Annotated in this window: 106 protein-coding genes (2 of these 106 only partly in view); 51 read left to right on the forward strand and 55 right to left on the reverse strand. The window is 65.0% G+C overall.

The window, feature by feature from the left end:
* The 11 genes from ACCD07_RS08945 to rpsP form a co-directional block, all read right to left on the reverse strand.
* On the reverse strand, positions 1 to 837 hold the 5' portion of the coding sequence (locus ACCD07_RS08945) for a cupin-like domain-containing protein (RefSeq protein ID WP_176654983.1). 177 nt of this gene lie to the left of the window's left edge; 837 of the gene's 1014 nt are visible here — the first part of the coding sequence; it begins with the start codon at positions 835 to 837; the stop codon falls past the left edge of the window.
* A gap of 142 nt (positions 838 to 979) precedes the next feature.
* On the reverse strand, positions 980 to 3922 hold the full coding sequence (locus ACCD07_RS08950) for a TonB-dependent receptor (protein WP_413447126.1): 2943 nt from the start codon (positions 3920 to 3922) through the stop codon (positions 980 to 982).
* Positions 3923 to 4601: 679 nt separating this feature from the next.
* The gene (locus ACCD07_RS08955) at positions 4602 to 4877 is read right to left on the reverse strand and encodes an acylphosphatase (RefSeq protein ID WP_413447127.1); all 276 of its coding nucleotides are present in this window, start codon (positions 4875 to 4877) and stop codon (positions 4602 to 4604) included.
* A 16-nt stretch (positions 4878 to 4893) separates the two neighbouring features.
* On the reverse strand, positions 4894 to 7650 hold the full coding sequence (locus ACCD07_RS08960) for a M16 family metallopeptidase (protein ID WP_413447128.1): 2757 nt from the start codon (positions 7648 to 7650) through the stop codon (positions 4894 to 4896).
* Between the two features lie 83 nt (positions 7651 to 7733).
* The gene (locus ACCD07_RS08965; protein ID WP_176654979.1) at positions 7734 to 8069 is read right to left on the reverse strand and encodes a DUF3579 domain-containing protein; all 336 of its coding nucleotides are present in this window, start codon (positions 8067 to 8069) and stop codon (positions 7734 to 7736) included.
* Between the two features lie 224 nt (positions 8070 to 8293).
* Complete coding sequence (locus ACCD07_RS08970) at positions 8294 to 9262, reverse strand: CobD/CbiB family protein (protein WP_176654978.1); 969 nt, start codon at positions 9260 to 9262, stop codon at positions 8294 to 8296.
* Between the two features lie 55 nt (positions 9263 to 9317).
* Positions 9318 to 9983 carry a CoA pyrophosphatase gene (locus ACCD07_RS08975; RefSeq protein WP_413447129.1) on the reverse strand — a complete coding sequence of 222 codons (666 nt, stop codon included), beginning with the start codon at positions 9981 to 9983 and terminating at the stop codon, positions 9318 to 9320.
* 67 nt (positions 9984 to 10050) lie between these two features.
* Entirely contained in the window at positions 10051 to 10437 is a 387-nt protein-coding gene (gene rplS / locus ACCD07_RS08980) for a 50S ribosomal protein L19 (RefSeq protein ID WP_176654977.1), read from the reverse strand.
* Between the two features lie 86 nt (positions 10438 to 10523).
* Positions 10524 to 11270, reverse strand: coding sequence for a tRNA (guanosine(37)-N1)-methyltransferase TrmD (gene trmD / locus ACCD07_RS08985; protein ID WP_176654976.1), 747 nt, complete (start codon positions 11268 to 11270; stop codon positions 10524 to 10526).
* 32 nt (positions 11271 to 11302) lie between these two features.
* Positions 11303 to 11863, reverse strand: a complete 561-nt coding sequence (gene rimM / locus ACCD07_RS08990; RefSeq protein WP_353400536.1) for a ribosome maturation factor RimM — start codon at positions 11861 to 11863, stop codon at positions 11303 to 11305.
* A gap of 14 nt (positions 11864 to 11877) precedes the next feature.
* Positions 11878 to 12123 (reverse strand): 30S ribosomal protein S16, encoded by a 246-nt coding sequence (gene rpsP, locus ACCD07_RS08995; RefSeq protein ID WP_008446017.1) that lies wholly within the window; start codon positions 12121 to 12123, stop codon positions 11878 to 11880.
* 220 nt (positions 12124 to 12343) lie between these two features.
* Here rpsP and ACCD07_RS09000 point away from each other — a divergent pair, with 220 nt between their 5' ends.
* The 3 genes from ACCD07_RS09000 to ACCD07_RS09010 all read left to right on the forward strand — a co-directional run bounded on the left by ACCD07_RS09000 (position 12344) and on the right by ACCD07_RS09010 (position 14439).
* Positions 12344 to 12772 carry a hypothetical protein gene (locus ACCD07_RS09000; RefSeq protein ID WP_413447130.1) on the forward strand — a complete coding sequence of 143 codons (429 nt, stop codon included), beginning with the start codon at positions 12344 to 12346 and terminating at the stop codon, positions 12770 to 12772.
* 15 nt (positions 12773 to 12787) lie between these two features.
* Positions 12788 to 13375, forward strand: coding sequence for a glycine zipper 2TM domain-containing protein (locus tag ACCD07_RS09005; RefSeq protein ID WP_353400530.1), 588 nt, complete (start codon positions 12788 to 12790; stop codon positions 13373 to 13375).
* Positions 13376 to 13455: 80 nt separating this feature from the next.
* Positions 13456 to 14439, forward strand: coding sequence for a proline dehydrogenase family protein (locus tag ACCD07_RS09010; protein WP_413447131.1), 984 nt, complete (start codon positions 13456 to 13458; stop codon positions 14437 to 14439).
* Between the two features lies 1 nt (position 14440).
* On the opposite strand, the gene ACCD07_RS09015 is transcribed toward ACCD07_RS09010, so the two are convergent.
* Complete coding sequence (locus ACCD07_RS09015) at positions 14441 to 15346, reverse strand: LysR family transcriptional regulator (RefSeq protein ID WP_176654971.1); 906 nt, start codon at positions 15344 to 15346, stop codon at positions 14441 to 14443.
* 88 nt (positions 15347 to 15434) lie between these two features.
* On the opposite strand from ACCD07_RS09015, the gene ACCD07_RS09020 reads away from it, so the two are divergent.
* From ACCD07_RS09020 to ACCD07_RS09035, 4 genes are read left to right on the forward strand one after another with little or no spacing between them, the layout of a single operon-like run.
* Positions 15435 to 16322 (forward strand): alpha/beta fold hydrolase, encoded by an 888-nt coding sequence (locus ACCD07_RS09020; RefSeq protein WP_413447132.1) that lies wholly within the window; start codon positions 15435 to 15437, stop codon positions 16320 to 16322.
* 11 nt (positions 16323 to 16333) lie between these two features.
* Entirely contained in the window at positions 16334 to 17755 is a 1422-nt protein-coding gene (leuC, locus tag ACCD07_RS09025) for a 3-isopropylmalate dehydratase large subunit (RefSeq protein WP_413447133.1), read from the forward strand.
* Positions 17748 to 18359 (forward strand): 3-isopropylmalate dehydratase small subunit, encoded by a 612-nt coding sequence (gene leuD / locus ACCD07_RS09030; protein WP_413447134.1) that lies wholly within the window; start codon positions 17748 to 17750, stop codon positions 18357 to 18359. Before leuC ends, leuD begins: the two co-directional genes overlap by 8 nt.
* Positions 18360 to 18393: 34 nt before the next feature.
* Positions 18394 to 19722, forward strand: coding sequence for a dicarboxylate/amino acid:cation symporter (locus tag ACCD07_RS09035; protein ID WP_413447135.1), 1329 nt, complete (start codon positions 18394 to 18396; stop codon positions 19720 to 19722).
* Between the two features lie 32 nt (positions 19723 to 19754).
* On the opposite strand, the gene ACCD07_RS09040 is transcribed toward ACCD07_RS09035, so the two are convergent.
* The 7 genes from ACCD07_RS09040 to ugpQ all read right to left on the reverse strand — a co-directional run bounded on the left by ACCD07_RS09040 (position 19755) and on the right by ugpQ (position 28250).
* Entirely contained in the window at positions 19755 to 20510 is a 756-nt protein-coding gene (locus ACCD07_RS09040; protein ID WP_413447136.1) for a metallophosphoesterase family protein, read from the reverse strand.
* 93 nt (positions 20511 to 20603) lie between these two features.
* A complete protein-coding gene (locus ACCD07_RS09045) occupies positions 20604 to 22394 on the reverse strand; it encodes an acyl-CoA dehydrogenase (RefSeq protein WP_176654965.1) in 1791 nt (596 codons plus the stop codon).
* 74 nt (positions 22395 to 22468) lie between these two features.
* Complete coding sequence (locus tag ACCD07_RS09050; RefSeq protein WP_413447137.1) at positions 22469 to 23401, reverse strand: electron transfer flavoprotein subunit alpha/FixB family protein; 933 nt, start codon at positions 23399 to 23401, stop codon at positions 22469 to 22471.
* A 10-nt stretch (positions 23402 to 23411) separates the two neighbouring features.
* Positions 23412 to 24161, reverse strand: a complete 750-nt coding sequence (locus tag ACCD07_RS09055; RefSeq protein ID WP_176654963.1) for an electron transfer flavoprotein subunit beta/FixA family protein — start codon at positions 24159 to 24161, stop codon at positions 23412 to 23414.
* A 185-nt stretch (positions 24162 to 24346) separates the two neighbouring features.
* The gene (locus tag ACCD07_RS09060) at positions 24347 to 24604 is read right to left on the reverse strand and encodes a sulfurtransferase TusA family protein (protein WP_008445984.1); all 258 of its coding nucleotides are present in this window, start codon (positions 24602 to 24604) and stop codon (positions 24347 to 24349) included.
* Between the two features lie 204 nt (positions 24605 to 24808).
* Complete coding sequence (gene alaS / locus ACCD07_RS09065; protein WP_413447138.1) at positions 24809 to 27418, reverse strand: alanine--tRNA ligase; 2610 nt, start codon at positions 27416 to 27418, stop codon at positions 24809 to 24811.
* A gap of 67 nt (positions 27419 to 27485) precedes the next feature.
* Positions 27486 to 28250, reverse strand: a complete 765-nt coding sequence (gene ugpQ / locus ACCD07_RS09070) for a glycerophosphodiester phosphodiesterase (RefSeq protein WP_413447139.1) — start codon at positions 28248 to 28250, stop codon at positions 27486 to 27488.
* Positions 28251 to 28273: 23 nt separating this feature from the next.
* Here ugpQ and ACCD07_RS09075 point away from each other — a divergent pair, with 23 nt between their 5' ends.
* The 3 genes from ACCD07_RS09075 to ACCD07_RS09085 are packed head-to-tail and all read left to right on the forward strand — an operon-like array spanning position 28274 to position 31087.
* Positions 28274 to 29017, forward strand: coding sequence for a M48 family metalloprotease (locus ACCD07_RS09075; protein WP_176654960.1), 744 nt, complete (start codon positions 28274 to 28276; stop codon positions 29015 to 29017).
* Between the two features lie 49 nt (positions 29018 to 29066).
* Positions 29067 to 30296, forward strand: a complete 1230-nt coding sequence (locus ACCD07_RS09080; protein ID WP_353400497.1) for a CaiB/BaiF CoA transferase family protein — start codon at positions 29067 to 29069, stop codon at positions 30294 to 30296.
* Positions 30296 to 31087 carry a hypothetical protein gene (locus ACCD07_RS09085; protein WP_176654958.1) on the forward strand — a complete coding sequence of 264 codons (792 nt, stop codon included), beginning with the start codon at positions 30296 to 30298 and terminating at the stop codon, positions 31085 to 31087. Before ACCD07_RS09080 ends, ACCD07_RS09085 begins: the two co-directional genes overlap by 1 nt.
* Before the next feature lie 18 nt (positions 31088 to 31105).
* Here the strand turns inward: ACCD07_RS09085 and ACCD07_RS09090 are convergent, their stop codons facing one another.
* On the reverse strand, positions 31106 to 31441 hold the full coding sequence (locus tag ACCD07_RS09090; RefSeq protein ID WP_413447140.1) for a hypothetical protein: 336 nt from the start codon (positions 31439 to 31441) through the stop codon (positions 31106 to 31108).
* Between the two features lie 213 nt (positions 31442 to 31654).
* On the opposite strand from ACCD07_RS09090, the gene ACCD07_RS09095 reads away from it, so the two are divergent.
* Positions 31655 to 34948, forward strand: a complete 3294-nt coding sequence (locus tag ACCD07_RS09095; protein ID WP_413447141.1) for an EAL domain-containing protein — start codon at positions 31655 to 31657, stop codon at positions 34946 to 34948.
* A gap of 6 nt (positions 34949 to 34954) precedes the next feature.
* On the opposite strand, the gene ACCD07_RS09100 is transcribed toward ACCD07_RS09095, so the two are convergent.
* Positions 34955 to 35716: a DUF1223 domain-containing protein gene (locus tag ACCD07_RS09100; protein WP_353400489.1), complete on the reverse strand. Its 762-nt coding sequence runs from the start codon at positions 35714 to 35716 to the stop codon at positions 34955 to 34957.
* Positions 35717 to 35745: 29 nt separating this feature from the next.
* Here ACCD07_RS09100 and ACCD07_RS09105 point away from each other — a divergent pair, with 29 nt between their 5' ends.
* Positions 35746 to 35913, forward strand: a complete 168-nt coding sequence (locus tag ACCD07_RS09105; RefSeq protein ID WP_413447142.1) for a hypothetical protein — start codon at positions 35746 to 35748, stop codon at positions 35911 to 35913.
* 108 nt (positions 35914 to 36021) lie between these two features.
* Positions 36022 to 36603, forward strand: coding sequence for a hypothetical protein (locus ACCD07_RS09110; RefSeq protein WP_353400483.1), 582 nt, complete (start codon positions 36022 to 36024; stop codon positions 36601 to 36603).
* Between the two features lie 4 nt (positions 36604 to 36607).
* Here ACCD07_RS09110 and ACCD07_RS09115 read toward each other — a convergent pair whose 3' ends face one another.
* On the reverse strand, positions 36608 to 37831 hold the full coding sequence (locus tag ACCD07_RS09115) for an MFS transporter (RefSeq protein ID WP_413447143.1): 1224 nt from the start codon (positions 37829 to 37831) through the stop codon (positions 36608 to 36610).
* A 104-nt stretch (positions 37832 to 37935) separates the two neighbouring features.
* Here ACCD07_RS09115 and ACCD07_RS09120 point away from each other — a divergent pair, with 104 nt between their 5' ends.
* On the forward strand, positions 37936 to 38829 hold the full coding sequence (locus tag ACCD07_RS09120; protein WP_176654952.1) for a LysR family transcriptional regulator: 894 nt from the start codon (positions 37936 to 37938) through the stop codon (positions 38827 to 38829).
* Here ACCD07_RS09120 and ACCD07_RS09125 read toward each other — a convergent pair.
* Genes ACCD07_RS09125 through ACCD07_RS09140 form a run of 4 tightly spaced genes read right to left on the reverse strand, consistent with a single transcriptional unit; the run spans position 38826 to position 41332 of the window.
* Positions 38826 to 39698: a hypothetical protein gene (locus tag ACCD07_RS09125; RefSeq protein ID WP_413447144.1), complete on the reverse strand. Its 873-nt coding sequence runs from the start codon at positions 39696 to 39698 to the stop codon at positions 38826 to 38828. The genes ACCD07_RS09120 and ACCD07_RS09125 overlap by 4 nt on opposite strands.
* A gap of 14 nt (positions 39699 to 39712) precedes the next feature.
* Entirely contained in the window at positions 39713 to 40501 is a 789-nt protein-coding gene (locus ACCD07_RS09130) for a hypothetical protein (RefSeq protein ID WP_176654950.1), read from the reverse strand.
* A gap of 2 nt (positions 40502 to 40503) precedes the next feature.
* A complete protein-coding gene (locus ACCD07_RS09135; RefSeq protein WP_176654949.1) occupies positions 40504 to 41010 on the reverse strand; it encodes a hypothetical protein in 507 nt (168 codons plus the stop codon).
* Between the two features lie 28 nt (positions 41011 to 41038).
* Entirely contained in the window at positions 41039 to 41332 is a 294-nt protein-coding gene (locus ACCD07_RS09140) for a DnaJ domain-containing protein (protein WP_176654948.1), read from the reverse strand.
* A gap of 165 nt (positions 41333 to 41497) precedes the next feature.
* Here ACCD07_RS09140 and ACCD07_RS09145 point away from each other — a divergent pair, with 165 nt between their 5' ends.
* From ACCD07_RS09145 to ACCD07_RS09160, 4 genes are all read left to right on the forward strand, one after another.
* Complete coding sequence (locus ACCD07_RS09145; protein WP_176654947.1) at positions 41498 to 43264, forward strand: glutamine--tRNA ligase/YqeY domain fusion protein; 1767 nt, start codon at positions 41498 to 41500, stop codon at positions 43262 to 43264.
* Positions 43265 to 43460: 196 nt separating this feature from the next.
* Positions 43461 to 45302: a CHASE domain-containing protein gene (locus tag ACCD07_RS09150; protein WP_176654946.1), complete on the forward strand. Its 1842-nt coding sequence runs from the start codon at positions 43461 to 43463 to the stop codon at positions 45300 to 45302.
* 159 nt (positions 45303 to 45461) lie between these two features.
* A complete protein-coding gene (locus ACCD07_RS09155) occupies positions 45462 to 46097 on the forward strand; it encodes a hypothetical protein (protein ID WP_176654945.1) in 636 nt (211 codons plus the stop codon).
* A gap of 110 nt (positions 46098 to 46207) precedes the next feature.
* On the forward strand, positions 46208 to 46414 hold the full coding sequence (locus tag ACCD07_RS09160; RefSeq protein ID WP_353400467.1) for a hypothetical protein: 207 nt from the start codon (positions 46208 to 46210) through the stop codon (positions 46412 to 46414).
* A 90-nt stretch (positions 46415 to 46504) separates the two neighbouring features.
* Here the strand turns inward: ACCD07_RS09160 and ACCD07_RS09165 are convergent, their stop codons facing one another.
* Both ACCD07_RS09165 and ACCD07_RS09170 read right to left on the reverse strand, forming a co-directional pair.
* The gene (locus ACCD07_RS09165) at positions 46505 to 46744 is read right to left on the reverse strand and encodes a hypothetical protein (RefSeq protein WP_008445950.1); all 240 of its coding nucleotides are present in this window, start codon (positions 46742 to 46744) and stop codon (positions 46505 to 46507) included.
* 260 nt (positions 46745 to 47004) lie between these two features.
* Positions 47005 to 47250 carry a hypothetical protein gene (locus tag ACCD07_RS09170; protein ID WP_176654943.1) on the reverse strand — a complete coding sequence of 82 codons (246 nt, stop codon included), beginning with the start codon at positions 47248 to 47250 and terminating at the stop codon, positions 47005 to 47007.
* 172 nt (positions 47251 to 47422) lie between these two features.
* Between ACCD07_RS09170 and ACCD07_RS09175 the strand changes: the two genes are divergently transcribed.
* On the forward strand, positions 47423 to 47674 hold the full coding sequence (locus ACCD07_RS09175; protein ID WP_176654942.1) for a hypothetical protein: 252 nt from the start codon (positions 47423 to 47425) through the stop codon (positions 47672 to 47674).
* On the opposite strand, the gene ACCD07_RS09180 is transcribed toward ACCD07_RS09175, so the two are convergent.
* A complete protein-coding gene (locus tag ACCD07_RS09180) occupies positions 47655 to 48551 on the reverse strand; it encodes an SDR family oxidoreductase (RefSeq protein WP_413447145.1) in 897 nt (298 codons plus the stop codon). The genes ACCD07_RS09175 and ACCD07_RS09180 overlap by 20 nt on opposite strands.
* 12 nt (positions 48552 to 48563) lie before the next feature.
* Between ACCD07_RS09180 and ACCD07_RS09185 the strand changes: the two genes are divergently transcribed.
* The 4 genes from ACCD07_RS09185 (at position 48564) to ACCD07_RS09200 (ending at position 52014) form a co-directional block, all read left to right on the forward strand.
* Positions 48564 to 49589, forward strand: coding sequence for a CDP-6-deoxy-delta-3,4-glucoseen reductase (locus tag ACCD07_RS09185; RefSeq protein ID WP_413447146.1), 1026 nt, complete (start codon positions 48564 to 48566; stop codon positions 49587 to 49589).
* A gap of 73 nt (positions 49590 to 49662) precedes the next feature.
* Positions 49663 to 50913 carry an MFS transporter gene (locus tag ACCD07_RS09190; protein ID WP_176654939.1) on the forward strand — a complete coding sequence of 417 codons (1251 nt, stop codon included), beginning with the start codon at positions 49663 to 49665 and terminating at the stop codon, positions 50911 to 50913.
* Positions 50910 to 51575 (forward strand): DUF1345 domain-containing protein, encoded by a 666-nt coding sequence (locus ACCD07_RS09195; RefSeq protein ID WP_413447147.1) that lies wholly within the window; start codon positions 50910 to 50912, stop codon positions 51573 to 51575. The genes ACCD07_RS09190 and ACCD07_RS09195 overlap by 4 nt, the downstream gene beginning before the upstream one ends.
* A gap of 70 nt (positions 51576 to 51645) precedes the next feature.
* Positions 51646 to 52014, forward strand: coding sequence for an HPF/RaiA family ribosome-associated protein (locus ACCD07_RS09200; RefSeq protein ID WP_176654937.1), 369 nt, complete (start codon positions 51646 to 51648; stop codon positions 52012 to 52014).
* 24 nt (positions 52015 to 52038) lie between these two features.
* Here the strand turns inward: ACCD07_RS09200 and ACCD07_RS09205 are convergent, their stop codons facing one another.
* Positions 52039 to 52818: a helical backbone metal receptor gene (locus ACCD07_RS09205; RefSeq protein ID WP_413447148.1), complete on the reverse strand. Its 780-nt coding sequence runs from the start codon at positions 52816 to 52818 to the stop codon at positions 52039 to 52041.
* Between the two features lie 143 nt (positions 52819 to 52961).
* On the opposite strand from ACCD07_RS09205, the gene ACCD07_RS09210 reads away from it, so the two are divergent.
* Positions 52962 to 53936, forward strand: coding sequence for a GGDEF domain-containing protein (locus ACCD07_RS09210; protein ID WP_413447149.1), 975 nt, complete (start codon positions 52962 to 52964; stop codon positions 53934 to 53936).
* On the opposite strand, the gene ACCD07_RS09215 is transcribed toward ACCD07_RS09210, so the two are convergent.
* Complete coding sequence (locus ACCD07_RS09215; protein WP_413447150.1) at positions 53933 to 54511, reverse strand: DUF5610 domain-containing protein; 579 nt, start codon at positions 54509 to 54511, stop codon at positions 53933 to 53935. The genes ACCD07_RS09210 and ACCD07_RS09215 overlap by 4 nt on opposite strands.
* Positions 54512 to 54587: 76 nt before the next feature.
* Between ACCD07_RS09215 and sbcB the strand changes: the two genes are divergently transcribed.
* Positions 54588 to 56030, forward strand: coding sequence for an exodeoxyribonuclease I (gene sbcB / locus ACCD07_RS09220; protein WP_413447151.1), 1443 nt, complete (start codon positions 54588 to 54590; stop codon positions 56028 to 56030).
* Here sbcB and ACCD07_RS09225 read toward each other — a convergent pair.
* Genes ACCD07_RS09225 through ACCD07_RS09240 form a run of 4 tightly spaced genes read right to left on the reverse strand, consistent with a single transcriptional unit; the run spans position 55992 to position 63268 of the window.
* Complete coding sequence (locus tag ACCD07_RS09225) at positions 55992 to 57257, reverse strand: cation:dicarboxylate symporter family transporter (protein WP_413447152.1); 1266 nt, start codon at positions 57255 to 57257, stop codon at positions 55992 to 55994. The genes sbcB and ACCD07_RS09225 overlap by 39 nt on opposite strands.
* Before the next feature lie 38 nt (positions 57258 to 57295).
* Positions 57296 to 58843 (reverse strand): carboxylesterase/lipase family protein, encoded by a 1548-nt coding sequence (locus ACCD07_RS09230; protein WP_413447153.1) that lies wholly within the window; start codon positions 58841 to 58843, stop codon positions 57296 to 57298.
* Positions 58843 to 60180: a hypothetical protein gene (locus tag ACCD07_RS09235; RefSeq protein WP_413447154.1), complete on the reverse strand. Its 1338-nt coding sequence runs from the start codon at positions 60178 to 60180 to the stop codon at positions 58843 to 58845. The genes ACCD07_RS09230 and ACCD07_RS09235 overlap by 1 nt, the downstream gene beginning before the upstream one ends.
* 1 nt (position 60181) lies before the next feature.
* Complete coding sequence (locus tag ACCD07_RS09240; protein ID WP_413447155.1) at positions 60182 to 63268, reverse strand: TonB-dependent receptor domain-containing protein; 3087 nt, start codon at positions 63266 to 63268, stop codon at positions 60182 to 60184.
* Between the two features lie 128 nt (positions 63269 to 63396).
* Between ACCD07_RS09240 and ACCD07_RS09245 the strand changes: the two genes are divergently transcribed.
* Entirely contained in the window at positions 63397 to 64320 is a 924-nt protein-coding gene (locus ACCD07_RS09245) for a LysR family transcriptional regulator (protein WP_176654928.1), read from the forward strand.
* Here the strand turns inward: ACCD07_RS09245 and pyrF are convergent, their stop codons facing one another.
* Positions 64321 to 65145: an orotidine-5'-phosphate decarboxylase gene (pyrF, locus tag ACCD07_RS09250; RefSeq protein WP_176654927.1), complete on the reverse strand. Its 825-nt coding sequence runs from the start codon at positions 65143 to 65145 to the stop codon at positions 64321 to 64323.
* 107 nt (positions 65146 to 65252) lie between these two features.
* Here pyrF and ACCD07_RS09255 point away from each other — a divergent pair, with 107 nt between their 5' ends.
* From ACCD07_RS09255 to ACCD07_RS09265, 3 genes are all read left to right on the forward strand, one after another.
* On the forward strand, positions 65253 to 66014 hold the full coding sequence (locus tag ACCD07_RS09255; protein WP_176654926.1) for an SDR family NAD(P)-dependent oxidoreductase: 762 nt from the start codon (positions 65253 to 65255) through the stop codon (positions 66012 to 66014).
* A 312-nt stretch (positions 66015 to 66326) separates the two neighbouring features.
* Positions 66327 to 66719 carry a VanZ family protein gene (locus ACCD07_RS09260; RefSeq protein WP_413447156.1) on the forward strand — a complete coding sequence of 131 codons (393 nt, stop codon included), beginning with the start codon at positions 66327 to 66329 and terminating at the stop codon, positions 66717 to 66719.
* Between the two features lie 357 nt (positions 66720 to 67076).
* Positions 67077 to 67607 (forward strand): hypothetical protein, encoded by a 531-nt coding sequence (locus ACCD07_RS09265; protein WP_413447157.1) that lies wholly within the window; start codon positions 67077 to 67079, stop codon positions 67605 to 67607.
* Here ACCD07_RS09265 and ACCD07_RS09270 read toward each other — a convergent pair.
* Positions 67601 to 68512, reverse strand: coding sequence for a TraB/GumN family protein (locus tag ACCD07_RS09270; protein WP_353400426.1), 912 nt, complete (start codon positions 68510 to 68512; stop codon positions 67601 to 67603). The two genes, ACCD07_RS09265 and ACCD07_RS09270, sit on opposite strands and share 7 nt — an antisense overlap.
* A 297-nt stretch (positions 68513 to 68809) precedes the next feature.
* On the opposite strand from ACCD07_RS09270, the gene ACCD07_RS09275 reads away from it, so the two are divergent.
* Together ACCD07_RS09275 and ACCD07_RS09280 are read left to right on the forward strand one after the other, a co-directional pair.
* On the forward strand, positions 68810 to 69793 hold the full coding sequence (locus tag ACCD07_RS09275; RefSeq protein ID WP_176654922.1) for an LLM class flavin-dependent oxidoreductase: 984 nt from the start codon (positions 68810 to 68812) through the stop codon (positions 69791 to 69793).
* A 111-nt stretch (positions 69794 to 69904) separates the two neighbouring features.
* On the forward strand, positions 69905 to 71044 hold the full coding sequence (locus tag ACCD07_RS09280) for an MFS transporter (protein ID WP_176655220.1): 1140 nt from the start codon (positions 69905 to 69907) through the stop codon (positions 71042 to 71044).
* 45 nt (positions 71045 to 71089) lie between these two features.
* Here ACCD07_RS09280 and ACCD07_RS09285 read toward each other — a convergent pair whose 3' ends face one another.
* The 5 genes from ACCD07_RS09285 to ACCD07_RS09305 all read right to left on the reverse strand — a co-directional run bounded on the left by ACCD07_RS09285 (position 71090) and on the right by ACCD07_RS09305 (position 74388).
* Positions 71090 to 71554 carry a hypothetical protein gene (locus tag ACCD07_RS09285; protein ID WP_413447158.1) on the reverse strand — a complete coding sequence of 155 codons (465 nt, stop codon included), beginning with the start codon at positions 71552 to 71554 and terminating at the stop codon, positions 71090 to 71092.
* On the reverse strand, positions 71554 to 72405 hold the full coding sequence (locus ACCD07_RS09290) for a hypothetical protein (RefSeq protein WP_413447159.1): 852 nt from the start codon (positions 72403 to 72405) through the stop codon (positions 71554 to 71556). The genes ACCD07_RS09285 and ACCD07_RS09290 overlap by 1 nt, the downstream gene beginning before the upstream one ends.
* The gene (locus tag ACCD07_RS09295; protein WP_176654919.1) at positions 72405 to 73199 is read right to left on the reverse strand and encodes a hypothetical protein; all 795 of its coding nucleotides are present in this window, start codon (positions 73197 to 73199) and stop codon (positions 72405 to 72407) included. The genes ACCD07_RS09290 and ACCD07_RS09295 overlap by 1 nt, the downstream gene beginning before the upstream one ends.
* Positions 73200 to 73246: 47 nt before the next feature.
* On the reverse strand, positions 73247 to 73756 hold the full coding sequence (locus ACCD07_RS09300) for a DUF6160 family protein (protein ID WP_176654918.1): 510 nt from the start codon (positions 73754 to 73756) through the stop codon (positions 73247 to 73249).
* A 122-nt stretch (positions 73757 to 73878) separates the two neighbouring features.
* On the reverse strand, positions 73879 to 74388 hold the full coding sequence (locus ACCD07_RS09305; RefSeq protein WP_176654917.1) for a DUF6160 family protein: 510 nt from the start codon (positions 74386 to 74388) through the stop codon (positions 73879 to 73881).
* Positions 74389 to 74942: 554 nt separating this feature from the next.
* On the opposite strand from ACCD07_RS09305, the gene ACCD07_RS09310 reads away from it, so the two are divergent.
* The 6 genes from ACCD07_RS09310 to ACCD07_RS09335 are packed head-to-tail and all read left to right on the forward strand — an operon-like array spanning position 74943 to position 80729.
* Complete coding sequence (locus ACCD07_RS09310) at positions 74943 to 75710, forward strand: C39 family peptidase (RefSeq protein WP_176654916.1); 768 nt, start codon at positions 74943 to 74945, stop codon at positions 75708 to 75710.
* A gap of 35 nt (positions 75711 to 75745) precedes the next feature.
* Entirely contained in the window at positions 75746 to 76777 is a 1032-nt protein-coding gene (locus ACCD07_RS09315; protein ID WP_176654915.1) for a transporter, read from the forward strand.
* A 46-nt stretch (positions 76778 to 76823) separates the two neighbouring features.
* Positions 76824 to 78416, forward strand: coding sequence for an OmpP1/FadL family transporter (locus ACCD07_RS09320; RefSeq protein WP_353400414.1), 1593 nt, complete (start codon positions 76824 to 76826; stop codon positions 78414 to 78416).
* 19 nt (positions 78417 to 78435) lie between these two features.
* Positions 78436 to 78996: a DUF2059 domain-containing protein gene (locus tag ACCD07_RS09325; RefSeq protein WP_176654913.1), complete on the forward strand. Its 561-nt coding sequence runs from the start codon at positions 78436 to 78438 to the stop codon at positions 78994 to 78996.
* Complete coding sequence (locus ACCD07_RS09330) at positions 78993 to 79994, forward strand: AraC family transcriptional regulator (protein WP_176654912.1); 1002 nt, start codon at positions 78993 to 78995, stop codon at positions 79992 to 79994. Before ACCD07_RS09325 ends, ACCD07_RS09330 begins: the two co-directional genes overlap by 4 nt.
* 21 nt (positions 79995 to 80015) lie before the next feature.
* The gene (locus tag ACCD07_RS09335; protein WP_353400410.1) at positions 80016 to 80729 is read left to right on the forward strand and encodes a hypothetical protein; all 714 of its coding nucleotides are present in this window, start codon (positions 80016 to 80018) and stop codon (positions 80727 to 80729) included.
* A 100-nt stretch (positions 80730 to 80829) separates the two neighbouring features.
* Here ACCD07_RS09335 and ACCD07_RS09340 read toward each other — a convergent pair whose 3' ends face one another.
* Positions 80830 to 82455 (reverse strand): M28 family peptidase, encoded by a 1626-nt coding sequence (locus ACCD07_RS09340; protein ID WP_413447160.1) that lies wholly within the window; start codon positions 82453 to 82455, stop codon positions 80830 to 80832.
* Positions 82456 to 82540: 85 nt separating this feature from the next.
* Here ACCD07_RS09340 and gluQRS point away from each other — a divergent pair, with 85 nt between their 5' ends.
* Both gluQRS and ACCD07_RS09350 read left to right on the forward strand, forming a co-directional pair.
* The gene (gene gluQRS / locus ACCD07_RS09345) at positions 82541 to 83440 is read left to right on the forward strand and encodes a tRNA glutamyl-Q(34) synthetase GluQRS (protein ID WP_413447161.1); all 900 of its coding nucleotides are present in this window, start codon (positions 82541 to 82543) and stop codon (positions 83438 to 83440) included.
* 39 nt (positions 83441 to 83479) lie between these two features.
* The gene (locus tag ACCD07_RS09350; protein WP_413447162.1) at positions 83480 to 84991 is read left to right on the forward strand and encodes a CHAD domain-containing protein; all 1512 of its coding nucleotides are present in this window, start codon (positions 83480 to 83482) and stop codon (positions 84989 to 84991) included.
* A gap of 9 nt (positions 84992 to 85000) precedes the next feature.
* On the opposite strand, the gene ACCD07_RS09355 is transcribed toward ACCD07_RS09350, so the two are convergent.
* Both ACCD07_RS09355 and ACCD07_RS09360 read right to left on the reverse strand, forming a co-directional pair.
* A complete protein-coding gene (locus ACCD07_RS09355; RefSeq protein ID WP_413447163.1) occupies positions 85001 to 85405 on the reverse strand; it encodes a hypothetical protein in 405 nt (134 codons plus the stop codon).
* Positions 85406 to 85432: 27 nt separating this feature from the next.
* On the reverse strand, positions 85433 to 86032 hold the full coding sequence (locus tag ACCD07_RS09360; protein ID WP_413447164.1) for a LysE family translocator: 600 nt from the start codon (positions 86030 to 86032) through the stop codon (positions 85433 to 85435).
* 184 nt (positions 86033 to 86216) lie between these two features.
* Between ACCD07_RS09360 and ACCD07_RS09365 the strand changes: the two genes are divergently transcribed.
* A complete protein-coding gene (locus ACCD07_RS09365; protein ID WP_353400398.1) occupies positions 86217 to 86636 on the forward strand; it encodes a DUF2000 domain-containing protein in 420 nt (139 codons plus the stop codon).
* 9 nt (positions 86637 to 86645) lie between these two features.
* Here ACCD07_RS09365 and ACCD07_RS09370 read toward each other — a convergent pair whose 3' ends face one another.
* Complete coding sequence (locus tag ACCD07_RS09370; protein ID WP_413447165.1) at positions 86646 to 87485, reverse strand: AraC family transcriptional regulator; 840 nt, start codon at positions 87483 to 87485, stop codon at positions 86646 to 86648.
* Positions 87482 to 88438 carry a LysR family transcriptional regulator gene (locus tag ACCD07_RS09375; RefSeq protein WP_176655657.1) on the reverse strand — a complete coding sequence of 319 codons (957 nt, stop codon included), beginning with the start codon at positions 88436 to 88438 and terminating at the stop codon, positions 87482 to 87484. The genes ACCD07_RS09370 and ACCD07_RS09375 overlap by 4 nt, the downstream gene beginning before the upstream one ends.
* 99 nt (positions 88439 to 88537) lie before the next feature.
* Between ACCD07_RS09375 and ACCD07_RS09380 the strand changes: the two genes are divergently transcribed.
* Genes ACCD07_RS09380 through ACCD07_RS09395 form a run of 4 tightly spaced genes read left to right on the forward strand, consistent with a single transcriptional unit; the run spans position 88538 to position 92118 of the window.
* Positions 88538 to 89239 carry an HAD family hydrolase gene (locus tag ACCD07_RS09380; RefSeq protein ID WP_413447166.1) on the forward strand — a complete coding sequence of 234 codons (702 nt, stop codon included), beginning with the start codon at positions 88538 to 88540 and terminating at the stop codon, positions 89237 to 89239.
* Positions 89240 to 89293: 54 nt separating this feature from the next.
* Complete coding sequence (locus ACCD07_RS09385; RefSeq protein WP_413447167.1) at positions 89294 to 90568, forward strand: NAD(P)/FAD-dependent oxidoreductase; 1275 nt, start codon at positions 89294 to 89296, stop codon at positions 90566 to 90568.
* A gap of 21 nt (positions 90569 to 90589) precedes the next feature.
* Positions 90590 to 91129, forward strand: coding sequence for a DinB family protein (locus ACCD07_RS09390; RefSeq protein WP_176655654.1), 540 nt, complete (start codon positions 90590 to 90592; stop codon positions 91127 to 91129).
* Entirely contained in the window at positions 91126 to 92118 is a 993-nt protein-coding gene (locus ACCD07_RS09395; protein WP_413447168.1) for a 2-hydroxyacid dehydrogenase, read from the forward strand. The genes ACCD07_RS09390 and ACCD07_RS09395 overlap by 4 nt, the downstream gene beginning before the upstream one ends.
* On the opposite strand, the gene ACCD07_RS09400 is transcribed toward ACCD07_RS09395, so the two are convergent.
* Together ACCD07_RS09400 and ACCD07_RS09405 are read right to left on the reverse strand one after the other, a co-directional pair.
* Positions 92108 to 94093 carry an ATP-binding protein gene (locus ACCD07_RS09400; protein ID WP_353400385.1) on the reverse strand — a complete coding sequence of 662 codons (1986 nt, stop codon included), beginning with the start codon at positions 94091 to 94093 and terminating at the stop codon, positions 92108 to 92110. The genes ACCD07_RS09395 and ACCD07_RS09400 overlap by 11 nt on opposite strands.
* On the reverse strand, positions 94090 to 94653 hold the full coding sequence (locus ACCD07_RS09405; RefSeq protein WP_176655651.1) for a YfiR family protein: 564 nt from the start codon (positions 94651 to 94653) through the stop codon (positions 94090 to 94092). Before ACCD07_RS09405 ends, ACCD07_RS09400 begins: the two co-directional genes overlap by 4 nt.
* Positions 94654 to 94966: 313 nt before the next feature.
* Between ACCD07_RS09405 and ACCD07_RS09410 the strand changes: the two genes are divergently transcribed.
* The 3 genes from ACCD07_RS09410 (at position 94967) to ACCD07_RS09420 (ending at position 99752) form a co-directional block, all read left to right on the forward strand.
* Complete coding sequence (locus ACCD07_RS09410) at positions 94967 to 97003, forward strand: TonB-dependent receptor plug domain-containing protein (RefSeq protein ID WP_413447169.1); 2037 nt, start codon at positions 94967 to 94969, stop codon at positions 97001 to 97003.
* Positions 96987 to 98282 (forward strand): ABC transporter substrate-binding protein, encoded by a 1296-nt coding sequence (locus ACCD07_RS09415; RefSeq protein WP_413447170.1) that lies wholly within the window; start codon positions 96987 to 96989, stop codon positions 98280 to 98282. The genes ACCD07_RS09410 and ACCD07_RS09415 overlap by 17 nt, the downstream gene beginning before the upstream one ends.
* A gap of 84 nt (positions 98283 to 98366) precedes the next feature.
* Entirely contained in the window at positions 98367 to 99752 is a 1386-nt protein-coding gene (locus tag ACCD07_RS09420; RefSeq protein WP_176655648.1) for a DUF3422 family protein, read from the forward strand.
* 21 nt (positions 99753 to 99773) lie between these two features.
* Here ACCD07_RS09420 and ACCD07_RS09425 read toward each other — a convergent pair whose 3' ends face one another.
* Together ACCD07_RS09425 and ACCD07_RS09430 are read right to left on the reverse strand one after the other, a co-directional pair.
* A complete protein-coding gene (locus tag ACCD07_RS09425; protein ID WP_353400377.1) occupies positions 99774 to 100907 on the reverse strand; it encodes a hypothetical protein in 1134 nt (377 codons plus the stop codon).
* Between the two features lie 72 nt (positions 100908 to 100979).
* Positions 100980 to 101822 carry an alpha/beta hydrolase gene (locus ACCD07_RS09430; RefSeq protein WP_176655646.1) on the reverse strand — a complete coding sequence of 281 codons (843 nt, stop codon included), beginning with the start codon at positions 101820 to 101822 and terminating at the stop codon, positions 100980 to 100982.
* Positions 101823 to 101937: 115 nt separating this feature from the next.
* On the opposite strand from ACCD07_RS09430, the gene ACCD07_RS09435 reads away from it, so the two are divergent.
* Genes ACCD07_RS09435 through ACCD07_RS09445 form a run of 3 tightly spaced genes read left to right on the forward strand, consistent with a single transcriptional unit; the run spans position 101938 to position 104919 of the window.
* On the forward strand, positions 101938 to 102711 hold the full coding sequence (locus ACCD07_RS09435; protein WP_353400374.1) for an alpha/beta fold hydrolase: 774 nt from the start codon (positions 101938 to 101940) through the stop codon (positions 102709 to 102711).
* A 58-nt stretch (positions 102712 to 102769) separates the two neighbouring features.
* Entirely contained in the window at positions 102770 to 103768 is a 999-nt protein-coding gene (locus tag ACCD07_RS09440) for an acetamidase/formamidase family protein (RefSeq protein ID WP_413447171.1), read from the forward strand.
* A complete protein-coding gene (locus ACCD07_RS09445; RefSeq protein ID WP_413447172.1) occupies positions 103765 to 104919 on the forward strand; it encodes a M23 family metallopeptidase in 1155 nt (384 codons plus the stop codon). Before ACCD07_RS09440 ends, ACCD07_RS09445 begins: the two co-directional genes overlap by 4 nt.
* On the opposite strand, the gene ACCD07_RS09450 is transcribed toward ACCD07_RS09445, so the two are convergent.
* Positions 104906 to 105379: a MerR family transcriptional regulator gene (locus ACCD07_RS09450; protein WP_413447173.1), complete on the reverse strand. Its 474-nt coding sequence runs from the start codon at positions 105377 to 105379 to the stop codon at positions 104906 to 104908. The two genes, ACCD07_RS09445 and ACCD07_RS09450, sit on opposite strands and share 14 nt — an antisense overlap.
* Between ACCD07_RS09450 and ACCD07_RS09455 the strand changes: the two genes are divergently transcribed.
* Positions 105378 to 106607, forward strand: coding sequence for an NADH:flavin oxidoreductase/NADH oxidase family protein (locus ACCD07_RS09455; RefSeq protein ID WP_413447174.1), 1230 nt, complete (start codon positions 105378 to 105380; stop codon positions 106605 to 106607). The genes ACCD07_RS09450 and ACCD07_RS09455 overlap by 2 nt on opposite strands.
* 10 nt (positions 106608 to 106617) lie before the next feature.
* On the opposite strand, the gene ACCD07_RS09460 is transcribed toward ACCD07_RS09455, so the two are convergent.
* The 3 genes in view from ACCD07_RS09460 to ACCD07_RS09470 are tightly spaced (each overlapping or abutting the next) and all read right to left on the reverse strand, a layout consistent with a single transcriptional unit that may run on beyond the window.
* Complete coding sequence (locus ACCD07_RS09460; RefSeq protein ID WP_413447175.1) at positions 106618 to 109398, reverse strand: glycoside hydrolase family 2 TIM barrel-domain containing protein; 2781 nt, start codon at positions 109396 to 109398, stop codon at positions 106618 to 106620.
* Positions 109395 to 111734: a glycosyl hydrolase family 95 catalytic domain-containing protein gene (locus ACCD07_RS09465; RefSeq protein WP_413447176.1), complete on the reverse strand. Its 2340-nt coding sequence runs from the start codon at positions 111732 to 111734 to the stop codon at positions 109395 to 109397. Before ACCD07_RS09465 ends, ACCD07_RS09460 begins: the two co-directional genes overlap by 4 nt.
* On the reverse strand, positions 111731 to 112583 hold the 3' portion of the coding sequence (locus ACCD07_RS09470) for a GH39 family glycosyl hydrolase (RefSeq protein ID WP_413447177.1). It continues 695 nt past the right edge of the window; only the last 853 of its 1548 coding nucleotides appear in the window; the start codon falls outside the window, past its right edge — the gene reads right to left on this strand; the stop codon is at positions 111731 to 111733. The genes ACCD07_RS09465 and ACCD07_RS09470 overlap by 4 nt, the downstream gene beginning before the upstream one ends.

Consider the following 112583-nt stretch of genomic DNA (forward strand, 5'->3'; position numbering starts at 1 on the left):
GCGCACCGTCATCAGCGCCAGCAACAGCGCGTTCATCGGCGTGTCCATGAAGCCCGGCGACTGGCGCCACCAGTAGTTGACCAGCACATTGAAACTGTCCAGCGCCTCGATATGGTGCCACCACATGCTGGGAATGAAGACCGCGTCGCCGGCTTCCAGCTCGGCCACCTGCGCATGCTCCAGCGCGGTGGCGAATCGCGGAAACGCCGCGAAATCGGGACGGGCAAAGTCGACCATGCTGATCGCCTGCCCCGCCGGCGTAAAGTCGAGCGGCCCGATATACAGATTGTCCAGCTGCGCGGGCGGGAACAGCGTGAAGCGGCGGCGGCCGGCGGCCACGCAGGCCAGGTTGTCCGGCAAGTCGTAGTGCGCCGGGATGCGCGTGCGGTTGCCGACCCAGATGCTGGCCAGCGGATCGCGCGCGCCGAAGCCGATATCGTTTTCCGCACGGAAGCCCGGCAGGCAGGTGTCGACCGTGGTCGAGCCGACATACAGCGCGGGAGGCTTGTCGTCATTCAGGTGGTCGCGCAGCGCGTCGAGCACCGTGTCGAAGCGCACCCGCGCCGTGTTGAAATTGAATCCGCTGACGTCGTCGTTGTAGAAAAAGCGCCCTTCTATCTCCGGGCCGCCGTGCATGGCGTTGACGGTGGCGTCGCGGTAGAAGCGGCGCAGGTAAGTGTCGGCAGCCTGTGCCGAAGTCCGCGCCGCGCCGACCATCGGCCAGGAAGCGGCCAGGCCGCGCAGGACAACGGGCTGGGTCGAGGTCAGTATCTCGTCCGTCAGCTGCTGCGGACCGACGCCCTCGATTTCACGGATGCGTTTAATGGCAGGCGGCATTCAGGCGGTTCTTTCGGTCCTGGTGATCTATATTGTTGAGTAAAACAGCCTTGGGCATGGGAATTCACAGTGCTTGATATGAAACAGGCCATCTTACGCCCGTTGTCGGGCAGACGGCCTGTTTCGTTAGGTTATAACCCGATTAGAACTTGTAGCGCGCACCCACCATGTAGCGTGGGCCTGCCTGCGTGACATTCAAGGTCGACATTTCGGTACGGCCATGCTGACGCTGGATGGAATCGCCCAGGTTGATCGCTTCAAGCTGGAAGCTCAAGTTCTTGTTGAGGGTATAGCCGATGCTGACGTCCACCTGGCCATACTTGTCGGTGTAGACCGGAGCGGCGCGACCGCCGCCGTCGACCGTCGACGCCAGGAACTCGCCGCGCCAGTTGTACGCCAGGCGCACCGACCACTGCTTGTCCTCATAGATACCCACCAGGTTGGCGGAATTGCTCAGGCCCAGGATGGCGAACTGGTCGTTGACGTTGGCGTTGTCGTACTTCAGCGGCGAGTGCACATAGGTGTAGTTCGCCTGCACGCCAAAACCGCTGCGGCCGAACATATGCTGTACGTTCAGTTCCGCGCCGTTCACGCTGGCCGACTTCTGGTTCGAGTACGTGGTGGTCAGGAAGCTCTCCAGCGGATCGGTCGGCAAGCCGGTGATGTTGCCGGCGATATTGCCGTCGGCATTCACGCCGGTCTTCTGCACGCCAGGCTGGCCGTTGAAGTTGTTGAAGATGTAGTTGCGGATGCAGCTGGTATCCGCCACGGTGCAGCCATGCGACAGCGCCGCGTTGTAGTAGGCGCCGCCGACCGGGGTGTGCAGGTTGTACAGCGGTTGCGGGACGACAGTCTGGCCGGCGTAGTTGTCCAGCCCCTTGCGGAACAGGCCCAGCGACATCAGGCTTTCCTTGTCGTAGTACCATTCCCAGGACAGGTCCAGGTTTTTCGACTTGACCGGTTTCAACGCAGGGTTGCCGGTCGACGCGGTGCCGTTGTAGGTGTTGGCGATGGTACCCAGGGTCAGGCCGCCCTGCAGCTGGTCGTAGCGTGGACGGCCGATGGTTTCGCCCGCGCTGGCGCGCAGTTTCATGTCGCTGCGGATATCGAAGTCCAGGTTGATGCTCGGCAGGACGTTGGTGTACGACGCGGTCGTGGTCGACATCGAGGTGCCGGCAAAGGTGACCGGCAGTTCATTCTGCGATACCCACACCAGCGCCGTCGCCGGCATCACCTGCGCCACCGAGGTCACTTCCGTTTTCTCCAGGCGAACGCCGAACGACGAATGGAACGGGATGGCCGTATCCCAATCGGTGTTGAAGGAGGTGTAGGCGGACGTCGATTTTTCCTTGAGCAGGCGATCGGTGTCGGCGGTGGCGAAGTTCGGCAGGTAGGCTGCCTGGTTGCCGACGGCGTTGGCCGTGGCCGCGCGCACGGCGGCGAAGTCGAAGGTGTACAGCGTGTTGTACGCGCCAGCCGTATTGCCGCCCGGGATCTTGTTGAAGTAATCGCTCAGGTTGTTGGCCTGGAACAGCGAGCCCGGATAGTCCGACGCCTTGGTCGCGCCGCTCCAGGTATTGTTCTGCACGTTCGAGAACGTGGAACGGTTCTGCGAATCGGTCAAGCCCAGGCCGAAGTTGACGCTCGATGCCTCGAACACCTGGATGGCGCCGCTCGCCTGCACCTGGTTGATCGTCGATTTTTCATAGCTGTTGTGGAACCACGAACCGGCCGCCTGGATCGGCTGCGCCGTCAGGTTGGCGGCAGGCATGCTCAGCACCGGCAGCTTGTGGGTGAAATCGATGGTGGTGGTGCCGCGGCTGAAGCTGGCGTTGGCCAGGTCGTTCTCGGAACCGAACGGGCTGTCCGCGCCGGATTCGGCGGTCGAGTGGTGCGCATCGAACTCCAGACGCACTTTCGGCGAGTACTTCCATACGGTGTTGAAGCCGATCGACTGGTTCTTGGTCTTGGTGGCATAGTCGCCGCCGATGACCGAGATGTCCTGCGGGGTCGAATAGACTTCCGAATACACCAGCGGCGACTGCACGTGGCCGCCCGGCCAGGTGCTGGTCGAGGTTGGCGTTTGGCCGAACCAGACGCTCAACTCGTTACGCTTGGTCTGGACCTTGTTTTCCGAATAGGTCAGGTCCAGCGTGGTGGTCAGCTCCTTGACTGGACGGAACTGCAAGGCCAGCTGGCCATTGGTGCGCTGGCGCTCGATGCCGTTGACGCCGTAGCCGAAGTTCTGCGGGATCGAATACAGGTCGGTAGGACCGGGACGGTTGGTGATGTTCTGCGAACCCGGCTGGCCTGGCTGCGGCAGGGTCGAGCCGGCGGTGGTGTCCGAACCCAGGTACGGCCCCTGGTAGCCGTTGGCCAGGCCGGCGCGGTTGAAGCCCGAATCGCGCACCTGGTAGCTGCCGCTCAGCGCCACGCCGAAACGGCCGTCTTCGCTGGTGTTGGTGTAGATGCCCGAGATTTCAGGCGTCACGCTGGAGCCCTGCAGCGAACCCGGCAGGTGCTTGTTGGAGGTATCGGCGACGCCCTTGATGCCGATGCTCGAGTGCATGCCAGGATTGTCGAACGGACGCGCGGTCATCACGTTGATGGTCGCGCCGATGCCGCCGGTCGGGCTGTCGGCACGGCCGGTCTTGTAGACCTGCAGCTGGGAAATCGCTTCCGACGCCAGGTTGGAGAAGTCGAACGAGCGGCCGGACAGGTCGCTCAGGTCGGTGGTCGGCATCTGGCGGCCGTTCAACAGCACCAGGTTGAAATCGGGACCGAGGCCGCGCACGGTGACCTTCTGTCCTTCGCCGTTGCTGCGGTCGATCGACACGCCGGAAATGCGCTGCAGCGACTCGGCCAGGTTGGTGTCCGGGAATTTGCCGATGTCCGAAGCCACGATGCCGTCGACGATGCCGTCGGCGTTGCGCTTCAGGTTCAGCGTGGACTGCATGCTGGCGCGCAGGCCGGTGACGACGACGGTGGTTGAACTGTCTGCCGGGGTTGCGGCCGAGGTGGCTGCTTCCTGGGCATATACCGGAGCAACCAGGCCGGCGCAGGCGCTGGCAACTGCCAGGCTCATTAAGCGCTGCTTGGTGTTGGGATGGAACTTGTTAGCTTTGTGATGATGTCGCATGTCTCTTCTCTTTCCTCGTTTGAATAATCAACACCGTTACGCGTCTTGCAACAGTGTCTTGTGGCACTACAAAAAACTCTTTACGGCCGAATATGAAAACGTTTTCATAAAAGATCGAACTGACCGCCGGGGAACTGTGCAAAACCCGGAAAACGGTTGGATGAAAGGGGTGATTGGGGCTGGGGAGGGTTGGGAACCCGGCGCGACAGGGTCTAATGCAAATGATTGCGCAACCATTTTAATGTGAAATTAAAAATGACTAACGTTTTCAAGGCGCTAGTCTTGGTTGTTTTTTGACTGTCCAACATGCTTGTCTCCTCCGGCGCATTACCGCGGTTTATTGTTTTTTGTCGCCTGCTGCCTTCTAAAGGCGCCGCGATCAATTCAGTGTAAGAGGGTTAAAAAGTCATTGTCAATCAAAAATATATTTCAATTGTTATACGCTACCATTTGCTACCAATAAGGTATCTACTTGATGACGGAAAAATAACGCTATCGTCGCGGCTGCACAGGAGCCGGACTCGGGTGGAAGAATCGGAGTACCCCGGAAGCAAACTTGCAAAGTGTGGCATTACCGCCACGACTCTGATCGCTCGGACTGCTTCCGTTCCCGGGGCTGGGGAGTTTACAGCGTCGGCAGGATCTTGAAGGCGCCGTCCGCCGACGCCTGGCCCGCGACATCTTCGACCACGACATTCGATACGAAGGCGGCGGGCGGACCGAGCCTGGCCCAACCGACGAGGGCATCGACCGCCTGCCCATCGCCGTCCACGCCCGCCTCCACCGAGCCATCCCGGCGATTGCGCACCCAGCCGCCCAGGCCCAGCGCGGCCGCCTTCTTGGCGAAAGCGGCGCGGTAGCCGACGCCTTGCACCCGTCCTTCAATAATTAATCGAATCACGGCGCCTCCAGGCACTTTACGGCTTCTTCGCCGGCGCCGTCGCGGCGCCAGCCCTGGCCTTGGCTTCGTCGCCCGCCACCACCACGCTCAGCTTGGCCGGATCGACGGCCTTGCGGAAGGCCGCGTTGACTTGCGCCAGCGTCGCCGCCTTCAGCTTGTCCTCGTAGTCCTTGCTCCAGCTGTAGGTGCGGCCCAGATACAGGTTGCGCGTCCAGCCGGCGGCCAGCACGTTGTCCTTCGAGCGGTTCTGCACGCGCTGCTGCAGCAGGCCGGACTTGGCGCCCGCCAGTTCGGCGGCGGTGAAGCCGTCCTTCACCGCGCGCTCCAGTTCCTGCCTGATCGCCGCTTCCAGTTTCTGCAGGTTCTGCGGCGCGGCGATGGCGTCGATGCCGAAGCTGCCGGCGCGGTCGATCTCGCCCGGCTGCAGGCCGGTGCCGCCGCCGTATGACAAGCCATCCTTCTGGCGGATACGGTCCATCAGGCGCGATTTCAAGCCGCCGTCACCGAAGATGAAGTTGGCCAGGTCCAGCAGCGGATAGTCCGGATCGTCGATGTTCAGGTCGAGGTTCAGGCGCGCCGTGTAGAAGCCGTTTTCCTTGTCCGGCGCGTTGATGCTCTTGTGCAGCGGCGCCTTGTCCTCATTGGTGCTCTTCACCGGCGCGTAAGCCACCTTGCTGTCCCAGCCGGCGAAGCTTTCCTCTATGGTCTTGCTGATCGCGGCCTTGTCGAAATCGCCGACGATGGCCAGCTCGCCGTGATTGGCACCGTAGTAGTCGCGATGGAAGGCGATCACGTCTTCCAGCTTCAGCGCCTTGACGGCGGCCAGCTGCTCGTCCACCGTCATCGGCGCGCGCACGTCGCCCTTCGGATAATGGTTGAAGTACAGGTCGACCTCGGTGCGCGCCAGCGACTGCGGCTCGTTGCGCGACGCTTCGATGCCCACCAGCCATTGCTGGCGCAGCTGCTCGAATTCCGCCGCCGGGAAGCTGGCGTCCTTCAGCACATGCGCCACCAGCCGCAACGCGGCGTCCAGGTTCGGCCCGGTGGTGTCGAAGCGATACAGGCTGCCGGAGATCTTCAGCTTGGCGAAGGCGTCGGCCAGCTGCTCGCGGCTGTACTTGCTGGTGCCGCGCATCAGCATCTCGTTGGCGGCGGTCGAGACGATGGTCGTGTTGAACAGGTTCTTCTCGTCGCCCCAGTGCAGCTGCATGTCCACCGACACGGCCTCGCCGCGATTCTTCTTGGTCAGCAGCGCCACCTTCAGGCCGCCGATGGTCTTGATCTCGGTGCGGGCGTTGATGTTGGCTTGGCTCGGGTCGAACACTTCCGACGTCAGCACGCTGTCCTTGCCCTTGAAGTCCTTCATCACCTCGGCCACCGTCGGCGCCGGCGGAATCTCGGCGCGCAGCGGCGCGTCTTCCGGCACGAAGCTGCCAACCACGCGGTTGTCGCGCTTCAGATAGCGCCCGGCCGCGGCGGCCACCTGCTCCGGCGTGATGCTCGGCAGCTTGTCGCGGCCCTCGAACAGCAGGCGCCAGTCGCCCAGCGCGATCTCCTCGGACAGGCTCACGCCGACCTTCTGCGGATCGTTCAGCGACTTCTCGATGCCGTTGGCGAAGTTGCGGCGCGCCCGCTCCATCTCCTCAGCGGTCGGCGGCGTCTGCGCGAAGCCTTCGACCGTCGCGATCAGCGCATCGCGCACCGGCTCCAGCGGCTCGCCCGCCTTCACCACCGCGCCGATGAACTGCAGGCCGGGCGCATAGCCGGTCTGGCCAAAGCTGAACACCTGCGCCGCCTTGCCGGTTTCCACCAGCGCCTTGTGCAGGCGGCCGGTCGGCGTATCGCCCAGGATCTCGGACATGAAGCTCAGCGCATCGCTGTCCTGCTGCAGCGCCGACGGAATCTTGTAACCCAGCGCGATCAGCTGCATGTCGCCCTTGCGGCGCACCACGAAGCTGCGCTCACCGTCCTGCGTCGGCTCGACCGTCCAGAACGGCGGCAGGCTGCGCTTGGGTTTCGGGATCACGCCGAACGATTTGGAGATCCATGTCAGCGTCTGCGCCGGGTCGAATTTGCCGGCCACCAGCAGCACCGCGTTGTCCGGCTGGTAGTAGGTGCGGTAGAAGGCCTGCAGGTTCTCGATGCGCACGTTCTCGATGTCGCTGCGGTTGCCGATGGTGGAGCGGCCGTACGCATGCCAGTCGTAGGCCACGCTCTGCATGCGCTTCATCAGCACCGAGAAGGGGTCGTTCTCGCCGCTCTCGTATTCGTTGCGCACCACGGTCATCTCGGAATCGAGGTCCTTGCGCGCGATGAAGGAATGGACCATGCGGTCCGCCTCCATGTCCAGCGCCCATTTCAGGTTGTCCTGGCTGGCCTGGAACACTTCGTAATAGTTGGTGCGGTCGTAGGACGTGGTGCCGTTGAATTCCATGCCGCGGTTGGAGAATTCCTGAGGGATGCTGCGGTTCTTGGGCGCGCCCTTGAACATCATGTGCTCCAGCAGGTGGGCCATGCCGGTCTCGCCGTAGTTCTCGTGCCGCGAGCCGACCAGGTAGGTGACGTTGACCGTCACCGTCGGCTTGGACGCATCCGGAAACAGCAGCACCTTCAATCCGTTCGGCAGCCGGTATTCGGTGATGCCTTCGACGGAAGGTCCCTTGACCACGCCGGCCGGCAAGGCCTGCGCCCAGGCGCTGCCGGTGGCGATGAAGGACAGGCCGCACAGCATCAGGCTGGCGGCGGCGGCTTGTTTCAGACGGCTGTTGTTCATGGTCCCTCGCGAAAAAAACTGAAGAACAGTCAGCATACGCCCTACCCCGCCATCGTGGGTAGACGCTTAAGCAAATTTTAATTTCAGTTTTTTTCGGGCAGGATGCAGGCGTCGACCATCTGCAGGTCGTTGTCCTTGGCGAAGGAAATGACGAAGTGGTAAGCCAGCGGTTCCAGCGCGCGCAGCTTGCCGTTGACCACCACCGACTTGACGCCGTTGACGACCGTCGGCGTGACGTAAGGAGAGAACTGCAGGTGGGAGTCGCGGCCGCCGCCGTAGCCTTCCGGCTTGAAGCAGGCCATCACGCCGCACAGGCGCTCAGCCCAGTCGCTGGGACGGAACTGCCTGCCATCGCTGGTTTGGCCAAGGATGAAGAACGAGTCCTGCTGTTCTACCGGTTTTTGAACTGACTCTGCCATAGGCGGCTGCTTATGAGTAGATACTTGTTGGTAACAAGAATGCGTGGAAGACCCCGACGGGTTGCCTCGGGCGGATATCATTCTGTAAGAATCTTACGTATTATATCTTATAGAAGACCTGAATACGTAAGCCATTGATTTCAATCCATTTTCCTGCGCACTACGCCACTTTGGTGCAGAAAAATCATCTTACCGCACCACAGCAATGCCGCTATTGTACTCGCTTAGGGGGTCGCTCCGAGCCACACGGCGCCCGACAACAGCAATAACAACATCATCCACAGCAGCAGCGCGCGCCACACCAGGCCGACCGTGCTTTGCAGCGCACGGACATTGGGCTCCTCGCCCGGCAGCACCTCCGGCTCCTCGTCGCCGGCATCGACGGTGGCGGCATCCACCGGCAGCACCTTGGCGGCATTTTCCGCCGGCGTGCCCAGGCGCACGCCCATTGCACCGCCGCCCGCCGACAGGATGATGCCGATCGCCTCGTCGGACCAGCGGTGGGCGAAATTGCGCCAGGCGTAGATAGCGTCTTCGAAGTTGCCGACCACGGCGAACGCCACGGCGGTCAGGCGCACCGGCAACCAGTCGATCCAGTAGAACGCGCGGGCGGCGAACTGGCCGAACGCCTCGTTGCGCATGTGTTCAGGCTCGTTCCAGGCGCGCGCCAGGTGTTCCGACACACGGTACATGACGGCGCAGGCCGGGCCCAGCGGCATCAGGAACCAGAAGAACACGCCGAACACGTTGCGGTGGGTGGTGATCAGCGATTTTTCCACGGCGATGCGGGCGATCTCGGACGTTTCCATGCCGACCGTGTCCTGCCTGGTCCACTCGGCCAGCAGGGCGCGCGCGGTGGCGTCGTCGCCGGCGTTCAGCGCCAGCTGGATCGAGGTGAAATAGTGGCTGTAATGACGGAAGCCGAGCGTCAGGTAGACGATCAGCACGTTCCAGGCGAAGGCCGCCAGGAACCAGTTGTAATGCTTCAGCACCCAGTAAATCAGCGCGGTCGGCACCATCAGGATCGCCATCATCAGGAACCAGCCCATGCGGCCGTGGGTCGGGTGGCCGGCGTTGAACCAGGTTTCCATCCGCAACGCCAGCCGCTTGATTTCAGCGTAGATCGGATTGTCCGCACGCAGCGGTTTCATTTGCTCGATCAGCAGCGCGCATAGAATGGAAAGAAAAGTCATTGATGGTCCTTTAAGTCGGCAGTGCCTTGATGCCCGCTACGATAGCTTAGTGTGACTATGCACGCAAGAAATGGAACAGATTGCGCAGCATGCCGGCGGTGGCGCCCCAGATGTAATAGTCGTTGTACGGCATGGCGTAGAAGGTGCGGCGCCCGCCCGGCAACTCCACCGTCAGGCGCTGGTGATTCAGGCCGTCCATCAGGAAGGCCAGCGGCACCTCGAAGATTTCCGCCACCTCGGACGGATCGGCCGCCAGCTCGAACGGCGGCGTGACCAGGCCGACCACGGGCGTGACGCAATAACCGGTGCCGGTCAGATACTTGGGCAAGGTGCCGAGGATGTCGACGTGGCGGCGCGCCAGGCCGATCTCCTCTTCCGATTCGCGCAGCGCGGTGTCGATGACGCTGCTGTCGTAGTCCTCGGCGCGGCCGCCGGGAAAGCTGATCTGGCCGGCGTGGTCGGTCAGGTGCGCGGTGCGCTGGGTCAGCAGCAGGGTCAGGCCGCTCTCGCGCGGCACCAGCGGGATCAGCACCGAGGCGGCGGTCGGCGGGCGCTCCGCCCTGCCCGGCAGCGCCTGCTCGCCGGTTTCCGGCGTCCACAGCGGCTGTTCGGCGAAACGGCCGCGCAGCCACGCGGGCGTCAGGCGCTCCGGCGCGACGGCGGCTTCGCCGGCGATCGATTCAATCGGCAATTGTTGCGGGTCGAACATGAGCTTGGCCAACTTGCTACCTCCAGATAAAAGAAAAGGCGCCAGCGGCGCCTCTTCCATCCAAACACAAACGCGGCTATTAAGCTGCGGTTGCTTTCGCCGCTGGGCGACGGTTTGGCAGTTTTTCCTTGATACGTGCCGATTTACCGGAACGATCACGCAGGTAGTACAGTTTAGCGCGACGTACGTCACCGCGGCGTTTCACTTCGATCGAAGCGATCAGCGGGGAGTACAGCTGGAAGGTACGCTCGACGCCTTCGCCGGACGAGATCTTGCGAACGATGAAGTTCGAGTTCAGGCCACGGTTGCGACGGGAGATGACCACGCCTTCGTATGCCTGGGCGCGCTTGCGGGTGCCTTCGACTACGTTGACGTTGACGATCACGGTATCGCCAGGGGCGAAATCAGGGATGGTCTTGCCCAGGCGAGCGATTTCTTCTTGCTCGAGTTGTTGAATCAGATTCATTTTTATGACTCCATAAACCATCATGCTGGCGCGCAATGAGTTTTAAAAAACTCGCCCAGTAGAGGATGGGGGTTAAACAAGCAGGTTTATAAGCCTGCCAAAAATCGCTCGTCGTGCTTGGTGAGCAGTCCTGCCTCACGCGCTTTGACAAGCAAATCGGGGCGCTTGCGCGCGGTCGCTTCCAGCATGCGCTGGCGGCGCCATTTCTCGATCTCTGCGTGGTTGCCGCCCATCAGCACCGGCGGCACGCCCACACCTTCATATGTTTCCGGCCGCGTGTAGTGCGGCGAATCCAGCAGGCCGTTGACGAAGCTGTCTTCGATCGCCGAGGCATCCGTGTTCAGCACGCCTGGAATCTGGCGGATCACGGCATCCATCAAGGCCATCGCCGGCAGCTCGCCGCCGGACAGCACGAAATCGCCGAGGCTGATTTCCTCGTCGACGCAGCGGTCCAGCAAACGCTGGTCCACCGCCTCGTAGCGGCCGCACAGGATCACCAGACCGGGCTCCTGCTTCAGCTGCATCACGCGCTCGTGCGTCAACTGCTTGCCCTGGGGCGACATGAACACCACGCGGGGCGCGGGCAGACCGGCATCGGTCTGGCGCTGCTTCGCCGCGTTAAGCGTCGCTTCCAGGGGTTTGGCCAGCATCACCATGCCGGGGCCGCCGCCGTACGGGCGGTCATCCACGGTGCGGTGATTGTCGGTGGTGAAATCACGCGGATTCCACAACGACAAGCCACATTTATTCTGTTCAAACGCACGCCGGGTCACGCCCGACTGCGTCAGTGCGGCGAACATTTCCGGGAACAGGGTCACGACATCAAATTGCATGGCGGGCCGCCCTCAATGTTGCGCTAATAAAACTAGTAATCAAGGCCCCAGTCGACGGTGATCTTCTTTGCGGCCTTGTCTACCTTGATGACAAACGCGTCCACAAATGGAATCAGGCGCTCCTGCGCCGCTGCCTCCGGGTCAGCCTCAGGCGTCGCGGCTGGCGTAATGCGCAAGATCGACTGCGGACCGTTGCTCATCATGTCAGTCACCGTACCGAGGTGCTCACCTTGCAAATTCTCTACTTCCAGACCGATCAACTCGGTCCAGTAAAACTCGTCGTCGGACAACACCGGGAAACGACTCTTCGGTATCGACACGGCCGCGCCCTTCAGCGCTTCCGCGACATTCCGGTCGGTCACTCCCACCAGCTGCGCGACCACGTCGCCGCCATGCAGCTTGCACTGCTTGACATCGACATCGTGCAGGTTCGGCTTGTCGATCCACCAGGTTTTCACCTGCAGGAGTGCATCCGCATCTTCCGAGAAAGGACGAATCCTGACCCAGCCAGCAACGCCATAAGCACCGAAGACAAAGCCTACCTGTGCCAGATCGTCGGGGACTTGCACCCCGGATGCATTCTTATCGGTCAAACCAGCAACCAGACTTAAGCAGCTTTGTTCGAAGCTACCAGGCGAGCAACGGTCGGCGACAGTTGGGCGCCAACGGATTGCCAGTGAGCCAGACGGTCAGCGGTAATGCGCAGTGGCACTTCGCCACCGGATGCCATCGGGTTGTAGAAACCGATGCGCTCGATGAAACGGCCATCGCGACGATTGCGCGAGTCGGTTGCAACGATGTTGAAGAACGGACGCTTCTTGGCGCCTCCACGAGCTAAACGAATAACGACCATAATATTTCCAAAAAGTGTGCTAGGACGGAAAAAGCCGCAAATTATAGCGCGCTTTGCCGCGAAGCAGCAAGCGTTAATGAAATAATCGGGCAATGTTGGGGTAATCGAAGATTATCCCCCGAACCGGCGTGCGGGGCAATAGCCCTGACCATAAAAAAGGTCTGCCGGGGGCCGTATTATGACCGATACTGCATGTTTTCCGGCTATTTAAGCGACAACCATGACTGTTTTGCACCACACATCCCACAAAAACAAGACTTTGGTCGCGCTGCTGGCCTTCCTGTTCGGCGGTCTGGGCCTGCAGCGCCTGTATTTGCGCGGCCTGCGCGACCCGTGGCTGTGGGCCCACCTGGCCTCCCTGCCGGCCTGCGCGCTGGTGTCGCTGGCGGCACCAAACGCCGACGGTTTCTACAAGCTGCTGCCGCTGATGGTGTCCGGCCTGGTCGGCTTCCTCGAGGCGCTGGTGCTGGGCCTGATGTCCGACGAAAAGTGGGACGCGCGCTTCAACCCCGGCTCCGGCAAGCAATCGGACACCAACTGGCCGCTGGCCGTGGTGCTGGTGGCGGCCATGATGGTGGGCGCCGGCAGCCTGATCGCCACGATTTCACGCTTATTTGACTTGTTGTACACTGGTGGTTCCTACGGTTAACAAGGAGAACAAGACATGAACCGTTCCATGCTGGTGGCACTGGCCATCGCCGGCCTGAGCTCCACCGCCCAGGCCCAAAGCCCGAAAGAGCAATTCAACGCCGAAACCAAGCGCATCGCCACCCGCTACGCGGATGACAAGAAGCTGTGCGCCGAAGAAAGCAACTCGTCGACCCGCATGCAATGCACGCGCGACGCCAAGTCCGAATACGACAAAGCCATGACCATGGCCAAGGCCCAGTACAAGGCCAGCCCGGCCAAGCCCGGCAGCTGCATGGAATGCGGCAAGGTCACCTCGATCGTGGTCAGCGACAAGGCCGGCGAAGGCAGCGCGCTGGGCGTCATCGCCGGCGGCGTTGCCGGCGCCCTGCTGGGCAACCAGGTCGGCAGCGGCCATGGCCGCCAGCTGGCGACGGTGGCCGGCGCGGCCGGCGGCGCCTATGCCGGCAAGAAGATCGAAGAGAAGGCCAAATCCACCAAGCAGTGGACCGTGCACGTGCAATACGACGACGGCAAGCAGGCCAGCTTCAACTTCGACCACGACCCGCGCATGCTGAGCGGCGACCGCGTCCGCAACGACAACGGCAACCTGGTCCGCAACTAGCGTCAAACAAACAGCCTCCGGGCTGTTTTTTTTCGCCTGTGCCACAATATCTTGCTGATTCGACCACTACAGGAGACATCGTGCAAGTACCGACCTTCCCCGCCCAATGGCAAGCGCTGGTAGACCAGGCCGCCACCGCCCTGCGCACGCTGGCGCTCGATGAGGCCGCCAAGGAAAAATTCTGCAACGATCCGCTGCTGCGGCCCTATATGCACAAGGTGTCGCAGCGCTATGTTGCCGGCCGGACGGTGGCCGAAGCGCTGCAGCGCGTCGAGCACATCATCGCGCAAGGCCATGCGGCGTCGGTGGAGTACATGGGCGAAAGCGTGCGCGACGAAGCGTTCGCGATGGCCGAGACGGAGGTGTTCATGGAGCTGGTCAAGGCTGTCGGCCAGCGCACCCTGAACTGCTCGATCTCGTTCGACCTGTCGCACGTGGGCCTGACGGTGGACAAGGAACTGGGCTACCGCAACGCCCGCCGCATCGCGCTGGCAGCCGCCGAGATCAACCGCGAGGCGATGATCTCGATGGAAGCCATCGACCGCGCCGACGACATCTACCAGCTTTACGCGCGGCTGCACCGGGAAGACGGCTTGCACAATGTCGGCATCACGGTGCCGGCCAAGCGCCACCGCACGGCGCGCGACCTGCCGTCGCTGATGAAGATCCCGGGCCGCATCCGGCTGGTGAAAGGCGCGTTCCTGGAGTCGGAGGAGGTCTCATATCACCGCAACAGCCCCGAGCTGGCGGCCGCCTACCGCCGCCACGCGCGGGAGTTGCTGCTGAGCGGCCACAAGTGCTCGATCGCCACGCACGACCGCGGCATCCAGCAAGACCTCGGCGCGCTGATACTGCAAGAGCGCATCGATCCGCGCTGGTATGAATTCGAATCGCTGATCGGCCTCGGCACCGAGCAGATCGCCGACCTGAGGGCGCGCGGCTTCCCCACCCGTGAATACGCGGTGTTCGGCGACGAACACTTCCTCTACGTACTGAACCGCATCGCCGAGGAACCGGTGCGCGTGTACCAGGCCATCGTCGATGTGATGGACCGGCCGGCTTGAATTACCAGCCGCCGCCCATGTGCGGCGCGAAGCGCTGCGTCAGGAAGTCGACGAAGGCGCCGACCTTGGCCGACAGGTTCAGGCGCTGCGGGTAGACCGCAAAGATGTCGGCGGCCGGCAACGACCACTCCTCCAGCACCGGCAGCAGCCGGCCGGAACGCAGATACGGCGCCGCATCCCATTGCGAGCGCATGAGGATGCCGTAGCCTTCCAGCGCCCATGCCAGCGCCGTCTCGCCGTCGTTGGTGCTGAGCGTGCCGCGCACCTTGACCGTCTCCTGCCGCCGGCCATTGTTCAGCTGCCAGACGCCGTAAGCCGCCTCATCCTCGCGGATCACGATGCAGTCGCGGCGCTGCAAATCGTTGGGCGTGAGCGGCGCCGCGACCTTGTCCAGATACAGCGGCGAGGCGCACAGCAGCCGCCGGTTGGACGCGATCTTGCGCGCCGTGATGCGCGCGTCCGGCAGCTCGCCGATGCGGATGCCGACATCGTAGGCCGCATCGACCAGGTTCATCGGCCGCTCCGTCATCTGCAACTGCACCTCCACTTCCGGATAGCGCCGCGCGAACGCCGCCACCGCCGGCGCGATATGCCGCCGCCCGAAGCCGAAGCTGGCGTTGACCCGCAGCAGCCCCTTCGGCTCGGCGCGGCTGCTGACCACCTTCATCTCCAGTTCCTCGATATCGGCCAGGATGCGCGCGCCGTTGCTCAGGTAGACCTCGCCCTCGTGCGTCACGCTCATGCGCCGTGTGGTGCGGTTCAGCAGGCGCACGCCCAGCCGCTGCTCCAGCGCCGCCAACCGCTTGGTGACCACCGGCGGCGTCACGCCCAGCTCGCGCGCCACCGCCGCCAGACTGCCCTGTTTGATCAGCAGGGCAAAAAATGCCAGGTCCGAGACCGCATCCATTATTAATCCTGAAGAAAGAATAGATTTAATTTTCACAAATTATATGCCTGATCTGCGGTTATACAATGCTCTGCAACCAGGAGATATCATGTTCCCTCACTTTGAACAGCACACCATCGACGTCGGCGACGTCCCCATTCACTGCGTCAAGGGCGGCAGCGGCCCTGGTCTGCTGCTGCTGCACGGCCACCCGCAAACGCACGCGATCTGGCACAAGGTGGCGCCGCAACTGGCCGAGCGCTACACCGTCATCGCCGCCGACCTGCGCGGCTACGGCGACAGCGGCAAGCCGGCCGGCCTGCCCGACCACAGCAACTATTCCAAGCGCGCGATGGCCGCCGACCAGCTGCGCCTGATGCGCCATTTCGGCCACGAGCGCTTCCTGGTGCTGGCGCACGACCGCGGCGCCCGCGTCGCCTACCGCATGGCGCTCGACCATCCGGCAGCCGTCAGCCGCCTGGTCACGCTGGATATCGCGCCGACGCTGGCCATGTACGAGAAAACCTCGATGGCCTTCGCCACCGCCTACTACCACTGGTTCTTCCTGATCCGTCCGGCGCCGTTCCCGGAGACGCTGATCAACTCCCATCCGGGCGACTACCTGAAGCACACCATCGGCGGCCGCAGCGCCGGCCTGGCGCCGTTCACCGACGAAGCCTACGCCGAATACCTGCGCTGCCTGCGGGACCCGGCCACCGTGCACGGCATCTGCGAGGACTACCGCGCCAGCGCCACGATCGACCTGGAACACGAACGCGCCGACCTGGCCGCCGGCCGCAAGATCGCCTGCCCGATGCTGGCCCTGTGGGGCGCGCACGGCGCGGTCGGCCAGTGCTTCGATCCGCTGGCCGAATGGCGGGCACTGGCCAGCGACGTGCGCGGCAAGGCGCTCGACTGCGGCCACTACATCCCGGAAGAAGCGCCGCAGGCGCTGCTCGACGAAGTACTGCCTTTCCTCTCCACCCAGACGCCATAGAAAGCCGTGCCATGCCATCCACCCTGTACCAGAAACTGGTCGCCTCGCACACCGTCAGCCGCCTCGACGCGCAGCACGTGCTGCTGTACGCCGACCTGCACATCATGAACGAATACACCAGCCCGCAAGCCTTCACCGCGCTGCGCGCGCAGCAACGCCGCGTGCTGCGGCCCCGGCAGCAACTGGCCGTGGTGTCGCACATCATTCCCACGCACCCGGTCAACAACGCGCAGCGCACCATCATGGACCCGGCCTCGTCGCTGCAGGCGCGCAACCTGAAGCGCAATTGCGACGAGTTCGGCATCAGGCTGTTCGACACCACCGACGCCGACCAGGGCATCGAGCACATCGTCGCGCCCGAACACGGCCTGATCCGCCCCGGCATGGTGGTCATGTGCGGCGACAGCCATACCACCACCTACGGCGCGCTCGGTGCGCTGGGCTTCGGCGTGGGCACCTCGGAGGTCGAGCACATCCTGGCGACGCAGACGCTGGTCTACCGGCTGGCCGGCGACATGCGCATCCGCATCGACGGCGCGCTGCCGCTGGGCACCTCGGTCAAGGACCTGATCCTGCTCATCATCGGCAGCATAGGTGCCCAGGGCGCGCGCGGCTACGCGGTGGAATTCTGCGGCACCACCATCGCCACGCTGTCGGCCGAAGCGCGCATGACGATGTGCAATATGGCGGTGGAAGCCGGCGCCCGCGCCGCGCTGATCCAGCCGGACCGGATCACTTTCGACTATGTTGCCGCCCGGGCCCAGGACCTGCGCGGCGCGGCATGGGAACAAGCCATGACCAGTTGGCGCGAACTGTATTCCGACCCGGATGCGCAGTTCGACGTCGAGCACGTGTTCGACGCGGCCGAGGTGGAACCTTACGTCACCTGGGGCACCAGTCCCGACCAGGCCATGCCCGTCACCGGCCTGCTGCCCGATCCGGCCGCGAGCGGCAACGCCCACTCGCATGACGCCATCGCCCGCGCGCTGGACTACATGGGGCTGCGGGCCGTGGCGCCGATCGAGCGCACCCCGGTCGACCGCGTCTTCATCGGTTCCTGCACCAACGGCCGCATCGAGGATTTGCGGCTGGCTGCCGCCATCGTGCGCGGACGCAGCGTCGCGCCCGCCGTGCGCGCGATGGTGGTGCCCGGCTCGGGCAGCGTGCGCCGCCAGGCCGAACAGGAAGGCCTGGCACAGGTCTTTCTCGATGCCGGTTTCGAATGGCGCCAGCCGGGCTGCTCGATGTGCCTGGCCATGAACGACGACGTGCTGGAGCCGGGCGAGCGCTGCGCCTCCACCACCAACCGCAATTTCGAGGGCCGCCAGGGCCGCGCGGGCCGCACGCACCTGATGAGCCCGGCCATGGCTGCGGCCGCCGCCATCACCGGCTACATCGCCGACGTCCGCAAACTGGGAGTACACCATGCATAAGTTAGAAGGCATCGCCGCGCCGCTGCTGATCGACAACCTCGACACCGACCAGATCATGCCCAAGCAATTCCTGCGCATCATCACCAAGGAAGGTCTGGACCAGGGCGTGCTGTACGACCTGCGCTTCGAGCCCGACGGCACGCCCAAGCCGGGGTTCGTTCTGAACCGCGCGGCATATCGGGGTGCCAATATCCTGATCGGCGGCGCCAACTTCGGCTGCGGCTCCAGCCGCGAACATGCGGTGTGGGGCATGCAGCAACTGGGGATAGAAGCGGTGATCGCCTCCAGCTTTGCTGAAATCTTTTTCGGCAACGCGCTGGCCAACCGGCTGCTGCTGATCACGCTGGCGCCGGACCAGGTTGACGCCCTGGCTGCCGAGACGGTGGCGGCTCCGGGCAGCCACGTCACCATCGACCTTGTCGACATGAGCGTGCGTAGCGCGGGCGGCCTGGCCTTTCCGTTCACGCTGGGCCAGCGCCACAAACAAATGATCACCGAAGGCCTGGACATGGTCGGCGCGACGCTGCGGCAACTGGCCGACATCGAGGCGTTCGAGCAGCGCCACCACGCCGAGGCGCCGTGGACGCGCGTGCTGCACGCCTGATGATGCATCCAATAAAAACATGATGGAGACAACTATGAAACGCTCGCCGCTGTATACCAGGCTTTACTTCCAGGTCATTGTCGGCATCACCGCCGGGGTGTTGCTGGGATGGTTCTATCCCGACCTCGGCACGGAGATGAAGCCGCTGGGAGATTCCTTCATCAAACTGATCAAGATGATGATCGCTCCCATCATCTTTTGCACGGTGGTCACCGGCATTTCCAAGATGGGCAATCTGCGGGACGTAGGGCGAGTCGGCAGCAAGGCGCTGCTCTACTTTGAAGTGGTCACCACGCTGGCGATGATGATCGGCATGATCGTCGTGAACCTGGTGCAGCCCGGCGGCGGCATGAATATCGATGCGCATGCGCTGGACACCAAGTCGATCGCCGCCTACACCGCCATGGCCAAGCACAGCGGCACGGCCGAGTTCCTGATGAGCGTCATTCCGACCACCATCTTCGACGCCTTCACCAAGGGCGACATACTACAGGTGTTGCTGTTTGCCATACTTACCGGCGTTTCACTGACACAGTTCGGCGACAAGGTCAAACCGCTGGTCGACCTGCTGAACATGGCGGCGCACAGCCTGTTCGGCGTGATCGGCATCATCATGAAACTGGCGCCGATCGGCGCGTTCGGCGCGATGGCCTTCACGATCGGCAAGTATGGCATCGGTGCGCTGCAGCAACTTGGTTTGCTCATGCTGTGCATGTACGCAACCTGCTTCCTGTTCGTGTTCGTGGTGCTGGGATTGATCTGCCGCTACACCGGCTTTGGCATCTGGCCTTTCCTCAAATATATCCGCGATGAAGTGCTGATCGTGCTGGGCACGTCGACCAGCGAATCGGTGCTGCCGCGCATTATGGTCAAGCTGGAAAAACTGGGCTGCGCCAGACCGGTGGTGGGACTGGTGATACCGACCGGATATTCCTTCAACCTGGACGGTACCTCGATCTACCTGACCATGTCGGCTATCTTCATCGCCCAGGCCTGCAATGTGCAGCTGACCTGGGGCGAGCAACTGGGCATCCTGGGCACCCTGCTGCTGACATCGAAAGGCGCGGGGGCGGTGGTCGGCGCCGGCTTCATCACGCTGGCAGCCACGCTGGCCACGATGGGGGGCAAGATTCCGGTCGAAGGCCTGGCGCTGCTGGTCGGCATCGACCGCTTCATGGCCGAGGCGCGCTCGATCACCAATCTCATCGGCAACAGCGTGGCCACCGTCGTCATCTCGAAATGGGAAGGCGCGCTGGACATGGAGCGCATGCAGCGCGTGCTCAGCGGACAGCAGGTGCCGGACGATGAGCCGGCCCCGGCCGACGCGCCAGGCACCACCGGAGACTTGGTTCAGGCCGGCTAGTCCCGGCACGAGGCAGGCGTTGAGCGGCGATGCTACATATAGCCGGTCAGCAGCGCGCGCGCCCAGTCCGGGCGTCCGTTGCGCTGCGCCAGCTCTGCCATTGGACGGCTGTCATACGGCACCGCGATCAGGCCGCTGGTCCACGCGCCATCTATCCGCTCCACTATGGCATAGCGCGCGTCCGGCGAGCCGTTCTGGACCATGTGAAAAGTTGGATGTTCGTCATCGTAAGCCTGCAATCCGACGCTGCCGGGATTGACGATCAGCGTGCCGTTCGGCGCCCGCACGGAGCGCGGCACGTGGGTGTGGCCGCATATCACCAGCTCGGCCCGCACATCGCCCAGCCGCTGTCCCACCTCCTCCGGCGTGGCCAGCCGCACATGGGGCTGGCCGGGATCCACCGATTCCAGGAAGTATTCGAGATCGCTGCGCGGCGTGCCGTGGCACAGCAGCACCTGGTCGTTCAGCCGCTGGCAGGATTTGAGCGACGCCATCCAGGCCAGTTCGCGCACGCCCAGCTGCGCCCGCGCATAAGCGTCTGAAGGCCGGCGCTGCATATTGTCCGGCGCATCGGGATCCAGCTCCAGCACTTGCCGCTCGTGATTGCCGGCCAGGTGTATCCAATCCTGCGCCATCAGGAAGCGCACCGTCTCGCGCGGCAGCAGTGGCCCTGAGGCGCTGTCGCCCAGATTGACCACCAGATCCACGCCGCGCCGGTGCATATGGCCCACCACGGCTTCCAGCGCCGGCAAGTTGCCGTGTATGTCAGACAGAATCGCGATGCGCATAGGGCCTCCCGGGTGGTTCCACTTCACAGTGTAGCGCGATAGGCGTAAAAAAAGCAGCCCGAAGGCTGCTTTTCGTGAAGCGGCGAGACCGGCTTAGAACTGGTCTTCGCTCAGCGCCAGCACGCCGGCGCTGCCGTCGATGATAGCGATGCGCAAGCCCGAGGCTTGCGACAGGATGTGGTCGGCGAAGAAGCGCGCGGTGGCGATCTTGGCTTTATAGAAACCGGCGTCGCCATCGTTGGCGTCCAGCTTCTGCTGAGCGATCACGGCGGCGCGCGCCATCTGCCAGCCACCCAGCACGATGCCGGCCAGCTTCAGGTACAGCACGCTGCCCGAAAACACGCCCTTGATGTCGCTCTTCATGTTGGCCACCACGTAATCGACCACCGCTTCCAGGTCCTTGCTGCCGGACGACAGCTGCGCCAGGATGGCCTTGAAGTCCGCGTTGTCCGACGCCGCCAGTTGCGCCTCGGTCGCGCGCACCTGGGCGATGATGCCCTTGGCCACGGCGCCGCCGTCGCGCACGGTCTTGCGGCCGACCAGGTCGTTGGCCTGGATCGCCGTCGTGCCTTCGTAGATCGTCAGGATCTTCGCATCGCGGTAGTGCTGGGCCGCGCCGGTTTCCTCGATGAAGCCCATGCCGCCGTGCACCTGCACGCCGTCGCGGGTCACGTCCTGCGACATCTCGGTCGACCAGCCCTTGATCACGGGCACCAGGTACTCGTACACCGCCAGGTTGGCCTTGCGCACTTCCGCGTCGGCGTGGCTGTGCGCCACGTCGCTGATGCCGGCGCCGACATAGGCCAGCGCGCGCGCCGCCTCGGTCTGCGAACGCATGGACATCAGCATGCGGCGCACGTCCGGGTGATGAATAATAGCTACCGGGCCGGCCGAACCGGCCAGGTCACGCGACTGCACGCGGTCCTTGGCGAAGGCCACGGCCTTCTGGTAGGCCCGCTCGGCCAGGCCGATGCCCTGCAGGCCGACGCCGAAGCGGGCCGCGTTCATCATGATGAACATGTATTCCAGGCCGCGGTTCTCCTCGCCCACCAGCGTGCCGATGGCGCCGCCGTGGTCGCCGAATTGCAGCACGGCGGTCGGGCTGGCCTTGATGCCCAGCTTGTGCTCGATCGACACGCAATGCGCATCGTTGCGGGCGCCGACCGAACCGTCGGCGTTGACCAGGAACTTGGGCACGATGAACAGCGAGATGCCCTTCACGCCCGGCGGCGCGTCCGGCGTGCGCGCCAGCACCAGGTGGACGATGTTCTCGGCGAAGTCATGCTCGCCGTAGGTGATGAAGATCTTGGTGCCGAACACCTTGTAGGTGCCGTCGCCCTGCGGCACGGCGCGGGTGCGCACGGCGGCCAGGTCGGAGCCGGCTTGCGGCTCGGTCAGGTTCATGGTGCCGGTCCACTTGCCCGACACCAGATTTTCCAAATAGATGGCTTTCTGCTCGTCGCTGCCGGCGGTCAGCAGCGCTTCGATCGCGCCGTCCGACAGCAGCGCGCACAGCGCGAACGAGATGCTGCCGGAGTTGAGCATTTCAATGCATGGGGTCGCCAGCAGCTTCGGCAGGCCCTGGCCGCCGAATTCCACCGGGTGCTGCACGCCCTGCCAGCCGGCCTCGGCAAATGCCTTGAAGGCTTCCTTGAAGCCCTTGGAGGTGGTGACCTGGCCGTCGTGCCACCAGCTCGGTTCCTTATCGCTCGGGTTGTTCAACGGCGCGACCACGCCGCTGACGAATTTCGCGTTCTCTTCCAGCACGGCTTCGGCGGTGTCCGGGGTCGCGTCTTCGTTGCCCGGCAGCGCGTTGACGCCGGCCAGGTCGGCCAGTTCGTTCATCACGAACAGCATGTCTTTCAGGGGTGCTTGATATGGCATCTTATGTCTCCAAGAAAAAGGCCACGGCAATCCGGCGTTCCGGATCAGCGTGGCCTGATGTGCGGTGCGCGGGCTTAGCCCAGTTCAGCAACCAGTTGCGGCACGATTTCGAACAGGTCGCCGACGATGCCGTAGTCGGCAACGGAGAAGATCGGCGCTTCAGGATCTTTGTTGATCGCCACGATGGTCTTCGAATCCTTCATGCCGGCCAGGTGCTGGATCGCGCCGGAGATGCCGACGGCGATGTACAGCGTCGGCGCGACGATCTTGCCGGTCTGGCCCACCTGCCAGTCGTTCGGCACATAGCCGGCGTCGACGGCGGCGCGCGATGCGCCCATGGCGGCGTTCAGCTTGTCCGCCAGCGGTTCCAGGATCTTGAACGCTTCGCCCGAGCCCATGCCGCGGCCGCCGGAAACGATGATCTTGGCGGCGGTCAGCTCAGGACGGTCCGACTTGGCCAGCTCGCGGCCGACGAAGGCCGATTTGCCGATGTCGGCAACTGCGGCGACGGTTTCGGTCGCGGCCGAACCGCCGGTGGCGGCGGCGGCGTCGAAGCCGGTCGAACGCACGGTGATGACCTTGATCTTGTCCGACGATTGCACGTAGGCGATCGCGTTGCCGGCGTAGATAGGACGCTCGAAGGTGTCCGGCGAGTCGACCTTGGTGATTTCGGAAATCTGCGCCACGTCCAGCTTGGCGGCCACGCGCGGCAGGATGTTCTTGCCGTAGGCGGTGGCCGGGGCCAGGATGTGGCTGTACGAACCGGCCAGCGCCAGCACTTGCTCGGCGATGTTCTCGGCCAGGCCGTCGGCGAAGTAAGCGGCGTCGGCCACGATGACTTTCGACACGCCGGCGATTTGCGCGGCTGCTTCGGCTGCGGCGCCGGCGTTCGAGCCGGCAACCAGGACGTGCACGTCGCCACCGCACTGGGCGGCAGCGGTCACGGTGTGGAGGGTGCTGCCTTTCAGGCTAGCGTTGTCGTGTTCGGCGATAACTAATGCGACCATGGTTGTTCCTTTAGATGACTTTGGCTTCGGTGCGCAGTTTTGCGACCAGGGTGGCGACGTCCGGTACCTTGATGCCGGCCGAGCGTTTTGCAGGCTCGACGACTTTCAGGGTTTTCAGACGCGGGGTCACATCGACGCCCAGGTCTTCTGGCTTGGTCACATCCAGCGGTTTTTTCTTGGCCTTCATGATGTTCGGCAGCGTCACATAGCGCGGCTCGTTCAGGCGCAGGTCGGTGGTGACGATGGCCGGCAAGGTCAGCGCCAGCGTTTCCAGGCCGCCGTCCACTTCGCGGGTCACGGTGACCTTGCCGTCTTCCAGCACCACTTTCGACGCGAACGTCGCTTGCGGCCAGCCCAGCAGCGCAGCCAGCATCTGGCCGGTCTGGTTGGAATCGTCGTCGATCGCCTGCTTGCCCAGGATGATCAGTTGCGGCTGTTCCTTGTCCGCCAGCGCCTTGAGCAGCTTGGCCACCGCCAGCGGCTCCAGCTCGACGGCGGTTTCCACCAGGATGCCGCGGTCGGCGCCGATGGCCATGCCGGTGCGCAGGGTTTCCTGGCATTGGGTCACGCCGCACGATACGGCCACCACTTCGGTCACCTTGCCGGCTTCTTTGAGGCGCATCGCTTCTTCCAGCGCGATCTCATCGAATGGATTCATCGACATTTTGACGTTGGCGATATCGACGCCGCTGCCGTCGGACTTGACGCGCACCTTGACGTTGTAGTCGACCACGCGTTTGACGGGTACCAAGACTTTCATAGCTGTGCCTTTGGAAAAATTAAAGAATTCGGGACAAATAATGTGGGCTAGATTATATGAGAAATCCAGCCTGCACAAGAAATTTAAGCACGATCGTGCGTTTTTTAGCTAGTAGAAATCGTCTAAAAAATAAATGCTTTAGACGATATTTCTGTAGAAAAAGTAGCTAAGGGAAGACGCGGCGCTTATTTGCGCTGCATCAAAAAGACAAATTCGCGGCCAGTCTGGACATGCGACAACAGCGCATTGCCGGTTTGCTTGGCGAAAGCCTGGAAATCCCGCACGGAACCCGGGTCGGTCGCCATAATCCGCAGCACTTCGCCGCTCTGCAACTCAGACAAGGCTTTCTTGGCCTTCAGGATCGGCAGCGGACAGTTCAAACCGCGCGCATCGAGTTCCTTATGGAATTCCATGATTTCGTTTTCAAGTATCGTGTCGCTCATCAAGAACCCGCTCGTTTTGTTTAGGACTGTCGTCATACTACTCCAAAACGGGCCGCATGACGCGCTGCACCAAAATAGTTCATTGCGCGTTGCAAGTTTGCAACGCGAGCTGACGAGTATACAACAGGAATCCCCAGACGACAACGGCCCGCGCTTGACACGCGGGCCGCTTATTTACGGGCTTTTTACTGGCTTCTGAGCAACTTAGGCGCGCTCGCCCACCCATGCGGCAACACCCGCCAGAGCCGCCGGCAGGCCGCTCGGATCGGTGCCGCCGGCCTGCGCCATATCAGGGCGTCCGCCACCTTTTCCGCCCACTTGTTGTGCAACGAAGTTCACCAGCTCGCCCGCCTTGACCTTGGACGTGGCGTCCGCCGTCACGCCGGCGATCAGGCTCACCTTGCCGTCGGCAACGCTGGCCAGCACGATCGCGGCGGTCTTCAGCTTGTCCTTCAGCTTGTCCATGGTCTCGCGCAGGCGGGCCACGTCGGCGCCGTCCAGCGTGGCCGCCAGCACCTTGATGCCGTTGACGTCGACCGCTTGCGCGACCAGCTCGTCGCCCTGGCCCGAAGCCAGTTTCGATTTCAGCGCGGCCAGTTCCTTTTCCAGCGCCTTGACGTGGTCCTGCACCTGGCCGATACGCGCGGTCAGTTCCTCGGGATTCGACTTCAGCGCGGCCGACGCTTCCAGCAGGCGGCGGTTCATCGATTGCACCAGCGCCAGCGCGCCTTCGCCGGTGACGGCTTCGACGCGGCGGATGCCGGCGGCCACGCCGCCTTCAGCGATGATCTTGAACAGGCCGATGTCGCCGGTGCGCTGCACGTGCACGCCGCCGCACAGCTCTTTCGAGGTGCCGATATCCAGCACGCGCACTTCGTCGCCGTACTTCTCGCCGAACAGCGCCATCGCGCCGTGCTTGACCGCGTCGTCGAAGGACATGTGCTGCGCCTTGGTCGCGTGGTTTTCCAGGATCTCCTTGTTGACCTTGGTTTCCACTTCGGCGATCTGCTCGGCCGTCAGCGGCGCGTTGTGGCTGAAGTCGAAGCGGGTCTTGTCCGGATCGACCAGCGAGCCTTTCTGCGCCACGTGCGAACCCAGCACTTCGCGCAGGGCCTTGTGCATCAGGTGGGTGGCCGAGTGGTTGCGGATGGTGCGCGCGCGCTTGGCTTGATCGACGTTGGCGCTGACCGCATCGCCCACTTTCAGCGCGCCCGACTCCAGCACGCCGTGGTGGCCGAACACGTCGGCCTGGATCTTCAGCGTGTCGCTGACGCTGAACTGCGCCGCGCCCGAGCTGATGACGCCCTGGTCGCCCACCTGGCCGCCGGATTCCGCGTAGAACGGCGTGGTGTCGAGCACCACGATGCCGGCCTGGCCAGCCTTCAGTTCCTGCACCGGCGTGCCGGCCGCGTACAGCGCGACGACCTTGCTGCTGTGCGTCAGGTTGTCATAGCCGACGAATTTGTTTTTCTCGCCCGAGTACTCGACCTTGCTGTCCTTGGTGGTCTTGCCGCCCTTGCGCGACAGTTCCTGGCTTTCCTTCAGCGCGGCGTCGTAGCCGGCCTGGTCGAACTCGATATTGCGCTCGCGGCAGATGTCGGCCGTCAGGTCCGGCGGGAAGCCGTAGGTCTCGTACAAGGTGAAGGCGGTGGCGCCGTCGATGCCCTTGCCGTCCTTGGCCAGCTGCGCCTCCAGCACTTTCATGCCGGTTTCCAGCGTCTCGCCGAAGCGCTCTTCCTCGGCCTTGAGCATCTGGGCCACGCGGTCCTTGGCTTCTTCCAGCTCCGGATAGGCGGCGCCCATCTCGATCGCCAGGTCGGCCACCAGCTTGTAGAAGAACGGCTTGGTCTGGCCCAGCTTGTGGCCGTGGCGCAGCGCGCGGCGGATGATGCGGCGCAGCACGTAGGCACGGCCTTCGCTGCCGGGAATCACGCCGTCGACGATCATGAACGCGGCGGCGCGGATGTGGTCGGCGATCACGCGCAGCGATTTGTTTTCCAGGTCGGTGGCGCCGGTTTCGCGCGCGGCGGCCTTGATCAGGTGCTGGAACAGGTCGATCTCGTAGTTCGAGTGCACGTGCTGCAGCACGGCGGCCAGGCGCTCCATGCCCATGCCGGTGTCGACGCACGGCTTCGGCAGCTTGTGCATCACGCCCGCTTCGTCGCGATTGAACTGCATGAACACCAGGTTCCAGATTTCGATGAAGCGGTCACCGTCTTCGTCCGGCGAGCCTGGCGGGCCGCCAGGAATGTCGGCGCCGTGGTCGTAGAAGATCTCGGTGCACGGACCGCATGGGCCGGTGTCGGCCATCTGCCAGAAGTTGTCCGACGCGTAGCGCGCGCCCTTGTTGTCGCCGATGCGGATGATGCGCTCTTTTGGCACGCCGATCTCATTGGCCCAGATGTCGTAGGCCTCGTCGTCTTCCTGGTAGACGGTGACGGTCAGCTTGTCGACCGGCAGCGCGTAGACCTTGGTCAGCAGTTCCCAGGCGTAGTTGATGGCGTCGCGCTTGAAGTAGTCGCCGAAGCTGAAGTTGCCCAGCATTTCGAAGAAGGTGTGGTGGCGCGCGGTGTAGCCGACGTTTTCCAGGTCGTTGTGCTTGCCGCCGGCGCGCACGCAGCGCTGCACGGAGGTGGCGCGGGTGTACGGACGGCTGTCGGTACCGGTGAACACGTCCTTGAATTGCACCATGCCGCTGTTGGTCAGCAGCAGGGTCGGGTCGTTGCCAGGTACCAGGGAGCTGGAACGGACAATCGAATGACCCTTGGATTCAAAAAACTTGAGGAATTTGTCGCGGATTTCAGATGATTTCATGTCGTAAGCAGAGGTAGCTGGCAAATGCAAAGGGTTGATTATATATGACCACGCCGCAGGCAGGGTCTCAGGCGAAGGTGGGGCCGATCAAATCGATGCGGTCGGTGCAGAACCCGTCCACGCCCCAGGACAGGATCTCCCGGCCCCGCTGCGGATCGTTGACGGTATAGCAAAACAGGCCGTAGCCGGCCGCCTTGACCTGCGCCGCCAGCTCGCGCGTCAGGTACTTCTGGTTGGTGTGGATGGCCACGGCGCCCAGTGCGCGCGCCTGCTCCTGCCAGCCGGCGGGGATCTTGTCCAGCAGATAGCCGCGCGGCAGCTCGGGCGCGGCGTCGCGGGCGGCCGCCAGCGCGTCGAAGCTGAATGACGACAGCAGCGGGATGGCGGCGGGGTTGGAGACCGCACTGCCGGCGGCGAGTTCGGCGGCATAGCTGTCGCGTGTCACTTTTGCAACCCAGGCGCCGGTTTCGCGCTCGAAACCGTCGGCCGGCTTGATTTCCACGTTCATCCAGATGCGTTGCGCCTTGCAATAATCGATGAATTGGGTGAAGAATGGTACCGGTTCATCACGGAATTGCGGGCCGAACCAGCTGCCGGCGTCCATCGCGGCCAGCTCGACGGCGTCGGTGCCCGGCACGCTGCCCCGCCCCGCCACTGTGCGGCCGAAGTCGGGGTCGTGCATCACCATGCCGATGCCGTCGCGCGACAGCATCACGTCGAACTCGACGGCGCGGAAGCCATAGGCCAGCCCGGCGCGCAGTCCGGCCACCGTGTTTTCCGGCGCCAGCGTCCCGCCGCCGCGGTGTGCAACAATTTTTGGGTAGGGCCACATGGCTTTGCCTCGGAAAGGTTGTTATGACAATCATATCAACACTATCACGAATGGCGCCAGCCGTGCTGCTGTTGTGGTCAGCTCTCGCCGGTGCCGAAGCGCTGACCCAGGAACTGGTGGTCTCCCGCGCCGCCATCCTGTACGCCGGCCGGCTCGACAAACTGACGCTGGACGCCGACCCGCGCTTCAGCGAGCGCGTGCGCAACATCGCCCTGCCGCTGATCGCCCAGGCCGGCCGCGACTACCCGGACACCGCGCACTGGGCCTGGGAAATCCATACCACCGGTGACCCGGAGCAGAACGCCGACTGCATGGCCGGCGGCAAGATCCTGGTCAGCGCCGACTACGTCGGCCGGCTGGAGCTGAGCGACGCCGAACTGGCCATGCTGCTGGCCCATGAAATCGAGCACGCCGCCCTGCGTCACAACCTGAAGGAATACCAGCAGGCGCTGCTGCTCGACCCGCGCTGGGCGCAGCGGCCCTACCTGGAACTGGAACACGCGGTCGACCACGACACCGACCTGATCGACCTGCTGGCCGCCACCAATTACAGTCAGGAACAGGAAGCCGACCGCGAAGGCCTGCTGCTGGCATGGCGCGCGGGCTGGCCGGCGGCGCGGCTGGCGACCTATTTCAAGAAGGTGGCGCGCGCCAGCGACCGTCCGCGGCGCAGCAAGCCGGACTATCCGTCGCCGCTGCAGCGCTGGCAGGCCGCGCGCGAACTGGCCGGCACATTGCAAAAAAATTATGTGCAAGCGCCCGACTGAGCCACTACACTAGCGGCCTGATAGCATTACTCAAAAGGTTACACACATCATGACAGCTCCAAAAGCGCTAGGCCATATCCGCGTCCTCGACCTGAGCCGCGTGCTGGCCGGACCGTGGTGCTCGCAGAATCTGGCCGACCTCGGCGCCGACGTCATCAAGATCGAACGTCCCGGCAGCGGCGACGACACCCGCGCCTGGGGCCCGCCGTACGCCAAGGACGCCGCCGGCAACAACACCACCGAGGCCGCCTACTACCTGGCCGCCAACCGCGGCAAGCGCTCGGTCACGATCGACATCGCCAGCGCCGACGGCCAGGCGCTGATACGCGAATTGGCCAGCCACTGCGACGTGGTGCTGGAAAACTTCAAGGTCGGCCAGCTCAAACGCTACGGCCTGGACTATGAATCGCTGAAAGCCATCAAACCCGACCTGGTCTACTGCTCGGTGACCGGTTTCGGCCAGGACGGCCCGTACGCGCACCGCGCCGGCTACGACTTCCTGATCCAGGGCATGGGCGGCCTGATGTCGGTCACCGGCGAGCGCGACGACCTGCCCGGCGGCGGCCCGCAAAAGGCCGGCGTGGCGCTGACCGACCTGATGACCGGCATGTACGCCACCATCGCCATCCTGGCCGCGCTGACGCACCGCGACCGCAGCGGCGAAGGCCAGTACATCGACATGGCCTTGCTGGACGTGCAGGTGGCGATGCTGGCCAATATGGGCAGCAACTACCTCAACAGCGGCAAGCCGCCCAAGCGCTGGGGCAATGCGCACCCGAACATCGTGCCGTACCAGACCTTCCAGTGCGCCGACGGCTACATCATCGTCGCCACCGGCAACGACGGCCAGTATCAGAAGTTTGTCGAGGTGGGCGGCCGCGCCGACCTGGCCTTGCACGAGCGCTACGCCACCAATCCGCTGCGCGTGCAGAACCGCGACGAGCTGGTGCCGCTGCTGGCGGCCATGGTGCTGGCGCAGCCGCGCGATTTCTGGATCGGCAAGCTGGAGGAAGTCGGCGTGCCCTGCGGCCCGATCAACAACCTCGACGACGTCTACAAGAATCCGCAAGTGCTGGCGCGCGAGCTGGTGATGGAGGTGCCGCATCCGACGGCCGGCAGCATGAAGCTGGTGCGCAGCCCGATGAAGATGTCGGCCACGCCGGCCGACAACGCGCTCGCGCCGCCGCTGCTGGGCCAGCACACCGACGAGGTCCTGCGCAACCTGCTGGGCCAAAGCGACGACGACATCGCCGCGCTGCGCGAGCAGGGAGTGCTGTAATGGAAAAGCTGATCGCCGAATTAAAACGGCTGTACCTGCTCGACGACCAGGAGTGCTTCCCCGCCGGCGAACTGACGGCGCGGATGCTGGAGCAGCACTTGAGCGGCGAGAAAACCACGTCGCTCAACCTGGTCTCGGACAACGGCCTGGTGCGCGCGCTGATCGTCGATTTCAACCGCATGGGCGACGCGCCGGCGCTGCAGCATTGGGACCGCCTGTGCGGCGTGGCCAACGCGCTGCAGGACCAGCTCGGCCTGCCCGCGCCGGCCGTCAGCATCAGCGGCGCCGGCGGCTACTCGCTGTGGATGTCGCTGGCGACGCCGGTGCCGCTCAATCAGGCGCAGCAGTTTCTGCACCTGCTGCGCAAGACCTATTTCCCCGACATACCGAACGAAGAGATCGGCCTGCGTCCCGACACCGTGACCAGCACCACCGCCGAGCTGCCGCCGTGCCTGCACATGGCCAGCGGCAACTGGGCGGCGTTCATCAATCCCGGCATGGGCGCCTCGTTCGCCGACGAATCCGGATTGGAAATGATGCCGCCGTACGCCGCGCAGGCGGCGTTCCTGGAAGGCCTGCAAGGCATGACGGACAAGCAGTTCACGCACGCCATCAGCACCATGCACCCGCCGCACGGCAAGGAGCGCCCGCACAAGCCGGCCGAGCCGGCGGCGGCACCGCACGCCGCCCCAAGCGGCCTGCTGCTGAAGGACGCCACGCTGGAAGACATCATCCAGCACCTGCACTCGAAGAACATCGAGCCGACGTTCAGGCACGTCATGCCGAAGTAAGCGGCCGGCCCCCGTCCGTTACGGGCTGATGCGCATATCCCGCTTCAGCTCCATGATCTGGCTGTGCATATAGCTCACCGCGCCGCGCAGCTGCGGCGACAGTCGCGGAATGTTGAGGCATACCTGCCTGGCCCGCTCTGCCAGCCGGTCCATTTCCCGGACCAGCTTGTGCAGCCGCAGCTCGTCCCTGGAAAACACCACCTCCTGCGCGGTGTCGGAATGCCGGTCCAGGCGCTGGATGCTGTCGCGCAGTTCGCTGGGCAGGTTGGGCTCGCCGGAACAGGCTTGCGCGGCCTGCCCTATCGCTTGCTGAACCAGATGGAAACGGTGCTCGATGTCGTTCGCTTGCAGCATGATGAACTCCTCCTCGATGGATCGGGCACAGGCGTGCCAGTGCAGATTCGACCATCCGCTCCTTCCGCAGTTTCAAGCCCCCGCCCGCCTGTTTGACACAGATCAGACCGTGATCAAACTCCATCACTTGTTGCGCGCAAGCTAGTCGTGTGGCCATCGCATCTTGTGTTCTGTTAGTATTGATCCACATCGTTTCCGCCCAGCCGAATGGATATGGATCAGCAAGAATATCCCCCTCATGGTCGCGACCCCGGGCGCCAACTGGAAGCGTTGGATTGCCACGCGGACTTCGAACATTTTTTCGCCGACAGCCCCTACTTCGCCTTTGTCATGGACGAAAACGAGCAGCTGCTGGCCGTCAACCGTTATTCCATCGCGACCCTGGGGCCGACCCAGGCCGGCGCTGCCGTCGCCACGTTGTATACGACATGGGCGCTGGCGATGCTGCGCGGCGAAGCGCTGCCCGCCGTGCGCGCGCGCGGCTACTGGCGCGGCGAGCTGGAACTGCTGGACGTCGACGGCCTCGGCCACATGGTGACGCAAACATTGGAATGGCGCGCAGCCACCAGCGGCCAGCAAGCGTCCCTGCTGTGCCTGGCCTACCCGCTGAACGACTACGACGTATTCGAATCCAAGCTGCGCTTCAAACATCTGTTCGAAGAGCATCCGCAGCCGATGTGGGTGTACGATTTGGAAACGTTGCGCTTCCTGGTGGTGAACGCCGCCGCCGTCACCCACTACGGCTATACGGAGGCGGAATTCCTGCAGATGACGATCAAGGACATCCGTCCACCGGAGCAGATCGAGCGCCTCGAGCGCAACCTGGCCGCCGCCCCCGCCAAGGGCACGGAACGGGCCGGCAGCTGGATCCATCGGCGCCGCGACGGCAGCCTGATCGATGTGGAAATCTCCTCCCACTCGGTGACCGTCGCCGGCCATCTGGCCCGCTTCGTGGTGGCGCACGACATCACCGAGCAGCTGCGCATGGAGGCGGAGTTGCACGCCTCGCGCGAACTCAAGCAGCTGGTCATCAACCACATCCCGCACCAGATCTTCTGGAAGGGGCTCGACGGCGCCTACCACGGCTGCAACGCCGTGTTTGCCCGCTTCGCCGGTCTGTCCAGCACCGGCGACGTGGTCGGCAAGCGCGACGAGGACTTCCCGTGGGCGCACAACGCCGAGGCCATCCGCGCCGACGACCGCGCCATCATCGCCACCGGCCGGCCCCAGCTGAACCTGCAGGACCACATGACGCTGACCGACGGCAGCGTGCACTGGTACCTGATCAACAAGCTGCCGTTTCACGACCGCCTCGGCAACACCATCGGCGTGCTGGGCACGATCGAGGACATCAGCGAACGCAAGCAGGCCGAGCTGACGCTGCAGCTGCGCGGCCGCGCGCTCGACGCCAGCGTCAACGCCATCGTCATCACCGTCAACGGTCCGACCGGCGACCTGATCGACTACGCCAACCCCGCCTTCGCGCGCCTGTTCGGCTACCCTTGCGAGAGCGTGCTGGGCCGCAGCCTGGACATGCTGTTCGGCCAGGGCCGGCAGGACGAGCGCGACGCGCTGCACTCGGCCATGCGCTCGCGCCAGGAAGTGACGCTGCTGCTGCGCACCAGCCACCGCGACGGCGCCGCGCTGTGGACCCAGCTGCACGTGGCGCCGGTGCAGGCAACCGGCGGCGAGATCGACCATCACGTCTGCGTGCTGACCGACATGACCGAAACCATCGATTACCAGGCCCAGCTGGAGCACCAGGCCAGCCATGACGCGCTGACCGGCCTGCCCAACCGCGCGCTGTTCGGCGACCGCATGGCCCAGGCTATCAGCTACGCCCAGCGCTACGGCCACGGCCTGGGCGTGGTGTTCATCGACCTCGACAATTTCAAGCTGGTCAACGACAGCATGGGCCACCTGTCCGGCGACGAGCTGCTGTGCAGCGTCGCCACGCGCCTGCGCACCTGCATTCGCGACAGCGACACCGTGGCGCGGCTGGGCGGCGACGAATTCCTGCTGCTGCTGCCCGATGCCGATGCCACCGCCATCGCCGCGCTGCTGCAGCGCGTGCTGGAGGCCGTGGCCGCGCCTATCGCGCTGGGCAAGCAAGTGTTTACGGTCACCTGCAGCATCGGCGTCAGCGTCTATCCGGTCGACGGCACCGAGGCGCAGCAGCTGCTCAAGCATGCGGACATCGCCATGTACCGCGCCAAGGAGGGCGGCCGCAACCAGGTCCAGTTCTACGAGCCGGCCATGCACATCCGCATCGCCGAGCGCACGCTGATCGAGGCGGAGCTGCGGCACGCGTTGCCACGCAACGAGCTGAGCCTGGAATACCAGCCCAAGGTCGACCTGCGCAGCGGCGCGGTGATCGGCATGGAGGCGCTGGTGCGCTGGCGCCATCCGACGCTGGGCATGGTGTCGCCGGCGCGCTTCATCCCGGTGGCCGAGGAGACCGGCTTGATCGTCGCCATCGGCCGCTGGGTGCTGCGCACCGCCTGCGCGCAGAACATGGCCTGGCAGGCTGCGGGGCTGACGCCGCTGCGGGTGGCGGTCAACCTGTCGGCGCGCCAGTTCCGCGATCCGGCGCTGGCCAGCGAGATCCAGGCCGCGCTGACCGACAGCGGCCTCGATGCGCAATATCTGGAGCTGGAGTTGACCGAGAGCCTGATGATGGACAACGTCGGCGCGGCGGTGTCCGTGGTGTCGCAACTCAAGCGGCTCGACATCGCGCTGTCGATCGACGATTTCGGCACCGGCTATTCCAGCCTGGCCTACCTCAAGCTGTTCCCCATCGACTACCTGAAGATCGACCAGTCCTTCGTGCGCGAAATGCTGACCGAGCCGAAGGTGGCGGCCATCGTGCGCTCCGTCATCGCGCTCGGCCACAGCCTCGGCTTCAAGGTCATCGCCGAAGGGGTCGAGACCGAGCCGCAGCTGGCCTATCTGCGGCGCTATCTGTGCGACGAGATACAGGGCTATTATTTCAGCCGGCCGCTGGCGCCGGACGCGTTCGCCGACCTGCTGCGGCAGGAACGCAGCCTGGCGCTGCCGAACAACGAGGAGCCGCGCCAGCAGCAAACCCTGCTGCTGCTGGACGACGAGCCCAGCATCCTGGCCGCGCTGACCCGGGTGTTCCGGCTCGACGGTTACCGCGTGCTGCGCGCCAACACGGCCGAAGAGGCGTTCAACTTGCTGGCGCTGCACCAGGTGCAGGTGGTCATGAGCGACCAGCGCATGCCGGGCATGAACGGCACCGAATTCCTCAGCCGCGTCAAGAAGCTGTATCCAGGCACGATACGCATCATCTTGTCCGGCTACACCGAGCTGGAGACGGTGCTGAACGCCATCAACCGCGGCGAGATCTACCGCTTCTACACCAAGCCGTGGGACGACCAGACGCTGCGAGAAAGCATCCGCGAAGCGTTCCAATATCACCGCCTGATCCACAACAGCATGGAACAGCGGGAACAGCCCGCCGCCGGCCTCGAAACCCGTTCCTGAAGCCCACTAGCCGCCGCACACCGGCAACGCCAGCGCCTGCAGCACTTCGCCCTGCGGCGTCTGCACGAAGGCGCTGACGCCCAGCCTGCCCGCCGCCGCGCCGGCCGGCAGCGCCAGCACCTGCCTGAACGACGCCGCGCCGCCCGCCAGCGGCACCGGCGCCAGCCACTCGCGCACGACAAAATCATGCCGCAGCAAGCGGCCGCTGTTTTCGCCCGCCCTGACCTGGCTGGCAACGCCGTTCTCGACCAGCGCGATGAACAGCTTGCCTTCCCGCGCCGAACCGGCCTTCACTTCCACCGGCAGGCCGCCGGCGCCGGCCGCGCCCAGCGTGATGCTGATGTCGGCCTGCGCCGCCAGCCCGTTGACGCGCCTGACCGCGTCGGCCACGCCGCGCGGCCAGCCGCGCTGCTCCTTGCCGCCGACGAAGATCTCCGGCGTGTAGATGGTGCGGGAGCCGGCCAGGTCGCTCAGCCAGCGCTGGCGGTCGGTGAAGGTCTTGCTGGAAAACGGATCTTTCCAGCCGATGTAGTTCCAGTAATCGACATGCTCGGACAGCAGCACCGCCTGCTGCGCCGTGATGCCGTCGCCGCGCAAGCCGCTGACGTACTGGTCGGCCGGCGGGCAACTGCTGCAGCCCTCGGACGTGTACAACTCCAGCAAGGCGATGCGGTAGGCGGGACTGTGCAGCGTACAACTGGCGGCGGCCAGCGCCGGCGGAATGTTCAGCGCGGCGGCCGCGGTCAGGCTCAGGATCAGGTGTTTCACGGGTGGCTCCAGACGGTAAGCGATGCAGCTTGGTCGCGCCGCCAGCCGCAACCTTACAAGGTGGCGCGATATTGACGGCAATTGAGCCTCCTCTGCTCGACGACAGCGCGCTGGCCGACTATGCCGTGGTCCACGCAGTGCCAACATTGGGTGGCGAGCACGACGCCCGCTGGAAGGGATTGCTGCTGGCATTGTAATAACCTGTGACAAAGTTGATAACTGCCTGAATTACAAGTTATTCTTCCGGCATGACCTTGCGACGACAACACCACCTTCCCGGACTGCTCGCCACTGCGCTGCTGCACATGGCGATACTCTATGCGTTCATCCAGCGCCAGCAAGCGGCCGATGTGCCGCGCACAACGGGCCCGGAGATCCAGTGGCTGCTGCCGATGACAACGCCGCCCAGGCCGCTGGATAAGTCGCGACCTGCGATCCGGCCCCATGCCGGCCGTCCGCCTGTTACCGCAATGCCGTCGCAATCCCGCGCGCCATCGATCCAGCAACCGGTCACCGTCGACAACCCAACGCCGGCAACGCAGCCGCCAGACGATCCGTTCGCCCTGCCCGCCACGGCAGCGCAAGGGCCGGCGACAGCTGTAGACATCCTGAGGCAAGCCAAGCTGGACTTGGGAAAAATCGACAAGGATTTGCGCGCCACCTTCCCCGCGCGCCCGTCGTCGCCAACACCGGACAGCAAACAGGCCATGCTGGAACGCGGCATCAGTGCCGCGCATGACGCGGTCGGCCCGAAATGGTTCCAGGCTGCCCGCATCACCGAACTGACGTCGCCCGATGCCCGCGCGCGCATCTACCGCATCACCACGGGCGTAGGCAGCTACTGCATCAGCATCGACGAAGGGAAGAAAAAGTACTACCTGTGCTGACCGGTTACCGCTCCGCCGCACCCAGCGGCGCCAGGCGGCGCAGGCGCAGCGCCACCAGCATTGCCAGCGCCAGCGCCGCGCCCAGCACCATCACCACGCCCGGCCAGCCGTCGCGGCCCCACATGACGCCGGTGGCCGAGCCGACCACGCTGGAACCGAGGTAGTAGAAGAACAGGTACAGCGCCGAGGCCAGCGACTTGTTGGTGGTCGCGCGCCGCCCCACCCAGCTGCTGGCCACCGAGTGCGTGGCGAAGAAGCCGTAGGTGAACATGGCGACGCCGGCGACGATCAGCGGCAGCCAGTTTGACAAGGTCAGCAGCAGCCCGCCCAGCATGATGGTCATCACCACCCACAGCACGTGGCGGCGGCCGTAGCGGTCCGCCAGCCGCCCGGCCCACACCGAGCTGTAGATGCCCAGCAAATACAGGAAGGACACGGCCCCGACCAGGCTCTGGCTCAAGCCGAACGGCGCGCCCAGCAGCCGGTAGGCGATGTAGTTGTACAGGCTGACAAACGCCCCCATCAGCAGGAAGGCCAGCGCGAACAGCCACGGCAGGCCGGGATCGGACAAATGCAGCCTGAAGCCGGCCGGCAGCGAGCGCCAGCCGCCGCTGACCGGCACGAAATGGCGCGACGCCGGCAACGAACGCCAGAACTCCCACGCCGCCAGCACGCCGGCCACGCCGACCGCCGCCAGCGCCAGGCGCCACGAGAAATGGTCGCTCAGCACCGAAGTAATCACTCGCCCCGCCATGCCGCCGAACGCGCTGCCGCTGATGTACAACCCCATCGACAACCCCAGCGAGGTCGGCTCGATCTCCTCGCCCAGGTAGGCCATGGCGATGGCCGGCATGCCGCCCAACGCCACGCCCAGCGCCGCGCGCATCAACAGCAATTGCGGATAGCTGTGGGCGAACGCGCACAGCATCGTCAGCAGCGCCGAGATGGCCATGGCCGCCACCATCAGCGGCTTGCGGCCCAGCCGCTCCGACAGCGCGCTCGACGCCACCAGCGACACCGCCAGCGCGGCGGTCGATACCGACAGCACCATGCTGCTCTGCGCCGCGCTCAGCGCGAACTCGTGCGACAGCAAGGGCATCAGCGGCTGCACGCAATACAGCAGCGCGAAGGCGGAAAAGCCGCCGAAGAACAGCGCCCGGTTGCTGCGCTTGAACTCGGGACTGCCGACGGCAATGCGGGGCGCCGGCATGGCGGAAGCTAGGGACATGGAATGATCCGGTCAGAGGTACGATGACCTCATCATAGGATTGCACATAACGACTGTCCAATATATATTTAAGCCGTTACTCATACTTTAAAAAGATAACAACCATGGAATTGCGCCACCTGCGCTACTTTGTCGCCGTCGCCGAGGAGCTCAGCTTTACCCGCGCCGCCGAGCGCCTGCACATCGGCCAGCCGCCGCTGAGCCACCAGATCCAGCAGCTGGAAGCCGAAGTGGGCGCTCAGCTTCTCGAACGCAGCAAGCGCTGGGTGCGGCTGACGGAAGCGGGCAAACTGTTCCTCGACGACGCCCGCCGCGTGCTGTCGCTGTCCGAACAGGCGGTGCAGACGGCGCGCCGGGCCGAGCGCGGCGAGGCCGGCGAACTGCGCGTGGGCTTCACCTTCTCCACCCCGCTGACGCCGCTGTTCGCCACCGTGGTCAACCGCTACCGCCAGCGCTATCCTGGCGTGACGCTGACCCTGCATGAAATGTCGACGCTGCGCCAGATCGACGCCATCGCCAACCGCGAGCTGGACCTGGGACTGGTGCGGCCGCCGGAAGCGGCGGTGCCCGATTCGGTCGGCATGACGGTGCTGCGGCACGACCCGCTGGTGCTGGTGCTGCCGCTGGAGCATCCGCTGGCGAAGCAGCAGGCGGTCGCCATCAGCGACCTCGAGGGACAACCGTTCGTCATGTATCCGAAGACGGCCGGCACCGGCATCTACCCGCAGATTTTCCGGCTGTGCCGCGCGGCCGGCTTCATGCCGACGGTGGCGATGGAAGCGGGCGAAGCGTCGACCATCATCGGCCTGGTGGCGGCCGGCTGCGGGATTTCGGTGCTGCCGAGTTCCTTCGACATCATCCGGATGGGCGGCGTGTGCTACCGCCCGCTGGCGGACCCGGAGGCCAACACCACGCTGCTGCTGGCGCAAAGAAAAGAAGAAGCGGCCCCGCTGGTGGCGGCCTTCGTGGCCGTGGCGCGCGAGGCTGCCGAAGCCTAGGAGTAGTCCGCGTCCAGCTCGGAACCGGCGTAGTTTTCCAGTTCCGCGAACAGCGTTTTCATCGCCGTGCGGCCCTTGATGTTCTGGATCACCGTGCAGCTCTTGCGGTAGCTGTCGATGCGCTCCAGCAGCACCGGGTGATGCTGCACCGGCACCTTGGCCACCAGCGCCGCCCAGCCCTCCTCGTAGTCCGGCTTGGCCTTGCGCACCGCCTTGACGAAGCGCTCGAACTCCTTCTGCCCGGTGCGCGCGACGATGCGGCCGCCGCCCTCGATGGCGAAGATGATGGCCAGCGCGATCACGCCTTCCGCGTTCAGGTCGGAATCGCTGACCGGGCCTTCGCTGTTGTGACGGCGCAGCCAGCCGGCCAGCCGCACCACGGCCTGCACTTCCTTGCGCTGTTTGAGCAAGATCTCGTAGCGCTCCATGCCGTTCCAGTTCTGGTTCGGATCGGTCTGGCACAGGTCGATGAACAGGTCGCGCAGCCGGCGCGCCGAGTACACCGGATCGGTATCGTACTCGCCGACCAGCGCATCCTCCGGCAGCGCCGACAGCTCCTTGATCAGGCGGAAGCCGATCTGGAACGCGTGCTCGGCGCCGTGCTCGACCAGGAAGTCCAGCGCCGCGAGGTCGCCCTCGTGCAGCAGCGCGTGGTCCAGGCCCAGCGACACGCCGCCCACCGTCAGCTGCAGCGCCTTCTGGATGCCGTCGGCGGTGCGGTCGTTGGTGAACTTCTCGGCCACCATGGCGGTGATGCCGGTCAGCTCATCGGCCAGCGCGTAGGCCGCGTCGTCGTCCGGATGGGTCGCCAGTTGCTGGATCGCGCGGGTCAGGCGCGGCAAATTTTCTACAACGATTGCTGGCAGCATGTATCAGTATTCCATCACGAGAAAATGCCGGTGCCCAGGCTGCGGCGCGAACCAGGCTTGGCGGCGCTGCGCGTGGACGGTACCTGCTTGCGCAAGCGGTACAGCAATTCCTTGGTGGAGCGCTGCAGGAAGGTCGGCTCCTCGTCCGGGTCGTCGCTGAACTCGGCGTCGGCCAGGTCGGCGCTGTGGCGGAACTCGGGGAACAGCTCGAACAGCGCGCGGTCCCAGCCGTCTTCCGACGCCTGCGCCAGCGCGATCGCCAGCGGAACCACGTCGTTGTCGGACGAGGTCTGGCCGGTCAGGTACGGGCCTTTCGAGATGATCTCGCCGGCCACTTCCAGGATTTCCTTAGGCGCCATCGAGAACAGGATGGCGAACGCGGTCGCGCCGTGGTCGGTCGCCGAGGCGGCCTGCAGCAACTCGACGCGGCGATCCTCGTCGTCGGTGGAAAACACCACGCCGTGGATGTGCGCGAACAGCGATTCGGCGATGCGCTCCGGATCGTCCTCGATCTGGTCGTCCGGCCAGGTGGCGGCGAAGAACGCCAGGCTGTCGGCCCAGGCCTTGGGCGGCACCAGCAGGGTCGCCAGCGACATCTTGCCGCCGTCGAAGCCGGCCATGTGCAGCGCCGTCACTTGCGGCGGAATGTTGTTGAGCACTTCCACCACCGCCAGGTCGCCGAACTGGTCGGCCGCTTCGGCGAAGGCTTGCTCGGCATGGCTCAGCGAACCGGCCAGCACCAGTTCCGTCACTTGCTTGCTCAGCGCCGGCAGATTACTGGACTTTGTAGTTTCGTCGGACATGATTACTCTCCATCCTGGTCGAACATTTGGGCGAAGTCGTCGGTGGCCTGGTGGTCGTCGTCGTCGACATCGTCGCCGTCGTCGTTGGCCGACAGTTGTTCCAGCGACTGGTCGTCGTCGTCCCACTTGCGCGGATTCTTGTACAGGAACGCCGTGATGATGGCCTGGCGCGCCAGGTCCGGCAGATTGTCTTCCAGCGCGGCGTACATGCGCGCCGCCTCCTCGCCCTTGCACGAGGCCATCGCGAACACGCGCGCGGCGTCGCCGAACTCGTAGTCCTCGGCCTCGGCCAGCAGGCCTTTCGGGTTGTTGAACTCGAGGTGGTCGACCAGCGCGAACGCCAGCATGTTGACGTCCTCGATGCCGCCGCCGCTGGCGTATTCGGACACCAGCGCGTCGATCATGCGCTGGTAGTTCTTGCGGTCCGGCGGATCGCCCAGGATGCCCTCGATCTGGCCTTCCAGCTCGCGCGATTGATAGGCGAACTCGGGGTGTACTTTTCTAGACATTGCTTGCTTTCTTGTTAGTGAGGCCGGCTCAGGCCGGTGGCAGCACGGTGCCATGCAGGTTGAACACCGAACGCCACAACTGGTACGCTTCCGCTTCCGCATCGATGATGATGCGGTGGTTCACGCTCTGGTTGTATTCCTCGCGCTTGACCGGGTCGGACAGGATTTCGTAGGCCTTGGTGATGCTCTTGAAGCGCGCCTCCGCGCCGGGCGCCTGATTGCGGTCCGGGTGGAAACGCATCGCCAGCGAGCGATAGACCTTCTTGATTTCGTCGTCGGTGGCGTTAGGCGCAATACCCAGTGTGTTGTAGTAATTTTCCATTTTGGAAACTCCGGGCCGTGATGCCGAACAATTAAAGACGAATTATACCTGTGCGGCAGGTCCAAACCGCCCGCGGGCCGCCGCAATGCAGCATTTCCCCTCAGCCAGCAGGAGGGATACGGTAAAATGCCCTTCACTCGAACTTTTGCAAAGCCAACTTTTCAGATGAGCAACGACAAAAACAGCCCAGCGCCCGTCCTGACCTCCAACTTCCTGCGCGCCATCGTCGAATCCGACCTGGCGGCCGGCACCCACGTCCGCGAGGGCATGCCGAGCGTGATCACCCGCTTCCCGCCCGAGCCGAACGGCTACCTGCACGTGGGCCACGCCAAATCGATCTGCCTGAACTTCGGCCTGGCGCGCGACTACCAGGGCCGCTGCAACCTGCGCTTCGACGACACCAACCCGGCCAAGGAAGAGCAGGAATACGTCGACACCATCATCGACAGCGTCAAGTGGCTGGGCTTCGACTACGACTATCCAACCGCCGACGGCGGCGTCGAGCACCACCTGCACTACGCGTCCGACTACTTCGACCAGCTGTACGCGATGGCCGAATACCTGATCGAAAAAGGCTACGCCTACGTCGACAGCCAGTCGGCGGACGATATGGCGGCCAACCGCGGCAATTTCAACACGCCGGGCAAGAACTCGCCGTTCCGCGACCGTCCGGCCGCCGAATCGCTGCAGATCTTCCGCGACATGAAGGCCGGCAAATACGCCGACGGCGAGCACATCCTGCGCGCGAAAATCAGCGAGGACGCGATGTCGTCGCCGAACATGAACATGCGCGACCCGGCCATCTACCGCATCCGCCACGCCCACCACGTGCGCACCGGCGACGCCTGGTGCATCTACCCGATGTACGACTACACGCACCCGATCTCGGACGCGCTGGAAAACATCACCCACTCGATCTGCACGCTGGAATTCCAGGACCACCGCCCGTTCTACGACTGGCTGCTGGAAACGCTGTCGGCGGGCGGCTTCTTCAAGCTGCCGGTGCCGCGCCAGTACGAATTCTCGCGCCTGAACCTGACCTACGTGATCACCAGCAAGCGCAAGCTGCGCCAGCTGGTCGACGAGAAAATCGTCGACGGCTGGGACGACCCGCGCATGCCCACCATCGTCGGCCTGCGCCGCCGCGGCTACACGCCGGAAGCGATCCAGCTGTTCTGCGAGCGCATCGGCGTGACCAAGTCCGACGGCTGGATCGACATGAGCACGCTCGAAGGCTGCCTGCGCGAAGACCTCGATCCGAAGGCGCCGCGCGCCACCGCCGTGCTGCGCCCGCTCAAGCTGATCATCGACAACTACCCTGAAGGCCTGAGCGAGGAATGCACGTCGCCGGTCCATCCGCACCATCCGGAAATGGGCGTGCGCACCTTCCCCATCACGCGCGAGCTGTGGATCGAGGAAGAGGACTTCATGGAAGTGCCGAGCAAGGGCTATTTCCGCTACTACCCGCCGATCGACGACAAGCCGGGCAGCCGCGTGCGCCTGCGCCACGGCTACGTGACCGAATGCACCGGCTACGACAAGGACGCGGACGGCAAGGTGGTGGCGGTGCACGTCAACTACTTCCCGGACTCGAAATCGGGCACGCCGGGCTCGGACAACTACAAGGTCAAGGGCAACATCCACTGGGTTTCCGCCGCCACCGCGCTGCAAGCCGAGGTGCGCCTGTACGACCGTTTGTTCACCGACGCCCAGCCTGACGCCGGCGGCAAGGACTTCATCTCGCTGCTGAACCCGAACGCCAAGGAAGTGGTCACCGCCTTCCTGGAGCCGGGCATGAGCGCGGCGCAGCCGGACCAGCGCTTCCAGTTCGAGCGCCATGGCTACTTCGTCGCCGACCGCGTCGATTCGACGCCGGGCAAGCCGGTGTTCAACCGCATCGTGACCCTGAAGGACAGCTGGGTCGCCAAGTAAAAGCGATTCGGGTAATAAGACTACCTCGGGCCGGCGCCCCCCCGCAACGGAGGCGCCGGTTTTTTCCTCCCGGGGAATTCGATATCAAAATATTCAGGCGGATGCCAAAAACACAAATTTACTTGACTCGCATCGGTAAAGTTTCCTATATTCGGCCTTCATCCCCCGGTTTCAGGAGTTGCTTCAGGCACCTAATATGGCAACCTTCCTCGCTCAAAAACAGCTGTTCTCGCCGACCAAGCCGGTCTGGTGGGCCGGCGTCATGCTGTCGCTCGGCATCGGCGCACTGTTTTACGTCGGCGTCTACCGCACCATCGAGCATGACGCCGAGGAACGTTTCCTGTACCAGTCGCGCAACGCGCAGTACAACATCACCTCGCGCATCAACGCCTACACCGACGTGTTGCGCGCCACCGCCAGTTTCTTCGACGCCAGCGACGGCGTCGACCGCGCCTCCTTCCACCGCTATGTCGGCGGCCTGAACCTGGCACGCCAGTTCCCGGCGCTCAACAACATCAACTACACCCGCTACGTCACCGACGCCGAGCGCGACGCCTTCGAGCGCAGCGCCGCCCACAGCGGCGACGGCCTGGCGCTGGGCTATCCGGATTTCTCCATCAGGCCGCCCGGACGCCGCCCCGCCTACTCGGTGCTGACGATGATCGAACCGGTGGCGCCGTTCCGCGACCGCATCGGCATCGACATCGCCGCCCGCGAGCGCGCGGCGCGCGCCATCGCCGAGGCGCGCGACACCGGCGCGCTGATCACCTCCGGCATGCCGATCGAGAACACCAAGGACGCCCAGGGCTGGGCGCTGGCGCTGCGCCTGCCGATCTACCGCAAGGACATGCCGCTGTACGACGTCGCCCAGCGCCGCGCCGCCTACACCGGTTCGGTCGGCATCGGCTTCAGCGTGCCGCGCCTGGTGCAGGCTGCGCTGGAGCAGATGCAGGTGCAGGATGTCCACCTGATGCTGTACGACGACGGCGGCATCAGCGGCAATGAAAAGACGCCGATCACGCTGCTGTACGACAACCAGGGCCTGGTGCACCGCGCAGCGCGTCCGGCCGACCAGTTCACCATCAGGCTGCCGCTCGACTTCAACGGCCGCCAGTGGACCGCGCATTTCAGCTCGCCCAAGTCGGTCTGGTACAGCAACTTCGACGCCTTCCTGCCGTGGCTGGCCATGCTGTGCGGCTTTGTCGGCTCGCTGCTGTTCTACCTGCTGTTCCACACCTTGTCGTCGTCGCGGCTGCGCGCCATCAAGATGGCCAAGGCGATGACCAAGGAGCTGCGCGACAGCCAGGCCAAGCTGCAGCAGTCGCACCTCAAGCTGCGCCGGCTGGCCGCCCATGCCGACCAGATCAAGGAGCAGGAGCGCAAGCGCATCGCGCGCGAAATCCACGACGACCTGGGCCAGAACCTGCTGGTGCTGCGGATCGAGGCCGACATGCTGGCCAGCCGCACGCGGCAGGGCCACCCGCGCCTGCATGCGCGCGCGCGCAGCACGCTGAGCCAGATCGACAGCACCATCAAGAGCGTGCGCCACATCATCAACGACCTGCGGCCGACGGTGCTGGACCTGGGCCTGAGCGCGGCCGTGGAATGGCAGATCGCCCAGTTCCGCCAGCGCTCCGGCATGGTCTGCGAGCTGATCGAACACCAGAGCGACATCAGCATCGACGACCGCTGCGCCACCGCCTTCTTCCGCGTGCTGCAGGAATCGCTGAGCAACATCATCCAGCACGCGCGCGCCAGCCTGGTGCGGGTGGAACTGCGCCACACCAGCGGCATGCTCACCATGACCATCAGCGACAACGGCGTCGGCATGCGCGACAGCAACCGCAACAAGGTCGGCTCGTTCGGACTGGTCGGCATCGAAGAGCGCATCAGCCTGCTCGGCGGCCACTGCGCCATCACCGCCACGCCGAACGGCGGCACCACGGTCACCATCTCGGTGCCGGTCGACTACGTGGCGCCGCCCTCGATCGACGACATCAACGACACGGCCCGCCTGGCGGCCGACGCGACAAACTGAGACGTCGGTCATCCGGTCGCCGTCAGATTAATCTGGCACAGCGGGTAGGAATTTCCTGACAAACATTGAGAAAAATCAAGGAAGCGCTTCCTCGGCTGGGCAAAAATCAAGCGTACTCTGCTTTTTTCAACCCGCTTCATCCACTCAAAGGAAGTCTCCATGAATGCTATCGATGCTCTGGACCTCGAACCAATCAAAGTCAAGCTGATGCACAAGGAATCCGGCGAAGGCTGGTCGCTGGAACGCGCCAATGCCATTGAATTCGAATACCGCCGCTTTCTGTTCCTGATGAAGATGTTCCCGGCGGAACAGGCGGCGCCGCTGGTCGATGTCGACACCTTCTGGCACTACCACATCCTCGACACGATGAAATACGCGGCCGACTGCGACGCCGTGTTCGGCCAGTTCCTGCACCACTTCCCGTATATCGGCCTGCGCGGCGAGGACGACCTGGCGGCGCATGAAAGCATGGGCCTGCGCATGAAGGAATTGTACGAGGCGACGTTCGGCGAGGATTACCTGCGCCACACCGCCGGCCTGCAGACGGCCTACTCGGCCTCGCCAGGCGCCACCGCATATTCGGCATCGCCGGCCCAGGCCGCCATGAAAACCGCGTATTCGGCCTCGCCGGCCAAGTTCGCCTACTCGGCGTCGCCGGTCAAGTTCGCCTACTCTGCTTCGCCGGGCCAGCTGGCCCAGTCGGTAACGGGTGCGGCACAAGCGGGCGCGGCCATCGACAAGGCGCGCCTGGCCGGCCTCTACACCGACCGCCCGCGCCTGGCGCCCGCAGCCTGACACCGTTCGCAGCACTACGGCGTCCGCGCCACAGGCAGGCGAAGCGCGCTCGCGGCATGCTCAGAAAAGTGGCATACTCAGGGGATATTTACAGACGATGGGAGTTCATCATGGCTGTCAATTCAGTAGCCTCCAGCACCGCCGCCGTCCAGGCGACGCCGCCCGCCCGCCAGCCTGAGCCGGTCAAGACGGTGGCGGACAAGCCGGTCGAGCGCGCTGCCCCGCCAGCGCCGCCCGCACCACCGCAAGTTGCCGCGGCGCCCACGGTCAACACCAGCGGCCAGCGTATCGGCACCACGATCAGCACCTCGGCCTGACCGAAGCATCGCCACCAACACAGCCGCATAAAACAACGGCGCGTTACCGCAAGGTACGCGCCGTTTTTCTTTATGCAGCCGAGGGCTTCATCAGGCCGCCATCAGTTCGCGCAGTTCGCGAATGCTGAAATCGCTGATCTCATGCATGCGGATCAGGATGGTCGCGCCGATAGGCAGCGTGTTGTGGCGGATCTTGCTGATGACTGGCGGAGCCACTTCCAGGGCGCGCGACAGGGCGGCATCGTTCTTCAGTTGCAGCTTCTCGATGATGGCGTCCAACACGCGATTCGGGTTGTAGGTCGGCGATGCGGTGATTTCTTTGATAGACATAATGTTTTTAAGTAGGTTCCGGCCGTTTTTTGGAAAAAAACGACACATGGGTAAGAAAAATTTTTAGCTCATTTACCAATGAAGCACTACAAAACACAGACATTTATGCCGGTTTTTAGTGCTTAACCGAGATAATACACGCTTACGTTAACGAACGGCTAACTCATCACACATTTATGTGAGATTTAGATAGATTTTACCCCTATTTCTTGTGATAGGAAGTTTTTTGTTGTAAGAAAAGGTATAAATTCCGGTAAAGACTAGTTGGAACGGCTGATGCCGGCGGCGAGGAAGCACCATTCGACGGCCAGCAAGGTGGCCAGTTGCGCGATGGTGCCGGGGAGGAGGAGTGAGGAAGTGGAGGGAAAATCAATATTGCCGTTATGGCCATGCCAGCCTAGTTGCCGGCGGATTTCTTCCGGCATCGGCGGTGGGCGGCGGTCGCATTCACGCTGGTGCATGTAGGCCCGAACCTGTTCCTTGGTAGGATGGAAAGTGGCTGGCATCCGCGTGGCTCCTTCATAAGATTACTAACAATATCGTATCATGTGACGACTTGCTTGATTTGAATCAAGCGAACCTGTTACCAGTTTGTCACAAAAAGCTGACACAGAGCTTGCATTACTGTAACTTCCGCCCTCCCCTTTACCTGTTTTTACATCGCGCCCCTTAAAGCCTATGACTTACGAAGAATTCCTTGATGAAGTAACAACACTCCTGCACGAGATCTACAATCTCGACGACGCCGCCGCGATCAAGCTGGTGGTCGACGCCCAGGCCGCCGATTATTTCGTCAAGCATGACGACGTCGAGGAGATGCGCACGCCGGCCCAGGCCAAGCTGGACGCCACCGCCCTGTACGAGGCCAAGCAGAACAAGGTCCAGACCCAAAAGAAACAGCAGCAGCGCCTCAGCGCGAAGAAGAAGTAAGGCCCTTCAGGGCGTCGGCCACGGTGGAATGGCGCAGCCGCACGCCCAGCTCGCGCTTGATGCGGCCGTTGGCCAGCCGGCGCGACTCGGACATGAACGACAGCAGCGCCGGCGTCACCACCTTCTGCAATTCCGCCCGCGGCAGGCGCGGCGGCCGCGGCAGCTGGAAGGCATCGGCCACCGCATCGAAATACGCCGCCATCTTCATGTCGCTGTCGTCGACAGCGTGATATATACGGTTGGGCAAGGCGCGGAACAGCGCGCGGGCGATGATGGCCGCCAGGTCGTCCGCATGGATGTGGTTGGTGTAGACGTCGTCCGCCTCGATCAGCGCGGCCGTGCCGGCCTGCAGGCGCTTCAGCGGCAGGCGGTCGGCGGCGTAGATGCCCGGCACCCGCAGGATGGACAATTGCGCGCCGGCGCGCACCGCCCAGCGCCGCAGCACCTGTTCGGCGTCCACCCGGCGCAGCGCGCGCGGGTTGCGCGGCGCCACCGGACGGCTCTCGTCAAACAACAGTCCGCCGCAATCGCCATAGACTCCGGTGGTGCTGACATAAACCAGACGGCCGTGCTCAGGTAAAATGGCGGACAAATTACGCGTGCGGCGGTCCAGCGGCCCTTCGGCGGGCGGCGGCGCCAGGTGGACCACATGGCTGGCCAGCCCCGCCAGGCGGCGCAGGCTGGCCGGCTGGTCGAGATCGGCCACGATGGGCACGGCGCCCAGCGCGCGCAGTTCGGCGCAGCGCGATGGCTGGCTGGTGGTGGCAAACACGCGAAAGTGCGGGCGCAGCAGCGGCAACAGCCGCATGCCGACATCGCCGCAGCCGACGATCAGCAGGCGCGGCCGCTTGAATTTACGAATATTGTGGTTTTTCATTTGAAGGATTGTATGACGTTTCAAATTACTGTACAGCCTAGCGGCCACCAATTCAGCTGCGAGGAAGACGAAACCGTCCTGGCGGCGGCCATGCGCGCCGGCGTCGGCCTGCCCTACGGCTGCAAGAACGGCGCCTGCAGCTCCTGCCGCGGCAAGGTGGTATCCGGTTCGGTCACGCACAAGCCGCACCAGGAGCGCGCGCTGACCAAGGAAGACGAAGCGGCCGGCTATTCGCTGTTCTGCTGTGCCATCGCGCACGAAGACCTGGTGATCGAAGCGCGCGAAGTGGCCGGCAGCGACGACTATCCGATCCGCAAGATGCCGTCGCGCGTGGCGACGCTGGAAAAAGTGGCGCCGGACGTCATCATCATGACCTTGCAGCTGCCCGCCAACGAAACGCTGAAATACCGCGCCGGCCAGTACATCGAATTCATGCTGCGCGACGGCAAGCGCCGCAGCTACAGCCTGGCCTCGCCGCCGGACCAGGACCAGCCGCTGAGCCTGCACATCCGCCACATGCCGGGCGGCCTGTTCACCGAACAGGTGTTCGGCACCATGAAGGAACGCGACATCCTGCGCTTCGAAGGCCCGATGGGCACCTTCTTCGTGCGCGAGGACAGCGACAAGCCGATGGTGCTGCTGGCCTCGGGCACCGGCTTCGCGCCGATCAAGGCCATCGTCGAGCACCTGCGCGCGCAGGACTCGCAGCGGCCGATGACCCTGTACTGGGGCGGCCGCCGTCCGCAGGACCTGTACATGGACGCCCTGTGCCGCCAGTGGGAAGCGATCCTGCCGAACTTCAAGTACGTGCCGGTGATCTCGGCCGCGCTGCCGGAGGACAACTGGAACGGCCGCACCGGCTTCGTGCACGCGGCCGTCATGGCCGACCTGCCGGACCTGTCGGGCCACCAGGTGTATGCCTGCGGCGCGCCCATCGTGGTGGAATCGGCCAAGCGCGATTTCGTCGCGCAGTGCCGCCTGCCGGAAGACGAGTTCTACGCGGACGCCTTCACCACGGAAGCAGATATCAACAAATAAAGCAGCAAGCATCCACCCAACCGGGAGCAGACAGGGATGCAGAGTCCCGAGGCTCTGCTCCCTGAAAGCTCAAATGTCCGACAGCATCGCCTCCGCTCCCCCCGCCAACGGCTTCAGCGTCCTGCGCCACCGTAACTTCGCCTTCTACCTTTCCGCCCGCACCCTCGGCACCCTCGCCGTCCAGATGCAAAACGTCGCCATCGGCTGGCAGGTCTATGCGATGACGCACAACCTGTTCGATCTCGGCCTGATCGGCCTGGCGCAGTTCGCGCCCTTCCTGCTGCTGATCCTGATCGCCGGCCACGCCGCCGACCGCTACGACCGCCGCAACCTGATCGCCATCGCGCTTGGCGCCCAGCTGCTGTGCGGCCTCACCCTGCTGGCCTTCACCGTCGCCGGGCTGACCGCCGTGTGGCCGGTGTTTGCCGTGCTGGTGCTGTTCGGCAGCGCGCGCGCCTTCATGGGGCCGGCCACGCAAGCCATCCTGGTCAACCTGGTGCCGCAGGAAAGCTTCAGCAAGGCCGTAGCGCTGAGCTCGTCGAGCTTCCACGTCGCCGTGATCCTCGGCCCCACCCTGGGCGGGCTGTTCTACCTGGCCGGGCCGAAAACGGTGTATATGATTTCCTCGACCTTGCTGGTGGCGTCGGTGGTGCTGATGTGCCTGGTCAAATCGGTCAAGCAGCCGAGCAACCGCGAGCCGGCCACCTGGCACACGGTGCTGGAAGGACTGCGCTTCGTCTGGTCCCGGCCGGTGGTGCTGGGCGCCATTTCGCTGGACCTGTTCGCCGTGCTGTTCGGCGGCGCCACCGCGCTGCTGCCGGCGCTGGCGCACGACGTGCTGCACATCGGCCCGTCCGGCCTGGGCATGCTGCGCACCGCGCCGGGCGCCGGCGCCGCGCTGTGCTCGATCGTGCTGGCCTTCTTCCCGCTCACGCGCCGCGTCGGCCTGTGGATGCTGGGCGGCGTGGCCGTGTTCGGCGTCGGCACGCTGGTGCTGGGCGCCACCACCAGCTTCCTCGTCGCGCTGACGGCCTTGTTCCTGATGGGCGCCGGCGACATGATCAGCGTCTACGTGCGGCACCTGCTGGTGCAGTATGAAACGCCGGACGCCATCCGCGGCCGCGTGTCGGCCGTCAACTCGGTGTTCATCGGCGCCTCCAACGAACTGGGCGAATTCGAGTCCGGCCTGACCGCCGGCTGGATGGGCCTGACGCGCGCCGTGCTGTTCGGCGGCGCCGCCACCCTGGCGGTCACGGGCGCCTGGGCGGTGCTGTTTCCGGTACTGTCGAGAATGGATCGTTTCCCGCACGAGGAAAAGAAATGAAGCTAAGCCTGCCGCTGCCCGGCATCATCCACAGCCGCCCCCACCTGAGCCTGGCGATCGCGCTGGGCGCCGTGGTGGGCCCGCTGCTGCCGCAGGACTGGCCGCTGGTGACGCGCCTGCTGACCGCCTGGAACATCGGCGTCTGGTCCTATCTGGCGATGATGGGCTGGATGATGATGCGCGCCGACCACCACGACATCAAACGCGCCGCCTGCCGCCAGGACGAAAAGGGGCCGGTGATCCTGGCCACGCTGTCGGTGGCGGTGATGATCAGCCTGGCCGCCATCATCTCGCAACTGTCGACGCTGAAAGAGCTGCCGCCGGCCGACATGGCCTACCACTACGGCTTCGTGGTGCTGACCTTGACCGGCTCGTGGTTCATGGTCGGCACCATGTTCTGCTCGCACTACGCGCACCTGTACTACATGGAGGAAGGCGACGAAAAGCCGCTGCAATTCCCCGACCGCGACCTGACGCCGAACTACTGGGACTTCCTGTATTTCTCGTTCACGATCTCGGTCGCGGTGCAAACCTCCGACGTCAGCGTGCACAGCCGTGGCATGCGGCAGGCGGTGCTGGGGCAGTCGGTGCTGTGCTTCTTCTACAACCTGGCGATCCTCGGCCTGTCGATCAATATTGCCGCCTCGCTCATCAATGGTTAACTACTTAACGGGAACCTAAGTCGAAAAGGAGTAATATTGATCTGCAGTTCAAACAACAAGGAGCAAGCGTATGCAAATCAATATCAATGCCGACAAGACTATCGACCGCCATGCCGGTCTCGATGAACATGTACAGACTGTCGTGAGCAATGCCCTCCACCGCTTCGGCGAGCAAATCACCCGCGTCGAAGTCCATTTGAGCGACAACCTGGGCCAGAAATCGGCCGACGGCGACAATCGCTGCCTGATGGAAGCCCGCGTTACCGGATACCAGCCGATCGCCGTCAGCGATCACGCCGCCACCTTGCACCAGGCCATCGGCGGTTCCGCCGACAAACTCAAGCGCGCCATCGACAGCGCGCTGGGCCGTCTGCATGACAAGGACAAGCGTCATGCCAACGACGCCGTGCCGGCCGAGGTGGCCGACGACGACGCATAAGCTTGAAAGGGCGGGAGCCGGCGCCTAACGCCGCGCCAGCTCCCGCAAATACTTCAGTCCCTGCAGCGACCGGCTGCCATACCACGACATCATTTCCCCATCGACCAGCAGCACCGGCTTGCCGATCTGTTTTTCCAGCGCGTCCGCATGCGCCTCGGTAAAGCGGTACGGTTCGCTCGACAGCAGCACGCCGTCGATGCCGGCGATCAGCTCCGCCGACCAGCGGAATTCCGGATAACGCACCTCACCCAGCGGCGGCACGCGCCAGCCGATTTCCTCCAGCATGCGCGCGATATACGTATCCTCGGAAATGCTCATCCACGGATCCTGCCAGATGCAGTACAACATGGTCTGCGGCTGCCCCTTCGGCGTTGCCTGCAACAACGCATATTCCGCTTCGAACGCAGCGCACCACTCGGCCGCCTGGCGCTCGCGGCAAAACACGCCGCCCATCAGCCGCGCCAGTTCCAGGTTGTCGCGCGGGCGCAGCGGATGGGTAACCACGATGTGCGGAACGAATTCCGCCAGCAGGTCGACGGTCGGTTTCTCGTTCTCATCGATGTTCACCACCAGGTGCGTCGGCGCCAGCTTGCGGATCTTGTCGATATTCACATCCTTGGTGCCGCCGACCTTGGGGATGCCCTGCACCACGTCATGCGGATGAATGCAGAAGCCGGTGCGCCCGACCACCTGCGCGGCCAACCCGAGATCGCACAGCAATTCGGTGATCGACGGCACCAGCGAAACGATGCGCGCCTGCGGATCGGCCTGATGCACGGTACCGAGCGCGTCGGTATAAGCCATGGTGGTTCCCTGTGATTGCAATGCCGGTATTGAAGCATTGACGGATACATCACGCAACAACTACGTGGGTGAAATTTACACTTTGTCCCGGACAGTTCAGCTATGATTACTGTGCTTGCTTACCAGCATCCTGAAAGACGACTTTGAAACAAATCTGCACATTCGGCAACTCCAGCCACCAGATCGGCGACTTGCACCTGTTGCGCAATTCGAACGACGACGCCGCCATCGCCAAGCTGCTGGCCAACTGCCCGGTCATGCGGCTCGAGGCCGGCCAGGCGGTGACCGAGGCCAAGCACGCGCGGCTGTACATCGTGCTCAGCGGCGCGCTGTCGGTCGCCACCGACACCCGCACCGGAATGGCCGACGGCACCGTCAGCAAGATCCTGCCGGGCGAGAGCGTGGGCGAGCAGTCGGTGCTGGACGAGGAAGCCAATCTGTCGAGCATCACGGCGCTGGAGCAAAGCGATGTGCTGGTGATCGAGGCCGACCTGGTGTGGCAGCTGATCGATGAATCGAATGTGCTGGCGCGCAACCTGCTGCGGCTGCTGTCCTTCCGCATCCGTGCAGCCAACGCGCAGCTGCGCCGGCGCCAGAAGCTGGGCGAGTTCTACCGCCAGTTGTCGATGATCGACGGCCTGACCGGGCTGTACAACCGCGCCTGGCTCAACGACCTGCTGCCGACGATGATCGCCACCGCCCACGGTTCGCACGCGCCGCTGGCGCTGATCATGATCGACCTCGACCACTTCAAGAAATTCAACGACAGCCACGGCCACCTGGCCGGCGACCAGGCCTTGCGGGCGGCCGCGTCGGTGCTGAGCGGCGCGTTGCGGCCCACCGATTTCGCGGTGCGCTACGGTGGCGAGGAAATGATGGTGCTGCTGCCCGACACCAGCGACAAGGTCGCGCTGGCGGTGGCCGAACGGTTGTGCGAACGCATGCAGCAGGCAATCATCTTTGCCGACATGCGCCTGCCGCTGCCGCACATCACCGCATCGTTCGGCGTGGCCACGCTGCAGCCGGAGCAGGACGAGCAGGCGCTGATCGCGGTGGCCGACGCGGCGCTGTACCGCGCCAAGGAACTGGGCCGCAACCGCGTGGCCGGAACGGCTTAGGCGGGCTTGGCGTCGGCGGTGGCGGTATCGGCCGGCTTGGCCGTGTGCGCCGCGATAAAGTCCGAATAGCCCTGCTGCACCAGGTCGTAGGTCTTGTCGATATTGCTGGCGATATCGCCGTTCAATACCTTCAAGCCCTGCAGCACGTCGCGCGCCTCCTTGAAACCCTGGTCCACGCCCTTTTTCAAGGTATTGACGAAGTTGTTCAGCGTCGTTTCCTCGTCCTGCCCGGGATTTTGCTGCTTGTACGCTTCATAAAACGCCGTCGACAGCGATACAATGCGGCTCGCGGTGCCTTCCGGCGTATTATCCTGCGACACGGCGTTCTGGATGGCGTTGTCGCCGTAGTCGCCCTTGAGCGCTTCGTTGATGCCGGTCAGCGCCGTTTTCAGCACCACCGACAACGGATCGTTGGAAGAATTTAACGATACCGTCAAGGAAGCTTGTACGATAGACACATTTAGCTGCGCCTTGGCCTTGGCGGCGACCGACATGTTGCTGTCGTCCTTGGCCTGGACCGGCGCGGAGGATGTGCCTGCCGCGCCGCCCGATGTTGCCGATACTGGTGTCGCCATGATATTGCTCCTGGTTGCATTACCTTGGAATTATCGGCAGATTTACGAATAACTGTAGCCCCCCTGACTGCGCCCTATGACAACACAGACTTTCCTCTGGCACGACTACGAGACTTTTGGCGCCCAGGCCCGCCGCGACCGCCCGGCGCAATTCGCCGCGATCCGCACGGACGCCGACCTGAACGAGGTGGGCGATCCCATCATGTTGTATTGCAAGCCTGCCAATGATTTCCTGCCGGATCCGCAATCCTGCCTGATCACCGGCATCACGCCGCAGCAATGCCTGGAATGGGGCGTGCCCGAGCACAAGTTCGCCGCCACCATCGAGCAGGCGTTTTCCAAGCCGGGCACCATCGGCGTCGGCTACAACACCATCCGTTTCGACGACGAGATCACCCGCTTCATGTTCTGGCGCAACCTGATCGACCCGTATGCGCGCGAATGGCAAAACCAGTGCGGCCGCTGGGATCTGCTGGACGTGGTGCGCATGACCTACGCGCTGCGGCCGGAAGGCATCGAATGGCCGCTGCGCGAAGACGGCAAGCCCAGCTTCAAGCTGGAGCACCTGGCCAAGGCCAACGGCCTGCTGCACGAAGCGGCGCACGACGCGCTGTCCGACGTGCGGGCCACCATCGCGCTGGCGCGGCTGATCAAGCAGAAGCAGCCGAAGCTGTTTGATTTCTGCCTGGCCCTGCACAAGAAAGACCGCGTGGCCGACGAGATCGGCATGCACCTGGCGCCCAACCTGCGCGCGCCGTTCCTGCACGTGTCGGGCATGTTCCCGGCCGAGCGCGGCTGCATCGCGCTGGTGTATCCGCTGGCCACGCATCCGACCAACAAGAACGAAATCATCGTCTGGGACTGCACCTACGACCCGAGCGAGCTGTTCACGCTGGACGCCGACACCATCCGCACCCGCATCTTCAGCCGCAGCGACGCGCTGCCCGAGGGCGTGACCCGCCTTCCGGTCAAGAGCATCCACCTGAACAAGTCGCCGATGCTGGTCGCCAACCTGAAGACGCTGTCGCCGGCCATGGCCGCCAAGTGGGGCATCGACCTGGAGCAAGGCAAGGCCTACGCCGCGCTGGCCGCCGCCGGCCGCAACATGGATATCGAGTGGGAGCAGGTGTTCCACCGCCCGGCGGGTGAGGAGCTGGACGTGGACGAGGATTTGTACAACGGCTTCGTCGGCAAGGAAGACCGCCGGCTGCTCGATTCCCTGCGCAAGGAGACCCCGGCCAGGCTGGCGACGGCATCGCCGTCGTTCAGCGATCCGCGCCTGCTGGAATTGCTGTTCCGCTACCGCGCGCGCAACTTCCCCGAGACCTTGTCGGAAGGCGAGATGGAGCACTGGGAGCAGCACCGCGCGGCCCGCTTCTACGACGGCGCCGGCGGCGCCCGCAGCATCGACCAGTTCTTCGGCGAGATCGACCACCTGCAACAGGATGCCGACGAGCGCGCCGAGCAGATCCTGGCCGAGCTATACGACTACGTTGAGATGGTGGCGCCCGCCCACTAGGCTGTCGCGCAGCTTGGCGGCGTCGACCTCGCCCATCCAGGTCGCCACCGCCAGGCAGGCGATGCCGTTGCCGATCAGGTTGGCGATCGGGCGGCATTTCAGCAGGCGTTCGATGCTGACGATCAGCACCAGGCCCTCGGCGGAAATCGCCGGCACGGCCGCCAGCGTCGCGCCCAGCGTGACGAAAGCCGAGCCGGCGATGCCGCTCGACGCCTTCGACGTCACCATCGCCACCAGCAGCACCGTGCCATACTGCGCCAGGCTCAGCTCCACCTGCCCCGCCTGCGCCAGGAACACCAGCGCCAGCGTCAGGTAAATGCTGCTGCCATTCAGGTTGAAGGAATAGCTGGCCGGCACGGCAACGCGCGTCACCGCCGGCGCGCAGCCGGCTTCCTCCAGCCGGGTGATCAGCCTCGGCATCGCCGCCATCGACGATGCCGTGCCCAGCACCAGTATCAACTCGTCGCCTATCCACAGCAGATAGCGCCACAGGCTGAAGCCGCACCAGCGCGCCACGGCGCCCAGCACGATGACGACGAAAGCAAAGGTGGTCAGGTAGATCGCGCCGATCAGCTTGAGCAGCGGCGTCATCGACAGCAGCCCGTAATGGCCGACCGCGTAAGCGACCGCGCCCAGCGCGGCCAGCGGTGCCGCCTTCAGCACCAGGTTGACGGCGGCGAACAGCCAGCGACCACCGGTTTCCAATGCCCGCCCGATGCGCGCGCTGCGCTCGCCCTGCCAGGCCAGCACGCTGCCGCAGACGATCCCGCCCAGCAGTAATTGCATGGTGCTGTTTTGCGCAATGCAATCGCGCAGCGTGGCCATGATGGCGCCGCCATGCGACAGTGCCGGCGCGACCGCAGCGGCATGCATGGCCGGCAGATGCACGCCGACGCCAGGTTCCAGCAACCATGCGCCCACCATGCCGGCCATCAGCGCCAGCAAGGTGCAGACTTCAAAGTAGACCAGCAAGCGCAAGCCCAGGCGGCCAAGCTGGCGCAGATCGCGCAACGAGGCGATGCCGGCCGCCACGGTGCAAAAGATCACCGGCCCCACCAGCAGCCGGATCGCATCGACAAACCACGTGCCCAGCGGACGCAGCAGCTGCGCCTCTTCGGGCGCGCAATAACCCAGCGTCATGCCGATGGCGATGGCGCACAGGATCTGCATCGACGGGTAGTACAACACGGGCTTGCTCATCGGCGCACGCTCTGGAATCGCTTCCATGTTCGCGTAAAAAAAATGACTCCGGGGGCTCCAGTAACTCATGGCCGGGAGTCGCCACGGTCCATGATAACAGGGAGTTGCCGCCAGAAACTACAACGATGCTGAGCCGCATATTCTTCCAGCGGCAACTGCACGCTGGCGCCCTGGCGGAAGGCGCGGAAGCTCTGCTGCTGTTGCAGCGACGGCCATGCGGGCTGGCCGTCCACGTCCGGCGTGCCGTTGCGGACAAAGGCGGCCCAATGCGCGATCATCTGCGCCGACAGCCGGCGCTGCGCCTCGCTCATTCTTTCGGCGTGAACGAAGGCGCCGCCCGGCCACAGGTAGGGCAGCTCGGCGGCGTGCGCGGCGCCGAACTGGAAGGCGCCCGGTTCGCCGTATGGCGCCTGGCCATCCTCGAACTGGTAGAAATAAACCGGCGCATCCTGCGCCGCGGCCTGCGCCAGCGGCAGCATGGTGCAGCCGCCGAGACCGCGCATGCCGCTGTCGGTCAGGATGGCGCTGATCTTGTACGCGTATTCGAGCGGATCGCCGGCGTGGTCGTCGCGGTAGGCGTTGCCGACCGCGACCCGCTGCGCCGGCGGCAGCAAGGCGGCGAGCCAGTCCCGGTAGCGCTGTTCATCGTAGCGGAAGAAACCGGGACCGGCCATGCGGCCCTCGTCGCGATTCGCGCCGAGCAGCAGCGGCACGCGCGCCCAATGGTGGCGGGAGATTTGCGCGACGGCGTAGTCCGGCAGCAAACCCGGCCGACCTATGGCGGGGGCCGCGCCGCCGCCGGCCTGCACCAGTTGCAGCGGCGTAGCGCGGCGCATGCAAGCCATGTCGATGCCATCGCAGCCGAGGCGACGCGCCAACGCTTCGGCGCGCTGCCTGGCCTCGGCGGCGGTGTCCACATCGTGCAGGCAATCGTCGCTGGAAATGATGGCGGCGCGGAACAGGCCCCGCGCCTGCGACGCCGCCAGCAGCGGGCAGATCACCGTGCCACCGGCCGATTCGCCGGCCAGCGTGACGCGCTGCGGATCGCCGCCCAGGCCCGCGATCGAGCGCCGCACCCACTGCAACGCCAGCAGCACATCCTGCAAGGCGTAGTTGCCGCCGTTAAAGAACCCCAGCGCGCCCAGGCGATAGTTGACGGTGACGACGACGATGTCGCCCTGCTCCGCCAACGCCGAACCGTCGTGATCATTGGCCGAGCCGCCCGTCGCGCCGCCGCCGTGCACGTAGACCAGCACGGCACGTGGCCGCTTCGACGCCGCAGCGGGGCGGTAGACGTTCAAGTACAGGCAATCCTCGCGCTCCGTGCCTGCCGCCAGCCCCACCGCGCTCTGCGGACAACGCGGCGGCAAGGCCTGCGCCGCCAGCCGGAACAGCCATGGCTCGGCGGCCAGCGGTGCCGTCCAGCGCTCCGCCGCGCCGTATGGCAGGCCGGCAAACCGCTCGACCGCGCCCTGCCGTACGCCTTCCGCCAGCCCTTGCGGCAATCGCGCCAGCGGTCCGTTGGACTGCGCCGTGGCAACCGGCGCAGCGCCGGCCAGCGCCAGCAGCACAGCCGCGATCCGCGCGCCGCCCCGCAAGCTCCACCACGACATCACTGCGCCACGGCAGGCTTGATACGGGGATAAGTGCGCGTATCGAACGGCGGCGGCACATAGGACGGCACAAAATGGCAGCCTTCGCCATAGGCCGCCTTGGCCGCCTCGCAGCGCGCCAGCAACTGCATGGGATCGGGCCGCTTGCCCTGCTCGATCCAATCCATCATCGCACGCAGCAATGCGGCGTACTGCGGCGTGGCCAGCTTGCTGTGCTCGTGCTCGTCCGTGAAGCTCTGCACCAGCAGCGGCGACGCGCCGGCCGCCGCCACCGCCTGCCGGAACACCGTCTCCGCCTCGACAAACACGGTCGGATCGTCGATCGCATGCATGGTCAGCGTCGGCACGATCAGCTTACCGGTCAGGTCGCTGTCCTCGGCCAGCGCGCGCACGCCTTCCGGCGAGGCGGCAAAGCGCGGCACGTCGCGGTTGAGCGCCGCGTCGTCGTCCGAACCGCGATACACCACGCCCATATTGCTGAACGGGTTCAGCCCCTTGAACTGGCGCAGCGTCAGGTCGCGGAACGTGGCCGTGGCCCAGTTCAGGTGCGCGCCCAGCGTCCGCTCCGGTATGCGCGTCACCGCCAGCAGGTTGCGCAGGATGCGCTGCTGCTCCGGCGTGCGCTGCGCCGCCGGATTCGACAGGCCCGTGCAACTGTCCAGCCGCGCCGCCACTTCCTTGCTGCTCAACGGATTCTGCGCAGCCAGCCCCTGCCACAGCGGATATGCAGGCTCGTCCGGCAACGGCAGGTTGCGGCAATAGTACTGGACCAGCGCCCGCAGATCCGCGCGGAAGTCATACGCCAGCGAACCGCCGGACAACAGGCCGCTGGTCAGGATCACGCCATCGTAGACCGGCTTGCCGTCGGCGTCGCGGCCGAACAGCTCGGCGGTCTTGGCCGCCACATTGCCGCCCCACGACTGCCCATGCAGCAGCGTGCGTTTCGGCCGCCCGAACTGTTTCCAGAACAAGGCCCGCGCATGGTCGGTATCCTCGGCCGCGTCGCGCACGCCGTAGCCGGCGTGGCGATAGCTGGACCCGGTCCATGCGTACCCCTCCTGCACCATCACCGCGAAGCGCTGCAGGTCCGACACCGGCTCCGACGGCGACGGCGGCTTCAGGCTGGGTCCGCCGTGGCTGTGCACCACCAGCGTGCCGTTCCACGCCTGCGGAATGGCGGTCAGATAAAAAGCCCCATTTGCGTCCTGGCCGGTATAGCAGCGCGTCTGCGCCGGCATTTCGCGCGGACAGCTTTGCGGATGCTGCGCCTGGGCCGTGCCGGCGGCGAGGAACGCCGGCACGGCGGCTAGCCAGATGGGGAGGGAAATAGGCTTCATGTCAGAAAGTCGCGCTCAGGTTGAGATAGAGGTAGCGGCCGTACGGGTTGTACAGACCGCCGTTATAGCCGCCCTGCGCCAGCGGCGGCAGCTTGTCGAACAGGTTGCGCGCGCCCAGCTTGACGCGGGCTTCCTGCAGCCATTTGTCCATCGGCAGCTTGTATTGCACATAGCCGTTCCACAGCGTCTCGCCGCCTTCGCGCCAGGCCTGGCCGGCCGGCGTGAGGAAGTTGGTGTCGTAGACGGCGCTGATGTAATTGCCCGACAGCCCGACCTGCCACTCGCGCAGCTTCCACGTCAGGTTGGCGGCGACCTTCACTTCCGGATGGCCGTAGTTGCGCAGCTGGTTGTTCTCCAGGTCGCTCAAAGGCAGTGCCGCGTTCAGCTGGCCGGCGGCGCGCGCGGCGATCAGGTCGCTGATGCCGCTCAGCGGCGACTTGGTGAACTTGTCGGTGTAGCCGATGTTCAGGTTGCCGTCGAAGTTGCCCAGCATGGCCGTGCGCTTGCGCCAGTTCAGCGTCACGTCGTAGCCGCTGATGTGTTGCGGCTGCAGGTTCAGGAAGGTGTCCTTGACGTCGGTGATGTTGCCGACCGGCGTAAGGCCGGTGCCGGCGAAGGCGGCCACATCGTCGGCGTTCGGCGCGGCGCGGATGATGCGCGGATCGCCAGCGCCGCCGGTGACGCGGCTCAGGTAATCGGCCGCCGACACATTGCTCAGGCCCAGCGTGCCGACGATGCCCACCTGGTCGATGCGCCAGCGGTCCACCGTCATGGTGAAGCGGCCCAGCGAGGCGGGAATAAAGGCCGGCTGCAACACCAGGCCGACGTTCGACGTGGTCGATGTTTCCGGACCCAGTTTCGGATTGCCGGAGATGAAGTAGCGCACACCCGGCACCCGCGAGCAGTTGCTGAAGTTGGTCAGGCGGCCGGCGCGGATGTCGGCCTCGCACTTGAAGTAGTCGGTCACGCTGCTGGCGCGGCCGTAGGTGTAGTCGGCCGTGGTTTCCAGGTTGGGCGCCTTGAAGCCTTGCGAGTATGAAGCGCGGAAGCGCACGCTGTCGTTGACGTCCCACGACAGCGCCACCTTCGGCTTGGAGACGCTGCCGAAATCGCTGTAGTGCTCATAGCGGCCGGCCACCTGGAAATTGAGCGCCTGCACCAGCGGCACGTGCATCTGCTGCGAGATCGCCGGCACGGCGAACTCGACAAACGTGCCGCCCACCACGCGGCTGCCCTTGGACGACGGCGTGACGTTGACGCCGGTCGCGCTGGACGGCTGCGTCAGGCCGGTGACGGCGTCGAAGAACGGGATCGAGCCGTTGACGTGCGGATCGCGGTTATCTTCCTGCGTTTCGCGCCGCGCTTCGAAGCCTAAGGCCACGCCGACATCGCCGGCCGGCAGGCTGAACAGGTCGCGGCGGGACAGTTTCAAATCCGCCAGCAGCAGGCCGGTGCGGTCGGCGCGCTTGACGCGGATGCGGGTGGCGTCCAGCGCGGCCTTGGAGCTGGGCGTGCAGTCGCCGCCGCCGGCGCCGTTGATGCAGCTGCCGTTGAAGGGGTTGTAGGCGTCCGGCGTGGACAGCGCCAGCTGCTTGTACAGCGCATTCGAATCGACGCCGTCCGAGATGTCGGTGGCGGTGGCGACCGAGTACAGCAGGCCGGTGTCGTAGTCGAAGCCGGCCTTGGTGCCTTTCAGCGCGATCAGGTAGCGGTACTGGTAGTTCTCGACATCGACGCGGTCGGGGCCGAAGTCGTTGAAGCGGTAATTGGTGAAGGTCAGCGGCAGGCCCGAGGCCGGCACGTTGCTCAGGTTGGGCAGGCGGTTCGGATTGGTCGTGCCGTCGGCAAATTTGACCGGGCCGAACGGGTTGTAATAGTTCGACGCCGGCACGCCGACCGGCACCAGGCTGGTCGGCTGCGTGGTCAGGGTCTGCGCGGTGGCGTGGTAGACGCCCAGCTCGCCGTAGACGGTGGTGACGTCGTCCAGGTCGTAGTGGCCGCTGAGGAACATGTTCTGGCGCTGGATCGCCGGCGACACGGTGATCGCATCGTTGGCCGCGTTGTTGTACTTGAGGATGTTGCCGGCGCCGGTCGTGCCCTGCGCATTGCCGGTCGTGCCCAGGCACAGGTTATTGCCCAGCTGCGTGACGCAACCGGCGATATTGTTCGGCTGGATGTGGAAGGCGCCGGCCGCCGTGGTCAGCGACGTCGTGCCCTGCTTGATCGCCGACGTCACCGGACCGCTGCCGTTGAACACCGAACCGTTCATCCATGAGCTTTGGTTGCCGCGTCCGTCCGCCGTGCCGTTGCCCGCCCACGGCGTGCCCACAAACAGCGCGCGCTTGTCCTGGTCGGCGGTGAACGGCATATCGCTGGGGTTCTGGTGGCTGCGGTTGAGCACGCTCAACGACATCGACAGGTTGCCCCGGCCATCGGCGAAATTCTTGCCGCCGAAAATATTGGTATTGGTTTCCGAGCGGCTGGTGCCTTCGGCGTGGCCGTACTGGCTGCTGACGGTCAGTCCGTTGAAATCGGTTTTCATGACGGTGTTGACCACGCCGGCCACCGCGTCCGAGCCGTAGATCGCGCCGGCGCCGTCGAGCAGGATCTCCAGGCTCTGGATGCCGGACGCGGGAATCGCGCTGGAGTTGTAGGTGATCAGCGGCACGGTGTTGTTGCCGTTGCTGGTCGGGTGCGTGACCAGGCGGCGGCCGTTCAACAGCACCAGGGTATCGCCGAGGCCGGCGCCGCGCAGGTCGATCGAGCTGACGTCGCCGCGCGCGGTGTTGCTGGTCTGCGCCTGGTTGGTCGGATTGAAAAACACGTCGCCCACCTGCGGCACCTGGCGCAGCAGGTCGTCGCCGTCGACCGCGCCGGTGGCGGCGATCTCATCGGCGGTGATCACGGCGACCGGCAGCGCGGTGCTGATGCGGGCGCCCTTGATGCTGGTGCCGACCACGGTGACCTTGGTCATTTCCTCGGCCGGCTTGGCCGGTGCATTGGGTGTTTGCTGCGCCTGCGTGGACACCGCAGCCGAGCATAGTGCGACTCCCCACAGCAGTTGCCTGCGTTTTTTCTGATACGTCATTGCTATCTCCAATATTTTTTTGTTGTACGCCGCGTCTGTAGCGCAGCGAAGCCATCCTAGACGGCGGTCATCCTGATGTAAAATATCTTAACTTCGCATGTTCGATACTTAATAAATATGGAGTCCTCTTGGAGCTCAGGCATTTGCGCTATTTCATCGCCGTCGCAGAGGAAGAGCATTTCACGCGCGCGGCCGAACGCCTGCAGATCCAGCAGCCGCCGCTGAGCCAGCAAATTCGCGCGCTGGAGGAAGAATTGGGATTTCCGTTGTTCCGGCGCCACCCGAAAGGCGCGGCGCTGACGCCCGGCGGGGTCGCCTTCCTACAGGAGGCGCGCGCCATCCTGTCCAGCGTCAGCGAAGGTTCGGCGCGGGCGGCGCGGGCGGCCAGCGGCGCCGAAGGCCATCTGTCGGTGGGCTTCACCAGCTCGGCGGCGGCGCATGCGATGATTCCGCGCCTGATGCGCGCCTACCGCGCAGCCTGGCCGGCGGTGCGGCTGGACTGCCGCGAAGGCAACGCCGCCGAGCTGACCGAGGCGCTGACCGCCGGCACGCTGAACGTGGCTTTTTTACGCCAGCCGGTCAGCCGGCCGGACGGCATCGTCTTTCATACGCTGCTGGAAGAGGAAATGCTGCTGGTGCTGCCCACCGGCCATGCCGCGCTGAGCGGCCATGGCGGACGCGGCATGCCGCGCATCGCCTTGTCGGCATTGCGGGACGAACAGTTCGTGCTGGTGCGGCGCGGCGGTGCGCCGGGCATGTATGCGGATCTGGTGGCGGCCTGCGTGCGGGCCGGCTTCACGCCGAAGATCGCGGTCGAGGTGGACCGCATGCTGACCAATATCAGCCTGGTGGCGGCGGGAACCGGCGTGTCGGCGGTGCCGGCATCGATGCGCGGCTTCCACGAAGGCAGCGTGGTCTACTGCAGGATCGCCGACGGCGGCCTGGCAGCGCCGCTGACGCTGGCCTGCCGCGCCGCCGACCCGCCGCCGACCCTGGTCAATTTCCTGGCCGAGGCCGAGCGGTTGGCGGAAGTGCGGCTGAAGTACGACTGACTAAGCCCGGTGCAGGTTGATGGCGTTGCGGGTTTCCTCAGCAACGCGGCGGGCGGCTGCGGCAAAGTCCTCGCTGCTGCCCTGCGGTGCCGCGTACAGGATCGCGCGCGACGAGTTGATCATCATGCCGGTGCCGGCGGACGTCTTGCCCGACTTGACCGTGGCGGCGATATCGCCACCCTGCGCGCCGATGCCGGGCACCAGCAGCGGCATGTCGCCGACGATGGCCCGCACCTGCGCCAGTTCTTCCGGGAAGGTGGCACCGACCACCAGCGCGCACTGGCCGTTGCCGTTCCATTTTTCCGCCACCAGGCGCGCCACGTGCTGGTACAGCGGCTTGCCGTCGACGTTGAGGAACTGCAGGTCCGAGCCGCCGGGGTTCGAGGTGCGGCACAGGATGATGACGCCGCGGTCGCTCCACTCCATGTACGGCTCCACCGAGTCCGAGCCCATGTAAGGATTGACGGTGACGGCATCGGCGCCGTAGCGGTCGTAGGCTTCGCGCGCGTACTGACGCGCGGTGGCGCCGATGTCGCCGCGCTTGGCGTCCATGATCAGCGGGATGTGCGGGTAGTTGTCGCGCACGTAGTGGCAGATTTTTTCCAGCTGGTCTTCCGCGCCCAGCGCCGCGAAGTAGGCGATCTGCGGCTTGAACGAACAGGCCAGGTCGGCCGTCGCGTCGATGATTTCGCGGCAGAAGTGGTAGATGCCTTGCGCATCGTTCTGGAATTGCGCCGGCAGCCTGGCCATGTCCGGATCCAGGCCCACGCACAGCAGGGAGTCGTTGGCCGTCCAGGCGGCGGATAATTTGTTGATGAAAGTCACGACGCACCCTTCTATTTTGTTGCAAACCCTCTATTGTACCGCGCCGGCATCGGGCGGTTCGCATCGGGCTGTTAAAATTTGCCCTCTCTCCATAGAAAGCGTATTCCATGAAATTATCCCAAAAAGTCGCGATCGTGACCGGCGCCACCCAGGGCATAGGCCTGGCCTGCGCCCAGCGCCTGGTGGCCGAGGGCGCCAAGGTCATGCTGGTCGACATCAAGCCGGAAGGCGCATCCGCCGCCGCCACGTTGGGCGAACAAGCGCGCTTTTTCGCCGCCGATGTGAGTCAGAAGGCCGACGTCGACGCGCTGGTGGCCGCCACCATCGCCGAGTTCGGCCGCATCGACATCCTGATCAATAACGCCGGCGTCACCCACGCCGCCGATTTCCTCGACCTGACCGAGGACGATTTCGACCGCGTGCTGCGCATCAACCTGAAGTCCATGTTCCTGTGCGGCCAGGCCGTGGCGCGCCAGATGGTCAAGCAGCAGAGCGGCTGCATCATCAATATGTCCAGCGTCAACGCCGAGCTGGCGATCCCGAACCAGGTGCCGTACGTGGTGTCGAAGGGCGCGATCAACCAGCTGACCAAGGTCATGTCGCTGAATCTGGTGTCGCACGGCATCCGCGTCAACGGCATCGGCCCCGGCACGATCCTGACCGAACTGGCCAAGCAGGCGGTGATGGCCAGCCCGGAAGCGCGCCACACCATCCTGTCGCGCACGCCGATGGGCCGCTGCGGCGAACCGGAAGAAGTGGCGTCCATCGCCGCCTTCCTGGCCAGCGACGACGCCAGCTACATGACCGGCCAAACACTTTATGTGGACGGCGGACGCCTCGCCTTGAACTACACGGTGCCAGTTAAATAAAGGCTTGCGGGGCAGTTATGCGCATTGCTGATGTCTGGTATCTGAAACGACAATTAGACACATATCTATCACGACGGCATAATTACACCTGTCTCCACTATTCTCCTCCAAGAAAATAGTTTTAAGCCCGCTTTCACCAGCGGGCTTTTTTTTTGCCCATTTTTTTGTCCACTGTCATAGCCGCGTCATATTCGCTCCATATACTGATTACATCTTGAGTACATGCAACCGATAGGCATGACTGAAGAAAGGTGCACCGGGGTCCCGGTGCACCACTCCCGCTTTCTTCCGCTGCATGGTATTGTCTGGTTCATGATCAAGCAATTCATCCTGACGAATTCCCACGCACGACTACGCTACTGGACCGCGATCGTCCTGTACCTGATGATACTGGTGCTGGGCTCCCTGCCCGGCGCCCGCCAGGACATCGCCCAGGTCGCTCCTGGCCTGATCCTGCATTCGGTCGCCTACGCCGGCCTGACCTTCCTGCTGTTCACCGGCGGCACAGGCAGCCTGGCGCAACGGGCCGGCAAGGCGGTACTGACCATCGCCCTGATGGGTGCGCTCGACGAATACGTGCAGAGTTTCTTCCCGTACCGCCATGGCGCCGTGTCCGACTGGCTGGTCGATTGCAACGCCGCCGCGCTGACGGCCGCCTTTATGTGGGCCCTGTGGACCCGCTTCCGCATCCAGCCGTCGCGCTGATATCGCCTGTGCAGTCCGCGGACGCACACAAGGCCAGCTCGACATCCAAACGCATCTGCTGCAACTGCTCGGCCTTGGCCACACGTACCAATTCATGCAATGAATGCGCCAACAAGTGCCGGCTGCGGGGCGTGCCGCAGGTTGCATTAATTAACTCTTCGATAATAGTATCTGTCACGTGTGTCAACATATCGATGTCCTATAAAGTGATACCCGACAATTATTGCTTGCGACTAGCAACTTTCAATTGATGTACATCAATTGGCCGTCCGTAGAGCGGGAACAAAACGGCGGCGCCGCCCTCTGACTCAAATGGGGAGCCATTTTGATTAATCGAACGGGGGAGGAACTATGAAGATGAATATGACCCAAAAAGCCATCGCCGCACTGTGCATGCTGGCCGTGGCCGGCTGTGCGGCGGATCGCAGTAGCAGCAGTAGCGACAGCGGCATGTCCAGCAGCAGTTATCCATCCAGCAGCGGCAGCACCAGCAGCAGCGGCAGCATGGCCAACACCACCGGCTCCGGCGCCACCGGCACCTCCGGCACCTCCGGCAGCAGCCCGAGCATGGCCGGCAGCGGCACCGCGTCCACCGGCAGCAGCTATGGCAGCGGCGCGCAGTCCGGCACCAGCACCTCCAGCTCGGCGCAAACCTCGTACGGCGTGGTGCAGGCCATCGACCAGATGCAGCGTCAGGATGTGGGCGTCGGCGCCGTGGGCGCGGCGGCGGCGGGCGGCAGCGCCGGCTTGCCGACCGATAAGGTCTACCGCGTCACCGTGCGCATGGACGACGGCACCAGCCAGATGGTGGTGGTCGACTCCATGCCCTCGTACAAGATCGGCGACCGCGTCCGCTACAACAACGGCATGCTGAGCAGCTATCAGTAGAGTTGTTCGACCTGGTAGCCGCGTCGCTTCAGCAGTTGCGGCAGGCCGTCGTCGCCCACCAGGTGCAGCAGGCCGACGCCGACAAACGCGACCTGGTCCTGCTGCATGATGCGCTCGATATTGCTGGCCATCTCGGGATTGCGCTTGCCTAGCAGCACGCGATTCATGAAGCCGGCCGAGATCGTGTCGCCGCTGGTGGCGGACTGCCACGCCGCGTGGATGCCCGGGGCGTCCGCGGCGCTCCAGGCGTCGATCAGGGCGGTGGATTTCTTCAGCGAGGCGCCGTCGGCCAGGTCGGCCAGGTTTTCGAGCAGGTACTGCTCCTGCTGGCGTTCGTCCAGCGTGTCGAACAGGCTCAGCTGGTAATCGGCGCTTTCCAGCTGGCGCACGGTTTTATCCTGCTTTTGCGCCGCCGCCAGCAAGGCATACTCCACCGCCTGGCTGCGCTGGTAGCCGTGGACTTCCATTTCCGCGCCGATCAGCAGGTTGGCGATCAGCCACGGCTTGTATTGCTGAACCGATTGCAGCGACAGCCCGGCTTGAGCCAGCGCCTGCACCGTCAGCCGCAGCGTGGCCGGGCTCAGATGATTTTGCACCGTATCGCCGTCGGCGTAGCGGCCATGGCGGGCCAGCGCCAGCTGGAATGGCGCGGCCTCGCGGATGTCGAGTTCGATCACCAGCGCCTTGGAATCGAGCAAGGCGCGCGTCACCACCGGGTCCAGCGGGTCAACGCCGTCCCTGCCGACATGAATGGTCCCAAACAGATAGCTGGTCTTGCCGTCGTGCGTGACCCGGTACAGCTGGCCGCGATGCGCGGCCGGCGCCATCTCGGTCAGGCCGGCGCCGAACGCCGCCTGGCATACACCAATCAACACGCTAAATAAAATGGCAATTTTCGACGGCATGAGTTTTCCCCGCGAGGGCACGGAATGCCATCGAGATAATATTTACATTGAATAAGGGATTGGTAACGCGGCTTGGGTTACTGTTTCCAATAGTAAATCAGGAAAACGCCAAAGAAAATATCTTTTTAAAGGCCGATGAAAATATCGGCAAAAGCAACACATTTAAATATCAGGCCGCCAATAAAATAACTATTAAAAGATCAAGTTATTAGCGCTTTAATACTTTAACTGATGTCATACCCACATTCTTGCCATGGGTTTCATTGATAAATGTCGTACCGGCCCGACATACCGCCCATGATCCCATTTTCCATACTCGACCTTTCCCCGATCGCCGAAGGCAGCAATCCTTCCGCATCGTTCCGCAACACGCTGGACCTGGCGCAGCACGGCGAACGCTGGGGCTACCAGCGCTACTGGCTGGCCGAGCACCACGGCATGCCCGGCATCGCCAGCGCCGCCACCGCCGTCGTCATGGCGCACGTGGCCGGCGGCACCTCGACCATCCGCGTCGGCGCCGGCGGCATCATGCTGCCGAATCACTCGCCGCTGGTGATCGCCGAACAGTTCGGCACGCTGGAAGCGCTGCATCCGGGCCGCATCGACCTCGGCCTGGGCCGCGCGCCCGGCTCGGACCAGACCACCGCCCGCGCCTTGCGCCGCACGCTGGAAACCGACGCCGACGCCTTCCCGCAGGACGTGCTGGAACTACAAGATTACATGTCCGACACGCCGCGCCAGCGCGTGCTGGCCGTGCCCGGCAAAGGCGCCAAGGTGCCGCTGTGGATACTGGGATCAAGCACCTTCGGCGCGCAACTGGCTGCGCACCTCGGCCTGCCGTTCGCCTTCGCCTCGCACTTCGCGCCGCAGATGATGATGCAGGCGGTGTCGCTCTACCGCAGCAACTTCAAGCCGTCGGCGCAGCTGGACAAGCCGTATGTGATGTTGGGCTTCAACGTCTTCGCGGCCGACACGGACGAGGAAGCCCACTTCCGCGCGACGTCGATGCAGCAAGCCTTCGTCAACCTGCGCACCGGCAAACCGTCGCAGCTGCCGCCGCCCAAGGCCGGCTATCTGCAATCGCTGGGGCCGCAGGAGCGGGCCATGCTGGACACGGTGCTGTCCTGCGCCGCCATCGGCGCGCCGGAGACGGTCGGCCGCCAGCTGCGCGAATTCATCGAGCGCACCGGCGCCGACGAGCTGATGATCACCTCGCAGATCTTCGACCATGCGCAGCGGCTGCGCTCCTACGAAATCACCGCCGAAGTGCGGCAGTCGTAAGAAAATACCTGCGCTCAGCAGCAATTTGTTATCGCCGGTAAAATTACGGCCTGCAAATTGAAGGAGCGCCCAGTGAGCCAGTCCCACGCCCAGCAAGACATCTCCTCCGGCATGGTCTGGCTGTTCGCCACCGCGACCGGCCTGATCGTCGCCAATCTGTATTATGCGCAAACGCTGATCGGCCCGATCAGCCGCGCCACCGGCCTCGACCCCGGCGCGGCCGGCCTGATCGTCACGCTGACGCAAATCGGCTACTGCCTCGGACTGCTGTTCATCGTGCCGCTGGGCGACCTGCTGGAAAACCGCCGCCTGATCTTCATCGCCCTGCTGACCACCGCGGTGGCCCTGCTGGCGGCCTCGTTCACCAGCAGCGCCGCCCTGTTCCTGCTGGCCGCGTTCTGCATCGGCCTGGGCTCGGTGGCGGCGCAGATCGTGGTGCCGTTTGCCGCCCACATGTCGCGTCCGGAAAAGCGCGGCCAGACGGTGGGCAAGGTGATGAGCGGCCTGCTGATGGGCATCATGCTGGCGCGTCCGGTGGCTAGCCTGGTGGCCGATGCGCTGAGCTGGCATGCGATCTTCGTCATCTCCGCGCTCACCACCACCGCCTTGGCGTTCTTGCTGCGCGCCAGGCTGCCGCAACGCCAGCCGGATTCCGGCCTGCACTACTTCGCGCTGCTGGGTTCGATGTGGCAGCTGCTCAAGACCACGCCGATACTGCGCCGCCGCGCCGCCTACCAGGCCTGCATGTTCGGCGCCTTCAGCCTGTTCTGGACCTGCGTCTCGCTGGAGCTGACCGGCCCCTACTTCCACCTGAGCCAGTCGGGCGTGGCGATCTTCGCGCTGGTGGGCGTGGCGGGCGCGATTGCCTCGCCGATCGCCGGCCGCCGCGCCGACCAGGGCAAGAGCCGCTCGACGACGGCCGCCGCGCTGACCTTGGGCGCCATCGCCTTCGCGCTGCCGCTGCTGATCCATTCGACGCGCCTGGTCGACCTGGGGGTGCTGGTGCTGACCTCGATCATATTGGACATGGGCGTCTCCGCCAATCTGGTGACGGGCCAGCGGGCGATCTTCGCCTTGCCGCCGGAAATCCGCAGCCGGCTGAACGGCCTGTACATGGCGCTGTTCTTCATGGGCGGCGCGCTGGGATCGTCGCTGGGCGGCTGGATGTTCGCCGCCCACGGCTGGACCGGCGTGCTGTGGACCGGCCTCGCCTTCCCATTGACCGCCCTGTGCATCTTCGCCACCGAATAATCCGTAATCCGGGGTCAGATCTGACCCCGGATCCAGACTCCGGATTTAATGCGACCAGAGGCGGACCTGGCCTTGCAGCGAGACGTTGCCGTTGATGTTGAGACTGCCCAGGTTGCCGGTGACCGGCGCGTTCGGGTCGGTCTGCACGCTCAGCGATTCGAAGCCGAAGTTGGTGTAGCGTACATATCCCGGCAGGCCGATGGCGATGTAGTCGCCGCCGCCGTCGCTGCGGTTCTGCACGCCCAAGGTGACGGCAAACATGTCCACCATGCCGCGCACATTCTTGAACACGATGTAGCGGTTCTGCCCGTCGCCGTTGAAGCCCAGCGACAAGCGGCTGTCGGCCACCGCCCCCACCAGCGTCGGATCGTTCAGCGAAATGTGCGCGGCAAAGCTGATGCCGTCCTGCCCGCTCACCTGCGACAACTCCTTGTCGTCGAGCGCCTGCAGCGTGCCGCCCCGCGCCACGCCCGCCGCCAGCATCAACAGTAAATAGAGTGCGCGCACCATCAGTGCTTGAACTTGATATCGAGGTACTGGATCTGGATCGAGCCTATGCGCGACGATCCCAGGTCCACCGCCGGCTGCCCCGGGCTGACGAAGGAAATATTGTCGACCACGATCCCGCCCGCCGGCGCCACGCCGCTGCCGTAGCGCGGGTCCGGCCAGTCGATGCCGATGTGCAGCCGCGGCCCCGTCTCGTCGGTCAGCGCGTTGATCACCGCCGGCTGCGAGGCCACGTTCGCCAGCATCCACGGCGAGTTGTTGAACACGCCGTTGCCGTCGACGCCGCCGATGTGCACGCCGCTGAGCACCATCGCCTCGGTCGCATCCGTGCGTCCGCGTGGCTGGAACGACAGCTGGCCGATATCCATCCGCAGCGCCGCGCCGAAGGCGATGCCGTCGTTCACCTGCGGCGTCGAGAACTGCAGGCCACCGCCATAGAACACCATGTCCTTGACCACCACGCTGCCCTGCTCCCGCGTGACGCCGTCCGCGCCCACGCCCCAGTCGTAAGCCATCTGCCAGCGCTGGTCGGCACTGGTGTTGCGCGGGAAGGCGATGTTGATGACGTCGGCCAGCCCCGGCGCGCCGGACACGATGTCGAGTTTGTAGGGGTCGGAAAACGGCAGCGGATTGTCGCTGCGCGAGGCGCTGAATTTTTCCGCGTACAGGCTGGTGCCGGTCGGCGTGGTGTAGGTGACGCGCGCATCGCCGCTCATGGCGAAGCCGCTCAAGTCGAAACTGACGCCGTCGCGCCCGCGCACCGACGACAGCGCCGCGTCGTTCAGCGGCTCCAGCGCCAGCGCCGGCAAGGCCGCCAACAACGAAGACAACAACAACGCGCGCGCCGCGCCCATCACTTCACCTTGGGCAGGTTGGGCGGAACGATGCCGGTGGTGTTCAGGGCCTGCAGCTTGTCGCGCCAGTTCAGCCAGACGCCGGCCTGCGCCGGATCCGACACCGGCGCCCCGGCCGCTGTCGGGAATTGCACGCCGTTCTTCAGCACCGACACCCAGAAGTCGCGGCTCGGGCCGCTGGCGTCGCCCGCCGTCACGCCGCCCAGCTGCGCGAACGACAGGCACGGCGCCGTGCACGAGCCGTCCCAGCGCTTTCCGCCCAGCGCATCGGTATGCGAGTCGAGCAACACGCCCGTGCCGTCGGCCGCCAGCCCGCTCACCTTCATCGAGCCGGACAGGGTGTTGATCTTCATGCCGACGTCGCCGCTGATGGCGTCGAAGCCGAAGCGCATGCCGATCACTTCACGCGCCGCGCCGTCGCCGGCGTTGCGGTACACAAATTCAAAATAGGGGTTGCTGATATGCACCAGGCGCTGCGCCTCGGTGCCGTCGCTGCGGCCGAACTGCAGCAGGCCGATGTCGATGTCGGCGCCGCCGCCGTTGCGCAGCGAGTAGTTGTATTCGCCCAGCCGCATGTTGCGCAGGTTGGCGCTCAGCGTGATGTCGGCGTCCAGCGCGATCTTGCTGAAGTCGTAGCCGCCCAGACTGCTATTGGTGAGCGCGACCAGGCCCTGGCCACGCGTGTTGGACAGTTCCTCTTCGCTCAGCGGCTGCATTTGCGCCGACGCCGGTTGCGTGCCGCAGGCCAAAGCCGCGCACAGCGCCAGCGCACGCCAGGTGGTGGGGGTTCTCATGATGGCGGGAGCGGCAGCCGCGCACGCGGCCGCCGCAGCTCAGCTGATTAGTGAGCGAAGATCCACACGGTGGTGCCGCGCATGTCGATCTGGTTCATCGCTACCGAGCCGAACGACGCTGCGTTGTTGCCCATCTTGATCGCATCGACCGACACGTTCAGGTAGTGGCCGTCCGCGACCACGGAGGCTGGGATCGCGATCTGCACGACGTCGCCGCCGGTCGCCGGGCTGTAGAAGGTGCCTGGGTTGGTCACGCCGGCGGCGCCGGCAGCGGCCAGGAAGGAGTTCTTCGACAGGATATCGATGTTGGCGGCGATCAGGCCGTTGACCTTGATGCCGTTGAACGATACCGAACCGCCACCCAGGCCGTTGGCGTCGAGCGCGTCGGTGTCGGTGTAGGTGAACGAGTTGATCTTGATGTTCAGGTTGGCCGCGATCGACACGCCATCCTGGCCGCTGACGGTGCTCAGTTCAGCGTCTTGGATTGGGGTCATGGCCGATGCCGAGAAGGCCAGGGTTGCCAGGGCTGCTGCTACTGCGGTCTTGATGAATTGCATGTGTCGTCTCCGTGATGGTTTTGGTGTGGTTTTTTTTATACTGCGGGACCATCTTATGGCCCCGCAGCTGCTATCGTCCATGACTCGTCAGGCCAAGCTACAGGCCTTGCGAGCCGCCGGCATTAGTGTGCGAAGATCCACACAGTGGTGCCGCGCATGTCGATCTGGTTCATCGCGACCGAACCGAACGACGCTGCGTTGTTGCCCATCTTGATCGCGTCGACCGACACGTTCAGGTAGTGGCCGTCCGCAACCACGGAGGCTGGAATCGCGATCTGCACGACGTCGCCGCCGGTCGCCGGGCTGTAGAAGGTGCCTGGGTTGGTCACGCCGGCGGCGCCGGCAGCGGCCAGGAAGGAGTTCTTCGACAGGATGTCGATGTTGGCGGCGATCAGGCCGTTGACCTTGATGCCGTTGAACGATACCGAACCGCCACCCAGGCCGTTGGCGTCCAGTGCGTCGGTGTCGGTGTAGACGAAGGAATCGATCTTGATGTTCAGGTTAGCTGCGATCGATACGCCGTCCTGGCCGCTGACGGTGCTCAGTTCAGCATCCTGGATCGGGGTCATGGCCGATGCCGAGAAAGCCAGGGTTGCCAGGGCTGCTGCGATTGCGGTTTTAACGATTTGCATGGTGGTATCTCCGAGTTAAAGTTGGAATTTTTTGTCTGGGCTCACGACCGTCAGGCTGATCCTGGGCTCCGGGTAGGAGCCGCGGCGCGCACTGTCCGGTGCCGTGAAAATCTTAATATTTGACTATTAATTAAGTTAATCATATGAGTCGGCCCCGACACGGGTCCATCTTTTCACGCTGACTTGGAAAGCCAACGTCTTGGCCTTGAGAGCCATACAGAGTGGGGGCTGTGCCACGCAAGTGTTGTCTGCGATAGCATAAGTTCAGTCCAAAATTTCTAGAGTCACATTTCTAAAAAACTTAATGCCTGACACAGGCAAAACATGCGTTAATAAGTTACAAAAATACAAAGACGAGTTGTCGCCCTAATAAAGCACGGTCGTTCTAATCTAGAATATTGGAGACAGCATGAAACCAGCATTGGGGCGCCCGACGCCTCTGGGCGGAGCTTATTCGCGAGCTTTGCCGGCATCCTCGCTTCATCATTTTTTACGCGCGCGCTTGAGTACGCCGTCGCGCATGCGCAGCTGCCTGAGCTCGGCAGGCTGACGCCATGCTGATGCTGTTGCTGGGCGTAGTCGCCGCCCTGATAGGTGGCGCCGGTGTCATGTCCCGACACGAACCGCAGGACCGTCCGAAGAGCCAGTTCGAGATGCCGCAAGCCATGCTGGGCGGCGGCGCCTACGTGCAATCGGTGAGCCTGGAACCGTTTTCCGAACTCAAGTACAAGCACATCGTGCGCCAGGCGTTCGACTACAGCTGCGGCTCGGCCGCGCTGGTCACCATCCTCAACTATCACCTCGGCGTGATGGTCAACGAACAGCAAGCCATGGAAGGCATGCTGGACAAGGGCGAGAAGGAAAAGATCATCGAGCGGCGCGGCTTTTCGCTGCTCGACATGAAGCGCTACGTCGGTTCGCTGGGCCTGTCCGGCGCCGGCTTCAAGGCCGAGATCAAGGACCTGAAGACGCTGGAGGAACCGGCCATCGTGCCGATCGACTACGCCGGTTCCAAGCACTTCGTGGTGCTGCGCGGCATCCGCGACGGCGTGGTCTACATCGCCGATCCGTCGGCCGGCAACATCGTGTTCTCGGTCGAGGAGTTCGCGCGCTGGTGGGACAAGAACACGCTGTTCATCATCTCGCCGGCCAAGGGTCAGCGGCCGGTGGCGCAGCTGGCGCTGACCGACCAGGAACTGGGCGTGACCGACATGGACCGCGTGACCGGCAAAGGCCAGCAGACCGGCATCAGCAACTCGGCCCAGCTGTTGCTGCGCGCCGTCAATTCGGGCGCCGCCGGCACCTGGATGCATCGCAATTAATTCCGCAGCGCCCACACTTTCTCGAGGATGACGATATGATTTTCCGTACCATGCCTGTTGCTGCAGCCATCGCAACCATCATGATGGCGCTGCCGGCCACGGCGCAACAGACCAGCACCGGCAACGCCGCCGCCACCGCGCCGGCCAGCGCCGACGCCGCGCGCGACGCGCTGGCCAAGAAGGAAGGCGAAGGCGACCAGAGCGCGCTGCTGAAGCAGACGCTGACCGCCGTCGACAAGCAATATTCGCTGATACGCCGCAACCAGCTGTCCGTCACCTACGACCTGAGCTACGCCTACGTCGGCGAGGAGCGCATCGTCACCGACCTGGCCAACGGCAGCACCACGCTGTTCAACATCGAGAACACCAGCTCGCACACAGTCACCAACACCTTCTCGGCCGACTACGGCCTGCTCGACAACCTGACCGGCAACGTCACCTTGCCGCTGATCTCGCGCTACTCGGACAACAACCTGTCGAACGGCATCTCCAACTCGCTGGGCGACCTCAGCCTGGGTGCCCGCTGGCAGCCATTCGAGGCGCGCCGCGACACGCCCAACCTGACCGTCACCACCAATGCCCGCCTGCCGACCGGCCGCAGCCCGTTCAAGATCATCGCCGGCAGCGGCGAGGCCACCGGCAGCGGCGTCGGCGCCTTCTCGGCCGGCCTCAACGTCAACAAGATCGTCGACCCGGTCGCACTGTTCGGCTCGCTCAACTTCACCGCCAGCCTGCCGGCCAAGCATCTGTACCAGGTCAACGGCACCCGCATCCTGACCCGCGTTCAGCCCGGCAACTCGGTCGGCTTCGGCATGGGCTTCGCGTATGCGCTGTCCTACGGCATTTCCACCACGATCTCCTTCCAGGAGGCGATCTCGGCCGGCTCGAAGCTGCGCTTTGCCGACGGCCTGGAAGCCAAGACCCATATGCAGACGTCGAGCATCCTCAACATGGGCCTGGGCTACCGCGTATCGCCCAAGACCACCGTCAACGTCTCGGTCGGCATCGGCCTGACGCCGGACTCGCCGCAATTCACCATCGGCATGAACCTGCCGCTGAATTTCTGATATGACCATGCACAGCAACGTCCTCATGCGGAGGCGCGCCACGGCCATGGCTGCAGCGGTTGCCGGCGCGTGTGCCGCGCTGTGTCCGCTTTCCGTCCACGCCGCGCTGACCGAAAACCTGACCACCAGCGTGGTCGCCATGTCGCTCGGCAACGCCGTGACGGCCGATCCGCCCGGCATCGCGTCGATCCACTTCAACCCGGCCGGCCTGGCGCGGCTGAGCGGCGACGGCGAGAGCATCCACAACTTCGTCGCCTCGATCCGCACCTCGGCCGCCTTCACGCCGGGACCGAACTTCGACATCGGCGGCTGGACCGAGGATCCGATCTCCAACACCCGCACCGGCCCGGTGCGCCAGGTGATGTACGTGCCCGGCTACGGCATGCCTGGCTGGCGCCTGCCGGCGGTGGCCGTGCCCGGCATCGGCATGTACTGGAACAAGGCCGGCTCGCCGTGGACCTTCGCCACCGACAGCTATATGTCGCAGGCGATGAGCCTGGACCGCACCACCGATCCCAACGATCCCGGCCAGTACCAGGGCCGGCAGGAGCAGATCCAGCGGCTGGTCTACCTGTCGCCGTCGATCGGCTACAAGTATTCGGACACCTTGCGCTTCGGCGTCTCGGTGCCGATCGCCCACGCCGCCTTCGTGGTCGACACCAATATGCGCTTCCCCAACGAGCTGCTGGGCGTGTTCGGCCAATTGCAAAAAGGCTGGTGCCCGGAAAACGGCGGCAACATCATCGACGTGTTCGGCTTCGGCGTGTGCGGCGGCGGCAAGGACGGCATGGTCAGCCCGTTCAAGAAGGCCGCCAACATGCGGCTGGAACTGACGGCGCCGGTCGATCCGACCATCAACCTCGGCGTGCTGTGGGAACCGGCGCCGTGGCTGGGGCTGGGCGCGGTCTACCAGGGCGGCTCGAAGACGCACTACACCGGCACCTATGTGTTCGACACCGAGCCGATGCTGCGCAACTTCGTCAAGGGCCTGAACGCCTCGCTGCTGGGACCGATCGCCGGCGCCGTGCTGGGCTTCCCGAGCTCGATTCCAGCCACGCAGCGGGGCAATATGAGCGCGATCATCCCCTTCCCCTCCCACGTGCAGCTCGGCATCAAGCTGCGGCCGGTGCATTTTGCCCAGCTGAACGTCGACGCCAGCTACGCCCGCTGGAGCGACTGGGACGCGCTGCGCTTCCAGTTCGACCAAAGCATCAAGCTGCTGGAAGTGGCGCGGCTGTACGGCATCCCGGATTCGACCCGGCTGGTGATCCCGCGCGGCTACAAGAGCGTGGTCAACTTCGCCTACGGCCTGCAGTTGTATCCGATGGAGCGGCTGGCGCTGCGCTTCGGCTTCGAGCCGCGCAAGTCCTCGGTACCGGCCGACAAGATCGACTTGCTGGCGCCGCTGCCCAACACCAAGCTGCTGAGCGCCGGCCTGAGCTTCAAGCTCAACAAGAACACCGAGATCAGCGTGACCGGCTCCTACATGACGGGCAAATTCAACACGCCGGCCAACACCGATTGCAATATGAACTGCAGCAATTTCCTGAACATCATCTACAACCCGTATGCCGGCCAGAACGTCCAGGGCGACATCCACGTGCGCTATTTCGGTTTTGAGATCAACAAGCGTTTCTGATTTTTTGAGGAGCAAAAACATGACATCGACGAATACTCTGTACAAACGCGGTTTGCTGCTGCTGGCCCTGGGCGCGGCCTGCGCCGGCGCCCAGGCGGCGACGGCGCCGGTATCGCCGGCCAAGCAGGCACTGGTCGACCAGGTCCTCAAGCTGTGGAACCCGGACAACATCGGCCAATCGATGCTGCAAGTGCCGGTGGGCGACGCGGTGCAGCAGGCGCGCGCCATGCTGCAGGGCCGCGCCGCGCCGGAGAAGCGCGACGCCGCGATGAACGACATCGTCGGCGAAGCCAAGCAGTTCATGGCCGAGGCCACGCCGATCACCAAGGGCAGCGCCGACAAGCTGATCCCGACCACCATCGCTCCGCTGCTGGCCGAGCGCTACACCGAGGACGAGCTGAAGCAGCTGATCGCCATCCTCGAATCGCCGGTCAAGAAAAAATTCGAGGCCATGCTGCCGGAAATGCAAAAGACCCTGGGTGAAGGCGTGGCCGCCGACACCCGCTCGGTCATCGATCCCAAACTGCAAGGCCTGAAAGAAAAAATCGGCCTGCGCCTGCGCACCGCGGTCACGCCATGACTTACTCCTCCGCCCTGCATCTGGTGCGCGGCGTCAAATCGCGCCTGACCCATTCCGGCGTGGAAGCGGAAGCGCTGTTCGCGCAAGCCGGACTGGACGAAGGAGACGGCCTCGCCTGCGACGCGCTGACCCTGTCCGACAAACTGAGCCACCTGTGGGAGCTGGTGGTGGAAAAATCGGGCGATCCGCTGATCGGCCTGAAGATCTCGTCGCCGCACCGGCTCGGCTGGCTGGGCGTGATGGGCCACATCATGCTGGTGTCGCCGACGGTGCAAAGCTCGATCGAGCGCTGCCACGGCCACACCCGCGTCGGCCTGTTGCTGCCGGGCGCGCGGCGCGACGTGCCGCAGCAGCGCTACGACTTTGTCTGGTGCGTACTGCTGCGCTCGCTGCGCTGCGCCGCCGGCCGCGACGACATCGCGCCGGTGGTGGTCGAATACACCTTCCCCGAACCGGCCAACGCCCACGTGTACCGCGAAACCTTCGGTTGCCCGGTCAAGTTCTCGATGCCGCACAACGTCATGGAGTTTTCCGACACCGACCTGGTGATGGCGCTGCCGGCCAACCCGCCGCTGATGCCGGGCAGCGGCGAGCGCGTGCTGGCCTCGCTGGCGCGCGCCGAACCGCCGACCTTCAGCGCCAAGGTGCAGGGCCTGCTGGCGAGCCTGCTGCCGAAAGGCCCGCCGCACCGCGACGACGTCGCCGCCCAGCTGATGATGAGCGAGCGCACCTTGCAGCGGCGGCTGGCCGAGGAAGGCACCAGCTTCACCAACCTGGTCGACGACACCCGGCGCGAGCTGGCGCGGCAGTCGCTCAGTTGCGGCGAGCTGTCGCTGAAGATGCTCAGTTTCCAGCTGGGCTTCTCCGAGCCGAGCGCCTTCTACCGCGCCTGCAAACGCTGGTTCGGCATGGCGCCGTCGGACATCCAGCATCTGGCGCACCAGCCGGGACCGGAGCCGGAATCGATGAACGCCACCACGCCGCGCAAGTCGGCATAAACAACAACGAGGGAGATGGCGATGGGATGGTTATCGAATAATCAAAGCAAGTCGATGCTGGGTCAGCTGCTGGTCAAGCAGAAGCTGATTACCGAAGAACAACTGGCCAGCGCGATCGAGCTGCAGCGCGCCACCGGCCAGCGGCTGGGCGACATTTTCGCCGAGCTGAACCTGATCTCGCAGCAGCACATCGAGCAGGCGCTGCGCAAGCAACGCCGCCTGCGGATGGCGGCGGCGATCGCCACCTCGCTGCTGGCGCCGATGGAGACCTACGCGGCGCAGGCGCTGCCGTCGCTGGCGATCGGCACGCCCATCATCCTCAGCAAGGACCAGCAGGGCTTGCAGATCAGCGAGCGCTCCGGCCTGCAGGCACTCAGCGAAGAAGAACTGGGCGAGACCTCGGCGCAAGGCCTCAGCGACGAACTGGTGACCGCCGTCAAGCAGGCCAGGAACAACGGGCTGGAAGTGGTCGGCGACATGGCCAAGCTGGTCAATCCGATACTGGGTTTCCTGGAGGCGGACACCAGCATGAAGAACGTCGTCTACGACCCGAGCAAGGCCTCGGCGACGATCAACAAGGACGGCTCGCTGACGCTGAGCATGCCGTCGTCGATCGGCGAGATCAACTTCAACAACATCCGCGTGAAGGGCACGGAAGGCGCCAGCTTCGGCAGCATCTCGATCAAGGGCATAGACCTGACCGGCACCACCATCACGATGGCCTTCCATCACTAAAAAATCCGGGGTCAGATCCGACATTTGGACACTAGCTCTGCCGTAATGGCGATTACGGCAGAGCTAGTGTCCAAATGTCGGATCTGACCCCGGAGTTGGCTTACTTCAAGTTGCGCGGCTTGGCGAAGGCGTCGCCGGCTTTCCATTCGGGCAGCTTGGCGCCGTTGGCGATCAGGCGGCCCAGGTTGAGCGTGTATTGCGCCGTCTGCACCATGCCCGACAGATCCCAGCCCGCATCGTACTCGTCGCTGACCTGGTGGTAGCGCTTGTCGTACGCGTCGGCCTTGGCTTTCGAGCCGGCCGGATCCTTGATGTACTCGCGGCCCGATTCGATCGAGAACGCCGGCACGCCATTCTTGGCGAAGTTGAAGTGATCGCTGCGGAAGTAACCGCCCGCCAGGTCCGGTTCCGCCTCGGCGATGTGCATGCCCATTGCCTTGGCGGCCGTCTCGGCCAGCTTGCCCAACTCGGTGCGCTCGCTGCCCTGCGTGCCGATGTCGCGCGTTGCACCGACGAAGTTCAGGCTATCCAGGTTCAGGTTGGCGGCGGTCTTAGCCAGCGGCCACAGCGGCGACGCGGAGTACGCGGCGCTGCCCAGCAGACCCTGCTCTTCAGCGGCCACCCACAGGAACATCTGGCTGCGTTTGGCCGGCGCGCGCACGGCTTCCTGCGCCATCGCCAGCAAGGCGGCCGAACCGGAGGCGTTGTCGACCGCGCCGTTGAAGATCGTGTCTCCACTATCCCCCTGCTTGCCCAGGTGATCCCAGTGCGCGCTGTAGATCACTACCTCATCCTTCAGCTTTGCATCCGTACCCGGCACCACGGCGGCGATGTTGAACTGCTCGACCTTGCGCACAGCCGCCTTCATCTCGCCACTCAGCCTGGCGGCCAGCGGCACCGGCTTGAAGTCCTTGCTTTCGGCGGCGGCGCGCAGCGCGTCCAGGTCCTGGCCTGCGGCCTTGAACAGCGCGCGGGCGGTATCGTCGGTCATCCAGCCCTGCAGCTCGGTGCCCAGCGTGCCCGCCGCCAGCTGGAAGCGCTCCACGCCCGACCAGCTGTTCTGGATCACGCTCCAGCCGTACGACGCGCTCGGCGTGGTGTGGATCAGCAGCACGCCGGCGGCGCCCTGGCGCTTGGCTTCCTCGAACTTGTAGGTCCAGCGGCCGTAGTAGGTCAGGCCCTTGCCGTTGAAGCGCTTCGGCTGCTCGGCGGTGGGCTGCGGGTCGTTGACCATCATGACCAGGATCTTGCCCTTGAGGTCCATGCCCTTGTAATCGTTCCACTGCTCGTCCGGCGCGGTGATGCCGTAGCCGACGAACACCAGATCCGCGTTGAAGCTGTGCGCGGCGGTCGCATCGCCGGGCGCGAACACCCAGTCCTTGCCAAAGCTGATCGGCAGCGCCTGGCCGCCCGCTTCCAGTTTCAGCGTGCTCTCGGCCGGCTGCGTCTTGACGCCGGCGATCTGCACCGACTGGCGATAACTGTCGCCATTGCCCGGCTTCAAGCCCAGCGCCAGCGCCTGCGTTTCCAGATAGGCAACGGTCAGGTCGGCGCCGCGCTGGCCGGTGCCACGGCCTTCCAGCACGTCGCTGGAAAGGAAGGCAAGGTGCGCGCGCAGCGGCGCTTCCTGCACGGTGGCGGCGTTTTTCGCGGCGTGGACAGGGAATGCCAGCGCCAGGCTTATGGCCAAGGCGGAGGCAACAAAGGATGGAGTCATTTTTTGCATGATTTCCTGGATAGGTAAGGGATGGGCGCGGTCCGTTAAATTGCCGCGCGCACATTGTATGCGATCGCCGCGCTAAAATGGCGGCATGACAGACCGCTCCCCCTACATCGGCCGCTTCGCGCCCTCGCCCACCGGCCCCCTGCACATCGGCTCGCTGGTGGCGGCCATGGCCAGCTACCTGGACGCCAAGGTGCACCACGGCCAGTGGCTGGTGCGCATCGAAGACGTCGACGGCGACCGCAACGTGCCCGGCGCCGACGAGCACATCCTGGCCTCGCTGCGGCGCTGCGGCATGCAATGGGATGGCGACGTCACCTGGCAAAGCCGCCGCACCGATTTGTACCAACAGGCCTTGCTGCAACTGGGCGACCTGGTTTATCCCTGCGGCTGCTCGCGCAAGGAAATCGCCGATTCGCAACTGAGCCTGAGCGGACGCCAGGCGCAAGCGCTGATCTATCCCGGCACCTGCCGCCACGGCCTGGCCCCGGGCAAGAGCGCCCGCGCGCTGCGCCTGAAGGTGCCGCGGCAACCGCACTGCGTCGTCAGCTTCGACGACCGCTGGGCCGGTCATGTCAGCCAGGACCTGACCGACGATGTCGGCGACTTCGTCATCAAGCGCGCCGACGGTTTCTGGGCCTATCAGCTGGCGGTGGTGGTGGACGACGGCGCGCAAGGCATCACCGACATCGTGCGCGGCGCCGACCTGCTCGATTCCACCCCGCGCCAGCTGTACCTGCAGCAAGTGCTTGGCCTGCCGCGGCCGACCTATCTGCACGTGCCGGTGGTGGTCAACGAGTTCGGCGAAAAACTGTCCAAGCAGACCGGCGCGCAAGCCTTCGACAACGGCGCCGCGCCGCAACAGCTGTTGCAGGACGCCATGCTGCCGGCTGCGCGTTTCCTCGGCATGGACATCCGCGCCGGCAACATCGAGGAATTCTGGCGCGCCGCCACGCCCGCATGGGAACAGGTTTTGCGCCAAAGATAAGGTGCGCTGCGCGCGTCCTACTTCATCTACACTGAAACGATGGAAGTCGAACTCAAACTTCTGCTGTCCCCGGCAGACAACGACAAACTACTCAAGCATCCGCTGGTGGCCGCCCACGCGCGCGCGCAGCCGCGCACCCAGCAACTGTCGGCCCGCTATTTCGATACGCCGGACCTGCACCTGATGCGCCACGGCGCCGGCCTGCGCGTGCGCAAGGCCGACGGTTCGTGGACGCAAACCATGAAGGCCGGCGGCAGCGTGCAAAGCGGCCTGCACCGGCGCAATGAATGGGAAGGCCCGGTGGACCGGCCGTGGCCGCGTCTGGGCAAGCTGCGCAAGCTGATCGGCGAGGACGGGCAATGGCAGGCGCTGCTGGATTCCGACGACCTGAAACAGCGGCTGGAACCGCTGTTCGTCGTGACGGTGGAACGCCACGTGTGGGACCTGGACGTCGACGGCAGCCATATCGAAATGGTGCTCGACCACGGCCGCATCGAGCGCCACGGCCATCAGGTGCCGGTCAACGAGATCGAACTGGAACTCAAGGACGGCGATCCCGCCAGCCTGTTCTCGTTCGCGCTGCAGCTGCAGGAGCAAATTCCTGTGCGCGTCAGCAACACCAACAAGGCGGAGCGGGGCTACACGCTGTGCCGGCAGACCGGCACCGTGCCCTATCGCGCCAAGCCCGTGCAGCTGGACGCCGGCGCCACCGTCTCCGACGCGCTGCAGGCCGTGCTGGGCAATTGCCTGCAGCACATCCAGCACAACGAGAATGCCGTCATCGAGGGCGACGATGCCGAGACGCTGCACCAGATGCGGGTCGGCGTGCGCCGCCTGCGCTCGGCGCTGAAGCTGTTCGATCCGGTCGCGCCGTGCCCGCCGGGGCTGCTGGACGACATCGGCTGGCTGGGCATGCAGCTGGGTGCGGCACGCGACTGGGATGTGCTGCTGACCTCCACGCTGGGCCAGGTGCAGGCGACGCCGGGCGGCAAAGGCGGCTTGCTGGACCTGCAGGCGCTGGCGCTCGACGCCGCGCGCACGGCGCGCCAGCGCGCGGCGCAGGCGCTGCTGTCGGCACGCTATTCGCGCCTGCTGTTGGCGCTGGGCTTGTGGATGCAGCAGCAGGCCTCCGAGCCCGGCCTGCAAGCACCCGCCGACGATTTCGCGCAATGGACGATCCAGCGCCTGCACCAGAAATTGCTGAAGCGGGCCAAGCGGATGGACGACAGCGACGCCACGACCATCCACCGCACGCGCATCGCGGCCAAGCGCGCCCGCTACGCGATGGAATTCTTCCACACGCTGTATCGCGGCAAGGCGGTGCGCGACTATCTGAAAACCCTGTCGACGCTGCAGGATGAACTGGGGCAGCATAACGACCTGGTCGTGGCAGACCGCATGCTGCAGGAATTGGCCGAGGCGCCGAACGGGGCGGCCGCCGGCGTCGATTTCGCGCGCGGCTACTTGCGGGCGATACATTCCCAGCGCAGTGTCGATCCCGCTGAAATACGCAGGCAGCTGCACGCGCTGCGGCAACCCCGCGTCATCTGAACGGGGCCTTTATTTGACTGGCTGCTGCAAGGCAGGCACCAGCTTCGACGCCACCGTCCACGTCAGCTTGCCGGGGCAGTTCGCATGCTGCACGGCGGACAGCGCATCGTCCGCTTCGCTGTCGGCCTGCGCATACTCCTTGCTGGCCGTCACCTTGAAATGCAGTACCGGATCGGCCGAACTAGCGGTTTTCGACAGCGTCTGCAGCAGGCCGCGCGCGGCGAGAATCTTGCCGCAGCGTTCAATGCCGGCACCATCGTCCGATTCGATCTCGATGCTGAACATCCAGCGCTCCGCATAGCCGCGCACAGCCAGGGCAGGCGTCGGACGCATCAGGTCCGATGGCAAGGTGGCGGCGCCGGCAAACATGGCGACGCCGGACAGCAGCAGCCCGGCAAAAATTCGGCGATACATCGGCACTCCTCGTTATCCGCTAAAACCCTATGTTATCAGGATAGGATACAAAGTAGCCACCAGCGCCAGCGCCATCACCACATTAAAGATCCGCACCGAGCGCGCGTCCTGCAGCACGCGACGCATCGCCACGCCGAACATCGCCCACGAACCGACGCAGAAGATGCCGATCACGCCGAACACGCCGGCCAGCAGCGCCACGTCGCCCACCTTGAAGCCGGGCGGCAGATAGGTGGTCAGCGCGCTGACCGCCATCACCCAGCCCTTGGGATTGACCCACTGGAAGGCCGCCGCGCCAAGAAAGCTCATCGGCTTGGAGATGGCGGCCTGCTCGGCGCTCATCGGCGCCGCATGGGCCAGCTTCCATGCCAGCCACAGCAGATACACCGCGCCGGCGTACTTGAGGATCACCTGCAGCATCGGCGCCTGTTCGAACACCGCGTGCAGCCCCATGCCGGTGGCGAAGATCATGAAGGTGAAGCCGCAGGATATGCCGAACAGGTGCGGCAGCGAGCGGGCAAAGCCGTAGTTCAGACCGGACGCCAATATCATCGCGTTGTTCGGTCCGGGCGTGATGGAACTGATGGCGGCAAAGGTGCACAGCGGAAACAGCAGATCGAGCGACATAAGAATATCCGGTGATGGGCATTAATATTCATTGTAGTGAAAGCGCACGATACTGCACCAGTACACTTTTACAAACAGTTGTTAGTGGTGTACTGGTCGTTTCGCCGATACGAGCGTGCAATAGCGTTCAAGACAGGCGCGGCGCTACATGAAACGATGAGGTTTTAACCCAACTGGAGCAAGCATGGAAACAGCAATCGCAACCCCGCGCTGCGTGGTGATAGTGAACAGCGACCTGGCCGCGGGTCGCGCCGCAAACGCGGCCGCCGTACTGGCCTTGACGATGGGCCAACGCCACCCGTGGCTGGTCGGCGGCGCGCTGGTCGACGCCTCCGGCTTCCCGCATCCGGGCTTGATACCCATAGGAATAGCCGTGCTGGCCGCCGGCACCGGCGAGCTGGCGGCGATACGCGGCAAAGGCATCGCCGCCGGCTGCGACGTGGTCGATTTCCCCACGCAAGGCCAGCAGACGACCGACTATGCGGCGTTTCAAACCGCGGTGCTGGCGGTGCCGACGGACGATCTGTCGTATGTGGGTGTCGCGCTGCTGGGCGAGAAAAAAGCTGTCGGCAAGATCGTCGCCAACCTGGGCCTGCTGAAATAGCCGGCGCCCCTAGCGGGCGGCCTTGCCCAGCACAGCGCGCTGATACTGGCCCGGCGTGACGCCCATGAAACGGCGGAACCAGCGCGTCAGGTGGGCCTGGTCGGAAAAGCCCGACATGACGCCTGCCTCCACCAGCGCATGGCCGCGCCGGATCAGCTGTATCGCCAGCCGCACCCGGGCCTGGCGCTGATATGCATGAGGCGTCATGCCCAGCGCGCGTTCGAAGGCGCGGAACAGTTGGAACGCCGGCAGGCCGGCAGCGGCGGCGATATCCTCCAGGCTGACCTGGTCATCCAGATGCTGATCGAGGAATTCGCGCGCGCTGCGGACCGCCGCCCGCTCCGCGCCGGCGTCCGGCGGCGTCACCGCATGATGCAGGTAGCGGCCAGTCAATCCGGCAGCAAAGTTAAGGTAAGCCTGGTCGCGCAACAGCGCGGGCCCCTGCTCCTGCGAACAGCGGTGCATGGTGTAGAGCGCGTCGGCCAGGCCGGCGTCGCGGATGATGGGCCCGGCCAACGGGCGGGCATGCGCGGCATGCTCCTCGCCGGCGAGGCGGCGCAAATGCAGCATGTCGACATAGAGCGTGCGCTGCCGCCAGCCGCCGTCATCCACCGGCCAGCCGGCATGCGCTTCATCGGCATCTATGGCATACAGGTCCCCCTGCCGCGCCACGAACTCGCTGCCGCGCATGCGGATGCGGATCGCGCCATGCGTCAGCAGCGCAAAGCATGCCGTTTCATGCGTGTGCACGTCGTAGCTGAAATCCACGAAGCGCCCGCGCAACAACTCCGCCTTCAGTTCGGGCGCGTGCCAGATGGCGATGTCGCTGGAATCCTCCCGGTCTGTCACTGTTTTCCCTTGCGCTGGCGGCCCAGCAGTTTGTAAAAGCCCTCCAGCTCGCGCCGCACCAGGTCCTGGCCATTCTCGATGACGAAATCCTGGAACGACGCCGCCACCTTGGGGATGGGCTGGTCGGTCAGGTGCATGATATGCCAATCCGCCTCCACCGGGTTTTCCTGCATCGGCAGGATCGCCAGCAGGCCGGCCTCGAATTCCAGTCCGCAGGCGTGCACCGACAGGAAGCCCAGCCCCAGCCCGGCAGACACCATGCGCTTGATCGCCTCGTTGCTCGACACCTCGGAGCCGAACTCCAGCGGGTGGCCGGCGTCGCGCAGCAGACGCTCGACGGCGGTACGGGTACCGGAGCCGCGTTCGCGCACCAGCAGGTTGGCCGCCATCACGTCGTTGAGCGTGATCTTTTTCTTCTTCATCAGCGGATGCGCGGGACTGGCGACAAACGCCATCGGGTGCCGCGCGAACTTGGCCGCGTTGGTGCGCAGCTCGCGCGGCGGCGTGCCCATGATGGCCAGCTCGATCTCGTGCCGCGCCAGCATCTGCACGATCTCGGCGCGGTTGCCTACCTGCAGTTTCAACCGCACGTCCGGACGTTCCATCGTAAACGGCACCAGCAACGGCGGCAACAAATGTTCCGCCGTGGTGACCGCGCCAATGCGCAGCGTACCGCTGGTGACGCCCTGCAGCGCGGCCAGCTCGTCGCCGGCCTGCTCCCACAGCCGCAGGATGCGCTCGGAAAATTCCACCATCACCTCGCCCGCCGCCGTCAGCTGGATGTTGCGGCCGACCTTGCGCGTCAGCGCGATGCCGGCGATCTCCTCCAGTGTGCGGATTTGCAACGATACCGCGGGCTGCGTGACGTGCAGCGCGTCGGCCGCACGCGACACGCTCTCGTGCCGCGCCACCAGCACCAACGACTGCAGCTGGCGAAAACTCGCATGATACATAAGCCATTCCTTATCGATTATCGAATATGTTTAATTTTTCTTTTGTTCATTCTACCTCTATATTCATAATCATCTGATATCGTTTTAAGCGAGACCGACATGAGCATCGACGTGATCTTCCTGGGCCTGGACGGCGTACTGTTCGACACCGAAGCGCTGCACCTGGCCGCGTGCAACGCGGCATTCGCCAACGCCGGGCTGTCCGTACGCTGGACCTTGCCGGCGCTGCGCAGCGCCGCCGCCACCCACGGCTACGCCCGCGCCATCGGTTCCGCCATCGCCTGCGAGCTGTTGTCGCGCGACAAGCAGCGCGTCGCCGAGCTGTTTGCCGACAAGCACCGCCAGTTCCACCAGACGATCAGCGCCCGGCCGCCGCAAGCGCTGCCGGCCGCGCTGGCCCTGATCGACGACGCGCTCAACGCCGGCTGCAAAGTCTGCGTGCTGACCGACCTGCCCGCCCCCGCCACGTCCGCGCTGCTGGCCAACTGCTTCGGCGCCGACGTCAACAGCCTGTTCACGGTGGTGACCGGCGGCGCCAATTTCGACGGCCCGTCCGGCACCGGCCCCTATGCCCGCGCGCTGCACGCGATGGGCGTGGCGCCGCAGGACGCGATCGCCATCGACACCGCCGTGCCCGGCCTGCGCGCCGCCGAGGAAGCCGGCCTGTGGACCGTCTCCGTCGCCCCTTACGGCAACGACGTCGTGCGTCCACGCCAGTTCATCACGTTTGACGCCTTGCGCGAACTGCATTCCAGTCCCTACACGCCGGACCAGCACCAGCGGGACGTGCTGGCCGCATAGGATAGACAGCAGCGGCAAGCTGCGCACAGTTTTTTACACTCGTCTGGAGGCATCATGGAAACCATCGTCATCGTAGGCGGAGGTGCGGGCGGACTCGAACTCGCCACCCGCCTTGGAGATACACTCGGCAGCGCCAAGCGCGCCCGCGTGGTGCTGGTGGACCGCTCACACGGCCACTTCTGGAAGCCCCTGCTGCACACGGTCGCTTCCGGCAAATGCGACCCGCAAGTGGTGGAGCTGGCCTTCCCGGCGCAGGCGCTGGAGCACGACTTCGAATTCGTGCAAGGCGAAGTATTGTGCCTGGACCGCGCGCACCAGACCATCACGCTGGCGCCCCGCCACGGCAAGGGCAGCGACGGCGCCTGCCGCACCATCGCCTACGACAAGCTGGTGCTGGCACTGGGCTCGGTGACCAATTTCTACAACGTGCCCGGCGCCGCCGGACACGCGCTCACGCTCGACAGCGTGGCCGATGCCGAAGCGTTCCGCCGCCGCTTCAACGAAGCCTGCATCAAGGCCGGCGAACAGGGCACGCAGGTGGACGTGGCGATCATCGGCGGCGGCGCCACCGGCGTCGAGCTGGCGGCCGAGTTGAGCACCAGCGCCCGCGCGCTGGCAGCGTACAAGGTGCACGCGCTGGACCCGGACCGCGACATCCGCATCAGTGTCATCGAGCGCGGCCAATACCTGCTGCCGCAATTGCATCCGCAGCAGTCGCAGCGCGCCGCGCGTCACCTGCGCTCGCTCGGCATCGAGGTGCTGACCGGCACCACCGTCGCCGAAGTGACGCAGGACGCCGTCATCGACGCCACCGGCGCCGTGCACCGCGCCGACCTGACCTTGTGGGCGGCCGGCGTCGAGGCGCCGCAGCTGTGCGCCACCTTCGGCCTGCAGGTCAACCACCTGAAGCAGATCGTCGTCGACGCCAGCCTGTGCTCGGCCAACGACAGCCAGATCTACGCCTTCGGCGATTGCGCCAGCTACACCTGCCCGGTCAAGGGCGCGGCGCCGCCGCGCGCCCAGGTCGCCCATCAGCAGGCGATGTTCCTGGCCGAGCTGCTGACGCGCCGCAACGGCACGCCGCGACCGCACTTCCGCTACCACGACTATGGTTCGCTGGTGTCGCTCGGGCCGCAATCGGCGGTCGGCGTGCTGACGGGCGCGGTCACCGGCAAGAGCGTGCGCGTCGGCGGCGCCGTCGCCGGCCTGCTGTACCGGCTGATGTACCAGAAGCATATGCTGTCGCTGCACGGCACGCTGCGGGTGGCGACTCAGGCTCTGGCCGACTGGCTGCGCGCACGCATCCTGCCGCCGGTGAAGCTGCACTAGGCTTGGGCATATAATGGGGTCATGAATACTCCAGACCTCACCATGCTGATGGCGGCGTACAACGCCTCGATGAACGAGAAGCTGTACGCCGCCGCGGCCAGGCTGCCGCACGCCGAGCTGGCCGCCGACCGCAAGGCCTTCTTCGGCTCCATCCTCGGCACCATGAACCACCTGCTGGCGGGCGATACCATCTGGCTCAAGCGTTTCGCCGCCCACTCGCCGAAATTCACCGCGCTGGCGCCGATGCTGGACATGCCGCAGCCGTCCGGCCTGACGCACACCTTCGGCGACGACCTGCCGCCGCTGCACGAACACCGCCTGCGGCTGGACGCCATCATCACGCAATGGGCGGCGCAGGTGGAGGCGCACGACCTGGCGCAAACCCTCGAGTACCGCAGCACCAAGGGCGACTTGTATCGCAAGCACTTCGGCAGCGTGGTGCAGCACTTCTTCAACCACCAGACCCACCACCGCGGCCAGATCACCACGCTGCTGTCGCAGGCGGGCGTCGACATCGGCGTCACCGACCTGCTGCTGTGGGTGCCGGACCTGCCGGCATGAAGATCGCCGTCTACAGCGCCCAGCCCTACGACCGCCGCTTCCTCGACGAAGCGTGCCCGCCGGCGGCGGAAACGGTTTACTTCTCCGATCCGCTGACCCTGGATACGGTGGCGCTGGCGCAAGGTTGCGGCGCCGTCTGCGTGTTCGTCAACGACGTGCTGGATGCGCCGGTGCTGGAGGCGCTGCATGCGCTGGGCGTGCGCGCCGTGCTGCTGCGCTGCGCCGGCTTCAACAACGTCGACCTGGGCGCCGGCGCCCGCCTCGGCCTGTTCATGGCGCGGGTGCCGGCCTACGCGCCGGAAGCGGTGGCCGAACACGCGCTGGCGCTGGTGATGACGCTCAACCGTAACACGCACCGCGCCTACGCGCGCGTCCGCGAAGGCAACTTCGCGCTGGATGGCCTGCTGGGCATGACGCTGCACGGCAAGACCGTCGGCATCGTCGGCGCCGGCCAGATCGGCACGGCCGCCGCGCGCATCTTCAACGGCATGGGCTGCAGGGTGCTGGTGAGCGATCCCTCGCCGTCGCCGCAGCTGGACGGTCTGGCCGCGCGCGTCGGCCTCGACGAGCTGCTGGCCGCATCGGACATCGTCTCGCTGCATTGCCCGCTGATGGACGCCACCCGCCACATGATCGACGCAGCCAACCTGGCGCGCATGAAGCGCGGCGCGATGCTGGTCAACACCTCGCGCGGCGGCTTGATCGACACCGCCGCCGTCATCGAGGCGCTGAAGTCGCGCCACCTGGGCGCGCTGGCGATCGACGTCTACGAGCAGGAGGCCAGCCTGTTCTTCCACGACCACTCCAGCGACATCATCGCCGACGACCTGTTCCAGCGGCTGATGACCTTCCCCAATGTGCTGGTCACCGGCCACCAGGGCTTCTTCACGGTGGAGGCGATGCGCGAGATCGCCGCCGTCACCTTCGCCAACCTGGCCTGCCACCTGAACGGCAGGCCGTGCGCGAACGCCTTGCCGGTCAGCTCGTGACGGGCAAGGTCAGGATGAAGCGGGTGCCTTGTCCCAGCGCGCTCTCGACTTCGATCTTGCCGCGCAGGAGGCCGTAGACGATGTTGTAGACGATGTTCAGCCCCAGCCCCGAACCGCCCCGTCCCAGCTTGGTGGTGAAGAACGGATCGTAGATGCGGCTCATGTTTTCCGGCGCGATGCCGGCGCCGTTGTCGCTGACGACCACCTGCACCCGCTCGTCCTCGAGCGCGCGGGCCGACACCAAGATCTCGCCGTCGGCGCGGCCTTCGAAGGCGTGCGTCAGGCCGTTGTTGATCAGGTTGATCAACACCTGGCCGAACGGGCCGGGATAGCTGTGCATCTGTATCGTCGCCGGAATGTCCTGGCGCACCGTGATGCCGCTCTTCTTGAAGGTCGGCACCAGCACCAGCAGGATCTCGTTGGCCAGGTCGGACAGCAGGAACTCGCGGCACTGCGACGTGGTGCGGTCCACCGCCACCTGCTTGAAGCTGGACACCAGGTCGACCGCGCGATGCAGGTTGCGCAGCACGATCTCGCCGCCGCTGCCCACGTCGTCGATGTAGGCCTGCAGTGTCGAGCGCTTGATGCCCTCCTCGCTCATGCGCTTGAAGACGCGGGTCTGGTCGATCAGCGTGCTGACGGCCAGCAGGCTGTTGCCGATCGGCGTATTGAGCTCGTGCGCCACGCCGGCCACCAACGATCCCAGCGCCGCCAGCTTCTCGCTGCGCACCAGCTCATCCTGCGCGCGCCGCAGCGTCTCCAGCGATTCAGCCAGCTCCCTGTTAGCCTCCTGCATCTGCGCCGTGCGCAGCTGCACCAGTTCCTCCAGCTTGTCGCGATACTGGATCAGCTCCACCTCGCCCTTCTTGCGGTCGGAAATATCGGTCGAGATGCCGCCCATGGCCCAGACATTGCCGGCCTCGTCGCGCAGGCAGAATTTTTCCGAGATATAGGTGCGCAGCTCGCCCTCGGCGTTCGGCACGGCCTCCTCGTAGATGTAGGAATTCGGCGACGCCAGCGCCATGCGGTCGCCGTCGCGTATCACCGCCACCGTCCGCTCGTCGAACAGGTCGGCGTCGCGGTGGCCGATCGGGTCCACCGAACCCGCCGGCAGCACCTGGCGCAGGCGCTGGTTGACCATCAGGTAGCGGCCCTCCAGATCCTTGACATAGATCACGGCCGACGACTTGTCGGCGATGTTGGTCAACAGCGACTGGCTGACCCGTAGCGCGGCGTCGCGCGCGGCGATGGTCGCCAGCATGGTGTTGAAGGTGGCCGACAGCCGTCCCACCTCGTCGTTCGAAGCGACCGGCGCGCGCAAATCGTAGCGCTGCTCGCGCGTGACCTGGTCGGCCAGCTTCGACAGCGCCAGCAAGGGCTGCGTCACCAGCCGCCGCAAGCCGATCGCCTGCAGCATGCCGCCGATCAGCAGCGTCAGCGCCACCATCACCAGCACCAGGCCGTATTTGCTCAGGCGCTCGGTCACCGGCGGCAGCGCGTAGTCGACCTGCAGGTAGCCCACCACCTCATGCTGGAAACGCACCGGCGCCAGCATCGACAAGCTGTCGCCGTGGAAGCTGTGGCCCGGCGCCGCCATGTCGTCCGGCCATGTGCAGCGCACGGCGCCGCTGCCGTCGCCATCGCTGCCGCTCGCGCGGCGGGAATAGCTGGCGAAGGTTTCGTGCAGCGGATCGAACAGGCAGGCGCTCTCGATGTCCGGCGTGCCGCGCAGCGCGGACAGCGTGCGGGCGGCCGCGCTGCGGTCGCCGAAATTCAGGTCCACGTCCAGGTTCACCGACACCAGCTCCATGCGGCTGGCCAGGTCCGCCACCAGCCGCGTGCGCACCACGCTGATGTCGTAGGTGACCAGCGCCGCCAGCGCCACCAGCATCGCCGCCAGCGCCGTCGCCAGCGAGACGATCAGCAGCTTGCGCTGCAGCGCCATGTCTTGCCAGCGCATCATCAGTGCGCTCATTTCGCGTCTCCGCCGACCACCCGCTCGGCCAGCGCCAGCATGCGCGGATTGAGGCTGACGCCCGAATGCTTGGCCGCCGTCAGGTTCACTTCGAAACGGATGCTGCCGTCGACCAGCATCAGGTTGATGATGCCGCCGTCGGCCAGGAACGACGACGAGTCGCCGATGGTGAGCACGGCCTGCCCGCGCAGGCGGGTCAGCCAGGCGGCCTGGCGGCTGCGCTCTCCCACGGCGAGGTAGACCGCGTGGCAGGCGTCGGTTTCTTCGATGCGGCTGATGATGCGCAGCTCCAGCGGATGGCTGCCGGCGGCGCGGCTGCGCAGCTGGCGCGCCACGTCGGCCGCGCCGGCGCCGGCCATGCATACCACCAGCGGCGCGTTCGGATCGGCCAGCGCCGGAGGCGGCCAGATGGCGTAGCGGGTGAAGTTGAGGATGTAGGCGGCCTTGACCTGCTGCTCGGGGATGGCCTGTTCGGCGCTAGCGCTAACACAACCCAAGACAGCCAGCAGGCAAGCCCGCACGGCCAGCTTCCTGATTTCGGCGGCGCCCAGTCGTCTCATCGTGCACGCATCTCCTTGTAGCGCAACCCGCATGTTCGCATGGTTACAGCACGTCACGATTCTATCCGAATAGCCCGCGGCGCAAGTTTTTTTTGCGTGGCGCAAGCCGGTTGTGCGCGAAACACAACGTAGTAGGCGCGTAGTCTGCAACACCGGCGCCGGCCGCTTGTGATCGTGTCGGAATTAGGCAATACTTTGTGAAAAATCGCAGCGGAGGGATGTTCTTTTGACCGACTGTAAAGAGCAGCATCGCATGTCCGCGGCACCGCTACGCCTTCATTGGCGCCTGGCCGCATGTGTGGCCGCTTGCGCCTTGCTACCGTTGACCTGCGCGGCCGCCGACGGCGACAACGACCTGTTCGACCTCAGCCTGGACCAGCTGCGCAACGTCAAGGTGCTCACCGCCACCAAGACCGCCACCCCGCTGCACGCCACGCCGGCCGTCGTGACCCTGGTCACGGCCGACGACATCGCCCGCTACGGCTACCAGACGCTGGCCGAAGCGCTGTCCCACGTGGCCGGATTCATCGAAAGCGACGACCGCCTCAATCACAACTTCGGCGTGCGCGGCATCAACGCCGGCGCGCAGTCGGCCAGCCGCGCCATCAAGATCCTGCTGGACGGCCAGCCGATCGCCTTCCGCAGCACACAGCAGCAGCTGATCGGACTGGAGTTCATCCCGATGAACATGGTCGAGCGCATCGAGATCGTGCGCGGGCCGGTGTCGGTGCTGTACGGCGCCGACGCGCTGCTGGGCGCGGTCAACGTCATCACCCGCCGCGACGGCACCGAACAGCGCCTCGCGCTCGGCCATGAATGGTCCGGCGGCGGCCGCGACGCCAGCGTGCTGGCCGCCAGCGGCAGCGCGCAGTTCGGCAACGGCGATACCGCCGCAGCAGCGCCGGCCTGGCTGGCCTGGGGCGTGCAGGCATCGCGGGCCGATCGCAGCGGCCTTGCGCTGCCGCGCATCTCGCCCGACTACAAGCGCTACGGCGCGCTGGGCGGGGCCCCGATCGACGATGCCGCGCCCCGCAGCGCCTACCTGCGCCTGGGCTGGAGCGGCGCGCAGGACGAGCTGCAGGCCAGCGCCTTCTGGCAAAGGCAGGACAGCGACAACGTCTTCGCCAGCCTCAATCCGCTGCTGCATCCGCCCAGCCACGTCGACCTGCAGCAGGGCTTTTTGCGCCTCAACGCCAACCACCGCTTCAACGACGAACACATGTTGCGCGCCGCCGTCAGCTACGGCGAGGGCGAACCGGGCGACGGCGACCGCGTGCAGACCGGCGCCAAGGACTATTACCTGGTGCGCGACTTCGGCTACAAGGCCGTCGACGGCAGCGTTGAATGGCTGTGGCAACCGAGCGCGCAAGCTAGCCTGCTGCTGGGCGCCGACATGCTGCGCGACCGCGAAACGCTGGAATCCTTCCAGCGCCACAGCCTCGTCGACGGCAGCATTTTCCAGCTCAGCCAGCCGTCGAGCAAGACGCTGCGCAACACCGGCCTGTATGCGCAGTGGCAGTTCCCGCTGCTGGCCCAGTGGCAGGCGATCGTCGGCGGTCGCCAGGACCGCCACTCGGTCTACGGCAAGCAGGAATCGCTGCGCGCCGGCGTGGTCGGCACGCTGCCCGGCGATTGGGGCGTGAAGCTCCTCAGCGGCACGGCGTTCCAGGCGCCGTCGGCCGAGCTGCTGTATCGCAGCGCCGTGCAGCCGGGCGACATCAAGGGCAACCCCGACCTGGCGCCGCAGAAGGCGCGCACCATCGAACTGCAACTGAGCACGCCGCCGGCGCCGCACTGGAACGGCGCCCTCACCGTCTACCACACCAAGGTCAGCGACCTGGTGACGCTGGAGCAGGCCTTCTTCAACCTGGTGGCGCGCAACAGCAGCGACAGCAAGGTCAATGGCATCGAGCTGGAACTGCGCTACCAGCAGGACTGGTTCAACGCCTACGCCAACCTGAGCCGCGCCAACACCGACCGCGGCCTCAACCGTTACACGCTGGCGCCGCTGGCACAACGCAGCGAAGGCGAACTGTTCCCCACCAACAGCGCCAACTTCGGCGCCAGCGCCAGCCTGCTGGAGCAAAAGCTCCTGCTCAGCATGGACACGCGCTACGTCGGCGCGCGGCCGGCCGCCACCGCCAACGTGCTGCTGGCAAACCAGGCATATCATTTATCCAGTTACACCGATACCACGCTGAGCGCGCGCTGGAGCCTCAGCCACCGCTCCAGCATCCGCCTGCAGGTGCGCGATTTGTGGAACAGCCGGTACGTCGATCCGGGCGTGGGCGGCATCGACTATCCATCGCTGGGCCGCCGCTATGGAGTGCAATATGAATACCGCTACTAGGTCCGCGCTGGCCGCCGCGCTGGCGATGCTGGTCTCCTGCGGCGGCGGCGGTGGCGGCGGCACCCGCGACGCCACCACGCCGCTGCCGGCCAATCCGGTCAAGGCACTGATCGATCCGGACGCCATCAACATCGGCTCGGTGGGCTGGCGCACCTCGACCCGCGACGCCTTCCTGCTGGCGGCCAAACAGATCAACGACGCCGGCGGCGTGCTGGGCAAGCGGCTGAACGCCATCGCGCTGGTCGCGCGCGACAACGCGGAGGCGCAGGACATGGGCCAGCAGCTGCTGGACGCCGGCGTCATCGCGCTCAACGTCTCGACCTCCACCCGGGTGCTGAACCTGCTGCCGCAGGCGATGGCCAAGGGCGTGCCGATACTCACCGAATCGAGCTCCTCGCCGGCGCTGACCAGCGTGGCCGACAACGACCTGGTCTACCGCATCGGCGTCTCCGACGTCGACGCCACGCCGGTGCTGGCCAGTGTCGCCTGGCAGGCCGGCAAGCGCCGCGCCGTGGTGCTGGTCAACGAGGGCGATGCCTTCGGCGCCGGCCTGGCCAGCCTGTTCTCGCCGGCCTTCCGCCAGATCGGCGGCGAGGTGGTGGCCACGGTCACGATACCCTTCGGCCTGAAAAGCGGCTTCGCCTCCTACCTGCAAAAAGTCTACGACACCAAGCCGGACGTGATCCTGAACGGCATCCTGGCGGCCGACATCTCGGCCAATGTGCTGAACGAGGCGCTGCCGTTCCAGAGCAACGCCATGTGGCTGCTGCCCGGCACGGCGGCCGGCAACCAGACCTTCATCGACAACCTGGCCGATCCCGGCAAGATCCTCGGCGGCGCGCGCGGCGCGGCGGCCACCATCGGCGCCTACGGCAACAGCTCCTACCAGGCCTTCCGCGCCGGCTACATCGCCCAGTACGGCGCCGAGCCGCAGGACTTCACCGCGCCCACCTACGACATCGCGATGGTGATGGCGCTGGCCATCGAACGCGCCGGCCTGGTCAACAACAGCAAGACCCCCACCGGCCTGATGGTGCGCGACAGCCTGCGCTTCGTCATGAACGCGCCGGGCGACAAGGTGAGGCCGGAAAACATCGCCGCGGCATTGACGCAGATCAAAGCCGGCAAGGACGTCGACTACGCCGGCGCCTACGCCGACATCGACTGGGACAGCCACGGCGACATCGTCGGCATGGTGCCGTTCACTGTGTTCCGGCTCGACGCGGCGGCCCGCAGCTGGGACGCCAGCCAGCAGCTGATCATCGCCATTCCCCGGTGAGCGGCATCGCTTGTGCTGAAAAAGTGATCGCTTAGATACTTTTTTAACGGTACCATCGAAGTTCCACACTTTATGGGGAAGGTCATGTCTCTCGCTTACCGCGCCAATGCCGATTTCGCCAAGCTGAATCACCCGATGCGGGTACCGCTGTCGGCGGAAATCCACTCACGCCCCTTCCTGCAGCTGCAAGCGCCGGAAAGCCTGACCCATTTCGCGCTCTATGTGCAACAGGACCAGCCATCCCAAAAAGTCCACCGCAGCACCCAGCACCAGATCCTGCAGCAGCTGTGCATGCACTACGGCGTGGCCGTGCCCAATCCGCAGGCGCGCTATTTCTTCCATGATTTCGGCCGTTTCCGCCTGAAATGGGAGTGCCACACCGAGTTCGCCACCTACACCTTCGTCGAGCGCGGCGATCCGGCCACCGGCTGCGTGGAAGCGTTCGAGCGCATGCCGCTGCAGCACGTGCCGCAGGAGTGGCTGGCCGGCCTGCACGGCAAGATCATCGTCGCCTCGCACGTGCTGCTGTGCAAGGGCGAAGCGGACGACAGCGGCGTGGTGGAAGCCATCCGCGACATGTTCCAGGGTAAATCGCTGGTCGGCAGCAGCGTCGGCAGCGGCGCCGAGGTGTGGACCGACTTCCTGATCCAGCCGGACGGCTTCAGCCGCTTTGTCGTGCGCGACCTCAACCTGCGCGAATTCCAGGCCGGCCGCCTGGTCGGGCGCCTGCTGGAGATCGAAACCTACCGCATGATGGCGCTGCTGGGCCTGCCGCAGGCCGAGGCCACCCAGCCTATGTTGAACGGCATCGAGAACGAACTGGCCGACCTGACCGCCCAGCTGGTACAGGCCGACCAGCCCGACGGCCAGCCCGGCGAGGCGCGCGAGGAGCAGACGCTGCTGCACCGTATCACCAGCCTGGCGGCGCGGCTGGAGAAGCTGTCGGTCAACAACAGCTACCGTTTCGCCGCCTCGCAAGCGTATTTCAGCCTCGTGCAGGCGCGCATCCACGAATTGCGTGAAGTGCGCATCCCCGGCATTCCGACGCTGGCCGAATTCATGGGCCGCCGGCTGGCGCCGGCCATGCATACCTGCACCTCGGTGTCGCAGCGGCAGGAAGGGCTGGCCAAGCGTATCGCCCGCAGCAACGACCTGCTGCGCACCCGCGTCGGCATCGAGCAGGAGCGGCAGAACCGCAAGATCCTGCAATCGCTGGACGCGCGCGCGGCACAGCAGCTGCGCCTGCAACAGGCGGTGGAAGGCTTGTCGGCGGTGGCGATCTCCTACTACACGCTGGGCCTGATCGGCTATGCGGGCAAGGCCATGAAGGCCAGCAACCTGCCCGTCAATCCGGACATCCTGACCGGCATCGCGGTGCCGCTAGTCATAGGCAGCGTGTGGCTGGGCTTGCGCCGGCTGCACAAGGAGCTGACCGGTCCGGGCGGCGCGCTGGCCCGCCACGGCGCCTGACGCACGACGGCGCGCCCGGCGTCAGGGAGCGACGCTGACGTCCAGCTCCTTCTTGCCGGCCCAGCGGCCGCGCAGCGCGCGGGCGGGTTCCGACCAGCTCAGCTGCAGCGTCGCGCTGACCTTCTCGCCGCTGTGCTCGTTCAGCGTCAGCTTGCCGTCACGCTCGGCGCCATCAAGCGCGATGGGCTGGCGGAACTTATCGTAAAAATACGTCCCCTGAATGGAGCCGTCGCTCTCTTTTTTCAGCGTCATCGTGATCGCCATCGGCCCCAGGCTGCCGTGCAGCACCTGGCCGGAATAGCCGCCGCCAGCCGGCACCGCCCCCGTTCCCACCAGCAGCGCCTTGCCATACGGGCTCAGGCGCGGCGACAGCTCGGCATAGGGAATGGCCAGCCTCACGCTGTCGACATCGTCCAGCGCGCGCTCGGCATGGCTGGAGCAGCGCGGCGCACTGACGTTGTAGTTCTGCGTGGCCGCCTCCAGCTGATAGGACTGGAATGCCGCAAGCAAGGCGGCATCGGACTGGCCATCCGGCTGATTTTCCGCGTCGGCGCAATCGCTGTTGAACGCCACACGCTGCTCCAGATCGTCGATATCGTCTTTGGACGCGTTCTTTTTCTTGCGCAGCGCGTCCAACAGTGTTTTCTGCCGCGCCGCCTCGTTGCGATAGCTTGCCAGGCGCTGCTTGTGCATCTGCCGCGCCAGATCGCGCATGCCGGTCACGCTGAACATGTCCTCCGCCTCCATCGACCGCCCGCTGGCCATGTCGAAGCTGTAGTAGGTCTGCGAGCTCTCGCAGTAGGCGGCGCAGAATTCGCTGTCGAAGGCGATGGTCAGGATGCGGCCGTCGTTGCGGCTGATCTTGAAGGATTGGGAGGTGATGCCGTCAAGGGCGATGCCGTCGGCCGCGCCCACAGACTTGCCTGCCTGCTTGGGCGCCAGCACGCCAAAGCGCGAGAGAAACAGCTTGTCGTTGATTTTCGCCGACACCAAGGGATCGCCGGCCTGCACCAGCGGCATGACGATATCGCCTGCGGGCACCGGCTTGCCATCGCCCTGCTTGCCCTGAACCGCCAGACTACGGACAACGGCGGGCGCGGCCGCCTGCGCCAGGCCGGCACAGCACAGCAGCAGCAACAAAGGAGAGAAACGCATGACCGACCCCGCTATGGTGGAAAAACCACAGCATGTCCTGATTGCCTGGCGTGGTCAACCTTTAAGGCGCCGTCAGCTGGCCGGCTGGCTGAACCGTCCGCTGAGGAAGCTGGCGATGCGGTCCTGCGTGGCCTCCAGGTAGGGGATGTTCATGTGGTCGGAATCGGGCACGGTTTCGTCCGCATGCAGCCGGCCCAGTTTCTCGACCAGCAGGTCCGTATGCGAATGGGGCACCACGTCGTCGAAGGCGGCGCGCAGCACATAGGTCGGCGCCTTCAGCTGGTGGGCGTACTTGATCGATTCGAATTTATGCTGCAGCACGTAGTCGATCGGCAGCGCCTTGAACCGGCGCTTGGCGATGGCCAGGATCGAATCGTAAGGCGTGATCAGCACGATGGAATTGGCGTCGCGCTCCATCGCCACCTGCACCGCCACGCCGGAACCGAGGCTGCGGCCGACCACGGCGATGCGCTTCGGGTCGACGTGGTGGCGTTCGCTGAGCCAGTCGAACAGCATGCGGCCGTCCTCGACGAAATGAGTTTCGGCCGGATCGCCGTGCGAATCGCCGTAGCCGCGATAGTTCACCGCCAGCACCGCCATGCCGGGGAACAGCTTGCCCGCGTCGCGCGCCACCCACGACACTTCTTCCGAGCGGCCGCCGAAATATACGACGCCCGGATGCGGCCCCTTGACCGGCGGCGTCATCAGCCAGCCGGACAGCCGCGTGCCGTCCTTGGCGCGCACCACGATGGGCCGCGTGCGGTGGCCGGAGCTGTACGGCTTCAGCACCTCGCGCTTGCTGCCGATGGGATTGAACAGCAGCCGCTTCTGGCTGGCCGCCACCGCCGCCGTGAGTCCGACCCACAGCACACTGACGATGCCGGCTAGACCGGCGACTTTTTTGGAATGATTCATACCCATTACTTTACTCTTGTCCGGCCCTGTCGCGGCGCCGATTTTGACCTTGATGCGTGGTTTAGGCCACACTGCCAGTATAATGTGCGCTCCGTTTTTTCATGCCATGTAGATAATGAAACCTGCCATCGTCCTGTTGCATAGCTCCATGAGTTCCAAAGCCCAATGGGCCGACCTGACCGCGCAACTGGACGCCGGTTTCCGCTGCATCGCCGTCGATCTGCTTGGCTACGGCGCCTCGCCGTTCCCAGCCGACGTCGGCGCCGGCTACACCCACACGCTGGCCCATGAAGTGGACGCCGTCAACGCCGCCATCGCCTCGCGCCTGGAACCGGGCGAAGCCTTCCACCTGATCGGCCATTCCTACGGCGGCGCCTCGGCGCTGCACATGGCGCGCCGCATGCCCGAACGCGTGCTGTCGCTGACGCTGTTCGAGCCGGTGGCGTTCCACCTTCTGGCGGACGAGCATCCGGCGCGCGCGGAGATCGTCTCGGTGGTGGCCTGCATCAACGCCAGCGCATCGGACCGGGACGCCACCCGCATCTTCATCGACTACTGGAACCGCGCCGGCGCCTTCGACGCCGCGCCGCCGGCCGCGCAGGAGAAGATGATCGGCATGATCGCCAAGGTGCGGCTGGACTTCCAGGCGCTGCTGGGCGAGCAGGCCACGCTGGCCGACCTGTCGGCGCTGACCATGCCGTCGCTGGTGATGTCCGGCCTGAACAGCCCCGCCTCCACCCGCCTGCTGGCAGAAGCGCTGGCCGCCGCCCTGCCCGACGCCACCGCACTGCAAACGCGCGGCGGCCACATGGGACCGATCACCCACGGCGCCGTCGTCAACCCGGCCATCGTCAACTTCCTGGCCGGCGCCGAAGTCACCGCCGATTGACAAAGCCGGCTCAGGTGTGACACTGTCTGGGCTTCGCCCTCAGCCGGAGTGTCATGCCATGCGCCGTTCTGCCTTGTTGTCCGCCCTTCTGGTTTCAGCCTGCGCGCAGGCGGCCGACTACAACCTGCCGGCGCGGCCGGACACCGTGGCCTGGGGCTACTACTCCGGCCAGTCCAAGCCGGTGCTGACGGTGCACAGCGGCGACACGGTGCGCATGCAGACCCTGTCCACCTGCGGCACGCCGGAACGCATGATCGCCAACGGCGTCAAGCCGGAAGACATCCCGCCCTACACCGCCGCCATCTACAACGAAGTGAAGGACAAGGGCCCGGGCGGCCACATCCTCACCGGCCCGGTGGCCATCGCCGAAGCGGAACCGGGCGACGTGCTGGAAGTGCAGATACTCAAGGTCGACCTGGACGCCAACTTCGCCTGCAACGGCTTCGCGCTCGGCAAAGGCTTCCTGCCGATGGAGTATCCGTACAGCCGCAGCAAGATCATTCCGCTGGACCGGCAAAAGATGATCGGCCACTTCGCGCCGGGCATCGAGATTCCCCTGAAGCCCTTCTTCGGCAGCATGGGCCTGGCGCCGGCCGGCGGCAAGATCGACAGCGCGCCGCCGTTCGCCCACGCCGGCAACATGGACAACAAGGAGCTGGTGGCCGGCTCCACGCTGTACATCCCGGTCGCAGCCAAGGGCGCGCTGTTCCAGGCCGGCGACGGCCATGCGGCGCAGGGCAACGGCGAGGTCGATATCACCGCGCTGGAGACCTATTTGAGCGGGAGCTTCCGCTTCATCGTGCACAAGGACCGCCACCTGATCTGGCCGCGCGCGGAAACGCCGACCCACTACATCTCGATGGGTTTCAGCCCCGACCTGAAGACCGCCACCGAACACGCGCTGCGCGACATGATCGACTTCCTCGTCACGGAAAAACACTTGAGCCGCGACGACGCCTACATGCTCTCCAGCGTGGCGGTGGACATGGAAATCACCCAACTGGTCGACGGCAACGTCGGCGTGCACGCCATGCTGGCCAAGAAGGTCTTCAAATGATGCGGACCACGCTGGCCATCGCGGCACTGATGCTCTCCACCGCCCACGCCGCGCCGGCGCAGGCGCCGGTCGAGGTCCACGCGCTGTACGCGCCGCAAACGGTGCCGGGCAGCGACGGCACGCGCCGCCTCTACTATGAACTGGACATCGGCAACTACTACGCCGACACCGGCACGCTGAGCCTGACCGAGGTTGCCGTGTATGCCGACGGCGACGCCAAGCCCCTGGCCACCTTCAGCGGCGCCGGCCTGGCAGGCCTGCTGCGTCCCAACAAGGAACTGGAGGCCGACAACAGCCTCGCCATCAAGGGTGGCGCGCATGCGCTGATCCTGATCGCCGCGCCGCTGCCGGACGGCCGCAAGGCGCCTCAGACGCTGCGCCACAAGCTGACCTTCAAGACCGACAAGGGCGTAGTGCAAACGGCGGACGACATTCCGGTCGCCGTCGCCGCCCGGCCCGTGGTCGTGCTGGGCGCGCCGCTGCGCGGCGGCCTGTGGCTGGCCGACGAAGGCCCCGGCCACGCACAATCGCATCACTGGGGCAGCGTGATCGCACAGAACGGCCGCCTCACCATCCCGCAGCGCTATGCCATCGACTTCTTCGGCCTGGACCCGAAAGGCCACGCCGTACAGGTGCCGGTGGAAAAACTGGCGGAGAGCCGCGTCGAAGACTGGACCGGCTGGAACACCGACGTACTGGCCACCGCCGACGGCATCGTGCGCGACGCGCAGGACGGCGTCGCCGACCGCAAGCCCTTGTCGCCGCAGGAGGAGCCGGAAGAACTCAGCGCCCGCACGCTGTACGGCAATTTCGTCGTGCTGGAAGTGGCGCCCGGCATATTCGTGCACTACGCGCATCTGCGCCAGGGCAGCGTGCAGGTCAAGCCGGGGCAGCGCGTCAAGCGCGGCACGGTGATTGGACATCTGGGACTGACCGGCGGCGCCGGCGCGCCGCACCTGCACCTGCACGTTTCGGACAAGCCCACCTTCGCCGATTCGCAAGGCCTGCCCTTCGTGTTCGACAGCTACACGCCCGCCGGCCGCACCACGGAAAGCGACGCGATGAACAACACCTCGACGATACAGCTTGCGCCGCAAGCGCCCCGGCAGCACGGCCGCATGCCGCTGGATGGAGACATCATAGGTTTTTGACCGTGGGCGGCGACAGGTTGGCATTGCTCAGGCACTCCTGTTTCGCCCACGCCTCCCTCAGCTTCTCGCGCGTGTCCAGCAGCGACTGGCGCTGGGCGCTCAAGGCTTCCATCATCTGGTCGATCTCGCCCAGCCGCATGTCGAAGTTCTGCATCAGGCCATCCTGGAGGGCCGCGCCTTCGAGCGCCATCACGGCGCGGATCGCGTCCAGCGTGAAGCCGAGATTCTGGCCAATGTGAATCAGGTGCAGCCGCTCCAGCGCCGCCTCCGTATAGACACGGTAGCCATTCGCTCCCCGCACAGCCTTGGGCAGCAGCCCCTCCTGCTCGTAGAACCGGATCGCCGACGCCGCGATGCCGGAACGCTCCGCCAACTCGCCTATTTTCATATTTCGCTTGACCTTAAAGTGAACTTTAAGCTTAGGATACATCATCTCCTTTTTCAAGCACGGAATCGACATGATGTTCACTCCACTGACACTGCCGAACGGCAGCACCCTTCCCAACCGGCTGGCCAAGGCGGCGATGGAAGAAAACATGGCGGACGCGGGCCAGCTTCCCGGTCCGGCGCTAAACCGTTTATACGAAAGCTGGGCGCAAGGCGGCGTGGGCCTGATCATCACCGGCAACGTGATGATCGATGGCCGCGCGATGACCGGTCCGGGCGGCGTGGTGCTGGAGGCCGGAACGCCGCTGGCGCCGTTCCGGCAGTGGGCACAGGCGGCGCGCCGGCAAGGCGCGCAGGCGTGGATGCAGATTAACCATCCCGGCCGCCAGGTGATGGCCGACATGGGCGGCAACGCGTGGGCGCCGTCGGCGGTGGCGCTGGACATGGGCAAGCACAGTAAGCTGTTTGCGCAGCCGGTCGAGATGAGCACAGCGCAGATCGAGGAAGTCATCGCCCGCTTCGCCGCCACCGCGCACGCCGCCGAGCAGGCAGGCTTCAACGGCGTGCAGATCCACGCCGCGCATGGCTACCTGATTTCGCAATTCCTGTCGCCGTTGACCAATCGCCGCACCGATGACTGGGGCGGCAGCCTGGCCAACCGCGCGCGCCTGCTGCTGGCGGTGGTAAGTGCGGTGCGCTCGCGCGTGTCGGCCGGTTTCAGCGTGTCGGTCAAACTGAACTCGGCGGACTTCCAGCGCGGCGGCTTCTCCGAGGACGACGCGAAGCAAGTGGTCCTGCTGCTGAACGAGCTGCCGGTGGATTTGATCGAGCTGTCCGGCGGCAGCTACGAAAGCCCGGCCATGCAAGGCCGCACCGCAGACGGCCGCACGCTGGCGCGCGAAGCCTACTTCCTGGAATTCGCCAAGGACCTGGCGGCCATCGCCCGCATGCCGGTGATGACCACCGGCGGCATCGCCCGCAAGGCCGTGGCGGAACAGATTCTGGCCAGCGGCGTCGCCGTGGCGGGCATCGCCACCGCGCTGGCCGAAGTGCCGGACCTGCCGCTGCAATGGCGCGACGGCCGCGAGCCGGCAGCATTGCCGCCGGCAGTGGAATGGAAAGACAAAACCATGGCGTCGGTCGCCGCCATGGGCCTGGTCAAGCGCCGGCTGCGCGCCCTGGGTGACGGCGCAAGCAAAAGACGCCGCTACTCGCCGCTGTGGACCGTGATACTCGGCCAGCTGCGCACCGCCAGCCTGACCAGGCGTTATCGCGCATGGCGCGTAACGGCTGCCGGCTGATGGCCGCCGGCTAGTCGCCCACCACGATATCGATGGTGTTCTCCAGCCAGATGCCAAGGTTGGGAGTGCGGGCACGCTGGCCGGCCGGCCCCAGCTCCTCCGGCGGATGGAACTTGGTGCCGATGGGGACGATCGCGTTCAGGAACGAGATGTCACCCAGCGGAAAATCGATGTGAGTGGCCTTGGGCTCAGAGCCCGCGCCGCTCGCTTCCGTCGGTGTGAACATGCGCAGCGCGATGTCGTCGCTGTGGTTGATGAAGGTTAGCGGCAGGTTCTTCGTCGCCAGCTGCGCCCAATACACCTTGTCGTGGAAGCCCTTGAATTCCGGATAGTTCCATGACAGGCCGGATACCGTGTCGTTGTAGGCTTTCTGCCAGACGTCGAATTCCACGCCCTGCGTGCGGTTCTTCCAGACGCGGTAAGGTCCCTTGCCGAGCCAGCGCATGGAGTTCACCTGGGTTTCAGGATAATCGAAGCTGACGCCCAGCGCATCGACAGGCTTGCCGCCTTCCATCTGATAAGCGTAGTTCACGCTCAACGTGCCGGACGCGCTCAGGCGCCACTTCACCTTGCGCAGGTTGCCGGTATATTCGGCCTGCACGACGACGGCGTCGCCGTCACGGTTGGCCTGGATGCCCTTCAGTACGGCCTTGCCGGCGACCAGGCGTGGGCCGTTGGTCAGCGGCGCGACGATGCCGCCCTTCTTCAGCTCCCGCAGATAACCGGTGGATTTATCGATGGCGACGCTCAGTTGGCCGGCCCGCATTACAAAGCCATCCGCCAACTCCGCGACCTCGGCCCCCGCCGACTGTGTCACGGGAGCTTGCGCCGGCAGCATGCGCTGGGCGACCTGCGCGGCGCTGGCGATCATCCACGACCATGTGTAGATCTCCCGCCCCTCGCTGTCGGCCGCCGTGAAGTACAGCACGTCCTGTTGCGCCCAGTCCTTGGGCAAGGCCATGCTGGCGTAACCACGCATGCCGGCCCCCACATCGGGCGCCTTGACGGCGCCCTGCGCCACCACCGTATGTCCGGGTTCGCGGCCGAACTTCGCCAGCTTCCAGCTCAGCTTCAACTGATTCAGGTTACGGAAATCGTAGCGGTTCTCCAGTACGATCTTGCCGTCGAACGTGGGCGGCAGGTATGACAACTCCCCCATCGGCAGATATACCGGCGACCATATCTTCTTGATCGCAAAGAAGCTGCCCTCTTTCTCACGGTACGGCCCGAGTATGCCATCCGGCGCCTGGTTGCCCGCCACGTCGATGGCACCGCCTTTGTCGCCGCGCACGATGCCCTCGTCGACAAACGCCCAGATAAAGCCTCCCGCGCTCAAAGGATTCGCGAGCATCGCGTTCCACCAGTCGTTCAAGCTCGCGCCCGCGCCGCCGTCGTACAGGCCATGCAGGAACTCGGTCGGCATGAACACGTCGCGGCCATGGAACAGGGAGGTCGCGCAGCAGTCGTAGCTTGGATAGTGCGCCGTGTCGATGCCGCCGAAGTTCTCCCACGGATGTATCACCGGCCGCCGCTGCGCATCCCACTTCGGATACAGCGCGTCCAGGTCGCGATTGAAGCCGCCCTCATTGCCGTTGGCCCAAAGGATGACCGAAGGATGATGCTGGTCGCGCTGTACCAGTTCCTTCACCAGCGGCGTGGCGACATCGGTGTCGTAGGATTTCTGCCAGCCGGTCAGTTCGTCGATAACATACAGGCCCAGCTCATCGGCCACGTCGAGGAAATGCGCATCCGGCGGATAGTGCGACATGCGCACCGCGTTCATGTTCATTTCCTTCATCAGCTTCGCGTCCTGGTAGCTCAGGTCCTTGCTGGTGGTACGGCCGGAAGTCGGCCAGATCGAGTGCCGGTTTGAACCTTTAAGGCGCACCTTGCTGCCGTTGACGTACAGGCCGTCGCGCTTGCGCAGTTCGATGGTACGGAAGCCTATGACCTTGCTCACTTCATGCACCACGCGCTTCCCGCTCAGCAGCTGGAAGCGCACCTGATAGCGTTGCGGATACTCGGCCGACCACGGAATGACGTGATCCATATGGCCGTGCAGATGTGCCTGTCCCGCCACAACCTCCGCGTTGATCTCCTTGCCGAGAGCTTTGCCGTCAAGCGTCGTGACGCGGGCGGTGACTTTGCCGTCCGCTTGACCGGCCAGGAACACGTCGGCATCGAAGTCGCCGGTGTGGCGCGCATCCAGACTCACGCGTTCGATATTGTGCTGCGGCTTGGCCTCCAGCCATACCGGCCGGTAGATCCCGCTGAACAGCCAGAAATCGGCGGTACGCTCGGCGCGGTTGACCGACTCGTTGGCGGAGAAGCGATTGACCGTTACCTCCAGCTGGTTCGCCTCGCCGACCTTCAGCAGTTTGGAGACGTCGTAACGAAACTCATAGAATCCGCCCTGATGCACCGGTCCCGCCGGCTGGCCGTTGATCTGGACCAGCGTATCGGTCATCGCAGCGCCGAACACGATGTCGATCTGTTTTCCTTGCCAAGCCGCCGGCACATTGAATTTGTAGCGGTAGATGCCGGTCGTATCGGGCGCCGGATCCTTTTGCCAGTCGCTGTAGTAGCGGTAGGTGCCGTAGCCTTCCATCTCCCAGTTCGACGGCACCGGGATGGTCTTCCATGCACCGCTATTGCGCCCTCCGTTGACGAAGAACTCCCAATCCACGCGGTGGTCCTTGTCTGTGCCGCTCAGGTACTGTACCCGCGTCGGCTCCGCAAAAGCAAAGCTGCCGGCCGCCAGCAACAGGCAGCACAGCGCGCCGCGTATCACAGCGCGCCCCCCAGGCGTTTGCTCTCGCCGACCTTCAGGTTCAGGGGAATGACCTTGTCGCCGTAGCGCACCTTGCCGGCGCCGGATCCGGCGGTGCGGCGTATCGTGGCGGAGGTCAGCTTGCCGCCGGCCCAGGCCAGGTCGACTTCGTAGCCGCCGCGCGCCCGCAGGCCCTTGACCGAGCCGGCCGGCCACGCCGACGGCAGCGCCGGCAGCAGATGCAGTTCGCCGGTCTGCGACTGCAGCAGCATCTCGCAGATGGCGGCGACGGCGCCGAAATTGCCGTCGATCTGGAACGGCGGGTGCGCGTCGAACATGTTCGGGTAGGTGCCGCCGGCGTTGTTGTTCTCGCTGCCCTTGCTGCCCTGCTGCGCCGCGCGCGCGCCCGGCTTGGCCAGCTGGCCGCGCAGCATCTTGTAGGCATGATCGCCATCCAGCAGGCGCGCCCAGTAAGCGGTCTTCCATGCCATCGACCAACCGGTACCTGCGTCGCCGCGCCCTTCAAGCGACTTGCGCGCGGCGGCCGCCAGTTCAGGCGTCTTGACTGGAGAAATCTGGCGGCCCGGGTAAAGACCGAACAGGTGCGAGACGTGGCGATGCGTATCGCCCGGAGTATCCAGTACCGGATCCTTCTTCTCGTCCATCCATTCCAGCAGCTGCCCCCAGCTGCCGACGCGCGGCGCGGCCAGCTTGTCGCGCATGGCTGCGATCTCGTTGCGGAAAGCCTGGTCGTCGCCCAGTGCGTCCGCCGCTTCCACGGTGTTGTTGAACAGGTCCCAGATAATCTCCTGATCATAGGTGACGCCGTCCTCGATCGGACCATGTTCCGGCGACCAGCCCAGCGGCGCCACCAGGCGGCCGTCCGGCAGCTGCTTCAGGTAGTCCTGCCAGAAGTGCACCGCTTCCTTCATCATCGGATAGGCCACGTTGCGCAGGAAGGTCTTGTCCTGCGTGTAGGCATAGTGTTCCCAGAAGTGTTGGGCATACCAGGCATTGCCGGTCTTGTTCCATACATAGCGCATGCCGCCGAAAGGATTCGACTCGGTGCGCACGGTCCAGCCGCGCACCGGCTTGCCGGCGCTGCTGACAAAAGTCTCCTCGCGCTGTACCGCCTTGCCGCTCAGGTCCGTCGGCGCCATCGGCACGGATTCGGGATGCGCGATCGCCTGCGCCGCCGTGTCGGCAACCAGCTTGCGGTACACCGGCGACACGCCCTGCACAAACGAGAAGAACGGCAACGCGTTCCCCGACAGGTTGGCCGGTTCCGCCGGCCAGTAGTTCATCTGGATGTTGATGTTGGTGTGGTAGTCCGAACTCCATGGCGGCGTCAGGCTGTTGTTCCACAATCCCTGCAGGTTGGCCGGCAGCGTATCGCGCGAGCTGGAGATCAGCAGGTAGCGGCCGAACTGGAAGAACTGCGCTTCCAGGCCGGGATCGTTGCCCTCCGCCGTGTAGGTCTCGATGCGCTGGTCTGTCGTCAGCGCCGCGCGTGCAGGTGTAGCGGCGCCGAAGTCCACGTTCATGCGGTTGAACTGCGCGCGGAAGTCCTTCTGGTGCTCCGCCAGCAGCGTCGCCCACGGACGCGCCGCCGCGCTGACTTGCGCAGTCACGCGCGGCAGCGGAGGTTCGCCCTGGAACTTCTTCGCTGCATCCAGCACGTAGCTGGTGCCCGCGCCGATGATCAGCGTAACGGCGTCGCAGTCCTTGAAGGTGATCTTGTTCCCGTCCAGCGCAATGGCGCCGCCTTCGTTCAACACTTGCACCTGGCTGGCATAGTTCATCGCATTGGGCAGCGAGCCGGTAGCGACGATGCGGTTGCCCAGCGCGTCGATCTTCGCGTCGTGCATGTCGGTCAGCTCTATCGATCCGGTGTACTGCCCGCGCTTGCTGGCGGTCAGGCGCATCGCGATCACCTGCGCCGGGTAGCTGGCGAAGGCTTCGCGCTTGAACTTAACGCCGCCATGCGTGTAGCTGACGCTGTGCAGGCTCTGGCCTATGTCCAGCCGGCGCGCGTAATCGGTGGTGGCCTGCTCGTGGCCCGGCAGATTGATGTAGACGTCGCCGAACGCCTGGTACGCGCCCAGCGCCTTGTCGTCGCCGGTCCACAGCGTGATGTCGTTGAACTGGATGCGCTCGCGCGCCAACTGCCCAAAGATCATCGCGCCTATGCGGCCATTGCCGATGGGGAGCGCCTCCCGCTCCCATCCCTGCGCGGTGTCCGGGGCCGGCTTGTTGTAGCGTAGCGTCAGGTCTGCGGCCGAAGCGGTAACGGCCACCAGCGTCAAGGCGACTAGGAAGGCGGCCACATAGACCGCGGCGCGCAGGAGTCGGTTCATTTGGGCGTTATCTGGATCAGTACGACGTCGTTCACCCGCATGGCCACCTTCAGGCTGGCGGTACCGGATTTGAGGACGCGCAGGTTGCGCAGTTCCGCGCGGTCCGTGGTCTTCGCCTGCAACTGCTGCAGCTGCGCGGCGTTCAGCGTCTTCGGCGATCCCATTTCCAGGTAGGCGGTATGCGCATCGTTGGCCTTGAAGCCGGTGCGCTGGATGCTGACCGCGTAGGCGCCGGGTTTGAAGCCTTTCAGCTCAAGGCTCAGCGCCTTGCCCGGGGTGGTCGGGAACACCGTGGTATAGAACGGCCGGTTGCTCTTTTCCTGCTTCGGCGTCTGGAAATCCCAGGCCAGCACCTGCACGCCGCGGCCGTCGCGCGCGACGTAGCTTTGCGCATCCGATGTTTTCAGCTCGGTATCGCCCAGCTGGTTCAGGTACTTGTACGCGAACCAGCTGGGCTTGCGCACGCCCTGCGGATTCATCAGGCCAAAGCCGCCTTCGAAGGGCGCGGTCGGCGGACCTGGTTCCTCGAACAAGTCGCTGTAGGTCCAGTAGCTCATGCCTTGCGCAAGCCCTTCGGTGGCTTTGAGCTTGCTCAGGATATAAGGCGCGCTGACATAGGAATCGTGCACCGGATCGCGCGGTGTGTAGCTGGTGCTCCACTCGGTGAAGTACAGCGGCAGGCCGGCCCTGCCGGCGTCCGTGATTTGCTGGCGCACATTGCGCACGTCGCCGACGATGGCGTCCGGCGACGGCGACAACTTGGTATCGCTTTGGCCCTTCTCGTCAAGGAAACCGCCATCGACGCCATAGGTATGCGTGGTGATGAAATCGACCGGCGCACCGGAAGCC

Origin of the sequence: Duganella sp. Dugasp56 (assembly GCF_047304105.1) — a bacterium.
In the GTDB taxonomy this organism is placed as follows: Bacteria; Pseudomonadota; Gammaproteobacteria; order Burkholderiales; family Burkholderiaceae_D; genus Rugamonas; species Rugamonas hordei.

Coding starts and splice junctions, on each gene's coding strand:
- ACCD07_RS09075 (WP_176654960.1), top strand. CDS start 28,274: ATGACAATCATATCAACACTATCACGAATGGCGCCAGCCGTGCTGCTG.
- ACCD07_RS09040 (WP_413447136.1), bottom strand. CDS start 20,510: ATGCGCATCGCGATTCTGTCTGACATACACGGCAACTTGCCGGCGCTG.
- ACCD07_RS09275 (WP_176654922.1), top strand. CDS start 68,810: ATGATCCCATTTTCCATACTCGACCTTTCCCCGATCGCCGAAGGCAGC.
- ACCD07_RS09450 (WP_413447173.1), bottom strand. CDS start 105,379: ATGTCGATTCCGTGCTTGAAAAAGGAGATGATGTATCCTAAGCTTAAA.
- rpsP (WP_008446017.1), bottom strand. CDS start 12,123: ATGGTCGTTATTCGTTTAGCTCGTGGAGGCGCCAAGAAGCGTCCGTTC.
- ACCD07_RS09020 (WP_413447132.1), top strand. CDS start 15,435: ATGTTCCCTCACTTTGAACAGCACACCATCGACGTCGGCGACGTCCCC.
- ACCD07_RS09175 (WP_176654942.1), top strand. CDS start 47,423: ATGACTTACGAAGAATTCCTTGATGAAGTAACAACACTCCTGCACGAG.
- ACCD07_RS09215 (WP_413447150.1), bottom strand. CDS start 54,511: ATGGCGACACCAGTATCGGCAACATCGGGCGGCGCGGCAGGCACATCC.
- ACCD07_RS09195 (WP_413447147.1), top strand. CDS start 50,910: ATGAAGCTAAGCCTGCCGCTGCCCGGCATCATCCACAGCCGCCCCCAC.
- ACCD07_RS09335 (WP_353400410.1), top strand. CDS start 80,016: ATGGGATGGTTATCGAATAATCAAAGCAAGTCGATGCTGGGTCAGCTG.
- ACCD07_RS09385 (WP_413447167.1), top strand. CDS start 89,294: ATGGAAACCATCGTCATCGTAGGCGGAGGTGCGGGCGGACTCGAACTC.
- ACCD07_RS09380 (WP_413447166.1), top strand. CDS start 88,538: ATGAGCATCGACGTGATCTTCCTGGGCCTGGACGGCGTACTGTTCGAC.
- ACCD07_RS09230 (WP_413447153.1), bottom strand. CDS start 58,843: ATGTCGTGGTGGAGCTTGCGGGGCGGCGCGCGGATCGCGGCTGTGCTG.
- ACCD07_RS09115 (WP_413447143.1), bottom strand. CDS start 37,831: ATGTCCCTAGCTTCCGCCATGCCGGCGCCCCGCATTGCCGTCGGCAGT.
- ACCD07_RS09060 (WP_008445984.1), bottom strand. CDS start 24,604: ATGAGCGACACGATACTTGAAAACGAAATCATGGAATTCCATAAGGAA.
- ACCD07_RS09125 (WP_413447144.1), bottom strand. CDS start 39,698: ATGCTGCCAGCAATCGTTGTAGAAAATTTGCCGCGCCTGACCCGCGCG.
- ACCD07_RS08960 (WP_413447128.1), bottom strand. CDS start 7,650: ATGAACAACAGCCGTCTGAAACAAGCCGCCGCCGCCAGCCTGATGCTG.
- ACCD07_RS09150 (WP_176654946.1), top strand. CDS start 43,461: ATGGCAACCTTCCTCGCTCAAAAACAGCTGTTCTCGCCGACCAAGCCG.
- ACCD07_RS09435 (WP_353400374.1), top strand. CDS start 101,938: ATGAAACCTGCCATCGTCCTGTTGCATAGCTCCATGAGTTCCAAAGCC.
- ACCD07_RS09375 (WP_176655657.1), bottom strand. CDS start 88,438: ATGTATCATGCGAGTTTTCGCCAGCTGCAGTCGTTGGTGCTGGTGGCG.
- ACCD07_RS09000 (WP_413447130.1), top strand. CDS start 12,344: ATGACTGTTTTGCACCACACATCCCACAAAAACAAGACTTTGGTCGCG.
- ACCD07_RS09045 (WP_176654965.1), bottom strand. CDS start 22,394: ATGCCATATCAAGCACCCCTGAAAGACATGCTGTTCGTGATGAACGAA.
- ACCD07_RS09085 (WP_176654958.1), top strand. CDS start 30,296: ATGGAAAAGCTGATCGCCGAATTAAAACGGCTGTACCTGCTCGACGAC.
- ACCD07_RS09190 (WP_176654939.1), top strand. CDS start 49,663: ATGTCCGACAGCATCGCCTCCGCTCCCCCCGCCAACGGCTTCAGCGTC.
- ACCD07_RS09265 (WP_413447157.1), top strand. CDS start 67,077: ATGAATATGACCCAAAAAGCCATCGCCGCACTGTGCATGCTGGCCGTG.
- ACCD07_RS09355 (WP_413447163.1), bottom strand. CDS start 85,405: ATGTATCGCCGAATTTTTGCCGGGCTGCTGCTGTCCGGCGTCGCCATG.
- ACCD07_RS09300 (WP_176654918.1), bottom strand. CDS start 73,756: ATGCAATTCATCAAGACCGCAGTAGCAGCAGCCCTGGCAACCCTGGCC.
- ACCD07_RS09350 (WP_413447162.1), top strand. CDS start 83,480: ATGGAAGTCGAACTCAAACTTCTGCTGTCCCCGGCAGACAACGACAAA.
- ACCD07_RS09425 (WP_353400377.1), bottom strand. CDS start 100,907: ATGCGTTTCTCTCCTTTGTTGCTGCTGCTGTGCTGTGCCGGCCTGGCG.
- ACCD07_RS09405 (WP_176655651.1), bottom strand. CDS start 94,653: ATGAGACGACTGGGCGCCGCCGAAATCAGGAAGCTGGCCGTGCGGGCT.
- ACCD07_RS09290 (WP_413447159.1), bottom strand. CDS start 72,405: ATGGGCGCGGCGCGCGCGTTGTTGTTGTCTTCGTTGTTGGCGGCCTTG.
- ACCD07_RS09200 (WP_176654937.1), top strand. CDS start 51,646: ATGCAAATCAATATCAATGCCGACAAGACTATCGACCGCCATGCCGGT.
- ACCD07_RS09325 (WP_176654913.1), top strand. CDS start 78,436: ATGACATCGACGAATACTCTGTACAAACGCGGTTTGCTGCTGCTGGCC.
- ACCD07_RS09225 (WP_413447152.1), bottom strand. CDS start 57,257: ATGGAAGCGATTCCAGAGCGTGCGCCGATGAGCAAGCCCGTGTTGTAC.
- ACCD07_RS09445 (WP_413447172.1), top strand. CDS start 103,765: ATGATGCGGACCACGCTGGCCATCGCGGCACTGATGCTCTCCACCGCC.
- alaS (WP_413447138.1), bottom strand. CDS start 27,418: ATGAAATCATCTGAAATCCGCGACAAATTCCTCAAGTTTTTTGAATCC.
- ACCD07_RS09130 (WP_176654950.1), bottom strand. CDS start 40,501: ATGTCCGACGAAACTACAAAGTCCAGTAATCTGCCGGCGCTGAGCAAG.
- trmD (WP_176654976.1), bottom strand. CDS start 11,270: ATGCAATTTGATGTCGTGACCCTGTTCCCGGAAATGTTCGCCGCACTG.
- ACCD07_RS09455 (WP_413447174.1), top strand. CDS start 105,378: ATGATGTTCACTCCACTGACACTGCCGAACGGCAGCACCCTTCCCAAC.
- ACCD07_RS09465 (WP_413447176.1), bottom strand. CDS start 111,734: ATGAACCGACTCCTGCGCGCCGCGGTCTATGTGGCCGCCTTCCTAGTC.
- ACCD07_RS09340 (WP_413447160.1), bottom strand. CDS start 82,455: ATGCAAAAAATGACTCCATCCTTTGTTGCCTCCGCCTTGGCCATAAGC.
- ACCD07_RS09055 (WP_176654963.1), bottom strand. CDS start 24,161: ATGAAAGTCTTGGTACCCGTCAAACGCGTGGTCGACTACAACGTCAAG.
- ACCD07_RS09035 (WP_413447135.1), top strand. CDS start 18,394: ATGAAACGCTCGCCGCTGTATACCAGGCTTTACTTCCAGGTCATTGTC.
- ACCD07_RS09090 (WP_413447140.1), bottom strand. CDS start 31,441: ATGCTGCAAGCGAACGACATCGAGCACCGTTTCCATCTGGTTCAGCAA.
- ACCD07_RS08965 (WP_176654979.1), bottom strand. CDS start 8,069: ATGGCAGAGTCAGTTCAAAAACCGGTAGAACAGCAGGACTCGTTCTTC.
- sbcB (WP_413447151.1), top strand. CDS start 54,588: ATGACAACACAGACTTTCCTCTGGCACGACTACGAGACTTTTGGCGCC.
- ACCD07_RS09295 (WP_176654919.1), bottom strand. CDS start 73,199: ATGAGAACCCCCACCACCTGGCGTGCGCTGGCGCTGTGCGCGGCTTTG.
- ACCD07_RS09285 (WP_413447158.1), bottom strand. CDS start 71,554: ATGGTGCGCGCACTCTATTTACTGTTGATGCTGGCGGCGGGCGTGGCG.
- ACCD07_RS09240 (WP_413447155.1), bottom strand. CDS start 63,268: ATGACGTATCAGAAAAAACGCAGGCAACTGCTGTGGGGAGTCGCACTA.
- ACCD07_RS09110 (WP_353400483.1), top strand. CDS start 36,022: ATGGCGATACTCTATGCGTTCATCCAGCGCCAGCAAGCGGCCGATGTG.
- ACCD07_RS09330 (WP_176654912.1), top strand. CDS start 78,993: ATGACTTACTCCTCCGCCCTGCATCTGGTGCGCGGCGTCAAATCGCGC.
- ACCD07_RS09280 (WP_176655220.1), top strand. CDS start 69,905: ATGGTCTGGCTGTTCGCCACCGCGACCGGCCTGATCGTCGCCAATCTG.
- ugpQ (WP_413447139.1), bottom strand. CDS start 28,250: ATGTGGCCCTACCCAAAAATTGTTGCACACCGCGGCGGCGGGACGCTG.
- rplS (WP_176654977.1), bottom strand. CDS start 10,437: ATGAATCTGATTCAACAACTCGAGCAAGAAGAAATCGCTCGCCTGGGC.
- ACCD07_RS09005 (WP_353400530.1), top strand. CDS start 12,788: ATGAACCGTTCCATGCTGGTGGCACTGGCCATCGCCGGCCTGAGCTCC.
- ACCD07_RS09305 (WP_176654917.1), bottom strand. CDS start 74,388: ATGCAAATCGTTAAAACCGCAATCGCAGCAGCCCTGGCAACCCTGGCT.
- ACCD07_RS09095 (WP_413447141.1), top strand. CDS start 31,655: ATGGATCAGCAAGAATATCCCCCTCATGGTCGCGACCCCGGGCGCCAA.
- ACCD07_RS09315 (WP_176654915.1), top strand. CDS start 75,746: ATGATTTTCCGTACCATGCCTGTTGCTGCAGCCATCGCAACCATCATG.
- ACCD07_RS09180 (WP_413447145.1), bottom strand. CDS start 48,551: ATGAAAAACCACAATATTCGTAAATTCAAGCGGCCGCGCCTGCTGATC.
- ACCD07_RS09135 (WP_176654949.1), bottom strand. CDS start 41,010: ATGTCTAGAAAAGTACACCCCGAGTTCGCCTATCAATCGCGCGAGCTG.
- ACCD07_RS09360 (WP_413447164.1), bottom strand. CDS start 86,032: ATGTCGCTCGATCTGCTGTTTCCGCTGTGCACCTTTGCCGCCATCAGT.
- ACCD07_RS09390 (WP_176655654.1), top strand. CDS start 90,590: ATGAATACTCCAGACCTCACCATGCTGATGGCGGCGTACAACGCCTCG.
- ACCD07_RS09120 (WP_176654952.1), top strand. CDS start 37,936: ATGGAATTGCGCCACCTGCGCTACTTTGTCGCCGTCGCCGAGGAGCTC.
- ACCD07_RS09145 (WP_176654947.1), top strand. CDS start 41,498: ATGAGCAACGACAAAAACAGCCCAGCGCCCGTCCTGACCTCCAACTTC.
- leuC (WP_413447133.1), top strand. CDS start 16,334: ATGCCATCCACCCTGTACCAGAAACTGGTCGCCTCGCACACCGTCAGC.
- ACCD07_RS09155 (WP_176654945.1), top strand. CDS start 45,462: ATGAATGCTATCGATGCTCTGGACCTCGAACCAATCAAAGTCAAGCTG.
- ACCD07_RS09415 (WP_413447170.1), top strand. CDS start 96,987: ATGAATACCGCTACTAGGTCCGCGCTGGCCGCCGCGCTGGCGATGCTG.
- ACCD07_RS09165 (WP_008445950.1), bottom strand. CDS start 46,744: ATGTCTATCAAAGAAATCACCGCATCGCCGACCTACAACCCGAATCGC.
- ACCD07_RS09235 (WP_413447154.1), bottom strand. CDS start 60,180: ATGAAGCCTATTTCCCTCCCCATCTGGCTAGCCGCCGTGCCGGCGTTC.
- ACCD07_RS09185 (WP_413447146.1), top strand. CDS start 48,564: ATGACGTTTCAAATTACTGTACAGCCTAGCGGCCACCAATTCAGCTGC.
- ACCD07_RS09395 (WP_413447168.1), top strand. CDS start 91,126: ATGAAGATCGCCGTCTACAGCGCCCAGCCCTACGACCGCCGCTTCCTC.
- ACCD07_RS09080 (WP_353400497.1), top strand. CDS start 29,067: ATGACAGCTCCAAAAGCGCTAGGCCATATCCGCGTCCTCGACCTGAGC.
- ACCD07_RS09420 (WP_176655648.1), top strand. CDS start 98,367: ATGTCTCTCGCTTACCGCGCCAATGCCGATTTCGCCAAGCTGAATCAC.
- ACCD07_RS09015 (WP_176654971.1), bottom strand. CDS start 15,346: ATGGATGCGGTCTCGGACCTGGCATTTTTTGCCCTGCTGATCAAACAG.
- ACCD07_RS09050 (WP_413447137.1), bottom strand. CDS start 23,401: ATGGTCGCATTAGTTATCGCCGAACACGACAACGCTAGCCTGAAAGGC.
- ACCD07_RS09430 (WP_176655646.1), bottom strand. CDS start 101,822: ATGAATCATTCCAAAAAAGTCGCCGGTCTAGCCGGCATCGTCAGTGTG.
- ACCD07_RS09205 (WP_413447148.1), bottom strand. CDS start 52,818: ATGGCTTATACCGACGCGCTCGGTACCGTGCATCAGGCCGATCCGCAG.
- ACCD07_RS09255 (WP_176654926.1), top strand. CDS start 65,253: ATGAAATTATCCCAAAAAGTCGCGATCGTGACCGGCGCCACCCAGGGC.
- gluQRS (WP_413447161.1), top strand. CDS start 82,541: ATGACAGACCGCTCCCCCTACATCGGCCGCTTCGCGCCCTCGCCCACC.
- ACCD07_RS09170 (WP_176654943.1), bottom strand. CDS start 47,250: ATGCCAGCCACTTTCCATCCTACCAAGGAACAGGTTCGGGCCTACATG.
- ACCD07_RS09140 (WP_176654948.1), bottom strand. CDS start 41,332: ATGGAAAATTACTACAACACACTGGGTATTGCGCCTAACGCCACCGAC.
- ACCD07_RS08970 (WP_176654978.1), bottom strand. CDS start 9,262: ATGACTTTTCTTTCCATTCTATGCGCGCTGCTGATCGAGCAAATGAAA.
- ACCD07_RS09365 (WP_353400398.1), top strand. CDS start 86,217: ATGGAAACAGCAATCGCAACCCCGCGCTGCGTGGTGATAGTGAACAGC.
- ACCD07_RS09400 (WP_353400385.1), bottom strand. CDS start 94,093: ATGAGCGCACTGATGATGCGCTGGCAAGACATGGCGCTGCAGCGCAAG.
- ACCD07_RS09310 (WP_176654916.1), top strand. CDS start 74,943: ATGCTGATGCTGTTGCTGGGCGTAGTCGCCGCCCTGATAGGTGGCGCC.
- ACCD07_RS09160 (WP_353400467.1), top strand. CDS start 46,208: ATGGCTGTCAATTCAGTAGCCTCCAGCACCGCCGCCGTCCAGGCGACG.
- ACCD07_RS09440 (WP_413447171.1), top strand. CDS start 102,770: ATGCGCCGTTCTGCCTTGTTGTCCGCCCTTCTGGTTTCAGCCTGCGCG.
- ACCD07_RS09270 (WP_353400426.1), bottom strand. CDS start 68,512: ATGCCGTCGAAAATTGCCATTTTATTTAGCGTGTTGATTGGTGTATGC.
- leuD (WP_413447134.1), top strand. CDS start 17,748: ATGCATAAGTTAGAAGGCATCGCCGCGCCGCTGCTGATCGACAACCTC.
- ACCD07_RS09320 (WP_353400414.1), top strand. CDS start 76,824: ATGGCTGCAGCGGTTGCCGGCGCGTGTGCCGCGCTGTGTCCGCTTTCC.
- ACCD07_RS08950 (WP_413447126.1), bottom strand. CDS start 3,922: ATGAGCCTGGCAGTTGCCAGCGCCTGCGCCGGCCTGGTTGCTCCGGTA.
- ACCD07_RS09260 (WP_413447156.1), top strand. CDS start 66,327: ATGATCAAGCAATTCATCCTGACGAATTCCCACGCACGACTACGCTAC.